113 protein-coding genes, 1 tRNA gene, 4 pseudogenes and 1 riboswitch (1 of these 119 cut by a window edge) are annotated in these 111,404 nt (G+C 59.8%); of the genes and pseudogenes, 42 read left to right on the top strand and 76 right to left on the bottom strand.

Translation table 11 applies throughout. From position 1 onward, the window contains the following. From OCV80_RS02690 to ribH, 5 genes are all read left to right on the top strand, one after another. Positions 1 to 62 carry the 3' end of a TnpV protein gene (locus OCV80_RS02690; RefSeq protein WP_136890923.1) on the top strand. It extends 316 nt beyond the left edge of the window, so the window shows 62 of its 378 coding nt (coding positions 317-378); the start codon falls outside the window, past its left edge; it ends in the stop codon at positions 60 to 62. Positions 63 to 336: 274 nt separating this feature from the next. After that, a riboswitch (FMN riboswitch) is annotated at positions 337 to 451 on the top strand. Positions 452 to 605: 154 nt separating this feature from the next. Continuing rightward, entirely contained in the window at positions 606 to 1,712 is a 1,107-nt protein-coding gene (ribD, locus tag OCV80_RS02685; protein WP_136890924.1) for a bifunctional diaminohydroxyphosphoribosylaminopyrimidine deaminase/5-amino-6-(5-phosphoribosylamino)uracil reductase RibD, read from the top strand. Beyond that, positions 1,693 to 2,340, top strand: coding sequence for a riboflavin synthase (locus tag OCV80_RS02680; protein WP_136890925.1), 648 nt, complete (start codon positions 1,693 to 1,695; stop codon positions 2,338 to 2,340). Before ribD ends, OCV80_RS02680 begins: the two co-directional genes overlap by 20 nt. 11 nt (positions 2,341 to 2,351) lie before the next feature. Then, the gene (locus OCV80_RS02675) at positions 2,352 to 3,581 is read left to right on the top strand and encodes a bifunctional 3,4-dihydroxy-2-butanone-4-phosphate synthase/GTP cyclohydrolase II (protein WP_136890926.1); all 1,230 of its coding nucleotides are present in this window, start codon (positions 2,352 to 2,354) and stop codon (positions 3,579 to 3,581) included. Continuing rightward, positions 3,568 to 4,029 carry a 6,7-dimethyl-8-ribityllumazine synthase gene (gene ribH / locus OCV80_RS02670; RefSeq protein WP_136890927.1) on the top strand — a complete coding sequence of 154 codons (462 nt, stop codon included), beginning with the start codon at positions 3,568 to 3,570 and terminating at the stop codon, positions 4,027 to 4,029. Before OCV80_RS02675 ends, ribH begins: the two co-directional genes overlap by 14 nt. Positions 4,030 to 4,111: 82 nt before the next feature. On the opposite strand, the gene OCV80_RS02665 is transcribed toward ribH, so the two are convergent. Next, the gene (locus tag OCV80_RS02665) at positions 4,112 to 4,429 is read right to left on the bottom strand and encodes a plasmid mobilization protein (protein ID WP_136890928.1); all 318 of its coding nucleotides are present in this window, start codon (positions 4,427 to 4,429) and stop codon (positions 4,112 to 4,114) included. A gap of 160 nt (positions 4,430 to 4,589) precedes the next feature. Further along, entirely contained in the window at positions 4,590 to 4,805 is a 216-nt protein-coding gene (locus tag OCV80_RS02660) for a helix-turn-helix domain-containing protein (protein WP_136890929.1), read from the bottom strand. 182 nt (positions 4,806 to 4,987) lie between these two features. On the opposite strand from OCV80_RS02660, the gene OCV80_RS02655 reads away from it, so the two are divergent. Both OCV80_RS02655 and OCV80_RS02650 read left to right on the top strand, forming a co-directional pair. Further along, positions 4,988 to 5,668, top strand: coding sequence for a helix-turn-helix domain-containing protein (locus OCV80_RS02655; protein WP_136890930.1), 681 nt, complete (start codon positions 4,988 to 4,990; stop codon positions 5,666 to 5,668). Positions 5,669 to 5,763: 95 nt separating this feature from the next. After that, a complete protein-coding gene (locus OCV80_RS02650; protein WP_136890931.1) occupies positions 5,764 to 7,062 on the top strand; it encodes a tyrosine-type recombinase/integrase in 1,299 nt (432 codons plus the stop codon). 125 nt (positions 7,063 to 7,187) lie between these two features. Here OCV80_RS02650 and OCV80_RS02645 read toward each other — a convergent pair whose 3' ends face one another. The 20 genes and pseudogenes from OCV80_RS02645 to OCV80_RS02550 form a co-directional block, all read right to left on the bottom strand. After that, positions 7,188 to 7,955 (bottom strand): class I SAM-dependent methyltransferase, encoded by a 768-nt coding sequence (locus OCV80_RS02645; protein ID WP_002586626.1) that lies wholly within the window; start codon positions 7,953 to 7,955, stop codon positions 7,188 to 7,190. 50 nt (positions 7,956 to 8,005) lie between these two features. Continuing rightward, positions 8,006 to 9,925, bottom strand: a complete 1,920-nt coding sequence (gene tet(W), locus OCV80_RS02640) for a tetracycline resistance ribosomal protection protein Tet(W) (protein ID WP_002586627.1) — start codon at positions 9,923 to 9,925, stop codon at positions 8,006 to 8,008. Between the two features lie 652 nt (positions 9,926 to 10,577). Then, positions 10,578 to 10,706: pseudogene (locus tag OCV80_RS02635) on the bottom strand (Maff2 family mobile element protein); the annotation flags it as partial. A 95-nt stretch (positions 10,707 to 10,801) separates the two neighbouring features. Further along, positions 10,802 to 12,301, bottom strand: a pseudogene (locus OCV80_RS02630) (VirD4-like conjugal transfer protein, CD1115 family); the annotation flags it as partial. Positions 12,302 to 12,386: 85 nt separating this feature from the next. After that, on the bottom strand, positions 12,387 to 14,282 hold the full coding sequence (locus tag OCV80_RS02625; protein ID WP_267288176.1) for an AAA family ATPase: 1,896 nt from the start codon (positions 14,280 to 14,282) through the stop codon (positions 12,387 to 12,389). Between the two features lie 322 nt (positions 14,283 to 14,604). Further along, the gene (gene mobQ, locus OCV80_RS02620) at positions 14,605 to 16,218 is read right to left on the bottom strand and encodes a MobQ family relaxase (protein WP_394802905.1); all 1,614 of its coding nucleotides are present in this window, start codon (positions 16,216 to 16,218) and stop codon (positions 14,605 to 14,607) included. Between the two features lie 134 nt (positions 16,219 to 16,352). Beyond that, a complete protein-coding gene (locus tag OCV80_RS02615; RefSeq protein WP_118604683.1) occupies positions 16,353 to 16,646 on the bottom strand; it encodes a DUF3847 domain-containing protein in 294 nt (97 codons plus the stop codon). A gap of 150 nt (positions 16,647 to 16,796) precedes the next feature. Continuing rightward, positions 16,797 to 17,735, bottom strand: a complete 939-nt coding sequence (locus OCV80_RS02610; RefSeq protein ID WP_040219241.1) for a serine hydrolase — start codon at positions 17,733 to 17,735, stop codon at positions 16,797 to 16,799. A gap of 79 nt (positions 17,736 to 17,814) precedes the next feature. Continuing rightward, complete coding sequence (locus OCV80_RS02605; protein ID WP_008982217.1) at positions 17,815 to 18,111, bottom strand: hypothetical protein; 297 nt, start codon at positions 18,109 to 18,111, stop codon at positions 17,815 to 17,817. Positions 18,112 to 18,244: 133 nt separating this feature from the next. After that, positions 18,245 to 18,436 (bottom strand): transposon-encoded TnpW family protein, encoded by a 192-nt coding sequence (locus OCV80_RS02600; RefSeq protein WP_006060444.1) that lies wholly within the window; start codon positions 18,434 to 18,436, stop codon positions 18,245 to 18,247. Positions 18,437 to 18,515: 79 nt separating this feature from the next. Then, positions 18,516 to 20,390 carry a recombinase family protein gene (locus OCV80_RS02595; RefSeq protein WP_267288175.1) on the bottom strand — a complete coding sequence of 625 codons (1,875 nt, stop codon included), beginning with the start codon at positions 20,388 to 20,390 and terminating at the stop codon, positions 18,516 to 18,518. Positions 20,391 to 20,422: 32 nt separating this feature from the next. Continuing rightward, positions 20,423 to 20,722: pseudogene (locus OCV80_RS02590) on the bottom strand (VirD4-like conjugal transfer protein, CD1115 family); the annotation flags it as partial. Beyond that, on the bottom strand, positions 20,719 to 21,195 hold the full coding sequence (locus OCV80_RS02585; RefSeq protein ID WP_267288173.1) for a PcfB family protein: 477 nt from the start codon (positions 21,193 to 21,195) through the stop codon (positions 20,719 to 20,721). The pseudogene OCV80_RS02590 and the gene OCV80_RS02585, both read right to left, overlap by 4 nt. A gap of 82 nt (positions 21,196 to 21,277) precedes the next feature. After that, on the bottom strand, positions 21,278 to 21,625 hold the full coding sequence (locus OCV80_RS02580) for a DUF7768 domain-containing protein (protein WP_267288172.1): 348 nt from the start codon (positions 21,623 to 21,625) through the stop codon (positions 21,278 to 21,280). Positions 21,626 to 21,673: 48 nt separating this feature from the next. Then, a complete protein-coding gene (locus tag OCV80_RS02575) occupies positions 21,674 to 22,510 on the bottom strand; it encodes a DUF6017 domain-containing protein (protein ID WP_055270785.1) in 837 nt (278 codons plus the stop codon). Between the two features lie 27 nt (positions 22,511 to 22,537). Further along, positions 22,538 to 23,320, bottom strand: a complete 783-nt coding sequence (locus OCV80_RS02570) for a phosphoadenosine phosphosulfate reductase family protein (protein WP_267288171.1) — start codon at positions 23,318 to 23,320, stop codon at positions 22,538 to 22,540. A gap of 34 nt (positions 23,321 to 23,354) precedes the next feature. Further along, positions 23,355 to 23,858 (bottom strand): hypothetical protein, encoded by a 504-nt coding sequence (locus OCV80_RS02565; protein WP_147358449.1) that lies wholly within the window; start codon positions 23,856 to 23,858, stop codon positions 23,355 to 23,357. Positions 23,859 to 23,877: 19 nt separating this feature from the next. Continuing rightward, positions 23,878 to 24,141, bottom strand: coding sequence for a DUF5720 family protein (locus OCV80_RS02560; RefSeq protein ID WP_007883217.1), 264 nt, complete (start codon positions 24,139 to 24,141; stop codon positions 23,878 to 23,880). Continuing rightward, positions 24,131 to 24,745, bottom strand: coding sequence for a hypothetical protein (locus OCV80_RS02555; protein ID WP_267288170.1), 615 nt, complete (start codon positions 24,743 to 24,745; stop codon positions 24,131 to 24,133). Before OCV80_RS02555 ends, OCV80_RS02560 begins: the two co-directional genes overlap by 11 nt. A gap of 51 nt (positions 24,746 to 24,796) precedes the next feature. Beyond that, the gene (locus OCV80_RS02550; RefSeq protein ID WP_267288169.1) at positions 24,797 to 25,711 is read right to left on the bottom strand and encodes a ParB/RepB/Spo0J family partition protein; all 915 of its coding nucleotides are present in this window, start codon (positions 25,709 to 25,711) and stop codon (positions 24,797 to 24,799) included. A gap of 261 nt (positions 25,712 to 25,972) precedes the next feature. Between OCV80_RS02550 and OCV80_RS02545 the strand changes: the two are divergent. The 4 genes and pseudogenes from OCV80_RS02545 to OCV80_RS02530 all read left to right on the top strand — a co-directional run. Next, positions 25,973 to 26,572, top strand: a pseudogene (locus tag OCV80_RS02545) (tyrosine-type recombinase/integrase); the annotation flags it as partial. A 245-nt stretch (positions 26,573 to 26,817) separates the two neighbouring features. After that, positions 26,818 to 29,559 (top strand): type I restriction endonuclease subunit R, encoded by a 2,742-nt coding sequence (locus tag OCV80_RS02540; protein WP_267288167.1) that lies wholly within the window; start codon positions 26,818 to 26,820, stop codon positions 29,557 to 29,559. Then, the gene (locus tag OCV80_RS02535; protein WP_267288166.1) at positions 29,560 to 30,882 is read left to right on the top strand and encodes a restriction endonuclease subunit S; all 1,323 of its coding nucleotides are present in this window, start codon (positions 29,560 to 29,562) and stop codon (positions 30,880 to 30,882) included. Beyond that, positions 30,883 to 32,370 carry a class I SAM-dependent DNA methyltransferase gene (locus OCV80_RS02530; protein ID WP_267288165.1) on the top strand — a complete coding sequence of 496 codons (1,488 nt, stop codon included), beginning with the start codon at positions 30,883 to 30,885 and terminating at the stop codon, positions 32,368 to 32,370. Positions 32,371 to 32,517: 147 nt separating this feature from the next. Here the strand turns inward: OCV80_RS02530 and OCV80_RS02525 are convergent. The 4 genes from OCV80_RS02525 to OCV80_RS02510 all read right to left on the bottom strand — a co-directional run bounded on the left by OCV80_RS02525 (position 32,518) and on the right by OCV80_RS02510 (position 36,595). Then, positions 32,518 to 32,593 (bottom strand) — tRNA-Pro (locus tag OCV80_RS02525). A 468-nt stretch (positions 32,594 to 33,061) separates the two neighbouring features. After that, positions 33,062 to 35,524, bottom strand: coding sequence for an ATP-dependent Clp protease ATP-binding subunit (locus OCV80_RS02520; RefSeq protein ID WP_119311551.1), 2,463 nt, complete (start codon positions 35,522 to 35,524; stop codon positions 33,062 to 33,064). Positions 35,525 to 35,559: 35 nt separating this feature from the next. Continuing rightward, positions 35,560 to 36,069: a UvrB/UvrC motif-containing protein gene (locus OCV80_RS02515; protein ID WP_021749162.1), complete on the bottom strand. Its 510-nt coding sequence runs from the start codon at positions 36,067 to 36,069 to the stop codon at positions 35,560 to 35,562. A 73-nt stretch (positions 36,070 to 36,142) separates the two neighbouring features. Beyond that, positions 36,143 to 36,595: a CtsR family transcriptional regulator gene (locus OCV80_RS02510; RefSeq protein ID WP_025544308.1), complete on the bottom strand. Its 453-nt coding sequence runs from the start codon at positions 36,593 to 36,595 to the stop codon at positions 36,143 to 36,145. 290 nt (positions 36,596 to 36,885) lie between these two features. Between OCV80_RS02510 and OCV80_RS02505 the strand changes: the two genes are divergently transcribed. From OCV80_RS02505 to rsmI, 5 genes are all read left to right on the top strand, one after another. Next, positions 36,886 to 37,059 carry a DUF362 domain-containing protein gene (locus OCV80_RS02505; protein ID WP_025544307.1) on the top strand — a complete coding sequence of 58 codons (174 nt, stop codon included), beginning with the start codon at positions 36,886 to 36,888 and terminating at the stop codon, positions 37,057 to 37,059. A 199-nt stretch (positions 37,060 to 37,258) separates the two neighbouring features. Further along, a complete protein-coding gene (locus tag OCV80_RS02500; protein WP_021749165.1) occupies positions 37,259 to 38,527 on the top strand; it encodes a S41 family peptidase in 1,269 nt (422 codons plus the stop codon). Further along, entirely contained in the window at positions 38,524 to 39,378 is an 855-nt protein-coding gene (locus tag OCV80_RS02495) for a TraX family protein (RefSeq protein ID WP_119311552.1), read from the top strand. Before OCV80_RS02500 ends, OCV80_RS02495 begins: the two co-directional genes overlap by 4 nt. 349 nt (positions 39,379 to 39,727) lie before the next feature. Then, positions 39,728 to 40,462, top strand: a complete 735-nt coding sequence (locus OCV80_RS02490; protein WP_119311553.1) for a tRNA1(Val) (adenine(37)-N6)-methyltransferase — start codon at positions 39,728 to 39,730, stop codon at positions 40,460 to 40,462. Next, on the top strand, positions 40,459 to 41,292 hold the full coding sequence (gene rsmI / locus OCV80_RS02485) for a 16S rRNA (cytidine(1402)-2'-O)-methyltransferase (protein WP_119311554.1): 834 nt from the start codon (positions 40,459 to 40,461) through the stop codon (positions 41,290 to 41,292). Before OCV80_RS02490 ends, rsmI begins: the two co-directional genes overlap by 4 nt. 79 nt (positions 41,293 to 41,371) lie before the next feature. Here the strand turns inward: rsmI and OCV80_RS02480 are convergent, their stop codons facing one another. Next, positions 41,372 to 41,614, bottom strand: a complete 243-nt coding sequence (locus tag OCV80_RS02480) for an AbrB/MazE/SpoVT family DNA-binding domain-containing protein (protein ID WP_021749170.1) — start codon at positions 41,612 to 41,614, stop codon at positions 41,372 to 41,374. Between the two features lie 192 nt (positions 41,615 to 41,806). Between OCV80_RS02480 and OCV80_RS02475 the strand changes: the two genes are divergently transcribed. Beyond that, a complete protein-coding gene (locus OCV80_RS02475; protein WP_036630220.1) occupies positions 41,807 to 42,391 on the top strand; it encodes a nucleoside recognition domain-containing protein in 585 nt (194 codons plus the stop codon). Beyond that, on the top strand, positions 42,388 to 42,909 hold the full coding sequence (locus tag OCV80_RS02470; protein ID WP_036630223.1) for a spore maturation protein: 522 nt from the start codon (positions 42,388 to 42,390) through the stop codon (positions 42,907 to 42,909). The genes OCV80_RS02475 and OCV80_RS02470 overlap by 4 nt, the downstream gene beginning before the upstream one ends. A 20-nt stretch (positions 42,910 to 42,929) precedes the next feature. Here OCV80_RS02470 and OCV80_RS02465 read toward each other — a convergent pair whose 3' ends face one another. From OCV80_RS02465 to OCV80_RS02450, 4 genes are read right to left on the bottom strand one after another with little or no spacing between them, the layout of a single operon-like run. Continuing rightward, positions 42,930 to 43,841: a GerMN domain-containing protein gene (locus OCV80_RS02465; RefSeq protein ID WP_025545191.1), complete on the bottom strand. Its 912-nt coding sequence runs from the start codon at positions 43,839 to 43,841 to the stop codon at positions 42,930 to 42,932. Continuing rightward, complete coding sequence (locus OCV80_RS02460; RefSeq protein ID WP_021749175.1) at positions 43,838 to 45,274, bottom strand: sensor histidine kinase; 1,437 nt, start codon at positions 45,272 to 45,274, stop codon at positions 43,838 to 43,840. The genes OCV80_RS02465 and OCV80_RS02460 overlap by 4 nt, the downstream gene beginning before the upstream one ends. After that, positions 45,252 to 45,929 (bottom strand): response regulator transcription factor, encoded by a 678-nt coding sequence (locus OCV80_RS02455; protein WP_021749176.1) that lies wholly within the window; start codon positions 45,927 to 45,929, stop codon positions 45,252 to 45,254. Before OCV80_RS02455 ends, OCV80_RS02460 begins: the two co-directional genes overlap by 23 nt. After that, positions 45,910 to 46,314 carry a ComEA family DNA-binding protein gene (locus OCV80_RS02450; protein WP_021749177.1) on the bottom strand — a complete coding sequence of 135 codons (405 nt, stop codon included), beginning with the start codon at positions 46,312 to 46,314 and terminating at the stop codon, positions 45,910 to 45,912. The genes OCV80_RS02455 and OCV80_RS02450 overlap by 20 nt, the downstream gene beginning before the upstream one ends. A 118-nt stretch (positions 46,315 to 46,432) precedes the next feature. Between OCV80_RS02450 and OCV80_RS02445 the strand changes: the two genes are divergently transcribed. Beyond that, positions 46,433 to 47,797 (top strand): D-alanyl-D-alanine carboxypeptidase family protein, encoded by a 1,365-nt coding sequence (locus OCV80_RS02445; protein ID WP_021749178.1) that lies wholly within the window; start codon positions 46,433 to 46,435, stop codon positions 47,795 to 47,797. 169 nt (positions 47,798 to 47,966) lie between these two features. On the opposite strand, the gene OCV80_RS02440 is transcribed toward OCV80_RS02445, so the two are convergent. The 3 genes from OCV80_RS02440 to OCV80_RS02430 all read right to left on the bottom strand — a co-directional run bounded on the left by OCV80_RS02440 (position 47,967) and on the right by OCV80_RS02430 (position 49,549). Beyond that, positions 47,967 to 48,479 (bottom strand): nitroreductase family protein, encoded by a 513-nt coding sequence (locus OCV80_RS02440; RefSeq protein ID WP_025545193.1) that lies wholly within the window; start codon positions 48,477 to 48,479, stop codon positions 47,967 to 47,969. A 71-nt stretch (positions 48,480 to 48,550) separates the two neighbouring features. Beyond that, complete coding sequence (locus OCV80_RS02435; RefSeq protein WP_119311555.1) at positions 48,551 to 49,096, bottom strand: hypothetical protein; 546 nt, start codon at positions 49,094 to 49,096, stop codon at positions 48,551 to 48,553. Between the two features lie 12 nt (positions 49,097 to 49,108). Beyond that, the gene (locus OCV80_RS02430) at positions 49,109 to 49,549 is read right to left on the bottom strand and encodes a cell wall hydrolase (RefSeq protein WP_021750831.1); all 441 of its coding nucleotides are present in this window, start codon (positions 49,547 to 49,549) and stop codon (positions 49,109 to 49,111) included. A 394-nt stretch (positions 49,550 to 49,943) separates the two neighbouring features. On the opposite strand from OCV80_RS02430, the gene OCV80_RS02425 reads away from it, so the two are divergent. The 3 genes from OCV80_RS02425 (at position 49,944) to OCV80_RS02415 (ending at position 51,212) form a co-directional block, all read left to right on the top strand. Further along, the gene (locus tag OCV80_RS02425; protein ID WP_158629707.1) at positions 49,944 to 50,084 is read left to right on the top strand and encodes a hypothetical protein; all 141 of its coding nucleotides are present in this window, start codon (positions 49,944 to 49,946) and stop codon (positions 50,082 to 50,084) included. A 28-nt stretch (positions 50,085 to 50,112) separates the two neighbouring features. After that, complete coding sequence (locus OCV80_RS02420; protein ID WP_267288164.1) at positions 50,113 to 50,781, top strand: nitroreductase family protein; 669 nt, start codon at positions 50,113 to 50,115, stop codon at positions 50,779 to 50,781. Positions 50,782 to 50,843: 62 nt separating this feature from the next. Next, positions 50,844 to 51,212 carry a DUF4180 domain-containing protein gene (locus OCV80_RS02415; RefSeq protein ID WP_025545301.1) on the top strand — a complete coding sequence of 123 codons (369 nt, stop codon included), beginning with the start codon at positions 50,844 to 50,846 and terminating at the stop codon, positions 51,210 to 51,212. An 84-nt stretch (positions 51,213 to 51,296) separates the two neighbouring features. On the opposite strand, the gene OCV80_RS02410 is transcribed toward OCV80_RS02415, so the two are convergent. From OCV80_RS02410 to OCV80_RS02400, 3 genes are all read right to left on the bottom strand, one after another. Continuing rightward, positions 51,297 to 52,436, bottom strand: a complete 1,140-nt coding sequence (locus OCV80_RS02410) for a glycosyltransferase (RefSeq protein ID WP_021750835.1) — start codon at positions 52,434 to 52,436, stop codon at positions 51,297 to 51,299. Positions 52,437 to 52,601: 165 nt separating this feature from the next. Next, positions 52,602 to 52,859, bottom strand: a complete 258-nt coding sequence (locus tag OCV80_RS02405; RefSeq protein WP_021750836.1) for a TIGR03905 family TSCPD domain-containing protein — start codon at positions 52,857 to 52,859, stop codon at positions 52,602 to 52,604. A gap of 175 nt (positions 52,860 to 53,034) precedes the next feature. Continuing rightward, entirely contained in the window at positions 53,035 to 53,214 is a 180-nt protein-coding gene (locus tag OCV80_RS02400; RefSeq protein WP_021750837.1) for a hypothetical protein, read from the bottom strand. A gap of 244 nt (positions 53,215 to 53,458) precedes the next feature. On the opposite strand from OCV80_RS02400, the gene OCV80_RS02395 reads away from it, so the two are divergent. Together OCV80_RS02395 and OCV80_RS02390 are read left to right on the top strand one after the other, a co-directional pair. After that, a complete protein-coding gene (locus OCV80_RS02395; protein ID WP_021750839.1) occupies positions 53,459 to 53,785 on the top strand; it encodes a PadR family transcriptional regulator in 327 nt (108 codons plus the stop codon). Then, positions 53,782 to 55,188 (top strand): DUF2812 domain-containing protein, encoded by a 1,407-nt coding sequence (locus tag OCV80_RS02390; RefSeq protein WP_119311557.1) that lies wholly within the window; start codon positions 53,782 to 53,784, stop codon positions 55,186 to 55,188. The genes OCV80_RS02395 and OCV80_RS02390 overlap by 4 nt, the downstream gene beginning before the upstream one ends. Positions 55,189 to 55,238: 50 nt before the next feature. Here the strand turns inward: OCV80_RS02390 and spo0A are convergent, their stop codons facing one another. Further along, positions 55,239 to 56,000, bottom strand: coding sequence for a sporulation transcription factor Spo0A (gene spo0A, locus OCV80_RS02385; RefSeq protein WP_021750842.1), 762 nt, complete (start codon positions 55,998 to 56,000; stop codon positions 55,239 to 55,241). Between the two features lie 318 nt (positions 56,001 to 56,318). On the opposite strand from spo0A, the gene OCV80_RS02380 reads away from it, so the two are divergent. Together OCV80_RS02380 and OCV80_RS02375 are read left to right on the top strand one after the other, a co-directional pair. After that, on the top strand, positions 56,319 to 56,906 hold the full coding sequence (locus OCV80_RS02380) for an NUDIX hydrolase (RefSeq protein WP_197714231.1): 588 nt from the start codon (positions 56,319 to 56,321) through the stop codon (positions 56,904 to 56,906). 91 nt (positions 56,907 to 56,997) lie between these two features. Then, positions 56,998 to 57,426: a helix-turn-helix domain-containing protein gene (locus OCV80_RS02375; protein WP_021750844.1), complete on the top strand. Its 429-nt coding sequence runs from the start codon at positions 56,998 to 57,000 to the stop codon at positions 57,424 to 57,426. A gap of 76 nt (positions 57,427 to 57,502) precedes the next feature. Here the strand turns inward: OCV80_RS02375 and spoIVB are convergent, their stop codons facing one another. The 16 genes from spoIVB to rarD all read right to left on the bottom strand — a co-directional run bounded on the left by spoIVB (position 57,503) and on the right by rarD (position 75,237). Further along, positions 57,503 to 58,570 (bottom strand): SpoIVB peptidase, encoded by a 1,068-nt coding sequence (gene spoIVB / locus OCV80_RS02370; RefSeq protein ID WP_119311558.1) that lies wholly within the window; start codon positions 58,568 to 58,570, stop codon positions 57,503 to 57,505. Between the two features lie 190 nt (positions 58,571 to 58,760). Beyond that, positions 58,761 to 59,882 (bottom strand): cell division protein FtsZ, encoded by a 1,122-nt coding sequence (gene ftsZ, locus OCV80_RS02365; protein ID WP_021750847.1) that lies wholly within the window; start codon positions 59,880 to 59,882, stop codon positions 58,761 to 58,763. A 215-nt stretch (positions 59,883 to 60,097) separates the two neighbouring features. Beyond that, entirely contained in the window at positions 60,098 to 60,859 is a 762-nt protein-coding gene (locus OCV80_RS02360) for a cell division protein FtsQ/DivIB (protein ID WP_267288163.1), read from the bottom strand. A 10-nt stretch (positions 60,860 to 60,869) separates the two neighbouring features. After that, entirely contained in the window at positions 60,870 to 62,141 is a 1,272-nt protein-coding gene (murA, locus tag OCV80_RS02355; RefSeq protein WP_021750850.1) for a UDP-N-acetylglucosamine 1-carboxyvinyltransferase, read from the bottom strand. A 64-nt stretch (positions 62,142 to 62,205) separates the two neighbouring features. Then, positions 62,206 to 63,342: an undecaprenyldiphospho-muramoylpentapeptide beta-N-acetylglucosaminyltransferase gene (gene murG / locus OCV80_RS02350; protein ID WP_136890998.1), complete on the bottom strand. Its 1,137-nt coding sequence runs from the start codon at positions 63,340 to 63,342 to the stop codon at positions 62,206 to 62,208. A 131-nt stretch (positions 63,343 to 63,473) separates the two neighbouring features. Then, on the bottom strand, positions 63,474 to 64,715 hold the full coding sequence (ftsW, locus tag OCV80_RS02345) for a putative lipid II flippase FtsW (protein WP_174233003.1): 1,242 nt from the start codon (positions 64,713 to 64,715) through the stop codon (positions 63,474 to 63,476). Between the two features lie 65 nt (positions 64,716 to 64,780). Then, entirely contained in the window at positions 64,781 to 65,767 is a 987-nt protein-coding gene (gene mraY / locus OCV80_RS02340; RefSeq protein ID WP_036631121.1) for a phospho-N-acetylmuramoyl-pentapeptide-transferase, read from the bottom strand. A gap of 414 nt (positions 65,768 to 66,181) precedes the next feature. Beyond that, positions 66,182 to 67,630 carry a UDP-N-acetylmuramoyl-L-alanyl-D-glutamate--2,6-diaminopimelate ligase gene (locus OCV80_RS02335; RefSeq protein ID WP_136890999.1) on the bottom strand — a complete coding sequence of 483 codons (1,449 nt, stop codon included), beginning with the start codon at positions 67,628 to 67,630 and terminating at the stop codon, positions 66,182 to 66,184. Positions 67,631 to 67,745: 115 nt separating this feature from the next. Beyond that, positions 67,746 to 70,211, bottom strand: a complete 2,466-nt coding sequence (locus OCV80_RS02330; RefSeq protein ID WP_119311562.1) for a penicillin-binding transpeptidase domain-containing protein — start codon at positions 70,209 to 70,211, stop codon at positions 67,746 to 67,748. Between the two features lie 117 nt (positions 70,212 to 70,328). After that, positions 70,329 to 70,898, bottom strand: a complete 570-nt coding sequence (locus OCV80_RS02325; RefSeq protein WP_025544668.1) for a hypothetical protein — start codon at positions 70,896 to 70,898, stop codon at positions 70,329 to 70,331. A gap of 79 nt (positions 70,899 to 70,977) precedes the next feature. Next, on the bottom strand, positions 70,978 to 71,922 hold the full coding sequence (gene rsmH, locus OCV80_RS02320; RefSeq protein ID WP_136891000.1) for a 16S rRNA (cytosine(1402)-N(4))-methyltransferase RsmH: 945 nt from the start codon (positions 71,920 to 71,922) through the stop codon (positions 70,978 to 70,980). A gap of 6 nt (positions 71,923 to 71,928) precedes the next feature. Further along, positions 71,929 to 72,372: a division/cell wall cluster transcriptional repressor MraZ gene (gene mraZ / locus OCV80_RS02315; protein WP_021750860.1), complete on the bottom strand. Its 444-nt coding sequence runs from the start codon at positions 72,370 to 72,372 to the stop codon at positions 71,929 to 71,931. Positions 72,373 to 72,753: 381 nt separating this feature from the next. Beyond that, positions 72,754 to 73,281, bottom strand: coding sequence for a hypothetical protein (locus tag OCV80_RS02310; RefSeq protein WP_025544664.1), 528 nt, complete (start codon positions 73,279 to 73,281; stop codon positions 72,754 to 72,756). 5 nt (positions 73,282 to 73,286) lie between these two features. After that, positions 73,287 to 73,778 (bottom strand): pantetheine-phosphate adenylyltransferase, encoded by a 492-nt coding sequence (coaD, locus tag OCV80_RS02305; RefSeq protein WP_025544663.1) that lies wholly within the window; start codon positions 73,776 to 73,778, stop codon positions 73,287 to 73,289. Between the two features lie 5 nt (positions 73,779 to 73,783). Next, complete coding sequence (rsmD, locus tag OCV80_RS02300) at positions 73,784 to 74,347, bottom strand: 16S rRNA (guanine(966)-N(2))-methyltransferase RsmD (RefSeq protein WP_021750864.1); 564 nt, start codon at positions 74,345 to 74,347, stop codon at positions 73,784 to 73,786. Then, entirely contained in the window at positions 74,338 to 75,237 is a 900-nt protein-coding gene (gene rarD, locus OCV80_RS02295) for an EamA family transporter RarD (protein ID WP_119311564.1), read from the bottom strand. Before rarD ends, rsmD begins: the two co-directional genes overlap by 10 nt. A 261-nt stretch (positions 75,238 to 75,498) precedes the next feature. Between rarD and OCV80_RS02290 the strand changes: the two genes are divergently transcribed. The 3 genes from OCV80_RS02290 to OCV80_RS02280 all read left to right on the top strand — a co-directional run bounded on the left by OCV80_RS02290 (position 75,499) and on the right by OCV80_RS02280 (position 78,096). Further along, positions 75,499 to 75,849: an Asp23/Gls24 family envelope stress response protein gene (locus tag OCV80_RS02290; protein ID WP_021750866.1), complete on the top strand. Its 351-nt coding sequence runs from the start codon at positions 75,499 to 75,501 to the stop codon at positions 75,847 to 75,849. 16 nt (positions 75,850 to 75,865) lie between these two features. After that, the gene (locus OCV80_RS02285; protein WP_136891001.1) at positions 75,866 to 77,557 is read left to right on the top strand and encodes a DAK2 domain-containing protein; all 1,692 of its coding nucleotides are present in this window, start codon (positions 75,866 to 75,868) and stop codon (positions 77,555 to 77,557) included. A gap of 68 nt (positions 77,558 to 77,625) precedes the next feature. Then, complete coding sequence (locus tag OCV80_RS02280) at positions 77,626 to 78,096, top strand: hypothetical protein (RefSeq protein WP_021750868.1); 471 nt, start codon at positions 77,626 to 77,628, stop codon at positions 78,094 to 78,096. Positions 78,097 to 78,154: 58 nt separating this feature from the next. On the opposite strand, the gene OCV80_RS02275 is transcribed toward OCV80_RS02280, so the two are convergent. Beyond that, a complete protein-coding gene (locus tag OCV80_RS02275) occupies positions 78,155 to 78,706 on the bottom strand; it encodes a helix-turn-helix domain-containing protein (RefSeq protein ID WP_119311566.1) in 552 nt (183 codons plus the stop codon). Between the two features lie 162 nt (positions 78,707 to 78,868). Here OCV80_RS02275 and OCV80_RS02270 point away from each other — a divergent pair, with 162 nt between their 5' ends. Beyond that, positions 78,869 to 79,369, top strand: a complete 501-nt coding sequence (locus OCV80_RS02270) for a GNAT family N-acetyltransferase (protein ID WP_256264904.1) — start codon at positions 78,869 to 78,871, stop codon at positions 79,367 to 79,369. Positions 79,370 to 79,441: 72 nt separating this feature from the next. On the opposite strand, the gene OCV80_RS02265 is transcribed toward OCV80_RS02270, so the two are convergent. The 3 genes from OCV80_RS02265 to OCV80_RS02255 form a co-directional block, all read right to left on the bottom strand. Next, the gene (locus tag OCV80_RS02265; protein ID WP_136891002.1) at positions 79,442 to 80,026 is read right to left on the bottom strand and encodes a hydrolase; all 585 of its coding nucleotides are present in this window, start codon (positions 80,024 to 80,026) and stop codon (positions 79,442 to 79,444) included. A 25-nt stretch (positions 80,027 to 80,051) separates the two neighbouring features. After that, on the bottom strand, positions 80,052 to 80,741 hold the full coding sequence (locus OCV80_RS02260; RefSeq protein WP_021750872.1) for a DUF2461 domain-containing protein: 690 nt from the start codon (positions 80,739 to 80,741) through the stop codon (positions 80,052 to 80,054). 107 nt (positions 80,742 to 80,848) lie between these two features. Then, the gene (locus OCV80_RS02255; protein WP_119311567.1) at positions 80,849 to 81,481 is read right to left on the bottom strand and encodes a ferritin-like domain-containing protein; all 633 of its coding nucleotides are present in this window, start codon (positions 81,479 to 81,481) and stop codon (positions 80,849 to 80,851) included. 196 nt (positions 81,482 to 81,677) lie between these two features. On the opposite strand from OCV80_RS02255, the gene OCV80_RS02250 reads away from it, so the two are divergent. The 4 genes from OCV80_RS02250 (at position 81,678) to OCV80_RS02235 (ending at position 85,698) form a co-directional block, all read left to right on the top strand. After that, positions 81,678 to 82,418: an ABC transporter ATP-binding protein gene (locus OCV80_RS02250; RefSeq protein WP_021750875.1), complete on the top strand. Its 741-nt coding sequence runs from the start codon at positions 81,678 to 81,680 to the stop codon at positions 82,416 to 82,418. Beyond that, positions 82,415 to 83,341, top strand: coding sequence for a SufB/SufD family protein (locus tag OCV80_RS02245; protein ID WP_181446427.1), 927 nt, complete (start codon positions 82,415 to 82,417; stop codon positions 83,339 to 83,341). Before OCV80_RS02250 ends, OCV80_RS02245 begins: the two co-directional genes overlap by 4 nt. 760 nt (positions 83,342 to 84,101) lie before the next feature. Further along, positions 84,102 to 84,596, top strand: coding sequence for an RNA polymerase sigma factor (locus OCV80_RS02240; protein WP_021749601.1), 495 nt, complete (start codon positions 84,102 to 84,104; stop codon positions 84,594 to 84,596). Continuing rightward, positions 84,580 to 85,698 (top strand): DUF4825 domain-containing protein, encoded by a 1,119-nt coding sequence (locus OCV80_RS02235; protein ID WP_119311568.1) that lies wholly within the window; start codon positions 84,580 to 84,582, stop codon positions 85,696 to 85,698. Before OCV80_RS02240 ends, OCV80_RS02235 begins: the two co-directional genes overlap by 17 nt. A 65-nt stretch (positions 85,699 to 85,763) precedes the next feature. Here the strand turns inward: OCV80_RS02235 and OCV80_RS02230 are convergent, their stop codons facing one another. Continuing rightward, complete coding sequence (locus OCV80_RS02230; protein WP_267288162.1) at positions 85,764 to 88,208, bottom strand: phosphoketolase family protein; 2,445 nt, start codon at positions 88,206 to 88,208, stop codon at positions 85,764 to 85,766. 194 nt (positions 88,209 to 88,402) lie between these two features. Between OCV80_RS02230 and OCV80_RS02225 the strand changes: the two genes are divergently transcribed. Next, on the top strand, positions 88,403 to 88,918 hold the full coding sequence (locus OCV80_RS02225; RefSeq protein WP_021749604.1) for a M48 family metallopeptidase: 516 nt from the start codon (positions 88,403 to 88,405) through the stop codon (positions 88,916 to 88,918). A gap of 58 nt (positions 88,919 to 88,976) precedes the next feature. On the opposite strand, the gene OCV80_RS02220 is transcribed toward OCV80_RS02225, so the two are convergent. From OCV80_RS02220 to OCV80_RS02210, 3 genes are all read right to left on the bottom strand, one after another. Next, positions 88,977 to 90,092, bottom strand: a complete 1,116-nt coding sequence (locus tag OCV80_RS02220) for an SLC13 family permease (protein WP_021749605.1) — start codon at positions 90,090 to 90,092, stop codon at positions 88,977 to 88,979. A gap of 90 nt (positions 90,093 to 90,182) precedes the next feature. Next, entirely contained in the window at positions 90,183 to 90,740 is a 558-nt protein-coding gene (locus tag OCV80_RS02215; protein WP_394802904.1) for a biotin transporter BioY, read from the bottom strand. A gap of 119 nt (positions 90,741 to 90,859) precedes the next feature. Then, on the bottom strand, positions 90,860 to 91,432 hold the full coding sequence (locus OCV80_RS02210) for a uracil-DNA glycosylase (protein ID WP_025545513.1): 573 nt from the start codon (positions 91,430 to 91,432) through the stop codon (positions 90,860 to 90,862). 180 nt (positions 91,433 to 91,612) lie between these two features. Here OCV80_RS02210 and OCV80_RS02205 point away from each other — a divergent pair, with 180 nt between their 5' ends. Next, positions 91,613 to 92,146 (top strand): putative ABC transporter permease, encoded by a 534-nt coding sequence (locus tag OCV80_RS02205; protein ID WP_021749608.1) that lies wholly within the window; start codon positions 91,613 to 91,615, stop codon positions 92,144 to 92,146. 53 nt (positions 92,147 to 92,199) lie between these two features. Here OCV80_RS02205 and OCV80_RS02200 read toward each other — a convergent pair whose 3' ends face one another. Then, the gene (locus OCV80_RS02200) at positions 92,200 to 93,135 is read right to left on the bottom strand and encodes an alpha/beta hydrolase (protein WP_256264901.1); all 936 of its coding nucleotides are present in this window, start codon (positions 93,133 to 93,135) and stop codon (positions 92,200 to 92,202) included. Between the two features lie 110 nt (positions 93,136 to 93,245). On the opposite strand from OCV80_RS02200, the gene glpK reads away from it, so the two are divergent. Beyond that, the gene (gene glpK / locus OCV80_RS02195) at positions 93,246 to 94,757 is read left to right on the top strand and encodes a glycerol kinase GlpK (protein ID WP_136891003.1); all 1,512 of its coding nucleotides are present in this window, start codon (positions 93,246 to 93,248) and stop codon (positions 94,755 to 94,757) included. A 125-nt stretch (positions 94,758 to 94,882) separates the two neighbouring features. Then, complete coding sequence (locus tag OCV80_RS02190) at positions 94,883 to 95,296, top strand: zinc ribbon domain-containing protein (protein ID WP_021749611.1); 414 nt, start codon at positions 94,883 to 94,885, stop codon at positions 95,294 to 95,296. 60 nt (positions 95,297 to 95,356) lie between these two features. Here OCV80_RS02190 and OCV80_RS02185 read toward each other — a convergent pair whose 3' ends face one another. Both OCV80_RS02185 and OCV80_RS02180 read right to left on the bottom strand, forming a co-directional pair. After that, entirely contained in the window at positions 95,357 to 95,842 is a 486-nt protein-coding gene (locus OCV80_RS02185) for a GNAT family N-acetyltransferase (protein ID WP_025544819.1), read from the bottom strand. 13 nt (positions 95,843 to 95,855) lie between these two features. Beyond that, positions 95,856 to 96,410 carry an XRE family transcriptional regulator gene (locus OCV80_RS02180; RefSeq protein WP_021749613.1) on the bottom strand — a complete coding sequence of 185 codons (555 nt, stop codon included), beginning with the start codon at positions 96,408 to 96,410 and terminating at the stop codon, positions 95,856 to 95,858. Between the two features lie 524 nt (positions 96,411 to 96,934). Between OCV80_RS02180 and OCV80_RS02175 the strand changes: the two genes are divergently transcribed. Further along, the gene (locus OCV80_RS02175) at positions 96,935 to 97,108 is read left to right on the top strand and encodes a hypothetical protein (protein WP_158629708.1); all 174 of its coding nucleotides are present in this window, start codon (positions 96,935 to 96,937) and stop codon (positions 97,106 to 97,108) included. Positions 97,109 to 97,258: 150 nt separating this feature from the next. Further along, the gene (locus tag OCV80_RS02170) at positions 97,259 to 97,582 is read left to right on the top strand and encodes a CFI-box-CTERM domain-containing protein (RefSeq protein ID WP_119311573.1); all 324 of its coding nucleotides are present in this window, start codon (positions 97,259 to 97,261) and stop codon (positions 97,580 to 97,582) included. 59 nt (positions 97,583 to 97,641) lie between these two features. Here the strand turns inward: OCV80_RS02170 and cysS are convergent, their stop codons facing one another. Both cysS and epsC read right to left on the bottom strand, forming a co-directional pair. Next, positions 97,642 to 99,090, bottom strand: a complete 1,449-nt coding sequence (cysS, locus tag OCV80_RS02165) for a cysteine--tRNA ligase (RefSeq protein WP_021749616.1) — start codon at positions 99,088 to 99,090, stop codon at positions 97,642 to 97,644. A 14-nt stretch (positions 99,091 to 99,104) separates the two neighbouring features. Then, positions 99,105 to 99,791 (bottom strand): serine O-acetyltransferase EpsC, encoded by a 687-nt coding sequence (epsC, locus tag OCV80_RS02160; protein ID WP_021749617.1) that lies wholly within the window; start codon positions 99,789 to 99,791, stop codon positions 99,105 to 99,107. A gap of 498 nt (positions 99,792 to 100,289) precedes the next feature. Between epsC and OCV80_RS02155 the strand changes: the two genes are divergently transcribed. Together OCV80_RS02155 and OCV80_RS02150 are read left to right on the top strand one after the other, a co-directional pair. Then, entirely contained in the window at positions 100,290 to 100,982 is a 693-nt protein-coding gene (locus OCV80_RS02155; protein WP_119311574.1) for a helix-turn-helix domain-containing protein, read from the top strand. Further along, positions 100,982 to 101,359: a hypothetical protein gene (locus OCV80_RS02150; protein WP_119311575.1), complete on the top strand. Its 378-nt coding sequence runs from the start codon at positions 100,982 to 100,984 to the stop codon at positions 101,357 to 101,359. The genes OCV80_RS02155 and OCV80_RS02150 overlap by 1 nt, the downstream gene beginning before the upstream one ends. 57 nt (positions 101,360 to 101,416) lie before the next feature. Here the strand turns inward: OCV80_RS02150 and pgsA are convergent, their stop codons facing one another. The 9 genes from pgsA to OCV80_RS02105 all read right to left on the bottom strand — a co-directional run bounded on the left by pgsA (position 101,417) and on the right by OCV80_RS02105 (position 111,327). After that, complete coding sequence (gene pgsA, locus OCV80_RS02145) at positions 101,417 to 101,938, bottom strand: CDP-diacylglycerol--glycerol-3-phosphate 3-phosphatidyltransferase (protein ID WP_119311576.1); 522 nt, start codon at positions 101,936 to 101,938, stop codon at positions 101,417 to 101,419. 6 nt (positions 101,939 to 101,944) lie between these two features. After that, positions 101,945 to 103,276, bottom strand: coding sequence for a 30S ribosomal protein S12 methylthiotransferase RimO (gene rimO, locus OCV80_RS02140; protein WP_249390826.1), 1,332 nt, complete (start codon positions 103,274 to 103,276; stop codon positions 101,945 to 101,947). A 192-nt stretch (positions 103,277 to 103,468) separates the two neighbouring features. Then, entirely contained in the window at positions 103,469 to 104,089 is a 621-nt protein-coding gene (locus OCV80_RS02135; RefSeq protein ID WP_021749623.1) for a regulatory protein RecX, read from the bottom strand. Beyond that, entirely contained in the window at positions 104,079 to 105,185 is a 1,107-nt protein-coding gene (gene recA / locus OCV80_RS02130; RefSeq protein ID WP_021749624.1) for a recombinase RecA, read from the bottom strand. The genes OCV80_RS02135 and recA overlap by 11 nt, the downstream gene beginning before the upstream one ends. A gap of 406 nt (positions 105,186 to 105,591) precedes the next feature. Then, a complete protein-coding gene (prmC, locus tag OCV80_RS02125; RefSeq protein WP_036630536.1) occupies positions 105,592 to 106,458 on the bottom strand; it encodes a peptide chain release factor N(5)-glutamine methyltransferase in 867 nt (288 codons plus the stop codon). A 22-nt stretch (positions 106,459 to 106,480) separates the two neighbouring features. Further along, positions 106,481 to 107,455, bottom strand: coding sequence for a DUF1385 domain-containing protein (locus OCV80_RS02120; protein ID WP_025544566.1), 975 nt, complete (start codon positions 107,453 to 107,455; stop codon positions 106,481 to 106,483). 80 nt (positions 107,456 to 107,535) lie between these two features. Further along, positions 107,536 to 108,978, bottom strand: coding sequence for a sensor histidine kinase (locus OCV80_RS02115; protein WP_021749627.1), 1,443 nt, complete (start codon positions 108,976 to 108,978; stop codon positions 107,536 to 107,538). A gap of 278 nt (positions 108,979 to 109,256) precedes the next feature. Next, positions 109,257 to 109,943 carry a response regulator transcription factor gene (locus tag OCV80_RS02110; protein WP_021749629.1) on the bottom strand — a complete coding sequence of 229 codons (687 nt, stop codon included), beginning with the start codon at positions 109,941 to 109,943 and terminating at the stop codon, positions 109,257 to 109,259. Between the two features lie 25 nt (positions 109,944 to 109,968). After that, positions 109,969 to 111,327, bottom strand: coding sequence for an FG-GAP repeat domain-containing protein (locus OCV80_RS02105; RefSeq protein WP_021749630.1), 1,359 nt, complete (start codon positions 111,325 to 111,327; stop codon positions 109,969 to 109,971). Positions 111,328 to 111,404: the final 77 nt, after the last annotated feature.

Here is a 111,404-nt window from a genome sequence, read left to right as displayed (position 1 = left end):
TGATGAATAATATCTGTTTTGCGGCAGTAGAAATGATTCATGATGAAATCATATACGCATAAGTACGAAAGCGGCTGGGGATATACCCTGCCGCTTTCATGCTCGTCAAAACAGTTATCTGCCAGTGAAGATGCAGCCCTCTATATCAGTAATTGAAAATAAGACAAGGCAGACTAAAAGGAGAGGGAACAATACTTTGCAACTTTCAACCCCATTTTGTTGCATTTCACGCCAGGCAAAAGGATGTTTTGCAAAGAAAATCAAGCAATGCGAAATTAAAATATACCCTCTTGACAAACGAACTATAATTCTATATACTCAGTTCTGTCAATTGAATAAAATCTTCAGGGCAGGGTGTAAGTCCCTACCGGCGGTACAGCCCGCGAGCCGAAAGGCATGATTCGGTGAAACTCCGAAGCCGACAGTATAGTCTGGATGAAAGAAGATTTGCAGTACACAGGGATGAAGTTTATCACCCTGTGCGTGTAAGTTGCTCTGGATTGTTTTCAATCCAGAGTTTTATTTTATGCCGGCGCTATGTCTGTGTCTATCTGCGTCGCCCTGAACGATTTGTTCAGGGCGATTTTTGCTTTTGAGGTGATGGTATGAGTGACGAGGATTATATGTCTTTGGCTTTGCATTTTGCAAAGAAGGGAGTTGGCTGGACGGCCCCGAATCCAATGGTGGGCGCAGTTATCGTGAAAGAGGGCCGGGTGATCGGGCGGGGCTGGCATGAAAAATGTGGACAGCCACACGCCGAGAGGAACGCCCTTGCCTCTTGTACCGAGCCCTCGGAGGGAGCGACTATGTATGTCACACTGGAACCCTGCTGCCACTACGGGCATCAGCCACCATGCACGGAGGCCATCTTAAACGTCGGCATCAAGCGGGTGGTGGTAGGTTCCGGCGATCCAAATCCCCTTGTCAGCGGGAGAGGTATTCAAATACTCCGAGAACACGGAATAGAGGTGACGGAACATATCCTGGAGGACGAATGTACCCGGCTGAATGAGGTGTTCTTCCACTACATCCAGACAAAGCGCCCCTTTGTGGTGATGAAATACGCCATGACGCTGGACGGAAAAATCGCAACCTATACAGGGGCCTCCAAATGGGTCACGGGAGAGCAGGCAAGAAATCATGTGCAGGAGCAGCGCCACCGCTACACCGGCATCATGGTGGGAGTTGGAACGGTACTGGCCGACGATCCCTTGTTGACCTGCCGGAAAGCCGGGTGCAAAAACCCCATTCGCATTATCTGTGATACCGATTTACGCACTCCTCTAACCGCCCAAGTAGTCACTACGGCAAAACAGGCTCCTACTATCCTCGTTACCTGCTGCGCTGACCGTGAAAAATGGACGGGCTACGAAGAAGCCGGCTGCCGTATTCTGCCGGCGGAACGGAAGAATGGCCGCATTGATTTGGAGCGGTTGATGGAACGGCTGGGGCAGGAGGGCCTTGACAGCATTTTGTTGGAGGGCGGCGGCACGCTGAACTGGGCCGCGCTGGAAAGCGGCATCGTTCAGAAAGTGCAGGCATATATCGCGCCCAAGCTGTTCGGAGGGCAGACGGCAAAAACGCCGGTAGAGGGCGCTGGTGTACCGTTGCCCGACTGTGCGTTCCAGTTGAAAAACATGGTTATCACGCAGTTGGGGGAGGACATTCTGCTGGAAAGTGAGGTGGCAAGTCATGTTCACCGGGATTGTTGAAGAAATTGGAACGGTGACACAAATCCGGCACGGCCCGCACTCCGCAATCCTCACCATAGCGGCTGAAACCGTTTTGGAAACTACGAAAATCGGAGACAGCATCGCCGTCAACGGTATCTGTCTCACCGTTACCGCTTTATCGGACACCTCTTTTTCGGCGGATGTCATGCACGAAACGCTGAACCGCTCTGCTCTGTCCCGGCTGGGTACGGGAAGTCATGTGAATTTGGAGCGGGCCATGCCCGCGGACGGGCGTTTTGGCGGACATATCGTGGCCGGTCATGTGGATGGCGTTGGAACGGTGGCAAATGTGCGGCGGGACGATACGGCAGTCTGGTTCACCGTGCGGGCGGCGCCGGATATTCTGCGCTATATCGTGGAGAAAGGCTCTGTGGCGATAGACGGGATTAGCTTGACCGTGGCGGCAGTCACACAGACGGATTTTTCCATTTCCGCCATTCCCCACACCGTGGCGAATACGGTTTTGCGGGAACGGAAAAGGGGCGACCCGGTCAACCTGGAAACAGATGTGATTGGGAAGTATGTAGAAAAGCTGCTGTTCCCCACCATGGGCAGGCGGCAGGATACCACAATCACCAAAGAATTTTTATCTCAACACGGATTTTAGGAGGGCAGGCAATGATACAGTTCAGCACTATTGACGAAGCTCTTTGCGACCTTCGAGCGGGCAAAATCATTCTGGTTACGGATGACCCCACACGGGAAAATGAGGGGGACTTCATCTGTGCGGCGGAATTTGCCACAACGGAAAACATCAATTTCATGGCGACCTATGGCAAAGGGCTGATTTGTATGCCCATGTCGCAGGCTTATGTGGAAAAGCTGAAAATCCCGCAGATGGTACAGCAAAATACGGATAATCACGAAACGGCTTTTACCGTGTCCATTGACCATGTGACCACCTCTACCGGCATTTCCGCCGCTGAACGCTCTGTGACGGCCCTGGCCTGCGTGTCAGAGGACAGCAGGCCGGAGGATTTTCGACGACCTGGGCATATGTTCCCCTTGCTGGCAAAGCGAAACGGCGTGCTGGAGCGTGACGGACATACCGAAGCAACGGTAGACCTGTGCCGTTTGGCCGGTCTGAAAGAATGTGGCCTTTGCTGCGAGATCATGCGCGAGGACGGGACAATGATGCGTACCCCGGAGCTTTCGGAACTGGCAAAACGATGGGGAATCAAGTTTATCACCATCCGGGATTTGCAGGCTTACCGCAAATGCCACGAAAGGCTGGTTGACCAGGTAGCGGAGGTCAACTTGCCCACAAAATACGGGGAATTTACCGCTTATGGTTTTGTAAACAGATTAAACGGTGAGCATCATGTGGCACTGGTAAAGGGTCAGATTGGTGACGGCGAAAATGTGTTGTGCCGTGTCCATTCAGAATGTCTGACCGGGGACACGTTTGGTTCCCTCCGCTGTGACTGCGGTGAACAGCTTGCCGCCGCTCTTACCCAGATTGAGAAAGAGGGGCGAGGAATTTTACTCTATATGCGGCAGGAGGGGCGGGGCATTGGCCTGATGAACAAACTGCGGGCGTATGAGCTTCAGGAGCGCGGATTGGATACATTGGAGGCCAATCTGAAACTGGGCTTTGCCGGGGACGAGCGGGAGTATTATATTGGCGCACAGATTTTGAGGGAGTTAGGCGTAAAGAGTATGCGGCTGCTGACGAATAACCCGGATAAGCTCTATCAGCTTTCGGAGTTTGGTTTGAAAATTACACAGCGTGTTCCCATTCAGATGAAGCCTACCCCCTACGACCTGTTCTATCTGAAAACAAAACAGACGCGCATGGGACACATCTTAACCTATGAAAGAGAGGAAGATCGCCGTGAAAACATTTGAGGGAAAACTGGTAGCAAAAGAGGTCAAGGTTGGCATCGTGGCCGCACGGTTCAATGAGTTTATTACATCTAAGCTGTTAGATGGAGCATTAGACGGCCTAAAGCGGCATGATGTGTGTGAGGAAGATATTCATGTCGCGTGGGTTCCCGGCGCGTTTGAAATTCCGCTGATTGCATCCAAGATGGCAAAAAGCGGAAAGTATGACGCTGTGATCTGCCTGGGGGCAGTAATCCGAGGCTCTACCAGCCATTACGATTATGTTTGCAATGAAGTGTCCAAGGGGATTGCCGCCGTTTCCCTGGAAAGCGGTGTCCCGGTGATGTTTGGCGTTCTCACTACGGAGAACATTGAACAGGCGATTGAGCGGGCCGGGACAAAGGCTGGGAATAAGGGCTATGATTGCGCTGTTGGTGCGATTGAGATGGTAAACCTGATTCGCCAACTCTAAGTAAAAGGGCCTTGCAGTTTTATGATGCCAACCGTTTATGTACGCACCGCATGGCCTTCTGGCTGTGCGGTGCTTTTTGCCGTCAGTCCTTTGTGTAGGCGTCCACGATACGTACTTCCAACTCCCGGTTCCGCTCCATCGCCCTGCGGAGTTCCGGCACTTCCAGCAGGCCCTTGGCGTTGGCAATGATGAGGATACGATTGAGGCTGGCCCCCACCCTGCGGACTTCGTAGATCAGCTTCGGCACGTCAACGGAGGGGGCCTCCCGGATGGCAGCGCCGCTGATACACTGCCGGATAAACCGCTCACGGGAACCCCGTACCCTGCTGACCTTTTCGTTGAGGTCGGCCAGTTCCTCATCAGACAGACGGATGATGATTTGGTTGGTTCTGCTTCGCATAGATTCTCCTTCCTCCGGGGTCATAGGGGTGGAACCCCTGTCAAGCGGTATTGTGATATCACAATACGTTGCTTGCTAAGACTGTACCACTTCCCCCATGGCGTATTTTGCGGGTGCGTCCCCGCCGCCCCGGTTGCTCTTTTCAGCCGGTAAAAAACCGTCACTCGACCCTGCGGACATCGCCCTCCCGGAGCAGATTCCGCCCCTGATTGACGGCCATGAACCGTTCCAGCGTGTCCCGACGGATGATGGCTTTCCGGCCTACTTTCAGCACCGGCAGCTTGCCCCAGTCCACCAGCTTCCGCATGGTGTTCCGCCCAATGCCCGTACACTCGGCGGCTTCCTCAATGGTCAGCCCCATTTTAACTGCGCTCATTCTGCACGCCCCTTTCTATTGCGCTTGTTTTGCAACCGCAACACCGATATTATACTTAAAGCGCCGTCATCTGTCAACTCGTTTTAAGGCGTATTAAAAAATATTTTTGAAAATATACGTAAAATTGGGTTGCAAATCAAACCCAGTTGTGCTATACTCATACTCGATAGGAGGTGAACTTCTTGGACAACGCAGAAATGCTCACTCCAAAAGAAGTGGGAAAACGTATCAAAGAGCGCCGGAACGAGATCGGTATCTCTATGCCGGAGCTTGGACGGCGGGTAGGGGTCAACAAGTCCACCATCCAGCGGTATGAAACAGATGGGGTCAATCCCAGCCGCAGCATGATCATCAACGGCTTGGCGGACGCCCTGCAAACCACCTCGGAATGGCTCGTAGGGCTGTCCGAGGAAAAGGAAATCACGGCGGCGGACGATGATAGCCGCACCATCTGCGAGGGCGAGGTCTTAGACCACCTCAACAGCTTCCTTGACGCTGTGACCAAAACGGTACAGCCAGAAGTCCAGCAGCGGTTTCTGACCTCTACGCTGTGCCTGCTGATCGACCTGTTCTCCATTACTGCCCAGCACTATGGCAGGACGCTGAACGAGATCGACCGGCTGGCCGGGGATGAAGCCCTCAAAAAATCCATCCAGCAGTACACCATCCACGTTGACGACATCATCGTGCCGGTCTATTGCCGGGAGATGGAAGCTCCTATTGAGGATATGAAGCGGTTCCTGGACGGGCTGCTACATATCTTCGACAAAGGGCGTACCAGGGTAGATACAGTTTATCTGTATAACATCCTGCATGACGCCCAAGTGCGGCTGAACGCCGCCAACGATTCCGTGGCACCTTGACAACATAATATGCCGGGAAAACCCGGCAGAAATGATGCAACGCACATCATACGTCACAGGCCCGATTGCCACGGATAGAAAGGAGCATTTCATCAATGGCAAAAGGTTCTGTACGCAAAAAGGGCAAAAAGTGGTACTACCGCTTCTATGTGGAGGACGAGAGCGGGCGGCAGGTACAGCGGGAGTTCGCCGGGACAGAGAGCAAATCCGAGACGGAGACCCTGCTCCGCAAGGCGATGGAGGATTACGAGGCGAAGAAGTTCGTGGCGAAGTCTGAAAACGCCACCGTGGGGCAGTTATTGGATATGTGGGTAGAAGAAGAACTGAAGCCCGGAAACCTCAGCAACGGCACCGTGATGGCCTACCAAGGGACGGTCAACCGCATCAAGCAGCACCCTATTGGAAACCGCAGGCTGAAAAGTGTCACCCCTGACCACCTGCAAGCTTACATCGACCTGCTCAGCTTCGGCGGGACAAACCCGGACGGCACAGCGGCAAAAGCGCTCAGCAAAGGGTACTTACGGCAGTATTCGGCAGTCCTGCAAGGGGCGTTCCGCTTTGCGGTGTTCCCCAAGCGGCTCATCAGCTTCAACCCCATGCAATATGTAGTATGGCGGGGGAAGAAAGAGGAATACGAGCTGTTCTCCCAGGAGAACGGGGATGCCCCGGCGGTGCCCACCCTCACCCATGAACAGTTCCGGGCGTTGGAGGACTTTCTGAAAAAGAAAGACAATCCGGCCCTGTTGCCCATTCAGATTGCCTACTACACCGGGCTTCGGATTGGGGAGGTCTGCGCCCTCACCTGGCAGGACATCAACCTGGACGAGCAGTATCTCACAGTGCGGCGGAGCATCCGCTACAACGGGGCGAGGCACAAGACGGAGATCGGGGCCACCAAGCGGAAGAAAGTCCGTACCGTGGATTTCTGCGACACGCTGGCGGCAATCCTTCGGAGGGCCAAAAAGGAGCAGATTGGGAACCGCCTGCGCTATGGGGAGCTTTACAGCCTGAACTACTGCACCGAGGTCAGGGAGAAAGACCGGGCCTATTACGAGGTCTACACCCTGCCCAGGACGGTGGAAGTGCCGGAGGGGTATAGGGAGCTGTTCTTTGTCTGTCTACGCCCTGACGGGGCCATTGAGACGCCGGGGACGGTAAGCATCATGTGCCGTCAGGCGAAGAAGAAAGTGCCGGGGCTGGAGGATTTCCATTTCCATATGCTCAGGCACACCTTCACGAGCAATCTACTGTCCAACGGGGCGGCTCCCAAGGACGTGCAGGAGCTGCTGGGTCACGCCGATGTCAGTACCACGATGAACATTTATGCCCACGCCACGAGGGAAGCCAAGCGTACCTCCGCACGTCTGCTGGATAAGGTGGTCTGCGGGGAGTAAAAAGTTTCCCTTGTTCCAGCCCGTGAGGGCAAAAACAAGGGAAAGTACATAAGGCTTGAACATTTAATCTGTGGGAAGCCTTGACATATTAGGGTTTCAAGGGGATTTAACAAATAAACTTGAATTTATTTTAAGCTATCACGTTTTACCTTCTTAAGCCTTACTATCATTACCATAGGAATTTCTTTGTTGGTTTTAAAACATTCTTCATAAAATCCATCAATGACAAATCCAGCTCTAAAACAAAGGTTAAAAATATCTTGTATGGAACGATGATAATAAATCTGCTCTTTCGGTTGCCCTTCAATCGCTATATCATAGTAACTGTGCGGTGTCATATATTTTTCAGTCAACGTGACAAAACAAGGGTGTTGCGTTGCAAAGACAAAAATTCCGCTTTCCTGCAACAGTTCATAAACAGCCATAAGAAGTGGTTCAATATCCGTAATATCCATAATTGCCATATTAGAAACTGCTTTCGTAAAGGCTCGATTTCTTTTTAATTCTAATATACTTTTTCTATCGGTCGCATCCGCCACACAAAATTCAATTTGTTTTGCATATTGTGATTGCCGTCTTTTAGCCAATTCTATCATTTTTTTGCTGTAATCAAAAGCGACAACCGAAGCGCCTCTTTGTGCAAGATACGAAGAATAATTTCCATTGCCACACGCAATATCCAAAATGTAATCCGCAGGATTAGGAGATAGAAGTTCCGTTACTTTGGGACGCACTACCTCTCTGTGAAATTCATTAGATTCGTCACCCATTGCATTATCCCAAAATTGTGCGTTCTCCTCCCAGATTTTTTTACTTTCCTCTGTTCCCATGTTCTCTCCCACTCCCCAAATTTGCTTTTTTGCTTCCATTAAATCTTCCTTACTATATTCCATTGTTACCCTCCATAACTTCTGATTGTTGCCGTCTTGACGATTATGTATCTTTACATTACCTTCTGAAACATATGGCGCACCTTGTCCAGGCGGCTGTTTGGACGGCGGGGCTGGATGACCGGCTGACCGACAGCGGCCTGATATCCTTTCAGCTCTGTAAGGCATACGCTCCGCCCGTTGGTGTAAAAGGCCAGATCAGTACGGTATGCCTGTATACAGCGGGCGGGAATCTCGCCAGTAAAGACAACTTCATCCTTTTTTACCTGGGCCGTTTCGATGGTGGCACAGTATTTCGGTGCATCATGATAAGCCCTGGAAAGGTATTCCTGGGGCGCATAGAGGATGAAGGAGAGATAAGGTTCCAGCAGCTGCGTCCCCGATTCCTTCAATGCCTGTTCCAATACAATCGGGGCCAATGAGCGGAAGTCCGCCGGCGTGCTGACCGGACTGTAATAAAGCCCGTATTCAAAGCAAATCTTACAGTCCGTTACGTTCCAGCCGAACAAGCCCTGCTCCAGCCCGTAACGGATACCATCCCTGACAGCGTTTTGAAAACTCTGGTTCAAGTATCCCAGCGAAACCCGGCTCTCGTATTGTACACCGGAGCCAAGCGAGAGTGGTGTAACAGACAGTCCTATGGATGCCCAAAACGGGTTGGGCGGCACCTCGATATGGATGGTGTGGCTGGCTGCTTTGAGCGGCCGCTCCATATAAATGACGGAGGGTTCCTTTACCACTGTTTCAAGCTTGTATTTTTCCGACAGCAAAGCGGAAACAACCTCCAACTGCACCCGGCCCAAAAAAGAAAGAATGATCTCATGGGTGATGGAATCCACTTCGCAACGCAAAAGCGGGTCAGTATCCGCAAGTTGCGTAAGAGCGTCCAGCAGCCGTTCTCTTTGCGCTGCCGTTTTCGGCGCAATCGTCGTCCGCAGCATGGGGAGGGGGTCCTCGCGCCACCTTTTACGAGGGAGCCGGGTTTGGTCCCCTAATACATCGTTTAACCTCACGCTGTCGCTGGGAAGGATAACAATTTCACCCTGATAAGCGGTGTCTGTCCGAACAATTTCCCCTTTGGATGGAATACGCATCTCTGTGATTTTCAGCTTTTCTCTCCCGGCCAGGGCCACCGTATCCCGCAGGCGCAGCGTTCCGCTGTATAACCGTAGATAGACACGCCGCTGGCCGCAATCGGTGTACTCAACCTTGAAAACGCTGCCGCATAGGGCGGCGCCCCCCTGTTCCCCAATCGGTTGGAACAGCCCTGTCACCGCATCCATCAACGGTTGAATGCCAAGGCCATTTTTGGCGCTGCCATGATAGACTGGGAACAGGGAGGCGTCTTGAACCCGCTGCTGTTCCTCCCGCGCAAGTTTTTCCCGGCTGATTGGTTCTCCTGCGATATACTTTTCCAATAATTCATCGTTATTTTCGATGACCGCATCCCATGCTTCTATGTCGGTATTTTCCTCCAGGACTATTTCCGGGGACAGCGACACCGTCTGCTTGATGATAATATCGGCGGAGAGCTTATCCCGAACAGACTGAACCACGCTCTGCAAATCAACGCCAGCCTGGTCGATCTTGTTGATAAAGATAACGGTGGGAATGTTCATTTTCCGCAGGGCATGGAACAGAATACGGGTCTGGGCCTGCACGCCATCTTTAGCGGAGATCACCAAGATGGCCCCATCTAAAACAGCCAAAGAGCGGTACACCTCCGCCAAAAAATCCATGTGGCCGGGCGTATCCACAATGTTAACTTTACATCTGTGCCACTGGAAGGAAGTGACTGCCGCTTGAATGGTAATCCCACGCTGCCGCTCCAAAAACATGGTGTCCGTCCTCGTTGTCCCTTTTTCGACGCTCCCCGGTTCTGAAATGGCTCCGCTGGCATATAGCAGGCTCTCCGTCAAGGTCGTCTTTCCAGCGTCTACATGGGCAAGAATTCCAATATTGATTATTTTCATGTGATTGTCCTCCCTTTACAGCCCCAAAGGGCATAAAAATCCCCAGCAGTAAAATACTTTTACCACTGGGGATTATAAGTTGCGGACATACACATATACAGCATACACCTGTTTGTGATTGCTGTTTTTGGGGATATGTCAAAATTGATAAGGCAAAAGTATTCTTAAATTGGGTACAAAAAACTAAGCCCCTACAAAAGGAGCTATCATAATCCTTTGTTCCCACTATTTGATTATAGTTTTATTTAAGAATACCTTGCCGCATATTTTTTACTCCTTTTCTGGATTAAATCATTGTATCACATCAGTTTTAGGAAAGCAAGTACCTAAAAGAAATTTTTCTTCCCCTTATATGTAACAATCATACCGGCTTCCTAGCGTTCAGAATGTTTTCTGCTGTCTGCTGTGGTGTTTGGTTGGAATTGTCCAACCAAAAGCCGATCCGTGGTGTTGTCTGCATTTTACTAAATACAAATTCAATGTATACAGAAAGATATAAGGAGTGGGAGGGATTCCGCCGTAGTTGGCATTGTAGGAAAATCCAAAAGTTTAGATTTTCCCACAATGCTTATCTTTTGGTCTTTGGTTCGGAATAGTGTAGTGCTGGCGGTCTATCTCTTGTTTTCGGTTGCTTGCTTCCTTACCGTACATGAGCATTGGCGCCGGGATTGTCATTACCATAACCTTCCAGCAGATTGATCGCACCCCAAATGCCGAGGCCAGCGCCCAGCGCCACAACGAGGGTCTGAAGAACACCAACAGCAGAATTAAAGAAAGCCATAAATAGTACCTCCGAAAAATATGTTTTTTAGATTTTGGAGGGTACATTTCTCCCACGAAGTTTCATCGAGTCGTTGTCAAATTAGACTGCCGCCGTCAGGCGACAGGTTCACCGGAAAGGTCTGCCTGATACACCTCAACTGCATCATCCGGCTTGAGCTTGAGGCGATGGGACAGAAAACGCTCTATGTCAAAGGCGTATTTCTTGTCATAATCCGCTGTGTAGCGGTAGAGGGGATGCTTTGTGAGATCATATTTGTTGGACAGAAACGGGCGGACGCCGCGAAGCTGCAAGATGCACTTGCCGCCATCCAGCACGGCAAGCTCATCCACGCTCATCAGCTCCTTGCCCAATTTCTGATAGTTCAGCGAATGGGAAACCTCGCGGCCACGGCTCTCGCCGGTGTTATAGCTGTCGATGGTTTCCTTACCCAGCGCCGCCGCCAGCTCTTTCAGCGTACCGGGTTCCTTACCACCCAAAAAGATGGAACAGTCCATGTTGCCGATGATCGTATCCGCGCTGTCTTTATACAGGGCTTTGAGCTGGCTCTGTGCCTGCAAGACAAGGCAGCAGGAGATTTCTCTGGAACGGATCGTCGCCACCAGCTTCTCAAGCCTCGGTATCTGCCCGATATTCGCGGCCTCGTCGATCAGGCAGCGGACATGAACCGGCAAGCGTCCGCCGTACACATCATCTGCCTTTTCGCAAAGCAGATTGAAAAGCTGGGTATAGCACATGGAAATGAGAAAGTTAAAGGTATCATCCGTGTCGGACATGATGATGAACAGGGCGGTTTTCCGGTCGCCCAGCGTGTCCAGTTGCAGCTCGTCATAGGCCGTCAGTTCCCGCAGCTCCTGAATGTCAAAGGGCGCAAGCCGTGCGCCGCAGGAAATCAAGATACTCTTAGCGGTCTTGCCGGCACTTAGCTTGAATTTGGCATATTGGCGGACGGCGAAGTGGTCTGGCTTGCGCTTTTTCAGCTCGTCGAACATCAAGTCTACCGGATTTTTGAAGTCCTCATCGTCCTCACGCACCTCCATCGCATTGATAAACTCAATGAGCGTGGAGAAATTCTGTTCCTCCACCGGCGCTTCATAGTGGATGTACCCGATAAGGGCGGTGTAGAGCAGCGTTTCCGCTTTCACCCAGAAATCGTCACCGGCTTTGCCCTCGCCCTTGGTGTTGGCGATCAGCGTCGTGACCAGCTTCAAAATGTCCTTTTCCGAGTGGATGTAGGCGAACGGGTTGTAGTGCATGGACTTCTTGAAGTTCAGGGAATTGAGAATCTTGATCTGATACCCGTTCTTTTGCAGCGCATGGCCGCAGGAAACCACGATGTCCCCTTTGGGATCGGTGACGACGAAGCTGGTGGGATAGGTTTTTGATGTGCATTGGAGCAGATTGGGCTTCAACCAAAAGCGGGTCTTGCCCGAACCGCTGCCGCCGACGATCAGGACATTTTTGTTCCGCGCCGTTTTCGGGTCTTTGGGGCGGCTATTCATCGTCAGCCGCTCCGTCTGCGTGAGAATGATGTTGTTCTCAAATGCGGGATCGACGTAGGGCTTGATGTCCTCGGCGGTTCCCCATGAAGCGTTTTGTCAAGTGCTTTTTTGAGTTATTGACGCAAATTATCGTGAAAGTGCGAAAGTGCAAAGTGCAAAGGGTCTGCGTTTTGCACTTTCAGCTTGCGGGTTCGGGTGGCTTCTTCTTGATGAAGTTGTACCATTGACCGCCGACACGCCTTGCGCCTAAAATGCCGCCCATGTTGCGCTTGGCATTCTGTACCGTCCTTTCGGATATTCCGGCTTCGGCTGCGGCTTTTACAATGTCCTCACTGGCAAGCTCTTTCCCGTCTGCCAACAGGTCAAGTATCAGCCGTTCCGCCTGTTCGGTCTTGGTGGCGGTGTTGCCGCCCGCGCCGGACAGCAGCTCGTCAGCGGTGATGTCGTATTCGCCTATCCACGAAAAGCCCGTTTCCGGGTCAAGGCAAAAGGCTACGGGCTTGCCCTCCGGCGCAAGGGAAGATTTGTCATGGACGATAACGCGCACATTCGGTTCTCGCTTCACGCGCCCGATCAGCAGGACGCTCCTTGCTGCGGCGCGGAAGTCGATAGAACCTAAGCCCCGGTATGCGCTCTGCCCTCCAGCAGCTTTGTTGAGATGTCCGATAAGGATAACGGCGCACCCGGTACGCTCGGCAACATCGGCAAGGCGGCGGAACATGGGGCGCACTTCGTTTGCCCGGTTCATGTCGGTTTTTTCGCCCATGTACGCCTGTATGGGGTCAAGGATAATCAGCCGCGCCCCGTTCTGCGTGATTGCCTTTTCTATGCGCTCATCGGACAGGGTAAGCTCCCGCTTGGCTTCATCAATCACAAGCACCCGGTCAAGGTCTGCGGCGGCTTCTATCAAGCGTGGCTTGACGGTATCGCCCAGCCCGTCCTCGGCGGTCTGGTAAATTACTTGGAATGGCGGCAATGACTTCATTCCCGGCAGCGTTCCCCCGGTGGTGCAGGCGGCGGCAAGGCGTAGGGCAAAAGTGGTCTTGCCCTCGCCGGGATTGCCCTGCACAATGGTTACTTTCCCAAAGGGGATATACGGCTCCCATAGCCATTCAACGGTCTGTGTGTCAACCTCGCTCATGCGGATAATCTCAACGGTTTCTTCCTGCGGCGGCTCTTTCAAGCCGTAGATTGCTTCCCGCAAATACTTCCCGTCTGTGATTTCTGCCCGGTGCTGCAATACCTCGTTCCAGTCCTTGAAAAGAGGGATAAGCCGATGGACGGTGTAGCCCTCCGGCACGAGCTTCACAAGGCGGCTGCAAGCGTCGTTTCCGGCTTCGTCGCTGTCAAGGCAGAGAAAAACGGTCTTGATGTTCGGACGGTCAGAGAGAAAGCGCAACAGGGCTTTCTCGCCCACGCCGCCCAGTGACAAATAGCTTTGCTTCTGCCAGCCCTTTTTGAACAGGCAGAGGAAAGATAACAGGTCAATCGGGGCTTCAAAGACAAATAACCGCTCGCCCGCGCCCCGATAGGAGAAATTAAAGGCTTTGTCGCTGCCTTTCACATCAAGCCGGAAGTTCCCGGCTGTGCCGCGCTGGTGGGCGTATCTCGGTATGCCGCTTTCATCTCTGCCGACGAATACGGCGTTGTGGTGGGCGGCTTCCTCGTAAATGTCGCCATTGGAAAGAAAAAAGCCCGTCACATCTTCATCAATGCGGCGGGCTTCGGTAAGGTAGCTTTTCACTTGTCCGGCGGTATCGCTGCGGGGCGGCAATCGAAAATCAGAGAGGGGTGCGGGGCTTGGTCTGTCCGGCGCGGCTGCTCCCTGTTCCCCTGTGAGAAGTTCAACGGCTTCGGTGAAGCTCTTGCCGAAAAACTCCATGACAAAATCAACGGGGCCGCCGCCTTTGCTCTGGCTGTGGCGATACCATTTGTTTCCCCGGACGGTCAAGCTGTCGTGCCGTTTCCAGCGGTATTCCTGTCCGGCGCGGGTAAGCTGCTCGCCCTGTGATTGCAGGAAAGAAACAATGTCGGCTTGGTTGGCGCGGTCTATTTGTTCTTGGGTGTAATACATGGTTGATACCTCGCTTTTTGTGGTTGAATTGTTCATAGTTATCAAGTACAATGAAATCGATAAATCGGAATTTGAGGAGGGAACTGCAAATGTTATACATTCAAATAATTACAATTATTGCATTATTGCTTACAGTGTTTTTTAGTTATGACGAATATAAAAAAGGGACAATGAAACTTCGCAATTTTAAGATTATTTGTGTATGCGAAGGTGTTGCCCTTCTGGGAATGATATACTTGATTTTAGCTTAATGTCGAACAAATTCCCATTTATCGGAGATTACATCGGACGGACAAGTAGAACAGCTTGCCCGTCCTTTTTCTTATCGCTCCTGTTCGTGTCGCTTGGTGCGAGTCTGCGTCTGTTCCGGCTGGTCGGCGCGGAGTGCAATATCCACGCACTTGCGTATCTTCTGAAGCTCGCCCACCTCGGCGCGGGCTTCTTTCAGTTTGCCATACTCGCCGTCCCTCTGCTCTTTGAGGGCAGCGTATTCCTGTTCCCATTCCACAATAGGCAAGGTCTTTGTTTCTTTCGGCAGCTTGGCATGGAGATAGCGGTTCGCCGCGTCCCATAGGGCAAGCTCGGCGCGGTGGGCTTCCTCGTACTTATCACGCTTGTTCGTCCAGCCGTTTTTCAGCTTTTTCAGTTGGTCGTGGACGGGCTTGTGCTTGGTGTAATTCTTCCCGTACTCTATCAGCTTTTGCAGTTCTTTCATGCGCTGCTCGGCGGCTTTCATGCCTACTCGGATAGCGTCAGTCTGTTCACTAACAGAGGAAAGGGCAGCGTCCAGCTCGTCAAGATTGGAAATACCATGCTCGGAAAGATAGTTGACCGTCTGTGCTATGGTTTTCAATTCAGCGGCGGCGTGCTGTTGCTGCCAGCTCTGGGAATATTTGCGGCTCTTTTCTCTCTGAACGCTCAAATACTTCATCAACAGATTTGCGAGGTTGGGAGATTGCGGCGGCTGTTCTGGGGCGGTTTCCCGCGCTTTGAACAGGTCGGCAATCCACTCTTTGAGCTTCCCAATCTGCGCCCGGATTTCCCGGATAAGGCGGTTTGCCTTTTGAATACTGCGGTTCAGTTCGCCTTTCTCGGTGGCGATACCTTTCTTCTCCATCTGGCAAGCCGCCACGCCCATGTGGACGGTGGGTATCTCGTCAATGCCGCGCTCGGCGTTGCTGCGGTGGTCGATACGCTCCGGGCTTCCGTTCCTCTCCAAAAAGTCGTTGGTATAGTCAGCCCATGCCTTGCGCCACAAGAGGGTGTTGTCCTTGTCGTTCCAGCCTGTAAGGTCAATTTTGTGCGTCTTGTATCTGCCGCTTGGCAAGCGGATACGCTCGCCGTTTTCGTCAAGGTCATATTCCTTTTTGGACTTCGCCGCCCATGCGCCGCGCTCGTCAAGTGGTCGCATGGTCAGCATGATATGACAATGGGGGTTGCCTCTGTCGGTGTCGTGAATGGCATAATCGACGCACATTCCTCTGGAAACAAATTGAGAGGAACAGTATTCCCGGACAAGCCGGATCTGTTCCTCTCTGGATAACTCTATGGGGAGCGCCGCGTCAATCTCTCTGGCAAGCTGGGCGTTCCCGGCTTTCTCGTAAAGCTCCACGCTGTTCCACAAGGCTGAACGGTCAGAGAATGAGGGCGGTGCGTGGGGCGGCAGCATGATTTCTGTATGGACAACACCGCCTTTGCGGGTGTAGTCGTGGGTCATTCCGTCCCATTCGTTTGTCAGCTTTTCGCCGCTTCGGTAGGCGGCTGCGGCAACGGCTGATTTGCCTTTTCCTCGGCTCACAATGCCGATGTTCCAATGGTAAATGGCTATGGGTATCACCTCCCGGATAGGATAATAAAACCCGCAAAAACAGTACAGACGCCAACGGCGGGTGTACTGTTTTTGTGGGTGTGCAGGGATAGCCGCAAAGCGGCGCAAGGGGTGCAGCCCCTTGTTGCGGCAAAGCCGCCATATCGGAGCGCGGGGTAAAATCCCTGTGCGGAGACAAGCCCTCGGCAGAGCGCACACGCCCGTAAGGGTGTATAAGTGCGCCCTTGTTGCCAAGGGATTATTTAGCTTGTCGTTTCCTCGGCTCGTTTTCTCAAAAACTCCCGCGCTGGTTCACTCGTCAGGGCAAGCCGGAGAAGCGCGGCGGCTTCCTCGTCGGTCATGTTCTTTGCTTCCGGCACAATGCTTTCAAAGACCGCGCCCCGGACAATAAGGCGGTGGCTGCGCGTTCTGCGTTCCTCTTTGGATAGCTTTTGACGCAACATCTTTTCCCGGTTCTCAAACTGCCGGATTTTCTTCTTTCCGTCCTCAATCTCGGCTTGCAGCTCCTCGCGGGTTTTCTCTCTCGGTTTTGTCATAGTTGGTCGCTCCTTTCTGCCTGTCGGCGTAGAAAAAGGACAGTCGATTTCTCGGCTGCCCTTTTGGATGGGTATTAAGTTTTATTGTGTGCTGTTTTATCTTACCCTTATTGTTTTGACACTTTACTTAAACGGGATATTTCATCATCATTATTCAATAATCGTGTTGATAGCAGACTGTACCGCTTTATATCTCCCCTCATTTGAGTGTGCCGCTAAACAGGTAATTAAATATGCTTTTCCATCTTTTTCATACAGAACAACAATGTTATAGGAAGATGCCATTGTTCCTGTTTTCATTCCTTTAACATTTGCATTATAGTACGGTGAATTTTCATCTAAAAATTCATTTGTATTTTTCCATGTAAATTCACCTTGCGGAGTTTGAATTGAAAATTCGCTTTTTCCAATACATTCTTTAACAAAATCGTAGTTAAGGAGCTTCAACGCTACGCGGTTAATGTCATCTAAATGAGAGTCAGCTTGCATAGACGCGCCACTTGGGTCATTATATAAATTTGTTTTGGAATAGCCTGCTTCGATTAAATACTCACTAAGTTCTGTCATGAAATAATCTATATATTCCGTTGCTGTATAACCTTCGCCTAATTCGTTTTTAGCGATATGATATGCCAACGCATAGGCTGCGTCATTTCCGGAAGGAACAAGCATAGCCTCCATGATTTGTTTAACTGTGTATTCCCCAGCATACAGATTTGCTAAAGATGAACCCGCCGGAACAAGTTCTAATACCTCTTGATTTACTTCAACAATATCTTCCAAATCTACTTTTCCCAAAGCATAATCAATGGCAAATAGTTTTGCCAAACTTGCTACTGTGGGAAGTTGGCTATCGCCCTCGTAAAATAAATATTCCTCCTGTTCAATATCATAAACAGAAAATGAAAGAGCGTCCTGCGGAATGTTAAGCTCGTTCGTACTTAGTTGAAAATCAATTTTTTTATAGATGTCCTTTAAGAAATCAAAACGATAAATCCCTGTTTTGTGTAGCCCAATTACTGCAACAAATGCTATAAACAACACTGTTACAAAAGCTATTATCTTTTTACATTTTCTATGCTTCTTCATATTTTTTCTCCCACGAATTTATATCTGCCATTCTGTGCCTTTGAGAAAAGTATAGCACAAGAATATGAACAAATCCACATTATTTCAACAAGTTTGTAGTGCTGTTTTCTCTGGCATATCGCCGCGTTGCTTCCCGTCGTTCCTCGCTGTATGGGGCGGTCAGACGGAAAGAGAAGCGCCCCTTGCGGATTTCAAACTCCATGCAGCCCGTTTCGGGGTCTGCGTCGGTCTGGCGGCACTGGTCGGGGTGCTGTCTGGCGTAGGCGGCAAGCCGTTTCTTCAAGTCGGTGTTGTGGGTGCGGATATGGATTAGCGGGTCTTTCTCGTCAAACCAAATATCGGTGGTCTTTTCCTGCTTCGTAAGCCCTGTTCTCATAAACTCTCCTTTCTGCGCCCCTGTTACGCAGTAGGGGCATTTTTCGGGTGTTTTTCCCGGCTCTTGACTTGGGGAAAATGAGGATTTTCAAATAGAAATCGCCCGGACAGGGAATGGTTCGTCGGGGCGGCTGTTATCGCAAGATTTCTGTTTTTTCCGGCTCTTGACCGTCAGACGCGGATAAACGCGAACTGTCGGCAAGCACCAGTTTGAGCAACTTGTCGCGGAATGTTTCTGTGCTGCTGTGATTGAAAAATAACTCCGCAACAATGGTCTGCCCGTTCCTCTGGGTCGTGATGATACTGTCGGGGGTCTGTTCTGCCATAGGCGGCTCCTTTCTCCGGGTGCAAAAGAGGGATTTCCCGTAGTTCGGAAAATCCCTCTTGGTTGACGGTTATTCTGTTTTACTGTGTGGGCTGTGCGGCGGCTGCCTGCGCCTTTTTCTTCGCCCGGTATTCCCGCGCCTTGATACGGTCATACTCCCGCTGCTTTTCAAGGTTTCGCGCCCGGTACTCCCTTGAATACTGCCGGTGGTATGCGCGGCTCTTTTCCTTTTTGGCTTCTTCGATTTCCTCCCGCATTTGCCGGATTTCCTGCTCGGTCGGTTCTGCAAGCTGTGTCACTTCATTCTCAAACTTGCCGATATAATTGAAATATATGCTGATGTGCTGGATTGCGTATCTCGCCCTTTTCTGGTCGCGCTCATGCACTTCAATCCGGCTGATAAACTCGTTGAGAATGGCGGGGGTAAGCTCGGTAAAGGCAGCATGGCGTTCCGTCAGCTTCAAAAACTTCTGCGCCCGTCCTCCCGCGTTCTCAAAAGCGGATAGCTGCTCTTGGAGCGTGGCAAGCTCCGCTTTCAGCGTGTAGTATTCTTCTGAATACTTCTGCGACATCTGCTCATAGCGGTCTTGCGGGATCGCGCCGAGGGCGTTGTCCTCGTAGAGCTTATTCAGCACCTTGTCAATCTGTTCAAGGCGCGTCGTGATTTGCGGAATACGCTTCTGCTGCTTTTTGGTCTGGTCGGTCTGCTGCATGGCAAGGTTCTTTTTCACTAAGGCTTCAAACTCCGCCCGGTTGCTGATAGAATAGTCCTCGATTTTCTTCAGCACTTCCGTGATGGTCTGCATGAGCAAGTCCGCGTCCATGATGTGCGGGGAATGGCATTTGGGGTTCTTGGCTTTTCCCTTGTGGTACTCGCTGCAATAGGCAACATGGCGCTTGCCGCCATTCCGACAATCTATGCGAATGTGCATTTTTGCGCCGCAGTCTTTACAGAAAAGCAAGCCGGACAGAGGGTGGATTTCCCCGTCCCCGTTGGGGCGTCTGACGGGTGCGTTTTCCAAAATCCTCTGTACGGTTTCAAAATCGCTGCGGCTGATAATCGGCTCATGCACATTTTCTGTGATGTGCCATTGGCTCCGGTCTACATAGTGGTTATGTTTATCCCGGAAATGCTTTGTAGTCTTGAAGTTGACTACATCTCCGCAATACTCCTGCCGTGTGAGAATATTGGTCAAGGTGGCTTTGTTCCACTTGCAGCGGTTATCCTCGTTGAGCGTCTTATTTTTACAGGTTCCCCGCCCTCGGTCTTTCATGTAGAAAGTGGGGGTTGGGATTTGCTCCTGTGTCAGATATACGGCGATTTGGTTGCGGTTTTTCCCGCCGATAAACAGATGGAAAATCAAACGGACAACCTCGGCGGCTTCCTCGTCGATTATCCAAAAATCCTTGTTGTCCGGGTCTTTGACATAGCCGTAAGGGGCTTCGGTGACAATCGGCTTTCCACTCATACCTTTGGTCTTAATGCCCGTTTTCACTTTCTTGCTGATGTCCTTTGCGTACCACTCCGACATGATATTGATAAAGGGCGCAAACTCCAATGTGTCGGGCTTCTCGCTGTCAATGCCGTTGTTGACCGCGATAAAGCGCACATTGTTCCGTCTGAATATCTCCATCGCGTTGCCGACTTGGAGATAGTCACGCCCCCAGCGGGTGAGGTCTTTCATAATGCAGACACCGATTTTCCCGTTTTCCACATCGTCCATCATGCGGGAGTAGGCGGAACGGTCAAAAAATCTGCCGCTTTCGTCATCGTCGATGTAGTGCCGGATATTGGTTAGGTGCTGCCCTCTGGCATAGTTCTCCAAAAATATTCTTTGGTTCTGTATGCTGTTGCTCTCGCCGCCGTCCCTGTCCTCGTCGCCCACGGAAAGGCGGGAGTAAAGGGCTGTAATTTTGCTATAATCAGTCATGTGCATAACCTCCTGTGCGTCCATGTATGTGTCATTTACACTTAAAATTATGCACTCCAACGGGCGCTGCCGTACTCCAGATTTTTGCGGAATTTCTTGGCATTTTTGCCCTTGATATAGACCGCCAGCCGAATAGCGATGGCGGCGGCAACGCCCACGCACAGGTCAATGGGATGAAAGCTGGGGACAAGGGAGTGAAACGCCGTGTTCAGACCGGTCATAATGTTCAGCAGCTTCGCGGAAGCGTCCGAACCGGGAGCCAGCCGCACCGCCTCGCTGACCTTGGTGGCCAGCAGCGCGATGAACACATACGGAATATTGGGAAGGATGAGCTTTTTGACGTTGACTTGCTTCATCGTTCCAGCTCCTTCCGCTTTGTCCTGTCCACCACAGCCGCCTGAATGAGCGACTTGAAGTGTTGCAGCTTTTCCAGCACCGAGGGGCGTTCCGCTTTCCTGACCTGCTTGGCGGTATATTCCTTGAACGCGGCGGTCATGGCGTCGGCGTCCGGCGCTTTGAAGAACACCATGTACCGCTTTTCGCCCTTGACCTTGAATGGAGCGAAGTCAATGCCATACTTCCGGGCGATCCGATTGAATGAGCCGATATTCTGATCGGTGACTTCAATGCTCTGCAATCCCTTATCCTTGGCGGCGAGCTGCTTGACGGTCATTTTTCCGTGGGGATTGGCCTTGCTGTACTGATGCTTCTGATGGCCGTTTTTTAGCTGCTCCAGCAGCTTGGCAACGGCCTTGCGAAATTCCTGTTCGCCCAGCTTTCCGCAGGAGATCATCAGGGATACGATTCTCTGTTCAACTTCTTCCTGCATGACTTATCACGCTCCTTTCCTCCGATTTGCAGGGAGAACGCCGGGACACTAAGGCGGTACCACCAGCCGGTGCAGAAGATGCTCATTCATTTCTGCGCCCCTGTCCCTTGACGGTCAGGATGCCGTCCAGCGTGGTGGCGGTGATCCGCAGGCGCTCGGCCACGGCGATGTCGTTTTTCACGCTTTCATTCACGGTGCCGCCGCAAACCACCAGCACACGAGCGCGGCGCAGATACTCCCGCGCCATGTCGATGCAGTCCTTGTGCTCCTGCGGAATCTCATCGCGTAGGAATAGCGGCAAAAACAGCGCGGGGCAGACGGGCGAAAAGCCCGCGTCATAGACCGCCCTGCAATACTTGGCGGCGTTTTCGGTGTTCTCAAACTCATTCTCGCTCCACGGAGCGGTGATGTAGGCAAGGGGGCGTTTCATCGGTATCAAATCCTTTCTCCCGGAATCGGGCATGAAAAATGACGGCCTTTAGGGGCCGCCGTGAAAATCGTGATTGACCAGCATGGCATAGTGATTGTCGATGGTGGAAACGGAATTGAACAGCGCCGCCATGAGATAGGCTTTCGTATTCCAAACGCGGGTGGTGTTCTCGCGGATACCGTCCATGACCTTTTCGATGTGCATGGAGGTGATCTTTTCAAAGCGCTGTTGGACGAAGCCGGTGGGATACTCCGCATCCCGCCCGATCTTGACTGTGGGGCTGCGGTTCATAGCAACCTCCAGCATAATCTCCACCAGCTCATCAAGCTGCATCCGGTCATACTGCTGACAGAGAATGTCGTATTCGATTTGCTCTCTGATCTCCGCTTTTTTCTCAAATCCGTCCGTCATTCCGTCCGCCGCAGGCAGAAAGAATGAATGAGTGCTTGATAGATCAGTATTTGATTTTTGAGTATTAGATTTCTTAGTATTTAATTGCGCGGGATTATCCGTATCCGGTGCCTCCGTATCCGGGTTGTCCAGATACGGGTTTTCCGTATCTGGTAAAGTCGTATCCGGTGGAGAGGGCTTTCGGGGCTTCTCGAAGATGGTGTACTCCGTGTCGGAAATGCGCCCGTCCTTGCCGCGAAGCTGACGGCGGATGATGTAGCCCGCCAGCTCCAGCTCCTTGAGCGTTTTCCCGATGGCGTCCACGCCCTCCTTGCAGATCGCAGCCAGCCCCCGCGTGGTGTAGTTCCACTCGTCGGGGAGGGAGAGCATCATGGAGAGCAGCCCCTTGGCTTTCAGGGAAAGATTGCTGTCTTTCAGGTGATGGTTGCACATCACCGTGTAATCCCGCGTCCGTTCAACGCGAAATACAGCCATATTGCTTCAATCCTTTCCGCAGGGCAGTCAACCTGTTTGGCCGTCCTCCTCGGCAAACCGCGTATCCAGCCGCTTTACGCTCCAGTTCTGCTTGAACTGTCCCAGCGGGCCGGTGCCGAACTGCGCCAGCGCACGGCGATCCAGCTCCAGCAGCTTTTCCCACAGCTCCGGGTGATGCTTTCGCAGCTTCCGCAGCTCGTCGATACGCTGGAACGGACAGCACCAGCAGGACGCGCGGTGGTAAATCTCATACAGCCCGCCGAAGTCAAAGCCACGGTCGTAACAGGCTTGGAGCGCCTGCGCCTCCGTGATGCCCCATTCCACGAGGGGATACCGCTCATCCTTGCAGCGCCACGCTTCATCGGCGGCGATACCGACATAGTGGATCGCGCCCAGCTCGCCTTTGAGCCGGTTGACCTCCTTGGTGATGAGGTGCGTTTTGAGCTGCCCGGTACACCAGCGGACGCGGATTCCCGGCCAGCCGTTGCCGTAGGGCGGGATGCCCAGCTTTGCACGGTTTTCCAGACTGCGGGGCTTCTGCTTGGGTTCGTCGAACATCAGGTATTCAAAGCCCTTGGGATGCCGCAGCGTAGTGATATGGATGCCGCGCTCCCGGAAAAGATGCTCGTCCAGTTTGGCAAGGTGTTCATACATTTCCGGGAACTCCATGCCGGTGTCCGCTGACAGCACCATATTGATGGGCATATCCCGTTCGATCATCAAAAGCAGCATGGCGGTACTGTCCTTGCCACCGGACAGGCTGACGGCGTGAAACTGCTTGCCGTTTGCGTTCTGAATGGTTTCCCGCATGGGGAAGCCGCTCCGTTTTCACTCCTTTCCCACATCACAGCTCATAGATGGGCTGCTCGTGTTCGTAGTAGGGATCGCACAGGGCGGCAAGCTCGGCCACCAAGTCCTCCAAATCCAGAGAAATCTCGCTGTCTGCCCAATCGCTGCCCTTGTAGACGCGATACTCGGTGACGTATTCGCCTTCTCCAGCGTTCACGCTGAATTTGGCAACGACGGCAAAGCCCATATCCTCTAACAGCCACAGCTCCATCGACCGGGCAGCAAACACCGCGCCGATATAGCTGTCGCCTACGTCCTCATAGAGAAGCGTCGCTCGCTGCTTGAACAGCTCCGAGCTGCGATAGTCCAAGCTCAGCGCATTTTTGCCGTCTGCGCGGTAGGCATAGACCGTTTCGGCCTTGTTCCAAACGGCTTGCAGCAGGGCGTGATAGTCAATGTTTTCCAGAAACTCGTCGATCTCCGTTTCCGTGTAGCCGACCTCCGTACCCTTGCGGAACAGCGTGGTCAGCGCTTTTTCCAGCTCAGTTACTCTGCTCATAGTAATTCCTCCAATCACTTTAGTGACGCCGCTTTTTCCGGTCAGGAAGGATATGCCCCTCAATGACGGCGGCGTGTTTGCGGATTTTGATTTCTCCGCGTTTCTCGGATGCCTGCGCCTTGGCATATCCCACGTCGGAGAGGAACAACCTCAGCCGTTCGCCCTTTTCACCCACAGGAGATTTCCATGACAGGACATCAAAAATAATCATGTGGCGGGTTTCGTCCATAAAGCGCTCCAGCGCAAGGATGCTGTGACCGCCGACAAAATCATCAGCATTCATATTCGGCACCTTGCGCTCTGATCTGAAAGGCGGCAAGCCCATAGCGGGCGATCAGAGTGGCGTTGACGATCAGGCGCAGCGCCTCCGGGTCGATCACCTCCGGTTCCGCCAAGTCCGCCATCGTGACAGCCTCCGTCTTGTCGCAGAGGTCACGCGCAGCCATGAACAGCGCGTAGTTGTGCGGCGAAGTGTTTTTCAGAACCGCATAGCCGAACTCAATCCAGTCCTTGCAGAAGCAATTTGCCGTGCGGCGGTAAATGTCGTCGTTAGAGGTCAGCAGGTACATGGCCGCATAATAGGCGTTAGTATCCCTGCGGCGGCGGTAGCCCTGCACGGCGCATTGATACTGCATCCTGCGCTCATGCTGCTCGTTGCTCCAAAGGCTTCCGTGATAGTGCTTGATCAGCAGGTTCAGGCGCTGGAACAGGCGGCGTTCATGGGGAAATGTCTCTAAGACTGCCTCGCGGTAGCCGACCACACCGGCCTCAATGCGCTCGGCCAGCCACGGGCAGCGCAGGGCGGTACAGCCCAGCTTTTTCACATATTCGGTGCAAAGCTGGCAGCTTACATCCTTGGGGGTGTATTTGAATGTGTTGATATACATGGCGTCCTCCTTTTGGCATGAAAATAGCGGACAAACAAACTGCTTGTCCGCTCAACGGCTCTGGTCGCGCTGGCGCTTTTTCTGCCATGCGTCCAGTAATTTGAAGATGGTGTTCTCGATCTGGAACGGGGTATAGGAACGCGGGAAGTATTTGCGGAGCTTTTCACCGGAAAGGGTAATGTCGTTTTTCTCCGGTTTCTTCTGCTCCATCATAATGGAGAGCATGGTGTCCTCGTTCAGCTCGCCGCTCTGACTGAGCTTTTTCATCCGCTGCGCCTGCGAGAGCGAGGGGGTGGCCTGTTCGCTGTCGATGGTTTCCAGAAGCAGCCCCTGCTCCTTGGGTGTCAGCGCCGCGATCTGATAAGCGGGACTGAGGGCGATTTTCTTTTCGTCCACCATTTGCTGAAGCTCCGGGACTAACTGCGTCAGGGCGATGTAGTTGCGGATGGTATCGCCGCTCACACCGGCATCCTGACCAACTTCATCATCGCTGCGGAACTTCGCCGAAATTTTCGGCGAAGTCAGATCCGTCCGTGCGCCCTGCCGCTTGATGGCCTCCATCTTCATCTTGTAGGCTTTGGCGCGTTCGGATGGAAGAATATTCTCGCGCTGGAGGTTGCTGTCCACCATGATGATGGTGGCAGTGTCCCGGTCAATGTCGCGGACAATGACGGGCATGGTGGCCAGTCCTGCCAGCTCGCAGGCGTGTTTGCGTCGGTGGCCTGCGATCAGCTCATAACCGCCGTCCTCCCGTGGCCGCGCCAGCGCGGGGACGAGGACGCCGTATTCCTTAACACTTTCGGCGGTTTCCTGCATGGACGCATCCTCCCGCACCTGAAAGGGGTGATCCGGGAACGGGTGCAGTTCGGAGAGTGGGATTTGGACGACTACTTCCTGCTGCGGTTTCGGCTTTTTGGATGGCACGGGCTTTTTGCCCGGTTCTTTCTGCGCTGCTTTTTCAGGCATTGTGTTCCTCCTGTCGGCATCTGATTTTGGGTACAAAAAAAGGACATTTCTTCTTTTCAGAGGAAATGTCCTGATTTCTTGGACGGGCTGACAGCCCGCCCAAACGGTATTTTATTTTTGTCGTTACTATAACACCCCCTACAATATAACTACTTCGCGGCTCGATTTTTCGGTTTGGAAAAGGATGAAAAACCTTGCCAGATAACCGAAAATCCTTGATATACGGGGCTTTTCCGGTTTGTCGTAATTATACCGTAAGGGCATACCTTTGCAACCATGGCACTGGGTAGCGGGATGGATGTGAAGACCCTCTCCTCGATGCTGGGCCATGTGTCGGCGGCCACTACACTGGACATCTACACCCACATCACCAATCCCATGCGGTCTGAGGCGGCGGCAAAGATCGACCAGAGGATCGCAAAGGTCGATCCCAAAGAGAAAGAGGTGGCCTCAGAGCGAGCACCGGAGACAGACCCGCAGTCATTCATCCCCTTCATTCCCTACAACGGCAAGATCCGAAAGGCCGGCACCGGCTGTATCACCCAGATCAGTGAACACTGCTGGGAGGGGCGCTACTCTCCGGTCTGGCCGGATGGCAAGAAGCACTCCCGCAATGTGTATGCTAAAACGCGGGAGGAATGTGAGGCACTCTTGCCTGGGCTGATCGAGCAGATGAAGGCGGAAATCAAAGCCATCAAGGAGAGCGGAAACCTGGAGGCTATCCCAGACGGGATCAGCGAGAAGAAGAAAGCCATCGCCGCCTATATGCGGGAGCATCCGGAAGTTACCAGCAAGAGCGCCATTGCTAAGGCAGTTGGGACAGACAGAAGCACGGTGCGAAAATACTATAATGAGATTTGAAATGAGGTGAGCCTGAAGTAAGATCAAGAGTTGTACCCCGGAAGATAAGGCAAAGAGTCTCTTGGTCTGGCTCCGGAGACTCTTTGTTCCATGTGAGCAGTTTATCATGAGGTGTCTATACGAGATTTGATTGATATCATTCAGGACATTTATAAAGGGGAACCAAATCTGTTAAAAGCGGTAGTCTGCCTTTAAAAACTATGGTATAATGACTAAAAACTACAAATTTAGTGGAGGTGGACTCCATGACACCAGAACAAAAAGCTCGTGAGGCAATCGATCAGCGGCTGATTCAAGCCGGGTGGATCTTGCAGGATATGCGCCAACTCAATCCAATGGCAGGCCCAGGTGTTGCAGTGCGGGAATTTCCCACCAGCACTGGGCCGGTGGACTATGCCCTTTTTGTGGATGGCATCCCGGTTGGCGTCGTGGAGGCCAAGGCGGACGAAAAGGGTGAGAACATCACCACTGTGGAAGGGCAGTCAAGCCGATATGCCGGAAGCACTTTTAAATGGGTCAAAGCGGGATACCGCATTCGGTTTGCCTATGAGGCCACTGGAAAGCTGACTCGTTTCACCGATTATAACGACCAGAAATATCGTTCCCGCCGCATCTTCAGTTTTCACCGTCCCGAAAGCCTTCGTGCCCTGCTAAAGTCTGAGGATACCATCCGCAACAACATGAAGCACTTCCCGCACTTCGACACCATGGGCTTCCGCAGTTGCCAGATCACAGCTATCGAAAGTCTGGAGCAGTCCTTTGCCCAAAATCGTCCCAGAGCGTTGATTCAGATGGCCACCGGCGCAGGCAAGACCTTTACAGCCATTACGGCGGTATATCGTCTGCTGAAATATGCCAAGATCAACCGAGTCCTTTTCCTGGTGGACACCAAGGGCCTGGGTGAACAGGCAGAACGGGAATTCCTGGCCTACCGCCCCAACGACGACAACCGTTCTTTTCCTGAAATCTATGGGGTGCGGCGGCTGAAAAGCTCTTACATCCCCCAGGATGTACAGGTGTGTATCAGCACCATCCAGCGGATGTACTCCATTCTGAAGGGGGAGGAACTGGATGAATCGGCGGAGGAGACTTCCTTCAATGAGCTGACCTCGGCAGACCGCCAGGCAGCCAAAGAAGTGGTCTACAACGAGAAGTACCCGCCGGAGTTTTTTGACTGCATCATCATCGACGAGTGTCACCGCTCCATCTACAATGTCTGGCAGCAGGTGCTGGATTACTTTGACGCCTTCCTCATCGGCCTCACTGCCACGCCGGACAAGCGTACCTTTGCATTTTTTAACGAGAATGTGGTCAGCGAATATTCCCGGGAGCAGGCCATCATCGACGGTGTCAATGTGGGTGAGGATATCTTTCTCATTGAGACCCAGGTGACCAAAAGCGGCGCCCACATCATGAAACAGGTCATCGAGTGCCGCAACCGGCTTTCGCGTGAAAAGCGATGGAAGCAGTTAGATGAGGATGTGGATTACCAGCCCACTCAGTTGGACCGGGACATTGTCAATCCCAGCCAGATCCGTATGGTGATCCGCACATTCCGGGACAACTTGTTTACCACGCTGTTCCCACGGCGTAAGGAAGTCCCTAAGACTCTGATTTTTGCCAAAACAGACAGCCACGCCGACGACATCATCCAGATTGTCCGGGAGGAATTCGGCGAGGGAAACGAGTTCTGTAAAAAGATTACCTACTCCGCCGAGAATCCGGAGGGTGTGCTCAGTGAGTTCCGCAATGGCTACAATCCCCGTATTGCGGTCACAGTGGACATGATTGCCACCGGCACCGATGTCAAACCCATCGAGTGCCTGATTTTCATGCGGGATGTACGCAGCAAGAACTATTTTGAGCAGATGAAGGGCCGGGGTACCCGTACCCTCAGCAAGGACAACCTGCAAAAGGTGACCCCCTCGGCCACCGAGAACAAGGACCACTTTATCATTGTGGATGCGGTGGGCGTTACCAAGTCCAAGAAGTCCGAGACCCGTACCTTGGAGCGCAAGCCCTCGGTCTCTTTGAAAGAGCTGATGATGACGGTAGCCCTGGGCGCTCGGGACGAGGACACCCTGACTTCCCTTGCCAACCGGGTGATTCGCCTCAACAGCCAGATGAGCTCCGGCGAGCGGAAGGAATTTGCCCAGGTGGTAGGCGTTCCGGCCAGTCAGCTGGCGGAAGATTTGCTTGATGCCTTTGACGAGGATATCCTCACCGCCCGAGCCCGGGAGCAGTTCCATACCCAGGAGCCTACGGAGGAGCAGCTGAAGTCGGTGCAGCGGGAGGCGGCGGCCCAAGCGGCCGCGCCCTTCTGCCGTCCGGAGGTACGGGACTTTATCGAGAATGTCCGCCGCAGCCATGAGCAAATCATCGACAATACCAATCCGGACACGCTGCTCTTTGCTGGGTTTGATGCCCAGAAGGAGGAAAACGCCGACCGGGTGATCCGGACCTTCCATGAGTTTATCGAGGAGAACAAGGACGAGATCATTGCCTTGCGTATTCTGTATAGCCAGACCTATCAGGACCGGCCCATGGCCATTGAGAAGCTGAAAGCCCTCTATGAGAAGCTGCGCAGCAAGGGCGTGACCATCGAGCGGCTGTGGGACTGCTATGCCATCAAGAAGCCGGAAAAGGTAAAGGGAACGGGGACGCTGCGCCAGCTGGCCGACCTGGTGTCCATCATCCGGTTTGAGATGGGAGAGGCGGAGGGTTTACAACCCTTCGCCGATAAGGTAAACTACAACTTCCAGCAGTGGACCTTCCGCCGCAACGCCGGTGCGGTACATTTCACCCCGGAACAGATGGAGTGGCTCCAGCTGGTGAAGGATCACATCGCCACCTCTCTGAGCATCCAACCGGATGACCTGGACCTGAGCCCCTTTGACCGCAAGGGCGGCCTTGGGCGGTTCTATGAGGTGTTCGGGGAGGAATATGAGGCTATTTTAATGGAAATGAATCGGAAATTGGTGGCGTAAATGGATAAGAAAACTGCATTGCCGTCGCACTGGGAAATTAAGAAAATGACAGAAGTTGTAACCTGGGGTTCCGGAGGAACACCAAAAGCGACGGAAAAGTCTTACTATGAAAACGGAACTATTCCTTGGCTGATTATCGGTGACTTAAACGATGGCATTGTCAATTCATCATTAAGTAAAATTACAGAATTAGGGCTGAAGAATAGCAGTGCCAAAATGATTCCGGTTGGAACATTATTAGTTGCTATGTATGGGAGTATTGGGAAATTAGGCATTACCGGGATAGAATGTTGTACGAATCAAGCCATTGCATTTGCAAAGGAATTGCATGGTGTAACAACAAAATATATGTTTTATTACATGTCCATGATCAAGCCAAAATTGATTTCCATGGGCAAGGGTGGCACACAAAAAAATATAAGCCAATCTGTACTAAAATCATTAGATGTTGTCGTTCCTCCAATCCCGGAACAGGAGTGCATTGTCTCCAAAATTGAGGAGCTATTTTCCAAGCTGGACGCCAGCGTGGCGGAACTGCAAACCGCAAAGGAAAAGCTGAAGGTCTACCGTCAGGCGGTGCTGAAAGAGGCGTTTGAGGGCAAGCTCTCCGAGCAATGGAGAGGGAGCCACAATATGTCCCCACAAGATGATTTTTTGAGTATCTGTAAGCAAAATCAATCTTTTAAAGATACATCTGGCGATGAAAATGAGATAGCACTCGACTTGCCGGCCACATGGTTAAAAGTGCGTATTGGTGATGTTTTTGATGTAGAGGTTGGAGCAACTCCTAAACGTTCAATCCCTGAATATTGGAACGGTGACATCAATTGGGTAAGTAGTGGTGAAGTACATTTCAATACAATTACCGAGACGAAAGAAAGAATTACTGAATCCGGATTGACTAACTCATCTACAAATTTGCACCCTGCTGGAACCGTTATGCTGGCTATGATAGGAGAAGGAAAAACGAGGGGCCAGGCAGCTATTTTGAATATCGTTGCAGCACATAACCAAAATACAGCAGCCATATTGGTATCTAAAACCCCTTGTGAGCCTAAATATATCTATTATTTTCTCCTCCTAAACTACGAAAATACCAGGCGAGTTGGCTCTGGAAATAATCAAAAGGCATTGAATAAAGAGCGAGTTCGCGCATTGCGTTTTCCATTTACATCGTTCGAGGAGCAGAGAGTAATTGTTGAGAGCATAGAGTCTCGGTTATCTATCTGTGACAGCATTGAGCAAACCATTGGTACCTCCTTACAGCAGGCAGAGGCCCTGCGGCAGAGCATCTTGAAACAGGCCTTTGAGGGGAGAATCTAAATGTCTGAACAAACCACAACCATCATCTCCAAGGTCTGGGGGATGTGCGGGCCGCTGCGGGATGACGGCGTGTCCTACGGCGACTATCTGGAGCAACTCACCTACCTGATCTTTTTGAAAATGTCCGACGAGTACGCAAAGCCCCCTTACAAGCGCCAGACTGGCATCCCGGAGGGCTGCGGCTGGGCGGATATGAGTGATCTGAAGGGTGCAGAGCTGGAGGGGAAGTATAAATCCATCCTGGAGACTCTGGGTGAACAGGGCGGTACCCTGGGCAAGATCTTCAGGGGCGCTACCAACAAGATCAACAACGCCGCCATCCTGTACCGCATTGTCCAGATGATCGACAAAGAAAAATGGGTGTCCATGTCCACCGACGTGAAGGGCGAGATCTATGAGGGCCTGCTGCAAAAGAACGCCGAGGACGTGAAAAGCGGCGCGGGCCAGTATTTTACTCCCCGCCCGCTGATCCAGGCCATGGTGGAGTGTATCCGCCCAGAGCCCATGAAGACCGTGGCTGATCCCTGCTGCGGCAGCGGCGGCTTTTTGCTGGCAGCCCAGAGCTATCTGGCTGACCCGAAGCACTACAACCTGGACCGGGAGAAAAAGGAGTTCTTGAAGAAAGAGGCCTTCCGGGGCTGGGAGATCGTGCCCACCACCTTCAAGATGAGCCTGATGAATCTATACCTCCACAATATCGGCGACCTCTATGGTCAGGTGCCCATTACCCTTGGGGACGCCCTGCTCACAGATCCCGGCGAGCGGTTCGACTATGTGCTCACCAACCCGCCATTTGGCAAAAAGTCCGCCCTTACCTTCACCAACGAGGAGGGAGAGCAGGAGGAAGAGGATCTGGTCTACAACCGGCAGGACTTCTGGACCACCAGCTCCAACAAGCAGCTCAACTTCCTCCAGCACATCAATACTCTGCTGAAAGCCACCGGTAAGGCGGCAGTGGTGGTGCCGGACAATGTGCTCTTTGAGGGTGGAGCCGGCGAGACCATCCGCAAGAAGCTACTGGAGACCTGTGACTTCCATACCATTCTCCGTCTGCCCACGGGCATCTTCTATAAGCCCGGCGTCAAGGCCAACGTGATCTTTTTTGACAAGCGCCCGGCCAGCCCGGAGTGGCAGACCAAAGAGGTCTGGGTCTACGATCTACGGACCAATATGCACTTCACCCTCAAGCAGCATCCCATGACCTTTAGGGATTTGCAGGACTTCATTCAGTGTTACAACCCCGAAAACCGGTATGAACGCCATGAGACTTGGAACGAGGAGAACCCGGAGGGCCGCTGGCGCCGCTTCACGGTGGAGGAGATCCTTGCCCGGGACAAGACCAGTTTGGATATCTTCTGGATCAAGGACAAGTCCTTGGCCGACTTGGACAACCTACCCGCCCCGGAGGAACTGGCCCAAGATATCATGGAGAACCTGCAATCAGCCATGGACGGATTCAGTGAGTTGTTGGCAGAACTGAAAAAATAGTTGCTTTTTTGGCTTTTTCAACCTGATGCAAACTCATAGTCCCATTTTTATATTTCAAAATTGAGAGATATAGTCAGCCGAGTTCCTCAATTTTTGATGGACTGTAAACAAAATTAAGGCCCTCTGGAATTTATTCCAGAGGGCCTTTGGTCCGAGTAGTGCGACTCGAACGCACGACATCCAGCTCCCAAAGCTGGCGCGCTACCAACTGCGCTATACCCGGATATTCGATTTTTCTGCATGATACCATGCGGAGAAGGAAAAAGCAAGTTTTTCGTGTCTGTGGGCAGTGCTGTGGTCAAGCCCGGTTTTGCGGGGGGATCTTCAGGCGGGGGATTTCCGCCGCAGGCTACTGTCCCAAGGACTTCCAGGCTTTCACTTTTTGGGGAATGGATAGGCTCTCTATCCTCCCAAATCACGCGTGCTGCCAACTACGCTACATTTGGTCATAGATATTTCTCCCGCCCGGGGGCGTTCTTCCCCACATACGTGCGGCAATATACTCTGCGATCCGCCGCGTTGGCACTCTGGCACCATCTTTTACTGGATCGGGGACAGCACGATGGGTTCATTTTATACCTCTCTATTTTACCTGTTTCTCCGCCAAAGTCAAGTCTATTCGCTTCCGGCCGGTATGTCGGAAAGGCCGTCCGGAGGCTATGGGGCCTCCGGACGGCTTGACCAGGTCTCTTCACTTGGAAACGCAGAGTCGATTGTTCTCCACGGTAAGCTTGGCGGTGTCACCGGCCTTGAGGGTGCCGTCCAGCATCTTCTCGGCCACGGCGTCTTCCACCTTGCTCTGGATGGCCCGGCGCAGGGGACGGGCCCCGTACTTGGGATCAAAGCCCTCCTTAGCCAGCTCTGCCACAGCCTCGTCGCTGGCATCCAGGTGGATGCCCATGGTCTCCATCCGGGCGGAGACGGTCTTCAGCATCCGCCGGGCCACTTCCCGGATGTCCTCCTCCGTCAGGGGGCGGAATACGATGATATCGTCGATCCGGTTTAGGAACTCCGGGCGGAAGGTCTGACGCAGCTCCGCCATCACCTGCTCCCGGGCGGTCTCGAACTTCTTTTCAGCGTCAGGATCGGAGTCCCGCTCCTCGGCGGAAAAGCCCAGCTTGCTGCCCATGGCAGTGAGGCTGCGGGCACCGATGTTGCTGGTCATGACGATGACGGTGTTCTTGAAGTCCACCGTCCTGCCCTGAGAGTCGGTGATCCGGCCGTCATCCAGAAGCTGCAGCAGGATGTTCCACACATCCTCGTGGGCCTTTTCGATCTCGTCAAACAGTACCACGGAGTAGGGCTTGCGCCGCACCTTCTCCGTCAGCTGACCGCCCTCCTCGTGGCCCACATAGCCCGGCGGGGAGCCAATCAGACGGGACACTGTGTGCCGCTCCATATACTCAGACATATCGATCCGGATCATGGCGTTCTCATCGCCGAACATGGCCTCTGCCAGGGACTTGCACAGCTCCGTCTTTCCCACGCCGGTGGGGCCCAGGAACAGGAAGGAGCCGATGGGGCGCTTCGGATCCTTCAGACCCACACGGCCCCGACGGATGGCCCGGGCCACGGCCTTTACGGCTTCGTCCTGACCCACTACCCGCTCGTGGAGGGTGTCCTCCATGTGCAGCAGGCGGGTGCCCTCATCCTCCGTCAGACGGGTGACGGGGATACCGGTCCAGCCGGCCACCACGGCGGCAATGTCGTCAGCGTTCACCGGGCGGTGCTGGGTGTTGTTCTTGCGGCGCTTCTCCCGCTCCATCTCCACCTGCTCCTGGTAGTCCTTCTCAATGTCCCGCAGCTTGGCGGCGGTCTCATAGTCCTGCTTCTCGATAGCAGCCTCCTTGTCCTTGGCCAGGGCGGCGATCTTCTCCTCCAGGCTCTTCAGCTCCGGGGAGATCTCCTCCGTCTCCATCCGCACCCGGCTGGCAGCCTCGTCCATCAGGTCGATGGCCTTGTCCGGCAGGAACCGGTCGTTGATATACCGGGCGGAGAGCTTCACGGCGGCCTCCAGGGCCTCGTCGGTGATCTGGAGGCTGTGGTGCTTCTCGTACTTCTCCCGCAGGCCCTTCAGGATCTCCAGAGACGCCTCCTGGCTGGGCTCACCCACCTGCACCGGCTGGAACCGTCGCTCCAGGGCGGCGTCCTTCTCGATATACTTCCGGTACTCGTTCAGGGTGGTGGCGCCGATCACCTGGATCTCGCCCCGGCCTAGAGCCGGCTTGATGATGTTGGCGGCGTCCACGGCGCCCTCGGCGCTGCCGGCGCCCACGATGGTATGGAGCTCGTCGATGAAGAGGATCACATTGCCGGACTTCCTGACCTCCTCCAGCAGCTTCTTAATCCGCTCCTCAAACTCGCCCCGGTACTTGGTGCCCGCCACCATGCCGCTGAGGTCCAGGGACAAAAGGCGCTTGTCCAGCATCTCGTCGGGTACGTCGCCCATAACGATCTTCCGGGCCAGACCCTCAGCGATGGCGGTTTTGCCCACACCGGGCTCACCGATCAGGCAGGGGTTGTTCTTGGTGCGGCGGGAGAGAATCTGGATCACCCGCTGGATCTCCCCGTCCCGGCCGATGACCGGGTCCAGCTTGCCGGCCCGAGCGTCGGCGGTCAGGTCCCGGGTGAACTCCTTCAGGGTCTTGTTCTTGCCGTTATCCTCCTTTGCGGGGCTGGTGCCGGAGCGGCCGGGATCGGCGGCCTGACTCCGGGGCATCTCACCCAGCTTCTGCATCAGGGCTGTGTACAGGTGACGGGCATCCACGCCAGCGGTGCGCAGGATGCGGACGGCCATATTGTTGCCTTCCCGCAGGATGCCCGCCAGCAGGTGCTCCGTGCCCACGTAGTTGTAGCCGCCCCGCATGGAGTCCTCCATGGCCAGCTCCACCACCCGCTTGGCGCGGGGGGTGAGGCCCTGGGCGGGATTGCTGCCGGGCAGACCGGCACCCACGCTCTTCTTGATGATCTCCACGATCATGTCATCGGTGAGGCCCGCCTCCGTCAGAACGGTGTGGGCCACGCCCTCCTCTTCCCGGATCAGGCCCAGCAGCAGGTGCTCCGTGCCCACGTAGCCGTGGCCCAGCTCACCGGCTGCCTCCTGGGAAAGCCGCAGGGCCTCCTCCGCCCTGGGCGAAAATTTGTTCTCATTCATAGTGTCTTACCTTCCTTTCCATGGGAAAGTCCCGTTTACTTGTTTTCCTTCTGCTCCTTGTGAGCGGCCTCCAGAGACCTGATCTGGTCCCGCAGCTCCGCCGCCCGCTCAAAGTTCTCCTGGTGCACAGCCTTCTTCATCTCCAGCTTCAGCGCGTTCATCTGGCGCAGATAGGCAAAGCGGCTCTGGTCCTCCTGGCCTACCAGGTCGTCCTTCTTTTCCTGCTTTGCCTCCTGCTGCTGGACAGGAGAGGCGCTCAGGGCCGGCATCTCGGCGAAGAAGTCGTCAAAGGGGTCCTCCAGCATCTTCATTCTCCGCCCCAGCAGGCTGGGCATGGGAGAGAAGAAATCGTCGAAGAAATCGTTTCCAAAGAGGCTGTTCCCGAAGAAGCTTTGCATCATCCGCTGGCTCTGGGCACCCAGCCGCTGGGTATAGCCCAGCTTTTCCGCGCAGTCGCTGCACAGGTGCTTCTCTTCCACATGGCCGTTCACGTTGCTCCGATACACAAAGGTAACTTCATTCTTACCACAATTTTCGCATTTCATAAATCAATTCCTCCTATCATCTGGAAACTGTGCGTGCTTATTGAAACATTTTTCCCCGCTGCCCGGGTCCCGGCTACACCTGCAGGATCAGCACCTGCTTCATGATGTCCGCCCGGACGGTGTCCCGGCTCTCCCGCGGGACCGCGGCCAGGGCCTTGTCGCCGACGGCGGCCAGAATGCTCCGACCTGCGTTCTCCTCCAGGGCGCCGGCCTGGACCAGATTGTTCAGGATGGCCCGAGCGGAGGCCAGGTCCACCTGGCTGCCCAGGGTGTTGATGACCTGCATCAGCAGCGTCTGGCGGTCCACCCGGACCCGGGTGATCCGGATGTAGCCATTGCCGCCCCGGCGGCTCTCCACGATATAACCCCGCTCCGGGGAAAAGCGGGTGGACATCACGTAGTTGATCTGGCTGGGTACGCAATTGAAGCGCTGGGCCAGGTCATTGCGCTGGACCTCCAGCACACCACCGTCCGTCTCCTCCAAACTCTCCTGCAGGAAGCTGGCAATCAAATCGGAAATCCCCACGGATGATTCCTCCCTTTCCAAAGAACGCCTTGTCTCTTTGACTTTGACTTTCTTTAACCTTTTGTTCTGTGTTTAGTATAACACGCCCGAGCAAAATGTCAAGAGCTGAATTTTGACTTTCTTTGACCTATTTGAAAACAATTTATGAACAGTTAGTCTTGACAAACGTCATTTTTGGACGCTTTCCCGTATTTTTTCGAAAATTTAACCATAGAATTTGAACGGCTGGTACTTGCTTTTTTTAATTTGTATGCTACAATAGGGGTACAATTCTGATGGAGGTGCTTCCCATGGCTTACAAAATCACTTCTGCCTGCGTGAGCTGTGGCTCCTGCGCGGACGCTTGCCCCGCCGGTGCTATCAGCCAGGGTGATGACCAGTACGTCATCGATGCTGCCGCTTGCCTGGACTGCGGTTCCTGCAGCGACACCTGCCCCAACGGCGCCATCGTCCCCGAGGAGTAATCGAGGATACATAAAAGGTCCGCGAGCCAAAGCTCGCGGACCTTTTTGTCGTTTCGGCAACTGTAAGAAATCTGTAAGAGATTTCTCCATAGAGTTGTAAGAAATTGGTGTTATCCTGCCGGTGTTCCCCGCTGGAGTGAAGAAAGAGGCCCTTTACTCCCGTAATATTGGGGACAGCCGATTTGAAAGGAGACACACGATGAAACACGCTTGGAAGAAGCTGCTGGCAGCAGCGGTGCTGCCCTGTCTGCTGGCGGGATGCGGTGCCCTGGGAGGGCCGGAATCTGAGGTCCCCTCCATGGACCACTTGCTTGGCTTGACCCAGGAACAGCGGCTGGAGGACTACGACTACCTGGTCCAGACACTGGGGGACAGCTATCTCTGCATGGGTGTCCGAGACCGGGACAACCCGGAGGACCCGTCGGCGGCCATCTTCCAGGCATACCGGGAGATGATCCAGGAAAGCGACAGCGACGAGGTATTCTATTCCGCTGTTTACAGCACACTGTTCCGCCTGGGGACGTACGGCCACCTCTGGATCGTGGAGCCGGATATGTACCGCGCCTACTGTGAGGCCTATGAGGACGGCGGCATCCAGGACCGGGAGCACTGGCGGGAGGTGCTGACGGACCCGGTGACCGTCCGGGGCTATGAAAGACTCCAGACGCTGCTGGATGCCTACGGCGAAGAGGACGGCACGGTCAATTCAGCCGATTCGGAGGAGCCTGCCGCGAACCTCCACACCCTGCTCCTGCCCGGCGGAGACGTGGGGTATGTGAAGATCGACAGCTTCCCGGCGGAATATGAGGACAGCTACGCCACAGACCGGGCGGCCCTGACGGACTTCTACCGCCAGGCGGCGGACTGCACGGATCTCATCATCGACCTGACGGACAACTCCGGCGGAAGCGAGGTCTACTGGCAGCAGCTGCTGGCGGCGCCCCTGACGGACCGTCCCCTCTCCTGCACCAACTATGCCCTGCTGGCGGAGAGCGGCAACAACCGCCCCTATATCCAGGAGGTGTTCTCCCCGGAGGAGCTGCACCCCATCGCGGACCTGCCGGATCTGCCCAAGCTGGAGCGGGACGGAATCCAGGCCGCCACCCACTTTGTGGAGAGCACCCTCTCTGTGGAGCCAGCGGCAGAGCGGGCCCCCTTCCACGGCCGCATCTGGGTGCTGGTGGGGCCAGCGGTCTACTCCGCCAGCGAGTCCTTCGCCGTGTTCTGCCAGGAGACAGGCTTCGCCACCCTGGTGGGCAGTCCCACCGGCGGCGACGGCATCGGGGCTCTGGATCCAGTCTTCCTGCAGCTGCCCAACAGCGGCATCCTGGTGCAGTTCACCATGATGTTCGGCCTGAACGGTGACGGCTCCAGCAGTGAGGAAACGGGCACCACGCCGGACATTCTCTCCCCTGCCGGGGAACCGGCTCTGGTGACGGCCCTGCGGGCCATGGAGGGAGTCGCATGACCGACCACTGTCTGGAGGAAAGCCGCGGCCTTTCCGGAGGAACGCCACAGGGGCTGCCCGCCTGCCCTCCCCCGTCCGCTGAATGCCTGGAGCGGTCCCGGGGCGGGCTCTCCCTCAATCATCTGAAGGCCGTGGCGGTGGCGGCCATGGTGATCGACCATATCGCCTTCGCCTTTGTCCCCGACGGCACCCTGTTGGCGATTCTCCTGCATTCCATCGGAAAAATCACCGGCCCCACCATGTTCTTTGCCGCCGTGGAGGGCTGTCACCACACCAGAAACCTCAACCGGTATCTGCTCCGCCTGGCTGTTTTCGCGCTGGTCAGCTGGTTTCCCTTTCTGTACTTCCACTTCGGCGGCGATCTGGCCGCCATCCAGCTGATGCGCCCCAATGTCATCTATACCATTTTTCTGGGCGTTCTGGCGGTCCGCATCCGCAGGAGCCCGCGCCTCTGCTCTGCCTGGAAGGTCCTGCTGATTTTGCTCCTGTTCATCCTGTCTGTCCCGGCGGACTGGGGCTACACAGGCGTGGTGATTATCCTGGTGTTCGACTATTATTATGGCAGTTGGAAGCACCAGGCGTTTGCCTACTGCATGGTGGTCATGCTGGACATGGGGGTGCTCTCCCTGCTGATCCACCCGTTTTTCGGACTGTTTTACGACCATGTCTTCCAGATCGACTGGGAGCTCTACGCCTACTCCGTCGAGTACGTGGGGGCGTTTCTGCCGCTGCTGCTCCTCTCCCGCTACACAGGCCGGCACGGAACCAGCGGCGGTTTTTCCAAGTGGTTCTTTTATATGTTCTACCCCCTCCACCTGCTGGTCCTGGGCTGGCTCCGGGCCGTGCTGTAAGTCTCGGCCCTCACGACCCGCAGGGGCCTGGACCGGCGGGCGATGAGAGCATCGGCCTGCTGCAGAAACTTCCATCACCCACCGGGCCAGCGGCAGCAAAAAGAGAAGGAGAGAACATGCAGTGGCCGCTCCGCGCCGTCCGCACGATCCGCCACGGGGCAGCAACTACAGGAATCGCAAAAGGCCCAAAGGCCAGACCAAATCGGCGCTTGCACCGATCGTCGCGCGGAGGGCCACTGCACCGGAGCGCGCCCAAGCGGCCTTTTCTTTTGAACCGTGCCCCCCATTGCAAGAATGATGATCTTCCATTATAATATGAATATAGACATCATCCAATGGGGGGATCGACTTGCAGCACTGGGAACTCCTCTGCCCCGGCGGACTCTCCTTCGTCTGCGATGACGGCCTGTTCCAGCCCAGTACCGACTCCTTTCTGCTGGGCAGCTTTCCCCGGCTGAAGCCGGGGCTTCGGGTGTGCGACCTGGGCAGCGGCACCGGACTGCTGGGCCTTCTGCTGTTCCAGCGCCAGCGGGCACTGTCCGTCACCGGTGTGGAGCTGCTGCTGGACGCCGTCCGCTTGGCGGAGCAGGCCGCCGCCCGGAACGGCCTGGCAGACCGCCTGATCTTCCGCCGGGGAGACCTACGAAAGATCCGCGGCCTGCTGCCCGCCGGTGGCTTTGACTTGGTGGTGTGCAACCCCCCCTACTATCCCGCCGGGTCCGGCAGGCTGCCGGAGACTGAGGCCCTCCGGGCTGCCCGGTCCGAGACTGGCTGCACCCTGGAGGATATCTGCACCGCAGCAGCCTGGCTGCTGCGGTGGGGCGGGAGCTTCTGCCTGGTCCACAAGCCGGAGCGGCTGGCGGACCTGTGCTGCGCCCTCCGGGCCCGGGGACTGGAGCCCAAGCGGCTGCGCCTCGTCTGCCGCCGGGCGGGGGACGCCCCTTCCCTGCTGCTGTTGGAGGCCCGCCGGGGCGGACGGCCCGGGCTGGACATCGCCGCCCCCCTCTGCCTGGAGGACGGGACCGGCCGCCCCACGGCGGAGCTGGACAACGCCTATTTCCGAACAAAGGAGACGAACGCATGAGCGGTACGCTGTATCTGGTGGCCACGCCCATCGGCAACCTGGGGGACTTCTCTCCCCGGGCAGCGGAGACGCTGGGAGCCGTGGACTTCATCGCCGCGGAGGACACCCGGGTCTCTGTGAAGCTGTTGAATCACTTTCAGATCAAAAAGCCCCTGGTGAGCTACCACGAACACAACCATGCCGCTGCGGGCCAGGCCATCCTGCAGCGGCTGCTGGCTGGGGAGTCCTGCGCTCTGGTGACGGACGCCGGTACACCGGCCATCTCCGATCCCGGAGAGGATCTGGTGCGGCTATGTGCCGAAAATGGGGTGGAGGTGCTCTCCATCCCCGGCTGCTGCGCGGCAGTGAATGCCCTGGCGGTCAGCGGCCTGCCCACGGGGCGGTTCACCTTTGAGGGCTTCATCACCGTCAACAAGAAAAGCCGCCGGGAACGGCTGGACTCTCTGAAAAACGAGGAGCGGACCATGATCTTCCACGAGGCGCCCCACAAGCTGCGCGCCACGCTGGAGGACCTGCGGGAGACCTTCGGCCCGGACCGGCGGGTGGCCCTGTGCCGGGAGCTGACGAAGCTCCACGAGGAGACTGTGCGCACCACCCTGGGAGAAGCGGCGGCCTATTACCAGGAAAACACCCCCAAGGGAGAATACGTGCTGGTGGTGGCGGGCAGCCCGCCCCGGGAGACCGCCGCCGTCACGCTGGAGGAGGGGACAGAGCAAGTCCTGCGGCTGGTGGCCCAGGGAATCCGGCTGAAAGATGCCGCCCGGGAGGTATCGGCCCACACGGGTCTTTCCAAAAACGAGCTGTACGCCGCGGCCCTGGAGCGGTCATGACCCGCGCAGGACATGCAGCGCAGAAGACGCCCATGCGGAGAACTCCGCATGGGCGTCATGTTTTCAGCGCACAGGGCGCTCACAGCTCTTTCAATTCTTTCAGGCACTTGGGGCAGATATTCTTCCCCTTGAATACCGTGATGTCTTTGGTGGCGTCGCAGAAAACGCAGCTGGGCTTGTATTTTTTCAGAATGACGGACGAGCCTTCCACATAGATTTCCAATGCATCCTTCTCGCCGATATCCAGCGTCCGGCGCATCTCGATAGGGAGCACGATCCGTCCCAGTTCATCCACCTTTCTGACAATTCCCGTTGATTTCACGATGTATCTCCTTTTTCAGCAATATGTCCTAACTATCCATTTATAAGAACATATCACAGACGGTCGCATTTTGTCAATTTGATTCCAAAAATAAAGTGAATTTACCAATTTGCTTTTTTGAAATCTCAGTTGTCCTCTCTATATTTTTTGTGAGGCAACTGGGTATCCGTCACAAACACAGGGGGAATGACAATGGCAATGACCTGGATCTGGACCGGGATGGTGGTGCTGTCCCTGGTCTTCGGCCTGTTCACCGGGAATCTGGACGCCGTGGCCGACGCAGCTATGGACGGCGCCGCCTCCGCCGTGGAGCTCAGTGTCTCCATGGCCGGCATTCTGTGCCTGTGGAGCGGCGTCATGGAAATCATGAATGTCTGCGGCCTCTCTGCCGGATTGGCCCGGGCCTTCCGGCCCATTCTGCGGCGACTGATGCCCCAGGCCAGCCGGGATGAAAAAACGTTGGCGGCACTCTCCGCCAACGTGTCCGCCAATCTGCTGGGACTGGGCAACGCCGCCACGCCCCTCGGGATCCAGGCGGCCCGACGGATGGCCCGCGGCTGCAGCGGCACCGCCAGCGACGAACTGTGCCTGCTGGTGGTGCTGAATACCGCTTCCATCCAGCTGCTGCCCGCCACCATCGCCTCCGTCCGCAGCGCCAGTGGAGCCCAGTCTCCCTTCGACATCCTGCCGGCGGTGTGGCTGGCCTCGGCCCTGTCGGTGGTGGTTGGCGTTCTGACGGCCAAATTCCTGGCCGCCGTGGGGAGGTGCCGGCGTTGAATCTCAGTTCTCTGGTGATCCCCGTACTGCTGGCCGGGGTGGCCCTCTACGGCATGGGGAAGCGGGTGGATGTCTACGGCGCCCTGACCCACGGGGCCGAAGAGGGGCTCACGGTCCTGCTGAAGGTCCTGCCTGCCCTGGTGGGACTGCTGACCGCCGTGGCCATGTTCCGGGCTTCCGGCGCCCTGGAGTGGCTCACGGGCCTCTGCGCCCCGGCGCTGGAGTTTCTGGGCATTCCGCCGGAGACCACGCCGCTGATGCTGGTGCGCCCCGTATCCGGCAGCGGCGCCCTGGCAGTCGGCTCGGACCTCATCGCCACCTACGGCCCCGACAGCTACATCGGCCGGGTGGCCGCCGTGATGCTGGGCAGCACGGAAACCACATTCTACACCATCGCCGTGTACTTCGGCTCTGCCGGGATCATCCGCACCCGGCACACGGTCCCGGCAGCCCTGGCCGCGGACCTGACGGGGTTTCTGGCCTCCGCCTTCGCGGTGCGGCTGTTCTTCGGCGCCTGATGGGGCGGCGTCCCGCGCCGTCAAGCTGCGCTGAGATAAGGCTCCAGCACAGCGGCGCCGCCGTAGGCGGAGGCGAACTCACCGTCCACCAGATACCGCACCTCTTCCACTGCCCGCAGGGACAGCAGGGAGTCCGCCAGTGCCCGGAGGGCCAGGGACAGATCCGCCTCCTCCGGCAGACCCGGCAGAGCCGCCGTGGGCAGGTCTACATAGCACGTGCTCTCTTCCAGCCGGACGGAAGTCACCTGGAATCCCTCCGGAATGGCGGAGAGCCAGTCCTTTTCCTCCGTCCCCTCCAGCAGGGCCTTGACCACGGCCCCGGCCTGCGTGTCCCCCTCGTACAGGTCCAGTGTCATCTCCACCGGCGTCAGGCCGCCGGTCTCATCCAGAAAGTACAGGGTGGCGTTCAGCGTGTCGATCACATCCTCGTTGCTGGAAAACAGGACATCCCTGGCTGTGAAGATCTGCCGGTCCCGGTAGGCCAGCGGCTGGCCCCGGACCGTCACGCTGACAGCGGAGATCTCCGGCAGCTGGGTCAGCGTCAGGGTGATGGCATAGTCTGCCAAGGCCAGCGCCACGCCGGAGAGCAGCCGGTAGCGGGAGGAGAGGTCCACCTTGGCCCGGGTACCATCCAGCTCCAGGGACAGCAGGGTAGTCTCCTCTGGAATGGCGCTGGTGAGGGCGGCGTCCTCCGGTCCCGCCAGCAGCTCCGTCACCAGATACTCCGCCAGCTCCCGGGTGTCCCGCACCTCGCCCGACTCGATGTACAGCGGCTCCGCCCGCAGGGCATCGCCGCCAGGGGCGTCGGACAGATCCGCCTCCAGGAAATAGAGGTCGTATGTCTCGCCCTCGCCGGAAATGCGGGGCTGTCCCCAGCCGAAGGCCGCCAGAAGGGCGGCGCACAGCAGCACGGCAATCCATCGCTTTTTCATGTCTGGCCGCCTCCTTCCCGCCAGGGCCAGCGGACGGTGAAAACTGCGCCGCCTCCAGGACGGTTGGCCGCCTCCACAGTGCCGCCCCGCTTTTCCACCGTGTCCCTGACGATGGCCAATCCCAGACCCGTGCCGCCGGCAGCGCGGGACCGTGCCTTGTCCACCCGATAGAACCGCTCAAAGATCCGGGGCAGGTCCTCTTCCGGGATGCCGGCGCCGTTGTCCTCCACCGTCAGCACCACCTGATCCCCCTCCCGAAACAGGGAGACCTGGACCGTGCTGCCCGGCGGCGTGTACTTCACGGCGTTGTCCGTCAGATTATAGATGATCTGGTGGATCTCATCCCGGGTGGCCAGCATCGTACAGGTCCCCTCCGCCCGATAGGTCAGTTCCGTTCCCTTCTCCTGGGCCACCAGGCTCATCATCCGCATCACCTGCTCCAGCACCGGCAGCGCGTCCACTACCACCGGCCGCTCCAGCACGTTGCTGTCCAGCCGGGTCAGGCGGAGCAGATCCTCTGTGATACGGGAGAGGCGCTCCGCCTCCTGCCCGATGTCTGTGACAAATTCCCGGGCCGTCTCCCGGTCGATGTTCTCCGTCTGGAGGATGGAGTCCGTCAGCAGCCGGATGGCCGCCAGGGGCGTTTTCAGCTCGTGGGAGGCGTCGGACACAAAGCGGCGGCGGGCGTTCTCCGTAGTCTGGAGGCGGTCCGTCAAGCTGTTGAACTCCTGGGCCAGCTGGGCGATCTCGTCGCGTCCGGGCACCTCCGCCCGGTGGCTGTAAGCGCCCTCCCGCACCTCCCGGATGGCGGTGAGCAGCTGGCCGATCTTCCGGGTCAGCGCCCGGGACAGCAGGCCGCTGAGACACAGCACCACCACCGCGATGCCGGCGGAGAGCCGCAATAGATTGCCCTGCAGCCCCTCCAGCAGAGCGGCCTGCTCCGTGTCATACTCGTATGCGTATACGGCGCCGATGATCTGGTTCTGGTACAGCACCGGCGAGGCCGCCCGGCTGCGGAAGGCCCCGTCCCGGTAGCTGCTGGAGAACACGTCGTTCCCCAGCAGGGCCTGGACGATCTCTGTGTAGAAGCTGTACTCCCCCAGGGCGTCGTTGGTCTCCCGGGTATCGTAGAGGACCTTGCCCGCACTGTCCGTCACCAGGATGCGGCTGAGGCCCGTCTCCTCCACCACCGCCATGGCCTGGGACACATTCTCCTCGGTCAGCCGGTCCAGGCCGGACAGGGAGTAGACCATCACGGACACGCTGCTCTGGAGCGTGGTTGCCTTGGAGCGGAACACCAGATCCTGCGATACCCGCAGCGGATAGGTGTTCAGCAGCAGCAGCACGCCCGCGATAATCAGGATATAGCTCAGGCCGAACTTGAACTGCAGGCTGTCCCAGATCCTGCCCTTATCCTTTGAAATAGTATCCAACTCCCCACTTGGTCATAATATACTCCGGCTCCGCCGGGTTCTTCTCCAGCTTCTCCCGCAGGCGGCGGATGTGGACATCCACCGTCCGGTAGTCCCCGGCGTAGGCATAGCCCCACACCACGTTCATCAGATTCTCCCGGCTGTACACCCGCCGGGGATTGCGCATCAGCAGCTCGATCAGATCGTACTCCTTGGCGGTCAGATCCACGGTCTTTCCATCCCGGATGGCCACCCGCTCCTCCGTGTTCAGGGACAAGTCCCCCGCGGTCAGGACGGCGCCCCGGTTCCGCTGCGTGCCGGCGGCCCGCCGCAGCAGCGCCCGAACCCGGGCCTTCAGCTCCAGAATGTTGAAGGGTTTTGTAACATAGTCATCCGCTCCGCACTCAAAGCCCATCAGCTTGTCCGCGTCCTCGCTCTTGGCGGTGAGCATGATGATGGGCACATTGGAGAACTCCCGGATCCGCATACATGCCTCCTGCCCGTCCAGCTCCGGCATCATCACATCCAGAATGATGAGATCGAAGCGGCCGTTGCGGGCCAGCTCCACGGCGGAGGCACCGTCATAGGCACACTCCACCTCGTACCCCTCGTTCTCCAGATTGAATTTCACGCCTTTGACCAGCAGCTTTTCGTCATCAACCACCAGAATCCTCATTTGTCACCTCTCCTTTGCCGTTGTCCACAGTGACGCGGTCCTCCAGCTCGGCGAATTTCGCCTCTCCGATCCCGCTCACCTCCATGATCTCCTCAATGCTCCCGAAGGGGCCGTTGGCCTCCCGGTACGCGATGATCCGGCGGGCCAGGCTCTCCCCGATGCCGGGCAGCGTGTCCAGCTCCTCCGCCGTGGCGGTGTTCAGATCCACCGGCGGGAAGTCCGGGGCGATCTCCTCCCGGGGGACCTCCGCCTCTGTCTCGATGACTACGCCCGGGACGCGATCCTGCCGATCCCGAAGAGACAGGCCCGCCAGGGCGCACAGGAACACCGCCGTCAACCCCAGCAGAATGATCTCACTTTTTGTCGGCCTTCCCCGTCCACTCACTGTTGAACTCCCACCCGTTTTTTGATATACTATGAATTGAAATGTCGAACCGCGGCGCTTTTCGCCGCCGCTGCCGCGCGATGCAAGTTGATTATACCACAGATGGTAGGAGTTTGATATGAAAACACACCGCTTTTTCTCTGTTTTTTTGCTGCTGATCCTGGCGGTCTCCCTGCTGACAGGTCCTGCCTCCGCCGCAGAGGTGCCTGACCCCGCCATCCAGGCCAAGGCTGCCCTGCTGGTGGACGCCAACACCGGCCGCATGGTCTATGGAAAGAACGAGCACGAGGAGCTCTATCCCGCCAGTCTCACCAAGATCATGACCGCTCTGCTGACGCTGGAGGCAGTGGACAGCGGGCAGCTGTCCATGGACCAGCCAATCACTGTTACGGAGAGCGCCCTGGAGGGGCTGGCGGCGGATGGCAGCACCGCCGGCATCCGGGCCGGGGAGGTGCTGACGGTGGAGCAGCTGCTGGAGTGTATGCTGATCGTCTCCGCCAACGAGGCGTGCAACATTCTGGCGGAGCAGGTCAGCGGCAGCGTGGACGCCTTCGTGGGCGCCATGAATGAAAAGGCTGCGGCTCTGGGGTGTGAGAACACCCACTTCGTCAACACCACCGGCCTGCATGACAGCCAGCACTACACCTCCGCCTGGGACTTGTACCTCATCACAGCGGAGGCCCTGAAGCATGACGACTTCCTGCGGATCTGCGATATGAAGAGCGCCACCATCCCCGCCACCAATCTCAGCGAGGAGCGGGTGCTCCACTCCACCAACTACCTGATCTCCAACTGGCGGGCCTTGGGATATCTGGACAGCCGGGCCCACGGCGTCAAGACCGGCTCCACCTCCGATGCCGGCCACTGCCTGGTATCCACTGCCGCGGAGGGCAGCCTCTCCTTCATCAGCGTGGTGCTGGGGGCCGAATCCGTGACCTTGCCCAGCGGCGGCACCCAGGTCCAGAGCTTTTCCGAGACCTCCCGTCTCTTCGACTGGGGTTTTGAGAACTTCTCCTATCAGACGGTGCTGGAGGAGGCTGAGCTGGTGAAGGAGGTCAGCGTGGCGCTGTCCAAGGTGGACCATGTGTCCGTCCATCCGGCGGCGGATGTGGAGCTGTTGCTGCCCAAGGGCACTGATCCCGCCTCTCTGGAGCGGACGCTGGACCTGGAGAGTCCTGTGGACGCTCCGGTCACCGAGGGGCAGGTGCTTGGCACTCTCTCCCTCTCTCTGGAGGGAGAGGTGTTGACCACGGTGGACCTGCTGGCCTCCCATGATGTGGAGGCCTCCGGCCTGCTGCTGTTTTGGCGGAACGTGCGGAACTTCTTCAGTTCCACCGCGGTGAAGGTGGTTGGCATCGCGTTGCTGGTGCTGGCGGCGGCGCTGATCGTCTGGAAGCTGACGGTAGGCCGCCGGCGCTACCGGTACGGCCGTAGCGTACCCCGCCGCCGCGGGGGCGGCTACCGGGGCCGGAGGCGGCATTGACACAAAAGGGCCCTGGGGCAGCATCCCCAGGGCCTTTTTACAGAGAGAGGCACAAAGCGCAGCTGTTGAGATACGGAATCCTCCCGCTCTGCTCTTCACTCTTTCCAGAAAATCCGGAATAGAATTCAGGGGCGCACGGCGTGCGCCCCTGATTCTAGATCCCTTATTGTCACAGATACCGCACCAGCTCTTCCAGGGGCTTGCGGTCCGTGTGCAGGCGGGAGGGATGGGCGCCCTCCGCCGGATAGCCCATAGGCAGCAGGGCGATGGGTGTCAGCCCCGCCAGCTCCGGGAATGCGGCGTGGAGCTTCTCCGGGTCGAACATGCCCACATAGGTGGTGCCGAGGCCCAGGTCCGCGGCCTGGAGCATCATCTGGGTGACGGCGATAGCCGCGTCAATCTCGCCGTGGTTCTTGCCGTCGTCCTCCCGCTTCCAGGCGGCCTCCGGGTCGTATGCCACCAGCAGCATCACCGGCGGATGGAAGTGAGCGCCGGTGCAGCCGTCCACCTTTTCCAGCGCCTCCGAGCTCTGGAGCACAAAGATGCGCTGGGGCTGGAGGTTATGGGCAGTGGGGGCATTGCGGCCGGCCTCCAGCACGGCGGAGAGCTTCTCCGCCTCCACGGGGCGGTCGCTGAATTTCCGCAGAGAATAGCGCTCCGCGGCCAGTTTCGCAAAATCCATGGGGATGCTTCCTTTCTGATGTAGAGATACCTGATTTTAGCACATCCCCGCGGCCGCCGCAACTGTTTTTCTCACATCCCCTGGTTGGGCATCCAGCCGCTGCGGAGGACCTCGTCGCAGATGTCCCGGCAGCGGGTGTCGTAGAACTCGATGAATTTCAGGGAATAAATGTCCGAGACGATGTAGCGGTCCCGGCCCTCCTGGTAGATGGTCATATAGTCGTTGCCCACATCGTACAGAATCCCCTCCCAGGAGGTGGTGCTCTGGGTGCCCACCAGGAAGGTGGCCACCACGTAGTTGCCCACGTTTTTCTTCAGCATGGCCTTCAAAGATCCCCGGTAGGCTTCCTCCATGGAGATGGGGTCCGTGATGACCTCGCTGGGCAGGTGGTTCCGCATGTCCAGGGACCCCATAGACTGGCCGCCCTGCTCCTCCGCGGCGTTCAGGCGGTCCATAGGGCGGCCGGCACTGGTGACGGTGCGGCCGGGCGCCTCCGGCATGGGCGGGTCGGCGGGCATGGGTGTGACTTCACCGGACCAGTCCGTCATTCTGGGCGCGACCTGCGCCACAGGAGGCGCCCCGTTTCCGCCGTTGTAGATATTCTGATAGTGTGCCATTTCCAACACCTCTCAAGTCTGATAATACGCGTCTGTGGGATTATAGAAGCAGTGGTCGCCGATCCGGGTCTGCCAGTATCCCACCTTCGAGGGAAAGAAGGACCGGCAGGTGGGGCCGAAGGGGTTGTAAAACCACAGGGAATCCGCCACATCCGGCAGGCGGTTGCCCGCGATGGCCCAGTCGGCGATGTCATAGTGGATCTGTTCGGGTCTCATGTTGTAGATATTCTGGGGGTTGTAGGCGCCGCCCTCCGTCTCGCTGGCGCAGACGAACTGATAGGGCTGAAAGATGATATTGCGGATGCTGCCCTGCCCGACCCGGGCATACTCCCCGCCCTTGGCGTGGACCCGGTTCATTACAACACCGGCCACCGCCTTCATGCCGTCTTCACCCTCTCCGCCCGCCTCGCACTGGATCAGGCGCGCCAGCAGCTCCCGGTCGGAATAAGCCATTGGTCGATCACTCCTCTGTCGGGGCCTGCCATACGTACCAAACGCCGGTCCGGCAGACCGCCTGGCCCGGACGTTTCACCCTCAGGATATGCACAGGGACTGCAGAAGGTGTCAGCGGCAGCCTCCCGGTCCCGTGAAGGGGGGAGTCTCCCAGCGAAAAAGTCGGTCTCGATTTTTTCCGGATGGACCGGTCCAGCCGGAATGTGGTATACTGGATTCTCAGCGAACGAGTCAGGCGGCCGCGGCATGGAAAATACGCCTCAAGATCCCGCACATCTGCGGAGGGAGTTCCAGCCGTGCCGGAACCGATTCACCGCCTTTGGCGGCAAGACGCGGCAGGACCTGCTGCGCGTCCTGTTGTCTCCCCCGCCTGCAGGTTCTGCGGGAGACAGGCGTGATAAAAGCCCGAAAAGAAGCGACTCGCGTCTTCTACTATCTGGCCCTGCAGGACAGTGGGATCGAAAACGTAGCGCGCCTGTTCGCGGACATTCTGCAGATCCTGAGAAACGCTCCGGACAAGAGCGGCGAGGATTGACTGCGGCTATCACAGGAGGAATACAGTTATGGATTTGTTCGAGGCCATGGAGCACCGGCATGCGGTCCGCTCCTACGAGGACCGGCCCATCGCGCCGGAGGCGAGAGAAGCACTGCTGGCGTGCATCGCCCAGTGCAACCGGGAGAGCGGGCTTCACATCCAGCTTGTTCTGGATGAGCCCAGGGGATTCGGAGGGCTTCCGGCCCACTACGGGAAGTTCTCCGGCGTAAAAAACTACATCGCGCTGATCGGAAAGAAGTCCCCGAACCTGGAGGAAGCCTGCGGGTACTACGGGGAGAAGATCGTACTGCGGGCCCAGCAGCTGGGTCTCAACACCTGCTGGGTCGCCATGACGTACAGCAAGGTCAAGACCGCCTTTCAGATCGCCCCGGGCGAGAAGCTCTGCCTGGTGATCGCGGTGGGCTACGGCACCACCCAGGGCGCCGGGCACCCGGTCAAGCAGCCGGAAGAGGTGTCCAAGGCGGATTCCCCTGTGCCGGACTGGTTCCAGCGGGGCGTGCGGGCGGCACTGCTAGCGCCCACAGCCATGAACCAGCAGAAATTTACCTTCACGCTTCAAGGCGGCAGCGTGGCCGCGAAAGCCGGAACCGGCTTTTACACCAAGGTGGACCTGGGCATTGCCAAATACCATTTTGAAATCGGGGCGGGGACCGCGCAGTTCCGCTGGGCTCCCTGACAGGACAGGGAGCCGGTCTTCCGGCAGCCTCCGGGCCTTCCGCCCCTGTCAGGAGGATTTTGATGAATATCGAAACCATACAAGCCCCGCGGGGCGCCATCGCAGTGCTCTCCGGCGGGAAGGTGCAGATCACGGACGCGGGTGCGGCCCTGGACCTGGCCATGTCCGTCCGGTATGAGACCGGCGCGTCCAGGCTGGCCATCGACAAGCGCCTGGTGTGCAGCGACTTTTTCATTCTCAGCACCGGCGTGGCGGGAGACATCCTGCAGAAGCTGATGAACTACCGGTTCAAGGCCGCCATTTACGGCGACTACTCCCACTACGCCAGCAAGCCGCTGCGGGACTTTATCCGCGAGTCCAATCATGGCAAAGACTTCTTTTTCGTGTCCACCATGAAGGAGGCCGTCCAGCGGCTGACGGACGCGGAGTGAGCAGCCCCGCGGCGGCGCAAAAGGGACGGCAGCGATTTCGCTGCCGTCCCTTTGGTTCTTCTGCGTGTTCGGTTTTCCGGGCGCTTAGGCTTTCGCCCCCCGCTGCTCCGCAATGGCCTGACGGAACATCTCCTCCGTCTGGCGGATGGACTCCTCCAGAGAGTACTGTCTGGCGTGTTCGGCATAGCGGCGCTCCATTGCCTGCCGCTCCTCCGGGTGCTCGATCCACCAGTCGATCCGCTGGGCCAGCGCGTCTGTGTCCCCGGCCGGGAACAGGCTCCGCTCATCCAGGGCGAACTGGGGCGTGGCGGACCGGGGGGAATCGGCGATCACCGGCACCAAGCCACAGGCAAATGCCTCCATACAGCTCATAGCCTCGATCTCCGCGTCGGAGGTGTGGACGTACAGATCCGCCATGTGGAGGATCTCCAGCAGGCGGGCAGGCTCATAGAACTCCATGACGATGGGATTGGGGAGCTTCTCCGCCAGACGGCGGTATTTTTTCTCCAGCGGACCCTTTCCCGCCAGGATCACCTGGATCTCCCGGGCGTGGCGGGACTTGGCGCAGGCGTCGATCAGCTCATCCTGACGCTTTTCCCCGGCGTAGCGGCCCACCATCAGCACATTGAAGAGGCCCTGCATCCAGGGTTCCTTTTCCCGCTTGCCGTAGATGTACTCCGGGCTGATGCCGTTGGAGATCACGTGGAGCCGGGCGGTGTAGCCATGTTGGCGGAGCTGGTTCGCGATCATATTGCTGGGGCAGTGGATGTGGGTGAACCGGTTGAAGAACGTATCCCGGAAGCGGTTGTATACAAAGTCGTTGACGCGCCTGCTGTTGCCCATGTGCAGGGTGAAGGTGATGTTCTCCGGCTGGCAGTGGAAGGCCGCCGTGTGAGGGATGCCCAGCTTTTCCACATGCTTCAGGCCCATGATGCCCAGGGGCGACGGCATCATGAAATGCACCACGTCCGCCCAGGCCGCCGCCTTTTCAAACACATGGCGGTTGGGGATGGCCAGCCGCATCCCCTGGCTGGTGATGAGATGCTCCACCACTGGAAAGAACCTCATCTGCCGCACGGCGTACTTGTAGTCCGCGGGCTTGCCGGTGGCGATGACCCGCACCTCGTTGCCGTGGTTCTTCAGCGCCTGGGCAAAACGCCGTGCGCTGATGGTGGTGCCGTTGTTCGCGTCGTCAAACTGGTCGATGACCAAAACGATCTTCATAAACGTCTGAACCGTCTTTCTTTGGTTTGGCGGCGCTTCCGCCGCTAACGGTTTAGTTTACCATGTTTTTTATCGCTTGTCCAGGGAATTTCGTCGTCTGCGGGATCTCTGAACGGACTCTGAACAACAGGCCCCGCGGCAGGTGCCGCAGGGCCTGTCTCAGGCTTATTTCTGTTTGGCCAGGGCGGACTCCAGCCCGCAGGCGAACTGGTCTGGGCAGGAGGTGCTCTTGGCACCGCAGCGGATGCCCTTCAAACGGTGGATCGCCTCCTGGGCAGGCATCCCCACCACCAGGGCGGAAATCCCCTGGAGGTTGCCGCTGCAGCCGCCCAGGACCTCCATCTTCTGGATGATGCCGGCGTCATCCACCTCCACGCGCATCTCCTGGGAGCAGACGCCCCGGGGACGGAACGTATACGTCATGGTCGAAATCTCCTCTTTTCATGATATTGCCCGTTTAGGATATCACATCCCGCCGGGAATGGCAAGAGGCGGCACAATTTGAAGAAGGGGGGGAATCCTCCGTCATTTCAGCGGAACATGCGGCGGTTCCTTTCCGTTCCCCAACTGTCAGGGTCCATTCCTGCCGTTTCGGATTTCAGGCAAAGCGCGATGCAAGCACAGCCATGATAGATACCAGCAGCAGGCCGCTGCACAAAGCCAGTATTACCAACATTGCTTTTCTGAGCTTTCTATTTGCCTTGACGGCTCTGTCTATCCGGTCCGAAAAGATCAGAAGGAAAAAAGCAGGAATCAGAAACCACCAGTATATCTGCATGTAATTTGCCTCCTCCCCAATCCGCCGAATGGGTCTTGCCCGTCCGGGAAACCTGTATTTTTTATCAGATCATCTGATCCGGATCAAGGCCGCCTGGCGAAGGTGGCAGCGTTTGCGTCATCATCAGTTATCTCGAAAAGAGACTGCAGGCGGGTTAAAGAATCCCGGCTTGACAATATCGATATTCGATGATATAGTGGTCTCAAAGCAATAACGATATTCGATAATAGGAGGCGGCAGCGCCATGGCCCGGGGAAAATTTCAGACCCTGACCGAGCAGATGTTCTACATTCTCCTGTGCCTGCGGCAGGAGCGGTGCGGCGCCGACGTGATGGCCTGGGTCGCAGAGGCCACGGGCAGCCGGGTGGCGGTGGGCCCGGGGACGCTGTACAACCTGCTGGAGCAGTTTTTGCAGGCTGGGTACATCCGGGAGACGAAGGTGGAGGGCCGGAAGCGGAGCTATGTGCTCACCCCCACTGGGCGGGAAGCCCTGGAGGCAGAGGCCCGGCGGCTGCGGCAGCTGACGGCGGATTATGAACGGCTGATGGAATCGGAAGGAGGCGCCCCATGAAGCACACAAAGCGGGAGTGGATGCCCCTGTACAGCTTTTTGGACCGGAAGCGGGTCACAGACCATCTGGCAGACATGGCCGCCAGGGGCTGGATGCTGGACCGGCTGGGGACCTGGTCCTGGCACTACCGGCGGACAGAGCCGAAGCAGCTCCGGTTCGCCGTCACCTTTTTCGCCGGGGCCGGGCGGTTCTCTCCCGCTCCGGCGGCGGGGCTGGACACCTTTCAGGACTACTGCGCCCAAGCCGGGTGGCACCGGGCGGCCAGCTCCGACCAGGTACAAGTGTTTTACAGCGAGGATCCGGCGGCCGTTCCCATCGACACCGACCCGGCGGCGGAGCTGGAGAACATCCGACGGAGCATTGGAAAGCCCATGATACGCAATTACCTGGCGCTGCTGCTCCTCTGTCTGCTGGAAGTGGCGTTTCAATGCTACCAGATTTGGACGGATCCCGTGGACACCCTGGCCAGTCCCACTGCCCTACTGGCGGCCACAGCCTACCTGCCCCTGCTGGTGCTGACGCTGGCAAGCCTGCTGCTCTACCGCCGCTGGCAGTGGCGGGCCGAGGCCGCCGTCGAGGCGGGGCTGCCCCTGCCGGACCTGCGGAGTGCCCGGGGACTTGGCATTCTGGTGTTGATGTGGTCCGGACTCCTGATTGCAGGCTTGTTTGCCTCCATAAGCCGGTCCACCGGGATGGTCATACTGACCATCGGGATGGTATTGTTTTTCGCACTGGTCTATTTTCTGGCCAACGCCGCCCGGAAGGCTCTCCAACGGCTGCGGTGCCCGCCCTGGGCCAACCTCCTGGTAATCGTAGGAATCTGCATCGCCATGTTTGCGGGCGGGACAACAGGTCTGTTCGCCCTCATGATACGCAATGCCGGTTCCGGCTGGTTGGAGGACCATCCGCCGGTGGAGACCTACACCGCCCACGGCATGACTTGGTCCGTCTACGCCGATCCCATCCCCCTGCGGGTGGAGGACCTGATCGATATCGACTATGACGGCTGGTCCACGGAGGCGGATGTGGAGTGGTCCCCCTTGGCCGCCCACGGGGAGTACCGGCAGGACGCCCGGCTGGGGGACGGAGACCTGCCGGAGCTGCGCTATGAGATCGTCACGGTGAAGCTTCCTTTCCTCTATGGCCTGTGCAAGCGTGATTTCATCCAGTGGGTGGAGCGGGACAACGATCAGCTGCCCATGGAGTATTGGGAGGAGTACCTCACCGTGACTGCCGCCCCCTGGGGTGCGGAGGAGGTTTTCCAGCGGTACTCCGGTGCAGAGCCGGTGAACCAATTCCTGCTGTGCTGGCCGGACCGGATGGCAGAGGTCAAGCTGCCCTGGGACTGGCGCTTGACGGCAGACCAGATGGCTGTCATCGGAGAAAAGCTCCTGTACGCCTGACAACAGCCGGGAGAGGATACCCTCTCCCGGCTGGTTTTCTGTCTGTTTTCTTACGCTCTCCGGTCCTTCCGCTGCTCCAGCACCAGGCGGTCGGCGATCATGGCGATGAACTCGCTGTTGGTGGGCTTGCCCTTGGCATTGGAGACGGTGTAGCCGAAATACTTCTGCAGCGTCTCCAGATCGCCCCGGTCCCAGGCCACCTCGATGGCGTGGCGGATGGCCCGCTCCACGCGGGAGGGCGTGGTGGAAAACCGCTTGGCCACCTCCGGATACAGCACCTTGGTGACGGCGTTGATCACATCCATGTCGTCCACGGCGATCATGATGGCCTCCCGCAGGTACTGATAGCCCTTGATGTGGGCGGGCACACCGATCTCATGGATAACAGAGGTCACCAGATTCTTCAGCTCCGCCGGGTGTTCCTCCACCGGGGCACCCCGGCTGAACAGCGCCCGCATCCGATCCAGCAGGGCGTTCTCCTCCACGGGCTTTGTCAAAAAGTAGCTGGCTCCCAGATCCACAGCCTCCGACACCACGCTGTCGCTGCAGAAGGCGGAGATTAGGATAACCTTGGGGACCTTCCCCTCCTGCTCCCGCAGCTGCTTGAGTACGCCGAAGCCGTCCAGCCCCGGCAGGACCACATCCATCAGAATCAGGTCCGGCGCTTCCTCACGCGCCAGGCGCAGGGCCTCCGTCCCGTCTCCCACAGACCCCACCACCGAAAACTCCTCTGTCTCGTCTATGATCTTCCGCACAAGGGTGCGGAATTCCTCATTGGCATCTGCCAGCAATACAGTTCTTCTGATGTCCATGTCTTCCCCTGTCCTCTTTCCACAATTTTCGTTTACCAGGCACAAATGCTTCAGAGCAGGCCCCCTCTCCCTGCCGGAAAAAAGTGGGCGCTCCTGTTTACGACGGATTCATGAAGCTTCAAATCGCGTTTTCTATAAAGTAGCATAAACGGACACGATTTGCAACAAGAAACTGTAAATAACTTCCAAGAATCATTCGACACTTTCTGCGCCGCGCCTCCTAACTCATTGTGCCGCAAGGGGTGCAGAGTCTCCCGGCAGCAGTGGCTTCCCTTTTGGACGGGGCCGTGGTACAATGGAGCCATCTCAAGAGAAAGGATGAGACATGTGACGCTGCTGGAGGAATTAGAAGCGTATCGCCCCTGGAATGACCAGGAGGAACGGGACCGGGCGGAACTGCTGCGGCGGCTGCGGAGCGGCGAGGCGCTTTACACCCGGGACAACGCTGCCGGGCACCTGACGGCCTCCGCCTGGGTGGTGAGCCCGGACCTGACACAGGTGCTGATGGCGTACCACAACCTCTACGACTCCTGGTCCTGGCTGGGCGGCCACGCGGACGGGGACCGGGATCTGCTGGCGGTATCCATGCGGGAAGTCCGGGAGGAGAGCGGACTCACGGCGGTGCGTCCGGTATCGCCCCACATTTACTCTCTGGAAATCCTCACTGTGGACGGCCACGAGAAGCGGGGCGCCTACGTCTCCTCCCACCTGCATCTGAATGTGACCTACCTGCTGGAGGCAGACCCGGCGGCCCCCGTGCGCCGGAAGCCGGATGAGAACAGCGCTGTGGCCTGGTTCGGTCTGGAGGAGGCGGTGGCCGCCTCGTCGGAGCCCTGGTTCCGGGAGCGCATTTACAGGAAGCTCAACGCCAAGCTGGCGCTGTTCTCCGGGGAACAGGGGATGTAACACCTCTGCAGCTCAGGGGCCATGTGCGTCTGCGTTGCTTGCCGCAACGGCGGTTCCCCTGGTAGAATGATCCCGGAAAGGAGGCAACGCAATGCTTGCAGAGAATTTGAAGGCCCTGCGGAAGGCCAAGGGCCTCTCCCAGGAGGAGCTGGCCGCCCGACTCCATGTGGTGCGGCAGACCGTCTCCAAATGGGAAAAAGGCCGGTCCGTGCCGGACGCGGACCTGCTGATCCGGCTGGCGGAGGAGCTGGACACCACCTCCGCGGCTCTGCTGGGGCCGGAGGTCCCGCCAGAGGCGGAGCGCGGCGGAACAGCGGAGCAGCTGGCCCGCATCGCCGAGCAGCTGGCGGTGAAAAACCGCCGGGCCCGGCGGATCTGGAGGATCGTGGCCGGGGTGCTGATCGCCTTTGTGATGGTCAATTTATTGTTGATTCTATTGAACTTTGCGGCGTTCCGCAGTTTCCAGGCGGAGGCCGAATCCACTGTCCAAGCGCAGGAACTCCCGCGCGGAGAGTCGTAAATCTGTATTGTAAAAAATTCCGGGGCGGCGGGAAGCAAAATGCTTCCCGCCGCCGCTGTCTGCCTGGGAGACCATGTCAGGCCACGGGTTCTTCTGAGAAATCTCCCGCTGCCAGCATAGTTTCCACCAAAATTCCATACCCTTTGCTTGGATCGTTCAGCAGGACGTGCGTCACCGCACCGGCGAATTTTCCGTCTTGCAGGATCGGGCTGCCGGACATACCTTGGACGATGCCGCCTGTGGCGGCCAGAAGCTCCGGGTCCGTCACAGAGATCACCAGGTCCCGGCCGTCTGCTGCATTCTCTACAACCTGTAAAATTTCCACATCATATTCCTGAACGGCATCACCCTCCACATTAGAGAGGATGGTGGCAGGACCGGCGTGGACTTCCCCGGCGGCCGCAACCGGCATGGGATCGCCCAGCCGCTCGGTGAATTCGCCGGGGTCCAGCGTGCCGAAGACGCCGCTGGTGGTGTTGGCGTACAGATCACCCAAATCTGTGGCCAGGTCGAAATCCCCCCGCAGCTCACCGGCCTCTCCGATGGCGCCCTTCTTCACCGCTTTCACGGTGGAGGGCAGAATGGATCCGGAGGCAAAGGGCATCAGGAGCGCCGTGTCGGCGTCCGTGATCCCGTGACCCAGAGCGCCGAAGGCGCCGCTTTCCGGGTCGTAATACGTCATGGTGCCGATGCCGGCCATGCTGTCCCGAATCCAGGCCCCAATGCAGTAGGCGCCCTTCTCGTTCTGTTCCGGGGAAACAGAGAGCGTCACGCTCCCGCCTTCCCGGCGGACCTGCAGGTCGGTGGCCGTCTCCCCATTCTCCTGGAGCAGGGATTGGAACTGCTCTGAGGAGGTTACGGAGACGCCGCCGCATTTGACGATGATGTCGCCGGTCTGCAGGCCGCAGTCATCCGCGGGCGTGCCGCTCTCCGGCGCCTTCACCACCATCACCCCGCGGGCAAAGAGCTTGATGCCCACCGTGTGGCCCACGGGGACCAGCATCCGGGCGGAGGTGTCCTGGTCCGCGCCGCCGGCCGTCACACCGGCAGCGCGCGCCGGCATGGCCGCGCACAGCAGCAATGCCAAGACCAGCGCCGCTCCGCCCCGCAGCACGTGTCTCGCTTTTTGAAATGGTCCATACATGAAATCACCCCTTTCCGAAACGCGGCCGGCAAATCCGCTGATCTGCCGGCGAGATTATCATCTGCCGCAGACGGAAAAACACGCCTTGCAAAATGCGGAAGCAGCCCCATGGCAGGCTTTGACTGTGCCGCCGCGGCGGCAAAAAAACAGGACCCGCAGGCAAATACCCGCAGGTCCTGGAAAAAATCGTTCAATCCCGCTTATTGAAAATTTTGAAAATATCCTCGAAGGGGTCGTCCTCCGGCTCCTCCGGCTTGGGCACGTCCTCTTCCTTCAGGGGCATGGGCTCCGCCGCGGCGCTCTGCTGGCCCGCGGCCCCCGCCTGGATGGGCGGCACCTTGGGCAGCTGCTCCGGCACCTTGTCAAAGCCGGTGGCGATGACGGTGACCCGGATCTCGTCGTCCAGCGTCTCGTCGAAGGTGGCGCCGAAGATGGTGAGCGCATCGGGATGGACCGCCGCCTGGACCAAGCTGGCGGCCTGTTCCACCTCCTCCAGACCGATGTCCATGGAGCCGGTGACATTGATGAGCACGCCCTTGGCCCCCTCGATGGAGGTCTCCAGCAGGGGGCTGGAAATGGCCATCTTGGCGGCCTCCTCGGCCTTGCCCTTGCCGGCGGCCCGACCCACGCCCATGTGGGCCATGCCGGCGTTCTTCATGATGGCGGTGACGTCCGCGAAGTCCAGGTTGATGAAGCCGGTATCCCGGATCAGGTCTGAGATGGACTGCACCGCCTGGCGCAGCACGTCGTCTGCGATCTCGAAGGCGTTTGCAAAGGTGATCTTCTGGTCCGTGGCGTGCTTCAGCCGCTCGTTGGGGATGATGACCAGGGAGTCCACCTTGTCCTTCAGCTCCGCGATGCCGGCCTCTGCCTGCTGCATCCGCCGGCGGCCCTCAAACCCGAAGGGCTTGGTGACCACCGCCACGGTGAGGATGTCCATCTCCTTGGCGATCTCCGCCACGATGGGGGCGCCGCCAGTGCCGGTACCGCCGCCCATGCCGGCAGTGATGAACACCATATCCGTGTCCTCCAGTGCCTTGGCGATCTGGTTGCGGCTCTCCTCCGCGCTCTTGCGGCCCACCTCGGGGTCGGATCCGGCGCCCTGACCGTGGGTCAGCTTTTCGCCGATCTGGATCTTATAGGTGGCGCTAGATACGTTCAGCGCCTGCTTGTCGGTATTGACCGCCACAAAGTCCACGCCCTTGGTGCCGCTGCGGACCATGCGGTTGACTACATTGTTGCCGCCGCCGCCCACGCCGATGACCTTGATATTGACAACGGTATCGGGACCGGTCTCCAATCCAAATGCCATATAGTGGTGCCTCCTACTATCGTTTGTGTAAAAAGGGAGGATCGTCCCTTTGGATTCACAATATCCTGTATCTCATAACATTTAGTTTATTGTATGACACTTTCGCCCTCTGGTCAAGAGTCCATCGGGCTTTTCCCTCAGATTTTTGTCCGGAAAAAGGAGGGGCGGCGGTCCGTCCCCCCTGTCTCGGCAATCTTCTGCCAAATCCGCCACTCTCAGTCCAGCGTGAGGATCGGCGGATTCAGGTCCAGGCGGATGCTGCCCGTCTGGTTACTCTCCAGCTTGCTGATTCCCGCCTCCAGGATCTGCAGCATCCGGTCATAGTCCGCGTTGTACTCCATCTCCACAGAAAAGCGGCCGGCGTAGTCCATAGTCAGCCGGGACAGATCGTCCAGGTGGATGGCATCCACCCGGTCCGTCAGGCCCGCGGCGTCCAGCGCCGCCAGCAGCGCCAGCAGACTGGTCTGCTGATTGGCGAACTCTGTGGACAGGGCGATGTCCGTGCCCACCGAGGGGGCCAGCAGCTCACAGCCGTCGATCACCGCATAGTCCCCAGCCTGAGACGCCGGCAGCTGCTCCACGATCTTGCCCTTGGGACTCAGCAGCCAGGCGCTGCCGTCCTGGATCACCGCCAGGGGTGTACCGCACTCCGCCACATCGATCAGCAGAGTGTCCGGCAGCTCCCGCCGGATGCGGATGTCCTCAATGTCGATGTAGGGCAGCTGCTCCGCGATGCTGCGGGCGGCCTCGTACTTGTTCAGCAGAAAGAGGTTGTCGCCCAGCTGGATACCGCTGGCCTCGATCACGTCCTTTTCGGTGTACCGCTCAGTCCCCGTGACCTCGATGGTGTCCACCCGGAAGAACAGCGTCAGGGCCATCACCATGGCCGCGCAGATCACCAGCACGGACAGCAGCTTATAGAGGAAGCCGAAGTTTCCCCTCCTGCGCCGCCGGTTGGAATGTCTGCGTCTGGCCATGTCGTCTCTCCTACCCGTTTTCTGTCTCTTCCACGCGCACCGCGTCCGCCCCCAGAGCCCGCAGGTCCCGGGCCAGGTCTTCGTAGCCCCGGTCGATGTGGCAGATCTGGGAGACACGGGTCTCCCCCTCCGCCGCCAGAGCCGCCACGCACAGGGCCGCCCCGCCCCGCAGATCCGTACACCGCACTGGCGCGCTGTGAAGCCGCTCCACACCCGTGACCACCGCCACCCGGCCAGATACCCGGATGCTGGCCCCCATGCGGATCAGTTCGTCCACATGGCGATAGCGGTTTTCAAAGATGTTCTCCTCAAATACCGTGGCGCCCCGGCTGCGCAGCAGTGCCGCCATCAGCACCGCCTGCGCGTCCGTTGGAAAGCCGGGGTAGGGCGCCGTCTGCACCGGCCCCACGGCCCGCAGCCGCTCCCGGCACAGAGCCCGGATGCCTCCGCTGTCTGCCGTGACCGTGCAGCCCGCCTCCCGCAGGGCGGCGGTGACTGTGGACAGGTGCCCCTCCTCCGCGCCCCGGAGATAGATGTCCCCGCCGGCAGAGGCCGCCGCGCAGAGGTAAGTAGCCGCCGCGATCCGATCCGGCATGACCCGGTACGTACAGCCGTGGAGGTCCTGCCCGCCCTCTATGGACACGGCGGAGCTCCCCGCCCCGGACACCCGAGCCCCGCAGGCGTTCAGGAAGTTCTGCAGGTCCACCACCTCCGGCTCCCGGGCGGCGTTGGAGATCACCGTGACGCCCTCCGCCCCGCAGGCGGCCAGCATCAGATTCTCCGTGGCCCCCACGGATGGCATCCGCAGCACCACTTCCCGGCCCCGCAGCCGGTCCGCCCGGCAGTGGAGGAAGCCGCCCTCCTCCCGGATCTCCGCCCCCAGGTCCCGCAGGCCCGCAAGGTGGAGGTCGATAGGCCGGGGGCCCAGCTCGCACCCGCCGGGGTAGCTCAGGTCCGCCTGCCCGCACCGGGCCAGGATCGCCCCCAGGAAAATGGCGGAGGAGCGCATCTCCCGCATGAGTACATCCGAAATCTCACAGCGGCGCAGGGCGGTGGTGTCCACCGCCAGGGCATCCGCCTCCCAATGGGCGTCGCAGCCCAGATGCCGCAGGATGCGGATGGAGGCGTCCACATCCCGCAGCCGGGGGCAGCCCAGCAGCGCCACCTGCCCCCTTGCCAACAGCGTGGCCGCCAGAATGGGCAGGACGCTGTTCTTGGCCCCCTGGATCGTGACCTCTCCCTCCAGGCGGCGGCCGCCTCGCACCGACAAAAGCTGGCTCATATCCGTTCCCCTCCGAATCCAGAATGGTTCAACAGTCCATCCTATGGCCGGCGGGGTTTCGTGGTTACTGGCAGATTTCCAGCACGGTTTGATAAATTCGCTCTGTGGCGTCCCGGATTCCCAGGGCGGACATGGCCCGCTCCATGGAGGCCCGGCGCGCTCCGTCATGAAGGATGCCGCAGGCCGCCTGGAACAGCGCCTGACCGGAGCAGTCCTTCTCCAGCAGCACCGCGGCACCGCCGGCGTTTTCCAGGACCCTCGCGTTTTTTTCCTGGTGGTTGTTGGTGACATAGGGGGACGGCACGATCAGCGCCGGGACCCCCAGTGCCGTCAGCTCGCTGATGGTGGAGGCCCCCGCCCGGCAGAGCACCAGATCCGCCGCCCGCATGACGGCGGCCATATCATAGATGTACTCCCGCACCTGCAGCGCCGGGTGGTCCGCCAGGTCCACTCCCTTCTCCCGCAGCAGCTTCAGCAGCACTGGATAGCCATCCTTTCCGGCGCCGTGGATGTGGTGGAAAGGTTCCTTGGCCGCCTCCAGCGCCAGGAAGTCCGCCATCTGCCGGTTCATGCCCGAGGCCCCCAGGGACCCCCAGAAGGACACAAGCAGGGGCCGGCCGTCTTCCACGCCCAGGCGGCGCTTGGCCTGTGCCTTCGTCAGATGGAAGAAGTCCCGCCGCACCGGCGTACCGGTGACGATCACCTTCTCCGGGTGGCGGTAGTGCTCCCGGCAGGCCTCAAACCCCACCATGATCCGGTCCGCGAAGGGCTCCAGCATCTCCGTGGTGAGGCCGGGCACCATGTTGGACTCGTGAACGGCCGTGGGGATCCCCGCCTTGGCAGCGGCCTTCACCATAGGGAAGCTGGCGTATCCCCCCGTTCCGATGACCACGTCCGGCCGGAACTGCCGCAGAATGGCCCGGGCCTCTCCGGGCGCCCGAAGGAGGTTCCCCACAGAGACCAGGTTGTGCCGGATCTCCCGAGGCTTGAAGGACCGGTGGAAGCTGGAGATGTGGACGGTGCGGAAGTCGTATCCCGCCTTGGGGATCAGGTCCTTCTCCAGTCCCCGCTCCGCTCCCACGAACAAAAATTCTGTCTCCGGGTCCTTTTCGCGCATCAGCTGGGCCAGCGCGATAGCCGGGTTCACGTGCCCAGCCGTGCCGCCGCAGGTGAAGATCACCTTCTTCAATGATGCTTCCACTTTGCTGCACTCCAATCGAAAGATATGAGATAAAAGTGAAGGGAGAAGAGATTCGGTGTCCGGCACAGCCGGACATTTTGAGATTCCGCCTTTATCTCTTATCTTTTATCTCTTAACTCCTCTGGGTCGTACTACCCCGCCTTTGTAGGCTTCATCTGCCGGGATACCGACAGGACGATGCCCATCTCCGCCAGCTGGATGGACAGCGCCGTGCCGCCATAGCTGAAAAACGGCAGGGAGATGCCGGTGGTGGGCAGCAGGCCCGTCACCACGCCGATGTTCAAAAAGGTCTGAAGGCCCACCAGGGTCATGACGCCCACCACCATCAGGCTGCCGAACCGGTCCCGGGCATGGAGGGCGATCCAGAAGCCCCGGAGAATCAGCGCCGCGAACAGCAGCATGATAACGGTGGCGCCAATCAGGCCCAGCTCCTCGCAGACGATGGCGAAGATGAAATCGTTGTGCTCCTCCGGCAGATAGAGAAACTTCTGGCGGCTCTTCCCCAGGCCCACGCCCCACAGCCCGCCGGAGCCGATGGTGATGAGGCTCTGGCGCAGCTGGTAACCGGCTCCCTGGGGATCCAGCCAGGGGTTGTGCCACATCTCGATGCGGGAGGCGTTGTAGCCGATCACGCCCAGCACCAGATACAGCAGCAGTCCGGCTGCACCCATAGCCAGCCCCACCCATCTCCAGTGGATGCCGCCCACCAGCATCATCACCGCGCCGGCGCCCATGATGAGGATGGCGCCGGAGAGGTGGGGCTCGATGCCCACCAGGGCTGCCAAGACAATCAGCAGCACCGCATAGGGGGCGATGCCGTAGCGGAACGTCTGCATACGGTCCTTTTTCTTGGAGATGCTGTCGGCAAAATAGATCACCACCGCCAGCTTTGCGATCTCCGAGGGCTGGAACTGCAGCGAAGTACCTGGAATGCCCAGCCAGCGGGTGGCGTTGTTCCGGGTAATGGCCAAGGGGTTGCCCGGAACAATCACCAGGATCAGCAGAATGACGGCCAGATACAGCAGCGGCTTTGCAAGACCGCGGAACCGCTGATAGTTGATCTTGCCAATGAAGAGCATGGCCGCCACGCCCATGATGGCGAACACGCCCTGGCGGATAAAGTAGGACATGGGGTTCTGGCCGTCCGTCTCGTAATAGGCGGAGGGGAAGCTGGCGGACAGCAGCATCACCAGGCCCACGCCGGTCAACAGCATCACCAGGATGAAGAAGGGCAGGTCAATGGGCCCCTTGGCCAATTCCCGGCTCTCCTGCTCCAGCTCCCGCCGGCGCTGCTGGCGCTCCTGCCGGGCCAGGGCCTCTTCCCGACTCATGGGTCGCCGGCGGGCCGCCGGGGCTTTTTTCTGCCGTACCATACTGCTTCCCTCCTCTCGGGGTCTGTGGATCTTGCCGCGCTCCGCAGCGGGCCGGCGCAGAGTGCTCAGAATCGTCCCTGGACGCCCAGATAGGCCAGGACGCAGCCCGCCAGCGTCACCAGGGAGAATACCGCCACCAGCTTCGCCTCACTCCAGCCGGAGAGCTCCAGGTGGTGGTGCAGGGGGGCCATCTTGAAGAACCGCTTGCCGTGGGTCAGCTTGAAGTAACCCACCTGGATAATATCGGACAGCGTCTCCAGAATGTAGATGATGCCTACGGGGATCAACACCAGGGGCATATCGAACACAAAGGCCAGGGCCGCCACCGCGCCGCCCAGAAACAGGCTGCCGGTGTCCCCCATGAACACCTTGGCAGGGTGGTGGTTATAGACGAAGAAGGCTGCCAGCCCTCCCGCCATAGCCGCCGGGAACAGAGCCTGGATGCCGTAGGTGCTCCAGAGGACGCCGGCTACGGTGAAGAACGCCATCACCACAAAGGTGACGCTGGCAGCCAGCCCGTCGATGCCGTCGGTCAGATTCACAGCGTTGACGCAGCCCACAATGACGAAGGCCGCGAAGATCAGATACACGATCCAGTTGATGGTAAAGCTCATGTTCAGGAAGGGGATATACAGGTCGTTGGTCAGCAGGCCCTCGTACCGCATCAGCACCAGGAACACCACCGCCGCCGCCAGCTGAAGGATGAACTTCTGCCGGGCCGTCAGTCCCTCGTTCTGGTGCTGGCGGACCTTGCGGTAGTCGTCCACAAAGCCGATCAGGCCGAAGATCAGGGCGAAGAGATACACGTAGAGGTGCCAGAACACCCCCTCCAGCATGAAGCTCCAACCCAGGATGAACACGGTGACGCCCGCACCCAGGATGAACATGATGCCGCCCATGGTGGGCGTGCCGGCCTTGGACTTGTGCCACGTGGGTCCGTCCTCCCGGATCTCCTGGCCGGCCTTCAGCTTGCGCAGCTCCGGGATGAGAAATCTGCCGATGAGCAGCGTCAGCACAAAGCTGACGGCCGCCGCGATCAAAGAAAGTGTCATATATCCGTCTCCCTCTCCTTCGCCGGGCACAGCCCCGGCCCTTTGGTACGTTCCTGATTCCAGCGGTTCTCCGGCGGCCGATCCTCCGCCGGATGTCCCGCCGTATCCCATTGTCCATGCGGCGCCGCCCACGGCTGACCGCCGCATTTCACGCGGACCGCCCGAAGTGAATTCAGCCGATTTCAAGGGTTTGCCTGCGGCAAACCGCTTGACGCCGGACGCCCGGCGGTCACTTCCCCGCCAAGTGCTCCGCCACGATCTCCCGTTCGTCCATGTGGTGCTTCTCGTGGTTCACGCCCCACAAAATCTCCGATTTTGTGGGGACCCCGCATTTGACTCAAATCGCCCGAAGTGAATTCAGCCGATTTCAAGGGTTTGCCTGCGGCAAACCGCTTGACGCCGGACGTCCGGCGGTTACTTCCCCGTCAAGTGCTCCGCCACGATCTCCCGTTCGTCCATGTGGTGCTTCTCGTGGTTCACTTCCTGGTAGGTCTCGTGGCCCTTGCCGCACAGGGCGATCACATCGCCGGGCTGCGCGTGGTCCATCGCCCAGTGGATGGCCTCCACCCGGTCGCAGATCACCTGGTAGGGGGTGCCGCTGCCCTCCAGGCCCGGCAGGATGTCGGCGATGATGGCCTCCGGGTCCTCGGTCCGGGGGTTGTCGGAGGTCACCACCACAAAGTCCGCCAGCTCCGCCGCCACGCTGCCCATAATAGGCCGCTTGGTCCGGTCCCGGTCGCCGCCGCAGCCGAACAGGGCCACGGTGCGTCCCTTGGCAAAGCCCTTCACGGTGCGAAGAATATTCTCCAGACTATCCGGCGTGTGGGAGTAGTCGATCAGGACCGTGTAGTCCTTTCCCGGTGTGGGGACCACTTCCACCCGCCCCTTCACATGGGGAACTGCAGCCAGCACCCGGGCGCTCTTTTCCAGAGGAACGCCCAGAGCCAGAGCCGCACCCAGCACATCCAGCGTATTATATACCATAAACCCGCCGGGAATGCCAACTTTGATGGGCGTGCGGCTATCCTTTGTCACCGCATCGAAGGCGATGTGGTCCGCCGCAAGGGTGATATGCTCCGCCCGCAGGTCTGCCGCGGCGTGCTCTGCATAGAAGTACTGCCGACATGCGGCGTTTTGCAGCAGCCGCTCTGTCCAGGGATCGTCGGCGTTGCAGACGCCCACGTCGCAGTTCTGGAACAGGATGGCCTTGGCGTCGCAGTAGGCTTCCATGGTCTTGTGGAAATCCAGGTGGTCCTGGGTCAGGTTGGTGAAAATGCCCACCGCGTAGTGGATACCGTACACCCGGTCCAGCGCCAGAGCGTGGGAGGATGCCTCCATCACCACATGGGTGCAGCCAGCGGAGCGCATCCGGGCAAACAGCTCCTGGAGCTCCAGGGACTCCGGCGTGGTGCGCTCAGTGGGCACCACCTCATCGCCGATCAGATCCTGGTTGGTGCCGATCAGGCCCACCTTGGCCCCCAGCTCCTGTTCCAGGATGGCCTTGAGCAGATAGGTGGTGGTGGTCTTGCCGTTGGTGCCGGTGACGGCCACCATGGTCATGCTGTCTGCCGGATGGCCGTAATAGTTGGCGGCCATCACCGCCAGGGCCCGGCGAGAGTTCTCCACCAGGACATAGGGCACGGAGCTGTCCTCCGGCGGTCGCTCACACACCACCGCGGCGGCTCCCGCCGCCACAGCCTTTCCGATATAGGCGTGGCCGTCGGTGGCAAAGCCGGTCATGGCCACGAAGACGTCCCCGGGTGCCGTGGTCCGGGAGTCATAGCTGATATGGGTGATCTCCGTCTCCATGTCCGCGGTAGCGGACCGCAGGGAGAGCCCTGCCAGCAGCGTTTTCAAATGCATTGTATGCACACCCCTTTTGTTCAGTCTGGCAGCAGTTTGCCGTCCCTCATTATAAACAAGGGGATTTGCAAAGTATACGGAGGAAGGTGCCAAAAACCATGCAGAACCTGCTTTCTCAATCCAGGACAGAGTTGTCGCCGAACTGGACGGTCACCACCGTGCCCGCCGCCACCTCCGTGCCCGCAGGGAGAGACTGGGTAATGGCGTAGACATTGCCGGAGCTGGCTGTGGTGGTACCGGTCACCTTCATGATAAGTCCGGCGTTGGTGATGGCCTTGTTGGCCTCTGAGGCGCTCTTCCCCACCACATTGGGCACGGTGCAGGGGGTGTCCGGCTTCTCCTGCCCCAGGTAGAGGATGATGGAGGCATTTCCCGGCACGATGGCGCCGCCGGCGGGGGTCTGGTCGGTGACCGTGTCCCCGTCCCCCACAGTGCGGAAGGTGAAGCCCAGGTCAGCCAGCCGATCTTCAGCGGCCTCCCTGGTCTGTCCCACCACATTGGGAACCGTGGTGTCAGCGCCCACCAGCTCCTCGGCGGTGTAATCCGGCTCAACGCCCAGCAGAGGCAGGATCTCGCTCATGATCTGGCTGGCCACCGGGGCCACCATGGTGCCGCCGAACACGGCAGTGCCGGTCGTGCGGCTGGGGGTGTCCATGGTCAGCAGCATGATGTACTGTGGGTCGTCCGCCGGGGCGAAGCACATAAAGGACACCACCACGTCCTTGGTGCCGGTTTTATCCGCAGTGCCGGTCTTGCCGCCGATGCGGTAGCCCGTCACCTGTCCGTTGCGGCCGCCGCCGTCGGACACCACCCACTCCAGGCACTCCCGCACCTTGGCGGAGGTCTCCTCACTGATGACCTGCCGCACCGCTGTGGTCTCGTGCTGACTGAGGATGTTGCCCTCGTCGTCCAGCACCTGTTCTACCAGATAGGGGGTATACAGATAGCCGCCGTTGATGGTGGCTGCCTGGGCCCGGATCAGCTCCAGGGGCGTGACGTTGAAGGTCTGTCCGAAGGAGTAGGCCGCCAGGGAAACCACGTTGGAGTTGAAGCTGTCCTCATTGGCAAAGATGCCTTCCGCCTCCGCAGGCAGGTCGATACCGGTGGTCTCCATGAGGCCGAAGGACTTCAGATAGCGGTAGTATGCCTCCGTGCCGATCTTCAGGCCCATGGTGACGAAGGCCGGGTTGCAGGAGTTGCCGGTAGCCACCTTCAGGGTCTGGGTGCCGTGGCCGGCCCGCTTGGAACAGTTGATGGCTTTTCCCCAGCCCTCCACGTGGATGGAGCCGGTGCAGGTGAAGGTGGTGTTCATGTTCACCACGCCCTCCTCCAGGGCCGTGGCCAGCGTGATGGGCTTGAAGGTGGAGCCGGGCTCGTAGGTGTCCTGATAGCACTTGTTCCGCCACTGCTTGAACTGGATGGTGGCCCGGGCATTCGCCAGCGCCTGATTGTACGCCTCCTCCGTCTCGTAGGTGCTGCGGTTCTGCTGGATCTCCGCCAGAGCGGCATCCAATTCCGCCTGAAGTCCCTCAGTATAGATGGTGGAAAAGTCTCCCGGATCATAGTTGGGATAGGAGGCCATGGCCACAATGCCGCCGGTGTTCACGTCCATGACGATGCCGGTGCCGCCGTTGGCCGCGTCGTACTTATCCAGCATACTCTCCAGGCCCTTTTCCAGGGCGTACTGGACGTTGGTGTCCAGAGTCAGCACCAAGCTGCTGCCATTCTCCGCATCAAACATCTGCTCGCCGCCGCTGAACAACAACGGCGTGCCGTTTACGTTGGTAGGCGTGATGGTCAGTCCAGTGCTGCCGCTGAGCACGTCATCATAGGACGCCTCCAGCCCGTAGGCGCCCATATTGTTGGCATTGACGAACCCTATCACATTGCCTGCCAGAGAGCCGAAGGGATACAGCCGCTTGGTGTCCGGCGTCAGGGAGATGCCTTGGAGCCGGGTGGGCCGCCCGCCGGTAGAGATGAGAACGGTGTTGCCGTCCTCGTCCACCGTGGTAAGCTGGTTCCCCTCATCGTCGATCTCTCCGTTGATGAACCGGCGGACCTCGTCGGCCACGTCCTGGTCTACCTTCTTTTTGACCTCCCAGTATCGGTTGGCGGTGTTCTCCAGGTGCTCCAGGATGGTCTCCTCCTCCACATCCAGAATGCGGCTGAGGCCCCGGGCGATATACGCCTGGTCCAGCACCTCCGGCGCCGTGTAAGGCGCTCCCTTCTCGGCAGCCTCCTCGGCCGCATCCTGGATCTTCTGCTCCTGGGACTCTACAAAGTCCTGGACGCCACCGGGATCCAGTAAGACTGTCTCCGTGGAGTAGGAGATGGCCATGATCTCGCCGTTTTTGTCGTAGATCGTCCCCCGGGAGGCGCTGATGACCATGCTGTCGGTCTGCTGGCTCACCGCCTCGGCCTTCAGTTCGTCGTGCCGGTTGATCTGCAGATCGTACAGCTTCCAAAACAGCACTGTGAAGGAGGCCACACCCAACAGCAGCATGATGAGCATCGTCCTGCCCCGGATTACCTGGTTCGCCCGGCGGGCGGCGTCGCTCTTTCTTCTGGGTCTGTCCGTCATGCCTGTTCTCCTTTCGGAACGCCGGGGCCGCTTCCCCCGTCCATACGCAATACCAAAGCAAGGAGTAAGAAGGCCCCCTTCTTACTCCCCACCGTTCGCTTCATTATAGTGCGGCCGTCACTCGAAATATTCCACCACGGCGTAGATCCCGTGGTTCAGCGAGGTCAGCAAACGGCTGAGCAGATTGGACTCCTCCTGCTGATAGACCACGGCACTGTCGCCCTCCGACAGATCGATGTAATAGATCTGGCTGCTGCTGGGCTTGCTCATGCCCGCCGCCTCCGCCACCTCTTTCACGGTGGCCAGGTCAAACATCTGCTCGTGCTGGGCGGTGAGTGTGACGTTCTCCGTCTGCAGCTCCTCCAGCTGGTTCTGGAGGGACACCACCTCGTCGGAGATGATCGTCAGCTGGATGTAGCCCATCAGCACCATCACTGCAAGGCCGATGGCCGCGCCCACGCCCAAAACGGAGAGGACGGACACCTTCTGCCGCTGGCGTACCTGCGCCTTGGAGAGGCTCCGCACCCGGGGCTTCGCCTTGGGGACGGCCTCTACCGCCGTCTGGTGACGGGGAGCCTCTCCGGCGTGCCGAAGAGCGCGCTCCCGGACTTCCCGGTCCAGGTCGTACGCCAAGTCCCCATATACCGCGCTGCGGCTGTTGTACCGCAGTTCCCGCGCTGCTGCCAAAGAAGGTCCCTCCTTTTGCTCCGCCATACCGGCACGGAGCCGTTCTCACACACATTAACACCGGATGGTCCCGGTGTGGTCAAAGGTCAAAGCCGAACTTTTCCGCCACCCGCAGCTTGGCGCTGCGGGCCCTTGGATTCTCCTCCAGCTCCGCGCCGCCCGCCGTGACGGGCTTGCGGGTCACCAGCCGCACCTGGGGCTTTTTGCCGCACACGCACACCGGAAACTCCGGCGGGCAGACGCATCCCCGGGCCAGCTCCGCCAGCGTCCGCTTGACGATCCGGTCCTCCAGAGAGTGGAAGGTGATGACGGCCAGGCGACCGCCGGGGTTCAGCCCGTCCACCGCCGCCCGCAGCATGGGGGGCAGGGCATCCAGTTCACCGTTGACCGCGATCCGGATGGCCTGAAAGCTCCGCTTGGCCGGGTGCTGCTTCTCCCGCAGAGCTGCGGGAGGCATGGCGCTCTTGATGATCTCCACCAGCTCCAGGGTGGTCTTCACAGGCGCGGTCTCCCGCGCCCGGACGATGGCTCTCGCGATGGCGGGGGCGTACCGCTCCTCGCCGTATTCAAACAGGATGCGCCGCAGCTCCTCCTGGCTCCAGGTGTTCACGATGTCCGCGGCGCTCAGGGGGGCGGAGGTGTCCATCCGCATGTCCAGCGGGGCGTCCTGCATATAGGAGAAGCCCCGTGAGGCGTCGTCCAGCTGGGGAGAGGACACGCCCAAGTCAAAGAGCATCCCGTCGGCGCCGCTGACACCGCACCGGGACAGGACCTCCTTCAATTCCGAAAAGTTGCTGTGGATCAGCGTCACCCGGGCCAGCCAGGGGGCCAGACGGTCCTGCGCCGCGTCGATGGCGGCCTGGTCCCGGTCGATGCAGATGAGCCGCCCGGTGGTCAGCCGACCGGCGATCTCCCGAGAGTGTCCGGCTCGTCCCAGGGTGCCGTCCACATAGATCCCATCGGGGCGGATGTTCAGTGCTTGGATGCAGGCGTCCAGCAGAACAGGCTTGTGCGTGTATTCCATCGGCACTCACCCGCGGCTGCGCCGGACACGGGCCAGGGCGTCCATGGCCGCGGCCATATCGTCGCTCTCCAGCATCCGCTGCTCCCGCTCCGTCCAGGTCTTCTCGTCCCAGATCTCGGCGAAGGAATTCAATCCCACGATGGTGGCGGTCTTTTTCAGTCCCGCGTGGGCCCGAAGGCTGGCAGGGATCAGCACCCGCCCCTGGGCGTCCGGCTCACACTGGACGGCGTTGGCGTATAGCAGCGTCAGCGCCCGGGCCTCTGTATAGGAGAGGTCGTCCATCTCCTCGGACATCTGGTCCCACTTGGCCTGAGGGTAAATGGTCAGGCAGTGCTCCGCGCCGATGGTAATGTAGAACGTGTCGCCCAGGGCCTCCCGCATGGCGGAGGGGATCACCAGACGGCCCTTGGAGTCGATGCTGTTGTTGGATTTTCCCAACAGCCTGGCCACGGTTGATCCCCCCTTTCCCGCGTTTTTTGGGTCTGGATGGGGTCTCTTTGGCACTTAATCTCTACTTTTACCCACTTTTCCCCACCACATGCTCTGAGTATAAGCGAAATTGGCCGGGATTGCAAGCAGTTTTTTCCGGGAAAACCGCCGCTAAGAACGCCAAATTATGGCATTTTTCGGCCAAAATCGCCATTTTAAAACAGATGTTCGACATCTCTTTGACAAGTTTACGTAAAATAAAAAACACCCCATGACGCAAGAACTTGTGCCATGGGGTGCTTTTTTTCATTTTCTCCGCAACATCTAGAGTATTCCAAAAAAGTTTCGCCAAATCCTTTGGCGTTTTTCACAAATTTTTAAGATTACGGTTGACCTGCGGCATCACTCCTCGCCGCCATCCTCCTGGGGCGGGGTCCTGCCGTCCAGCTTGTCCCGCTGCTCCTGCATTTTGGCAGCGGAGGCACTGCGGAACCGCACCCGCTGCTGCTTCACCTCATCCAGCGCCATCTGCACCGCCTCCTCCGTGCGGGCCAGGGCGTCCTCGGCATACTCATTGGTCACCTGGTACAACTGGCGGCAGCGCTCCTCCGCCCGGGCCACCATCTGGCGGGCCTTCTCCTTGGCCGCATAGAGCACCTCGCTGTCGGACACCTTGGTCTTGGCATCCAGCTCCGCCTGACGCATCATCCGGTCCACGTCCCGTTTGGCATCCTCCACAAACTTGTCCCGGGCGGAGAGCAGCTCCTGGGCGCGCTTGATCTCCACCGGCAGCTGGGCCCGCAGCTCGTCCAGCAGATCCAGCAGCTCGTCCCGGTCCACCATGCTCATATTGGGTTTCAGGGCCGGGGACTTGGCGTCCTCGATCCGCTCGTACAGCATATCGATCAAACGGTTCACATCATTTGCCATGGGACTCATCCTTCCTTCTTTTCCGTCATCTCCCGCACCAGAGGCACGATGGACGCGGGCAAATAGTTTTCAAGCGGCTGGTGATAGCGGATCATCTCCCGAGCCATGGAGGAGCTGAAGTGCTGATATGCCGCGCTGGCAGGCAGTAGCAGCGTTTCCAGCTCCGGATGGATCCCCCGGTTGATGAGAGCCATCTGATATTCCACGTCAAAGTCCGTGGTGTTGCGCACGCCCCGGACGATGGCGGAGGCATGGTGCCGCACCGCGAAATCCGCCAGCAGGCCCGGCCACAGCTCCGCCTCCACATTGGGCAGGTCCGCCACCGCCGTCCGCACCAGCTGGAGCTTCTGCTCCGGTGTGAACATCTGGTTTCGCTTTTCAGCGTTGGGGCTGACACAGACACAGACCCGGTCAAAGCAGGCAGCCGCCCGCCGGATGATATCCAAATGCCCCAGGGTGATGGGGTCGAAAGAGCCGGAGCAAATCGCTGTTCTCATGGGGGTCATTCCTCGTTTTCTCGGTCTCCGCCCCGGCGGATCAGCGTCAGGGCGATCCTGCCGTAACGGTAGGTGCGGCGCACCCGGTAGGGCGCCGCAGGCGCCGGAAGGCTCCGGTCCGCCGGGTGTTCTGCCACAATTATACCATGGGGATTGAGAATGTCAAACGCTGTCAGATGGGCGACGGCGGGCTCCAGCAGCCCCGCCTCATAGGGAGGGTCCAGAAACACGATGTCAAACCGCTCCCGCAGTGACCGCAGAAACTCCATGGAGTCCCCCGCCACTACCCGGGCCCGGTCCTGGAGCTCCGTCAGCTTCAAATTCTCCCGAATCAGCTTCACGGCGTCGGCCCGCCGGTCCACGAACACGGCAGAGGCGGCACCCCGGCTGAGGCACTCGATGCCCAGCTGGCCGGTTCCGGCGAACAGGTCCAGCACCCGGCGCCCCTCGATGTCGAACTGCAGGGCGCTGAAGAGCCCCTCCTTCACCCGGTCGGTGGTGGGGCGGGTCTCCGTCCCTTCCAGCTCCTTCAGCCGGCGGCCGCGGGCAGTGCCGGTAATCACACGCATGGTTTTTCCTCCTCTCGGTGCCTCCGGTTCTCGCGGGCGCCGGAGATCAGGTACAGGATCAGCCCCGTCCAGACGAAGCCGAACAAAATGGCGTGGGTGGCGGTGAATGCCTCTCCATACAGCGCCACGGACAGCAGCAGCTGCATGGTGGGGTTGATATACATCAGAATGCCGGAGAGGGTCATTGGCGTGGTTTTCATGCCGGCGGCGAAGAACATCAGCGGCACAGTGGTCACCACGCCGGACACCGGCAGCAGCAGCCACTGCCAACCAGAGAGGACCCCGGCGGCGCCGGTGCCGTGGGCCTCCATCCAGAAGATCAGCACCAGGGCAAAGGGCGCCAGGGTCAGCGTCTCCACAAAGGTGGAGACCGCCGCGTCGGAACGGACCTGCTTCTTCAGCGCCCCGTAAACAGCAAAGCTGCCGCCGATCACCAGGGCGATCCAGGGGATCTGCCGGTAGCGGATGACAGTGATTACCAGTCCCGCGAAGGTCACCGCCACCGCCAGCCACTGGAGCTTTGTCAGCCGCTCCCGGAACAGGACCGTCCCCAACAGGATCGCCAGGATGGGATTCATATAGTAGGCGAGGCTGGAGTCGATCATGTGCCCGTTGGCCACCGCCCAGATGTAGACGCCCCAGTTGACGCAGACCACGCAGCCCGCAGCGGCCAGCAGCCCCCACTCCCTCCGGTCCCGGAACGCGGCCCGCACACCGGCCAGCCGGTCCCGCCGCAGCAGCAGGATGCCTCCGGTGAGCACCATGGACCACACGATGCGGCTGGCCAGCACATACAGGGAATCCACCTGGGCCAGCAGCTTCCAGAAGATGGGCAGCAGGCCCCAGATGACATAGCAGGTCAGCACATACAGCGGGCCCTTGTTTTTCATTGGGTCGCTCTCCTTTCCCCTCCAGCCTTCACCTCTGTGGCCTTCAGTTTCTGAAAAATCCCGTGATTTGTCTATTTTACGGCAAGCCGCGGAAGATTTCAATAGCTTTCCGCGCCGGAGCCGGGTCTTTTTTAGACTTGTACTTTCACGGGGAATCGTATATAATAAGGTTCTCAAAGTACAGGCTGTGGACAGCCGCTGTCCAGAGCAGGCGGCCCGCCGCCCTTCGTGCCAAACTCCTGGGAAAGAAAGGACGTTCTCATGATTCAATTCAAGTCTGACCACGGCGATATCACCGTCAGCAGCGCCGTCTTCTCCAACATCACCGGCATGGCGGCCACCAACTGCTTCGGCGTCAAGGGCATGGCCTACCGCTCCATGACGGACGGCCTGGTGCATCTGTTGCGCCGGGAGGCCATGAGCAAGGGCGTCAGCATCACTTATCACGACGACAACTCCATCTCCATCGAGCTCCACATCATCGTGGAAAACGGCGTCAATCTCCCCGCGGTCTGCCGCTCCATCATGAATGAAGTGCGCTATGTCGTCACCCGGAACACCGGCGTCACCGTCAAGGACGTGGACGTGTGCGTGGATTCCATGACCCTGTGAGGGAGGAACGAGACAGATGAACGAACAAATCACCGGCGCACTGTTCAAGCGGATGGTGCTCCACGGCGCAGCCGTCATCACGGCCCAGAAGCAGGCCATCAACGACCTGAACGTCTTTCCCGTGCCCGACGGCGACACGGGCACCAATATGTCCATGACCATCGGCACCGCCGTGACGGAGCTGCGCAAGAGCGAGCCCGCCACTGTGGAGCAGGCGGCCTCCGTCACTGCCTCCGCCCTGCTGCGGGGGGCCCGCGGCAATTCCGGCGTCATTCTCTCCCTGCTGTTCCGAGGCCTGTCCAAGGCCCTGAAGGGCCGGGAGACTGCGGACGCCGCCGCTTTCGCCGCCGCCATGCAGGAGGGTGTCTCCGCCGCCTACAAGGCGGTGATGAAGCCCGCCGAGGGCACGGTACTCACCGTCTCCCGTCTTGCCGCCAAGCAGGCGGTGGACACAGCCGCCGCCGGAGAGACGGACCTGGAGCGGGTCCTGGAGGACGCCATCCGAGTGGGCTATGCCGCCCTGGCCCAGACCACCGAGATGAACCCGGTGCTGAAAAAGGCCGGCGTGGTGGACGCCGGCGGCAAGGGCTATCTCCTGATCCTGGACGGCATGCTGGCGGAACTGCGGGGCGAGCCCATGCCCGAGACGGAGGCTGGCGAGTCCAGAGAGGAGAAGGCAGACTTCGCCACCATGGCGGCGGAGGACATCACCTTCGCCTTCGACACGGTATTCATCGTCCGCAAGGCCATGGCCGATATCTCGCTGGAGCCGCTGCGGACATATCTCAACAGCATCGGTGACAGTCTGGTGATCGGCGAGGACGACGAGGCCTTTAAGGTCCACGTCCACACCAACATCCCCGGCAACGCCCTGAACGAGGCCCAGAAATACGGTACCCTGGAGCTGGCCAAGATCGAGAACATGCGGACCCAGGCGGACGACCTGGCCGCGGGCAAGCACGTCCAGAGCACCGATGACCTGGACGCGGTGGAGGCGGAGCTGGAGTCCGTCCCCGTGGAAGAAACGCCCGCCGTGGCGGCGCCGGAGAAGCCCTACGGCTTTCTGGCGGTGTGTGCTGGGGACGGCCTGGCCGCCGTGTTCCGGGACCTGGGGGCCGACGGTGTGGTGTCCGGTGGGCAGACCATGAACCCCTCCACCGAGAGTATTCTGGAGGGCGTGAACAAGATCCCGGCGGAGACGGTGTTCGTCCTGCCCAACAACGGCAACATTATTATGGCAGCCCAGCAGTGTGCCGCCCTGACGGAGAAGCAGGTGGTGGTGATCCCCACCAAGACCGTGCCCCAGGGCATCACCGCCATGATGAACGTGGATTTCGACGCGCCGGATGCCCAGACCATTACTGACGCCATGACGGGAAGCCTCAGCTCCGTCACCACGGCCCAGATCACATACGCCGCCCGGGACTCCGACTTCGACGGCTTCGCCATCAAGGAGGGCGATTATCTGGCCCTGGAGGAAGGCAAGCTCTTCGACACGGACGGTTCCCTTGACACGCTGCTCCACAAGCTGGCGGAGGACGCCGCCGGGCGGGAGGCCTCCTTCATCTCCCTGTACTTCGGCGAGGATGTGCAGGAGGCGGACGCTCAGAAGGCCGGGGCCCTGTTTGAAGAGGTGTGTCCCGGTGCGGAGGTGGCGGTCCTCTCCGGCGGACAGCCTGTGTACTATTATATTATCAGCATGGAATAAAGCATCAGGAGGTGTTTCTGTTTCTTTCAAGCAGAGACACCTCTTTCTTTTTGAAAAGGAGGCGCCCTATGAAGACCTGGAAGCTCCTGCTGCTGGCCCTGGTGCCCGGCCTGTGGGGCTGGCTGTGCAACTGGCTCACCGCCGTGTCCCTGAACGGCCCTGCCTTCCTGTTTACACTGGCATTTTATATCCAGGTGCCTGCAGCCATCGTGTTCTGCCTCTGGCTGGGGCATCTGTGCGGCCGCTCCGAAAGGAGCTACCCCGCCTGCCTGCTGCTGACCCAGTGGCCCAGCCTGGTGAGCTTTGCCCTGTACGTGTGGCAGTTCCACTTTGTCTCCAGTGAGGCCCGGAGCTTCCTGCTGGCGGGGCTGGGGCAGTACCCCGGCCTCCCGCTGTTTTCCCTGGCCTGCCGGCTGGTGATCCCCTTTTCCAATCACAGCTGGGGGCCGCCGGAAACCTTGGCGGCCAATGCGCTCTCCCTGCTGATGCTGGCGGTGCTGTTCTCCCTGGGCTTCCTATGGGGCCGGCGGAGGCGGTGACCCGGCCCCCTCTCCTGAAAAATGCCCCAGCCCGGGCCGTCAGGCCCGGGCTGGTTCTTTAATGCCTGTACCAGATCAGCATACTGAGTTGAGTCTCCTCCGTCCCCGGGTTCCGGTAGCGGTGGGGCTGGTCCGCCGGGAAGCGCAGGGAGTCGCCGGTCCGGAGCCGGTAGGTCTCCCCCGGCAGGCCGATCTCCGCCTCCCCGGCGAAGACGGTCACATACTCCTCCGTCCCCGGCAGATGGGGCTGGGCCTCCAGTGCGCCGCCGGGGAGCATCACGATCCGATAGGTCTCGAACCCCCGCTCCCCGTCAAAGGGGAAGGCCGGGCAGTTCCGGTACCTCCCCCCATCCTCCTCCAGAATCGGCGCGTCATCGCCCCGCAGCAGCACCGGCCGCTCCCGGGCCGGCTCCACCAGCGAGGTGAAAGACACCTTGTAACCGTTGGCGATCTTCCACACCATGGAGATGGTGGGGTTCACGTCCCCCTTCTCGATCTGGGCCAGCATACTGCGGGACACCCCCGTTAGACGGGCGGCCTCGTCCAGCGTCAGCCGCTTCTCCTCCCGGAGCCGCCGGGCGTTCTCCGACACCACTGCGTTGATCTCCAAACGTTTCTCCCCTCTCTATTGACAAGATATTAGATGAATCATATAATATACAGGAAATCCAGTATCTTGAAAAAATTCCATTGGATATTGTACTGCACCCGGAAACGGTCCGTCAAGAGCGGTGCGGTAGTTTCCCGGCGCGGCACCAAAAGGAGGAGTCGTATGCGCAGACTGAGAGCCGCCGCACTTTCCGAGGTGGAGCTGGCTATGGACATCATCAACCAGGCCAAGGCCCACCTGCGGGCACAGGGGATCGACCAGTGGCAGACGGGCTATCCGGACCGGGACTGCCTGGAACGGGACGTCCGAACGGGAAAAGGGTATTTTCTGGAGGAGGACGGCATCCCTCTAGGCTACCTCTGCGTCGATTTCGACGGAGAACCGGCCTACGACCATCTGAACGGCACCTGGGCCCGGGAGGAGCCCTATGTAGTGGTACACCGCCTGGCCCTATCCGACGCGGCCCGGGGCCGGGGCGCCGCCGGTACGGCCTTCCAGCTGGTGGAGGACCTGTGCCGGGATCGGGGGGGCCGGGAATTTCGGGTGGACACAGACGCGGGAAATCATAAAATGCAGCATATCCTGGCCAAGCAGGGGTTTCAGTACCGGGGCACCATCCGGTTCGACAACAGTGAGAAAATCGCCTATGAAAAGCTCCTCTGACCGCCCTCCACCGCTGAATCAGGAACAGCCGGCCCCCACCAGGGCCGGCTGTTCTCAGTTTTCCATACAGGGTTACAGGGCCGCCATCTGGGCCGCCACGCTCTCCTCGCAGCTCCGCTGAGCCTGGAGGGTTTTTTCCATCAGCTCTTCCAGCGTCCACCCCAGCCGCTCAGCCCCGGTCTTGATGACGTCCCGGGAGCAGCCGGCGGCGAACTTCTTGTCCTTGAACTTCTTCTTCAGGGAGCTGACCTCCATGTCCTGGCAGCTCTTGCTGGGGCGCATCAGCGCCGCCGCGCCGATGAGGCCCGTCAGCTCGTCCGCGGCAAAGAGGACCTTCTCCATCTCCTCCGTGGGCTCCACGTCAGAGCACAGGCCGTATCCGTGGCTGCATACGGCGTGAATGAACTCGTCGCTGCAGCCGATCTCCGCCAGCAGCTCCGGAGCCTTTTTGCAGTGCGCCTCCGGCCACTTCTCAAAGTCCACATCGTGGAGCAGGCCCACGGCGGCCCAGAAATCCGCGTCCTCGCCGTAACCCAGCTCCTGAGCGTACCAGCGCATGACGCCCTCCACCGTCAGGCCGTGCTGGATATGGAAGGGCTCGGCATTGTACTTGCGCAGCAGCGCCAGGGCCGCGCTTCTCTCGGGACATGCTTTCATCTTTGATCGCTCTCCTTTTGTAAAATCAGACCGGGGCAGCATCCCGGGGATCCGGGTCGCCCTCCAGGGTGACGAAGTAGTCGTAATAGGGCAGCAGGAAGGTGAAGTCCTGTCTCAGGCGCTCCACGATGTCCCGGCTGAACAGCTCGTCCGTCAGCTTGTCATTGTGACAGATGGTGAAGCTCCTGGCCCGGTACCAGGGCTCCAGCAGTTTGGAAGGGGCCGGGGCCCTGGGGCGCTTGTAGTCCTCCGTCTCCAGGACAAGTTCCTTCTGGCGGTTCAGCTTCCGCATCAGCTTCTCCATGGCGGCGGGGTCCCGGTCGATCCGGGCCCGCAGCTTGGCCATCGTCAGCGGCTTGGGCATATAATACCCCATGCCGCAGGTCCACCCCTCCGGCATCAGCTCGAACCAGAAGGTGGGGTGGGCCGTCCACTCCTCCGAGGGCTGCTCGATAGAGAACCACAGGCTCTCCTTATAAGGCCCCCGGCCGTGGAGCCGCCGGACGTCCCGGTAGATCCGGGTCACCTTGCGGATGAGCCCCAGATCCGGCCGCTTGGCGGCGATGTAGTCATAGAGCTCGTCCCCCAGCTCCCGCATGGGCTGATAAAAGTGCGTCAGATAAATCTCCTTGTGAGCTTCAAACCAAGCCCGCTCGTTGTTGAAGCGGATGCCCCACATAAAGTCCACAGTCTCGTCTGTAAAGCCGGTAAACATCCCGTTCCTCCCGCTGGATTTCAAAATTTAAGATTTAGTATAACACATTTTCCGGCCATGGAAAAGAGGGGAACGGCGTTTTTTCGGCGCCCTTCCCCTCTTTCCGCTCACAGCGCCCGCTCCAGCAGGGCCATCAGCTGGTCCGCCTGACGGTAGGATTCCTCTCCCAGCTCCTTCAGCAGCCTCCCCAGGCAGGGGTCTGTGGTCTCCTCCCCCGCCCGCAGGTAGTTCATGCCGTTGCAGGCCTCCACATGGTACCGCTCCCGCAGGGCGGGGCACCAGCTATCTATGGAAATCCGTCCGCTGGCCACCGCCGGGCGGTAGCAGTTCCCAGTGATGAGGTAGTAGGCCGTCATCAGCCGCCGGGCAGCTGCGCCCGACGCGTTTGCCAAATCCCGCATCGTCCCCCGGGCGAAAGCCGGTGCCCGCCGGGCGAATGCCTGATAGGTCCGCCGGTCTGCCAGCTCCACCTCGATGAACCCTTCGATCACTCCCAGTTCCTCCTGCGCCATGGTGCCCATGCAGCAGGGGTTCTCCTCCGCACCGGGCAGGTGCTCCAAGTCCTCACCGGCCGGCGGCTGGGAAGCCCGCGGTGCGGCACCAGAGGCCAGGGGCGCCATCGCGGGCACCGCCGGCTCCCGCAGGTCGGGATAGGGCTCCAGGTTGGGGGCCACCCGCCGCCAGATCTGGTCGTATTTCCGGAAGTCATAGGTCTCCGGAGTATGTATGGTCTGTTCCATCCAGGTCCCTCCTTTTCTCCCCAGTGTATGCGCTTTGGAAAAAACGGTTCCTGTTGCAAAAATCACACGTATGAAATTCGCCCCAGGGTTAAAATATCATAGGACGAGAGTTCCCTTTTTCATTGCTTTTTCCCGTTGTTTCTGTTAAAATAGGGAAACTGCGAGGATTGATGCCAGCAAAGGAGGTTCCGATTGTATGCTGGAATTGAAACATATCAGCTACGCCGTCCGGGAGGGCGACAGTGAGCTGGGGATCTTAAACGACATCTCCCTGACCATCGACGACCACCGACTGGTGGTGTTCACCGGTCCCAACGGCGGCGGCAAGACCACTCTGGCCAAGATCATCATGGGTCTGGTGAAGCCCACCGGCGGCCAGATTCTGTGGAACGGTCAGGATATCACGGACCTGGGAATCACGGAGCGGGCCCGTCTGGGCATCAGCTACGGCTTCCAGCAGCCCCCCCGGTTCAAGGGGCTGACGGTCCGCAACCTGCTGACCATCGCCTCCGGGAATGAGAAGCTGTCCAAGGACCAGTGCTGCCAGTACCTGACGAAGGTGGGCCTGTGCGCCAATGACTATCTGGACCGGGAGGTGGACGCCTCCCTCTCCGGCGGCGAGGTGAAGCGCATCGAGATTGCCACCATCCTGGCCCGCAGCAGCCAGCTGATGATCTTCGACGAGCCGGAGGCGGGCATCGACCTGTGGAGCTTCGCCCGGCTGACAGAGACGTTTGAACAGATCCACGCCAGCGGCACCGCGACCATGATTATCATCTCCCACCAGGAGCGGATCATCTCCCTGGCAGACGAGATCATCGTGGTGGGCGACGGGGAGCTGCGCCACCGGGGCACACCTGAGGAGATCCTGCCCCAGATCCTGGCGGACACCCTGTCCGGGTGCCCGGTGCTGACGAAAGAAGGTGCTGCTGTATGATGGACACACAGGTGGACCGGGAGCTGCTGGAGAAGATCGCGGACCTGATCGGTAAGCCCGTGGGGGCCTTCAACATTCGTAAGGACTGCGGCTGTGACGGCCGGGTGTCCACGGAGCACATCAAGATCGACGACCGGACCGACGGCCACGCCGGCATCGACATCCGGATTCTGGACGGGACCAAGGGCGAGACCTGCCACATCCCCGTCATCATCACCAAGTCCGGTGTGGAAGAGACGGTGTACAACGACTTCTACATCGGCGGGGACTGCGATGTGGAGATCGTGGCCGGCTGCGGCATCCACAACTGCGGCGACCAGGAGTCCCGCCACGACGGCATCCACACCTTCCATGTGGGCAAAAACTCCCATGTCCACTACTCGGAAAAGCACTACGCTGAGGGGGACGGCAGGGGCGAGAAGATCATGAACCCCCAGACCATCGTGTATCTGGAGGAGGGCGCCTCCATCCAGATGGACACGGTGCAGATCCGGGGCGTGGACTCCACCAAGCGGTACACCAAGATCGTCTGCGGCAAGGGGGCCGAGGCCGTCATCACAGAGCGGCTGCTGACCCACGGCCGCCAGGTGGCGGACAGCGACATGGTCATCGAGCTGAACGGTGAGGACGCCAAGGGCCGGGTCATCTCCCGGTCTGTGGCCCAGGACGAGTCCTCCCAGGTGTTCCGCCCCTGCGTGGTGGGCAACGCCAAGTGCTTCGGCCATGTGCAGTGCGACTCCATTATTATGGGACAGGCCAAGATCAGCTCCGTGCCGGAGATCGCCGCCAACGACACCGAGGCCCAGCTGATCCACGAGGCCGCCATCGGCAAGATCGCCGGGGACCAGCTGCTGAAGCTGGAGACCCTGGGCCTCACCGAGGAGGAAGCGGAGGACCGGATCCTCAAGGGATTTTTGGCATAAAGACAGACCGCGGGGCGGCTGGCCGGAGGGCCGGCCGCCTTTTTTGCTTCCCCGCCCCCAGAGAGGGGGCTTTCTTCCGGAGGCGCCGCAGGGGCGGCAATCTGCCGCCCGGGTGGATTCAGCCATGAGGATGGCTGGGCAATGCCCGGTCCAAAAGAAAAGGCCGCTTTTGGCGCACGCCGGCGCATTCGCGCCTCTGTGCTGACGGGGGTCGGCGTATCGGTGCAAGCGCCGATTTGGGCTTGCCTTCGGGCACGCTATCATCTTCTGCGAGGTCGTGACTGCTGTCCCGTGGCGGATGGTGCCGACAGCGTCGGGGTGCAAGGATGCATTCGACCAGCTTCTCTTTCTGCGCCTTCCGCTTCGCCAGGCGCTGCCTGCTTCTTCGCGGGAGCGTGAGCGGCAGCGGGGAGAGGGGCAGGGGGTATCCCTGTACCTCCCCGGGCTGGAGGTTTCCCCAAGGGCGGCGCGTTTCCGTCTCTGACTGCCGCAAGGGACTGCCAACCTTCCCCCGCCGGCGGCAGGAGGGCTGCGCCTGCGCAGGCCGACCCGCCGAACATGTTTTCTTTTCCACCGGGCGCGGCGCATTTTCTTTTTGATGTCTCAAAAAGAAAATGGGGCGCGCATCCCCTGCGGGAGCGGAATCCCCCGCGGCCGCCGTTCGGCGGCCCATCCCTCTCCCTGCCGGGATGGAGAATTTTTTTCAAATCCGTGTAACGAATCCCCCGCCAGCCGGACATACCTGACAGAGAGGAGGGAGATGCCCTTGGCCAACATGGAAGAAATTTACCAGGCCCATGCCAGGACCGTCTATAAATTTCTCCTCTCCCAGTGCCATGACGCCGACCTGGCGGAGGAGCTGACCCAGGAGACCTTCTACCAGGCCGTCCGGTCCATCGACCGGTTCAACGGCTCCTGCAAGGTGTCCGTCTGGCTGTGCCAGATCGCCAAGCACCTGTGGTACCAGCACCTGCGGAAACGAAAACCGGAGGAGCCCCTGCCGGAGGACGGCCTGCCGGGCCCCTCCGCGGAGGAGGACGTGCTCACCCGGCAGGGCCATCTGGACCTGCTGCGGCAGATCCATGCCCTGCCCCCCAGCACCCGGGAGGTGGTGTACCTCCGGGCCTTCGGGGGCCTCAGCTTCCGGGAGATCGGGGACGTGCTGGGACGGACGGAGACCTGGGCCCGGGTGACGTTTTACCGGGGCAAGGAGGCACTGCGGAAAGGAGGAGCAGACCATGAAGAACATTCCTGAATTATCCTGCGCCATTGTGGAGGACCTGCTGCCCACCTATGTGGAGAGGCTGACCTCGGAGGAAACCAACATGGCGGTGGAGGCCCATCTGGCGTCCTGCCCCGCCTGTGCGGCCAAGCGGACCGCCATGGGGGCGAAGGAAACGGAAGCGGCGGGTCAAAACGCCGAAGAGACCGCCCGGGAGGTGGACTATCTGAAAAAGGTGCGGCGCAGGAACCGGCGGAGAGTATGGCTGGCGGTGGCCTGCACCACGCTGGTGCTGGCGGCAGTGATTCTTACAAAAATCTTCATCATTGGCGGGCCGGGACAAGCCAATGATGTGGGGGTTCGCCTCGTGGAAATTGTGGATGGGGACACCCTGTCTGTCAATGTGGACTGCCTGTATGCTGTCAATGCCTTCTACGGCTGGGAACAGGATGAGACAGAAGATGGGGTTGTTTCTTTCACCGCCCGTGAAGCGAGAGCCTCTTTCATTCACCCAAACGATCTAGTAGACCTTCGGGTCCCACTGGAGGGGCTTAAGGAAGTCTGGGTCTGTGGCAGGCTGGTCTGGCAGAACGGCACCACTATTCTTGAATCCACACTGTGGATCTACGACGCCCGCACCCCCTATGTAGGCGACGCCACTGCCGTGGGGAACCTGGTCCATGAGATCGGCCTCTGGCTTTCCAGTATGGAGCTCCCCTATAACTACACCATCAGCCTGCAAACCACCAGCGAGCCCTATGGCCTGACCATTCACTTCGACAGCGTCACCGCTCATGTACTGGGTGTGGAGCGCGACATCGACAAGCGGATGTATGCCATCGCTCCCTCCCTGCTGGCGCTGATCGGCAACCTGGGGCAGGTGCAGTGGACCTACGCCGCCCCGGACGGCACCGCAGTGACCCGCTCTGTGACACTGGAGGAAGTGGACCAGGCCCTGCCGGATTGGATCGAAGCCTACAATCTGGATGCCGGCGCGGATTGGACTGCCCCGGAGAGTGTCAAGGATTACGCCACCTCACCGGCAGCCCTGCAGCAGCTGCTGGACCTGACATGTCACGGCTTCTATGTGGTCACGGAAGAAGATGGAACCACCATTTTCACCCCGCAATTCTAAAACAGCGTCAGAAGTGCCCCGTCTCAAAGGAGACGGGGCGCTTCTTTTGTGCAAATGAAGCCGGCTCATTCAATTCCCTTGCCGTTGTTCCACTTCCACTCCCGGATCTCCGGCAGGTCCACGCCGTGATCCTTGATATACTGGCGGTGCTCCACCAGCTTGTCGTTCATCCGCTGGACCAGATAGGCCCCCCGGTTACCCAGGGAGTGCAGCCGCTGGACCACGTCGATCACCAGATGGAACCGGTCGATATCGTTGAGGACCCGCATGTCGAAGGGCGTGGTGATGGTGCCCTCCTCCTTGTAGCCACGGACGTGAAGATGCTTGTTGTGCCGGCGGTAGGTCAGCTCATGAATCAGCGTGGGGTATCCGTGGTAGGCGAAGATGATGGGCCTGTCCTGGGTGAAGAGCATATCGTACTCCATGTCCGTGAGGCCGTGGGGATGCTCCGTGTGGGGCTGGAGCTTCATCAGATCCACCACGTTCACCACCCGGATCTTCAGCTCTGGCAGCTCCTTCCGCAGGATCGTCACCGCCGCCAGCGTCTCCAGAGTGGGCGTGTCGCCGCAGCAGGCCATGACCACGTCCGGCTCCTCCCCCTGGTCGTTGGAGGCCCAGTCCCAGATACCGATGCCCTGGGTGCAGTGCTTCACCGCCTGGTCCATGGTGAGCCACTGGGGGCGGGGATGCTTGCTGGCCACCATGACGTTTACATAGTTCCGGCTCTTGATGCAGTGGTCGAACACGCTCAGCAGGCAGTTGGCGTCCGGGGGCAAATAGATGCGCACCACGTCCGCCTTCTTGTTTGCCACGTGGTCCAGGAAGCCGGGGTCCTGGTGGGTGAAGCCGTTATGGTCCTGCTGCCACACATTGGAGGAGAGGATATAGTTCAAAGAGGCGATATCCTGCCGCCAGGGCAGCTCGTTGCAGGTCTTCAGCCACTTGGCATGCTGGGCGAACATGGAGTCCACGATGCGGATGAATGCCTCGTAGCTGTTGAAGAAGCCGTGGCGGCCGGTGAGCAGGTAGCCCTCCAGCCAGCCCTCGCACATGTGCTCGGACAGCATGGAGTCCATCACCCGACCGTCCGGGTCCAGGTGCTCATCCGGGTCCTCATTCTCGTACCGCTCCCCCAGGAAGCGGCGGCCGGTGACCTCAAACACCGGATGGAGCCGGTTGGAGGCCGTCTCGTCCGGGGCGAAGATGCGGAAATTCCGGGATTCCAGGTTCAGCTTCATCACATCCCGGACGTAGCCGCCCAGCACCAGCATGTCCTGGGCCTCCACCTCGCCGGGGGCGGGAACCTCCACCCCGTAGTCCCGGAAGTCCGGCGTCCGCAGGTCCCGCAGCAGCAGGCCGCCGTTGGCGTGAGGGTTGGCACCCATGCGCCGGTCCCCCTTGGGGGCGAAGGAGCGCAGCAGATCCACCGGCCGTCCCTCCTCGTCGAACAGCTCCTCCGGGTGATAGCTGCGGAGCCACTGCTCCAGGATGGGCAGGTGCTTTTCCGTGTCAGGGCCCATGGAGATGGGTACCTGGTGGGCCCGGAAGCAGTCCTCCACGGGGTTTCCGTCCACCTCCTTGGGGCCGGTCCAGCCCTTGGGGGAGCGGAACACGATCATGGGCCAGCGGGGGCGGGTGGTGTCTCCCGTGGTGCGGGCGTGCTGCTGGATGCGCTTGATCTCCCGGATGGCCCAGTCCAGGGTGGCAGCCATCTGCTGGTGCATCTTCTCCGGCTCACTGCCCTCCACAAAGCGGGGTTCCCAGCCGCAGCCGCGGAAGAACTGCTCCACCTCCTCATGGGAGATCCGGGAGAAGATGGTGGGGTTGGCGATCTTGAAGCCGTTCAAGTGCAGGATGGGCAGCACCGCGCCGTCAGTGATGGGGTTCAGGAATTTGTTGGAGTGCCAAGATGTGGCCAGGGGCCCGGTCTCCGCCTCACCATCGCCCACCACGCAGGCGGCGATGAGATCCGGGTTATCCGCCACAGCGCCGAAGGCGTGGGCCAGAGAATACCCAAGCTCGCCGCCCTCGTTGATGGAGCCAGGTGTCTCCGGCGCCACGTGGCTGGGCACGCCGCCGGGGAAGGAGAACTGCTTGAACAGTTTCCGCATGCCGTCCTCATCCTGGGTAATGTTGGGATAGACCTCCGTATAGGTGCCGTCCAGCCAGTCCTGGGCCACCATGGCGTTGCCGCCGTGGCCGGGGCCGGAGAGGTAGATCATGTCCAGATCGTCCTTCTGAATGACCCGGTTCAGGTGGGTGTAGATGAAGTTCTGCCCCGGCACGGTGCCCCAGTGGCCCACGATGGTCTGCTTCAGGTCGGAGGCGGCCAGTGGGCGCTTCAGCAGGGGATTGTCCAACAGATACAGCTGGCAGGCGGAGAGGTAGTTGGACGCCCGCCACCAGGCGTCGACCTGTTTCAGCTGCGCCGGCGTCAACGGCGGCTTTTTAGACAGGCGTGTATTGGTTTTAGGCTTTGCTGCAATTGTCTTTTGAGAAGTCCGTGGCATATTATTACCTCCTTTTTCTTGTTCCTTTCGCAATTAGTATATCTCTTATTTGAAAAAAGGCAAGCGAAATTGAAAATAATTTTATCTTAATTTACAATTATTTCATTTTAGCATTCCTCTTTTAGGCGTTTTACCCTTATTCTATCCCTTCCGCCGCGCTTGCGTTTTTCCGCCGGATGTGCTACTGTAACGGCATGGAAACGTATGAACTCATCCGCTCCGGCCGGAAGACCCTGGCCCTGGAGATCACAAGGGACTGCCGCGTGGTGGTGCGGGCCCCCCGCCGCCTGTCCCAGGCCCGCATCGACGACTTTGTGGCCAGTCACGCCGGCTGGATCGCCCGGCACCTGGAACAGCAGCGCCGCCGGGCTGCCCTGGCCCCCTCCGCCCCCACCCAGGCGGAGATCGGCGCCCTGAAGGAAAAGGCACGGCAGGTCCTGCCGCCGAAAATCGCCTATTACAGTGAGAAAATGGGCCTGTTCCCTACTGGCGTCAGGATCACCTCCGCCCGCACCCGCTACGGCAGCTGCAGCGGAAAGAACAGCCTGTGCTTCTCCTGTTTTCTCATGAACTGTCCGGATGCGGCCATGGACCTGGTGGTGGTCCATGAGCTGTGCCACATCCAAGTGAAAAACCACGGGCCGGATTTCTACGCGCTGCTGGAGCAGGTACTCCCCGACTGGCGGGAGCGGAAGAAGCTGCTGCGATAACGTGTAAAAGCACAAACCGGAGGCATGGCTTGGCCGTGCCTCCGGTTTATGTCTGATATTACGCCCCCACCGACGTGAGCCAGACCGCCGCCAGCAGCACCGCCAGCAGCGCTGCATTCCAGGCGGTAAACACCGCCAGATACCGGGCGGGGCGGGCCCCCGGGGAGCGAAGATACAGCTTGAGCGTGATCAAACTTGCTAGGGATGCTACCGGGGTTCCCAGACCGCCGATATCCACGCCCAGCAACAGCTCCCTCCAATTGTCCGTGAAGCCCGACAGCAGCACCGCCGCCGGTACATTGCTGATGATCTGGCTAGTGAGCACGCCGGTCAGCAAGGTGCTGCGCTCCAGCAGACTCTGGAGAAACCCATGAACGGCAGGCAGCCGTCCCAGGTTTCCGGATACCACGAAGAAGCAGATGAAGGTGCACAACAGGCTCACATCCAGCTTCCGCAGCAGAGCAGGTTCCACTGCGGCCAGCGTCCCAAGCACCAGAACCGTCAGCAGACCATAGGGCAGAATGCGGAACACCGTCAGCAGGCACAGCAGGAACAGTGCGCCGTACAGGGCCAGCTTCCCGGGCTGCCGCAGGGGCTGCGGGTGCACCGGAGGGATCTGGAGATCCCTGGGCAGGACCGGCAAGGCCGCCGCGGTCAGGCAGGCCAGACTGATCCCCGCCAGGGGCAGCACCACCGGGAAAAAATCCCCGGCAGAGAGTCCATAGGCCCCGTAAAGGTAGAGGTTCTGGGGATTGCCCACCGGCGTGGCCATGCTGCCCAGGTTTGCGGCAATGGTCTGCAGCACCAGCAGCGGCACCGCTGCGGCCCGGCAGTCCATCTGGTCCAGAAGCAGCAGCGCAAAGGGTGCAAAGGTGATAAGAGCGACGTCATTGGTCACGGCCATGGAGCAGAAAAAGGGCAGCAGCACCAGGATCACTGCCAGGGCCCTGGGTCCGGTCCCCCGGGACAGCAGATGGCCGGCCAGCCACTGGAACGCCCCGCAGGACTGGAAGCCCGCCACCACCGCCATCAGGCACAGCAGCAGGCATAGCACCCGCAGGTCGATGTAGCCCAGATAGGCGGCGTCCGGCGGCACCAGGACCATGGTGGCCAGTGCGCAGAGTGCCGCCACGGTCAGCACCGCCTCCCGCTTGAAAAATGCCAACAGTCTCATTTCTGTCCCTCCAAAGGCTGACAAAATCCGCGTTCCACCATATCACACTTTTTCCGGGAACGCAAACCTTTTTGGGGAGGCTGTGCTGTTCTACCGCAGGCAGCCCGCTAGCCGCCGGGACAGCATCCACGCCAAGGCCAGCTTCACCAGGTCCGGCACCACAAAGGGGAACACGCACATTCCCAGTGCTGCCCACAGGCCGATGGGCCCCGCCGCCCGGGCATAGGCCACCAGGAACCAGGCGGTGCCGAAGGCATAGCACACCAGCAGGCCCAGCACCATGGCCGCGGCCGTCACCGCCGGACGGTCGCCCAGCCGGGCGGTCATGCCCCAATACAGCAGGGCCGAGGCCAGAAAACCCAGGATATACCCGCCGGTGGTGCCCAGCAGAACGCCCGGGCCTCCCTGAAAGCCTGAGAACACCGGCAGGCCCACCAGGCCCAGCAGCAGATATGCCAGGATAGCCAATGTCCCCCGCCGGCCCCCCAGGGTCCCCAGGGCTGCAAACACGCCAAAGGTCTGGAGCGTGAACGGCACTGTCAGGGGAATGTTGATCCAGGCGCACACCATCAGCAGCACTGCGAACAGGGCGGCGTACGCCAGGTCCACCGTCCGCAGCCGGGTCCTAGTCTTGGAAGTCTGTTTCAAATCAGATCGCTCCTCTCCTGTGTCTGGAGGAAGTATAGCAAGGCTTTCCATAATTGTCAACCTTAAAAAAAATAAAGTTTACAATATAGATAAAAAACCAGGAGGCAGTGCCTCCCGGTTCAGCAGTCCGTGTGGGTGCAGATCTCCCGCACCTTGGCCTGAATAGCTTTCAGGTCCACAAAGGTCTCCGGCCGCTTCTCCACATCCCGCAGCAGCGCGGAGGGATGGTAGATAGCCGTCATCTGGACGCCGCCCCGCTGGAACCACTTCCCATGCTCGGCGGTGATCTTGAAGTCCTCCTTGATGATAGCCTTGGCGGCGATCCGGCCCAGACAGACAATCAGCTTGGGCCGCAGCAGCGCCGTCTGCCGCCGGAGCCAGCCGATGCAGGCGTCCTGCTCCACATTCAGCGGGTCCCGATTCCTGGGCGGGCGGCACTTGACGATGTTGGCCACATACACCTTCGTCCGGTCCAGGCCGATGATCTCCAGCATATCATCCAGCAGCAGCCCCGCCGGCCCTACGAAGGGGATGCCCTGCTCGTCCTCCCGCTGACCGGGGCCCTCCCCTACCAGCAGGATCTCCGCGTCCCGGGCACCGTCACCGAACACCACGTGGAGCCGGGTCTCCGCCAGGGCGCAGTTCCGGCATTGTCCGCAGGCCTGCTCCAGCGCCTCCCAGGTATCCGCCATCCGCCTCCCCCTCCTTCGTGCCTCTCTCCGGGGCACCACACCGGCGGCGGATGCCCCTCGGCCGCCCAGCCAAATGGCAGCGGCCTCTTTGCGGCCATTGTAACACAAAATCTTCCGCCGCGCAATGAGGTATGAATCTCTTCCGTCCGGACAGACTGGACAGGGAGAGGAGGGGGACGCTTGTCTCTGTGGCTATGGACATTTTGGACATACAGCTTTCTCGGCTATCTGCTGGAACGGGGGTACGCCATCGCCACCCACGCGGACCGGCAGGCCCGGAAGTGCTTTCTGCTGCTGCCCATGTGCCCGGTGTACGGGCTGGGGGCCCTGGCGGTGCTGGCCCTGCCGGAATCATTGAGCGGCAGCTTCTGGTCTCTGGCCCTGTGGGGCGGTCTGGCGGCCACAGCAGTGGAGTATGCCGTACACGTTCTCTATGACCGTCTGCTGGGTGTGCGGTTCTGGGACTACTCCCAGGTCCGGTGGAATCTGCGGGGCCGGGTCTGCCTGCCCTTCTCCCTGGCCTGGAGCCTGCTGGTGGCAGCAGGGCTGCCGGTGATCCAGGCAGCGATAGCCCCGGCGCTGGCCGCCGTGCCGCCAACCGCCACCTATGCCGCGCTGCTGGTGTTCACCGCCGACACAGTGGTCTCCCTCCAGCTGCTGCGCCGGGCAGGAGATCCCGCAGTGCTGTCTCTGGGAAATCTGCGGGCTGCGTAAGAAGCCGGGCATGGGGAAACGTCCATGCCCGGCTTCCTTTTGCGTCCGGCCGGTCACTGTTCCGGCAGGTGGGCCTCCAGCCAGTGCGCCACGTCCGCATAGACCTTCTCCCGGCCCGTCTCCTGGAGGATCTCATGCCGCAGGCCCTGATAAAGCCTGATCTCCACGTCCCGGACACCGGAGCGGCGGAAGCTGCGGTACGCCCGCCGGACACCCTTGCCCATGTCCCCCACCGGGTCGTCCTGCCCGGAGAGGAAGAGGACCGGGGTATTCCGGTTCATCCGCTTCAGGTTTTCTTGCTTCTCAATGCAGGCGATCCCCCGCAGCATCTCCCGGAAGAGTCCGATGGTGGGGTCCCCTCCGCAGAGGGGATCCGCAAGATACTGGTCCACGTTCTCCGTGCTGGCGGAGAGCCAGTCGTATCCCGTGCGGTTGGGGGCAAATTTCTGATTGTATGCCTCGAAGGCCAGTTTGTTCACCAAGGGGCTGGAATGGCGGTCCCCCACCTTTCTGGCCTCCCGGGCGGCCAGGACGCGGCCCGCCGCCACCAGCGCCGGGGGCATCTGCCCCGTGCCCATCAGGATGGCTCCGGCCACGGTGCCGGGGTAGCGGATCAGATACGTCCGGGCCAGGAAGGACCCCATGGAATGCCCCAGCAGGAACACCGGAAGGCCGGGGAACCGCTGCCCTGCCAGCTCCCGCCGGGCATAGAGGTCCTGCACCGCCCAGTCCCAGCTGCCCCTGGGTCCGAAGTACAGCCGGGGCGCCCCCGCCGCCACGGAGAGACCGTGCCCCAGGTGGTCGTGGCCTGCCACGGCAAAGCCCCACTCCGTCAGGTAGGCCGCCAGGGGCTCATACCGCAGGATGTGCTCCGACACGCCATGGGAGAGCACCAGAACCGCCCGGGGTGCCATGTCCGGCGTCCACTCCACCGCATGGATGCCGGTCCGCCCGTCTGCGGAGGGGAAGGTAAATTCGTTTCTCACCATGGAAAAATCATCCTCTCTGTGCTATACTGTGTGCCATCAGGCGTAGGATGCCTGCTTTCCGGGTCGATGATACCACACTTCCGTCACAAACGCCAGAGGAGGCCGCATTCATGGAAACATACATCGCTGCCCTGGACCAGGGAACCACCAGCTCCCGGGCCATCCTGTTCAACCGGGCCGGGGAGATCGTCTCCCGCGCCCAGCACCCCTTCCGCCAGATCTACCCCCAGCCCGGCTGGGTGGAGCACGATCCGCTGGAAATCTGGGCCACGGAGAAGCGGGCCCTGGCGGAGGTCGTGGGCGCCGCCCACATCGACCCCAAGCGGATCGCCGCCCTGGGCATCACCAACCAGCGGGAGACCACCATCCTCTGGGACCGCTCCACCGGGCAGCCGGTCTGCAACGCCATCGTATGGCAGTGCCGCCGGACCGCTTCCCTCTGCGACACGCTGAAGGCCGACGGCCTGGGCCCCCTGGTGGCGGAGCGGACGGGCCTGCTGATCGACGCCTACTTCTCCGGCACCAAGATCCGGTGGCTGCTGGACCACGTCCCCGGCGCCCGGGAACGGGCGGAGCGGGGGGAGCTGTGCGCCGGCACGGTGGACAGCTGGCTCATCTGGAACCTCACCGGCGGGGCAGCCCACGTGACAGACTACTCCAATGCCTCCCGGACCATGCTGTTCAACATCCACACCCTCCAATGGGACGAGGCGCTTTGCCGGGCGCTGGGCATCCCCGCTTCCCTGCTGCCGGAGCCGCTGCCCAACTGCCATCTCTACGGCCGTGTGGCCCCGGACATTCCCGGACTGGAGGATCTGGCGGGCATCCCCATCTGCGGCAGCGCCGGGGACCAGCCGGCGGCCCTGTTCGGCCAGGCCTGCTTCACGCCGGGCCAGGCGAAGAACACCTACGGCACCGGCTGCTTCACGCTGATGAATGTGGGCGGTGAGCCGGTGGCCTCCCAGTCGGGATTGGTAACCTCCGTGGCTTGGTCCCTGGGGGGCGAGACTACCTATGCCCTGGAGGGCAGCGTGTTCAACGCCGGCAGCACCATCCAGTGGCTGCGGGATGAACTGGGGCTCATCTCCTCCGCCCCGGAGTGCGACCGGCTGGCGGAGAGCGTGCCGGACGCCGGAGGCGTCTACGTGGTGCCCGCCTTCACCGGCCTGGGCGCCCCCTACTGGGACATGTACGCCCGTGGCACCATCGTGGGGCTGACCCGTGGCACCACCAAGGCCCACATTGCCCGGGCGGTGCTGGACGCCATCGCCTTCCAGGTGACGGATCTGGTACAGGCCATGAACGCCGACGCCCCTTGCCCCATCACCACATTACGGGTGGACGGTGGTGCCTCCGTCAGCGACATCATGATGCAGACCCAGGCGGATCTGCTGCGACTGCCGGTGGACCGACCCGCCCAGGTGGAGACCACTGCCTTCGGCGCTGCAGCCCTGGCGGGGCTGGCGGCCGGAGTGTGGGGCAGTCTGGAGGAAGTGGCTGCCCTGCGCCGCAGCCAGCACGTATTTCTGCCCCAGCGGCCCCAGGCCGCCTGCGAGGCCCAGTACCGCCTGTGGCGCCGGGCGGTGGACCGGGCGTTGCGGTGGATTGAAAACGATGTGTAAACAAATCCGGAATTTGTTGCGTTCAGTGGAAAAGTGCGCTATACTGAAGCCAAGTGAGAGGCATGAAACGGAAATGAAGACGATCAGTGCGGCGTTTCGTCCGCAGGTGAAAGGAGTTTATCGACATGGCTTTTTTTGAGGATCTGACCAAAAAGACAAAGGACCTGGCCTACGTGGCCGCCGACAAGGCCAAGGATGTGGCCGCCGTGGCAGCGGATAAAGCCAAGGACGCGGCGGAGCTGACCCGCATCTCCATGGCCATCGCCGGGGAGCAGCGGGAGATCGACAAGAACTACCGCACCATAGGCGAGTGGTTCGTCAGCGAGTACGAGGGGGAGATCCCCGACGCCGTCCGGGACCTGGTAGAGGCCGTCAACACCTCTAAGGCCAAGATCGCCGAGCTGGAGGCCAGCAAACCCCGTAAGGACGATGGCGCCGAGGTTGAGGCAGCAGCTCCCGCCCAGAAGATCTGCCCCATCTGCGGCGCGGCCTCTGACAGCAAGTTCTGCCCCCAGTGCGGCGCCCCTATGGGTGACTGAGTTCCCGCCATAACAAAGACAAGCCCGCCGGCCTGATGGCCGGCGGGTTCTCTTTCTCTTTCAAAAGGTCAGGCGCATGTCATACCATACCACGCCGCCGTGGGTGGACTGGGAGACGCCCTCGTTCACAAAGCCGAATTTTTCGTAGTAGTGGACCAGCTTGTCCTTACAGGTGAGGACGCAGCCGCGTCTTCCCTGGGCCCGGGCGTCGGCAATCACCCGCTCCAGCACCGCTCCGGCGCAGCCCCGGCGGCGATAGGCCGGCAGGGTGTTGACGCCGAAGATCATCTGCCAGGTGCCGTCCTCGTCGTGGAGGGCGGCGTTTTCATACATCTCGTCCCGGAGCGTGGGCTCGTCGGTGGTCATGCCGTCCACAAAGCTCACCAGCGTGCCGTCGTCCTCCTCCAGCAGCCAGAAGTGGTCTGCGTAGTAGGCCAGACGGTCTGTGATCTCCGCCGCCGTGGCAGCCTCCGCTGGTGGGAAGCAGGCGGCCTCCACCGCCGCCAGGGCAGCCGCGTCCGCCAGAGAGGCAGTCCGAATGTGCATGAAAAAATCCTCCTCATTTCAAATAACGGTAAGTCAGCAGCAACCGGGCGGTGCCGTTGAACTGGTTTTCCAGCCAGAAGGGCTGATCCGCCGCGAACCGCAGGGCGTCCCGCTCCAGCAGCTGGAAGTCCTGCCCCTCCGCGTGGAGCAGCACCGTGCCGGAGAGGCTGGTGGCCAGGCACACGCAGCCGGGCACCATAGGTTCCGGCGCGTACCGGCCGCTGATGTACAGGTCCAGAAAGAACGTCTCCTGCCGCAACACGTCGTCATAGGGCAGCGAGGGCCGCAACAGCGCCTTGCCCCCATCCAGCCGGGCGGCCTTGTTGTCCAGCTCCCGCAGAAGCAGCAGCGGCTCGAAGTCGTCGTTCTCCAGCAGCACCTCCGCCGGGACCTTTAATGCCCCGGCCAGCTTGCCCAGCAGCCCCACAGAGGGGTTGGCCTCCCCCCGCTCGATCTGCCCCAGCATGGAGCGGGACACGCCGGCCTCCGCCGCCAGCCGCTCCATACTGAGCTTCTTGCTCTTGCGGATGCGCTTGAGATTCTCCCCCACCGCCCGGGTCAGCTCCATGGCGCGATCTCCTCTCTCGGCCAAAAAGGCCACTATGTTGCACAATAGCGGTTCTATAGTATCCGGTTTGTCGGATTTTGTCAAGAGGAAAGCGGGACAGCCCTGCTGCCCCGCCGGGCAAATTTGGAAAAGGACTTGCAAGCGAATCCCAATCGTGATATCATCGATATGAAAAACAAAAATGCGGCAGTTTCCAGGTGCGCCAACACCTGGAAACCTATGCAGGTGATGATGCACCTACACAACGGCCGAAAGGCCGCACCGCATGAATTATGATACGACATTCCGGCCTTTTTGTAAAGGGCGGCTTTTCTCGTTATCCATTCATGCCTGTGTTGCACAAGAAGTCTCTTCTTACGCCGTGTAGGGGAAACCCTGCGTGGCGTTTTTGTTTTTCACCCGCCGCCTGGAGGCGCCAGCCCCCGGGGCCGGTGCGGTGAAAAACAGGGAGAGGCGGTATCCCGCTTCCCTGTGCAGTTTTGAGAAAAAGGGAATCCTAAAAATTATTGCGGAGGAGCGGTGGTATGATTATTCTGGGAGATTTGCAGCTTGGTCACAAGGATCTGGATACATGGAAGCCAGGTCCCAACAGCGCGGGCGGTGTCAGTGTACAGATTATCTTTCAAAATGACACGCAGAAAACCATCAAATACGTCTACTTTGATGTGGTCCCCTACAACGCGGTGAAGGATGCCTAAAGCTGTACCATCTCCGGCAAGACCAAGGCCGGACTGAAATGTACCGGGCCGATTCAGCCGGGCAAGATTTTCCGGGACGTATGTTGGGAAAATGTCTGGTACAACTATTCCATTACAACGCTGGACCTGGTCATGGTGGAGGTCCTCTACATGGACGGCAGCTCGGAAAAGCTCACCGGAGCCAACATCAAGTACGGCGATCCTCCCGGCTGCTACATAGCCACTGCGGTGTATGGCTCCTATGACTGCCCCCAGGTGTGGACCCTGCGGCGTTTCCGGGATCATACCCTGGCCGCCTCCTGGTACGGCCGGACCTTCCTTCATGCCTACTACGCCGTCAGCCCCACGCTGGTAAAGTGGTTCGGCCGGACCGCCTGGTTCCAGAAGCTCTGGCGGGGCCCCCTGGACCGGCTGGTGGCAAGACTCCGGGACGAGGGCGTGGCGGACACCCCCTATCAGGACCGGGAGTGGTGACCCCGAAAACAAATCCTCCCCGTTATCAAACGGGGAGGATTTTTCTGTCTGTATTGCGTTTAGACCCGCTTCCAGCTTGCGCCGCCCTTGGTGTCGATGATCTCGATGCCCTGGGCTTTCAACTCATCCCGGATGCGGTCCGCCTCCGCAAAGTTCTTCGCCTTCTTCGCCTCGTACCGCGCCAGCACCAGCGCATCGATGGCCGGGTCCCCCTCGCCGGTGACGGTGTAGCCGCTCTCGGTTTGGGTGGTCTTGGCCTGGGCGGCCTCCGCCCGCTTGGCCGCCGCCTTCTCCAGCAGGCCCAGGGACAGCACGCTGTCAAAGTCCCCGATCAGGGCCAGCTTGGTGGCGTCGTTGGTCTTTGCCTTCAGCACGTCGAACAGGGCCGTCACGCCCATGGAGGTGTTCAGGTCGTTGCCCATCTGCTGCCCGAACTTCTCCCGGTAGGGCTTCATGGCCTCCTGGTCCACCGGACCGTCCGCCGGGTCTAGGGCCGCGATGCGGGCGATCAGCTTGGTGTAGGCCGCCGCCGCGTTGTCCAGGTTCTCCCAGGTGAACACCAGCGCCTTGCGGTAGTGGCTCTGGAGGCAGAAGTACCGGTAGGCCAGGGGGTCATAGCCCTTCTGCTCCAGCAAGGACACAGTGAGAAACTCACCCTTGGACTTGGACATCTTGCCGTCCGAGGTATTCAGGTGATGGACGTGGAACCACTGGGGGCACCAGGGATGGCCCAGGTAGCTCTCGCTCTGAGCGATCTCGTTGGTGTGGTGGGGGAAGGCGTTGTCCACGCCGCCGCAGTGGAGATCCAGATACTCCCCATTGTACTTCAGGGAGATGCCGGAGCACTCGATATGCCACCCCGGATACCCTACGCCCCAGGGGGAATCCCACTTCAGGGCCTGGTCCTCGAACTTGCTCTTGGTGAACCAGAGGACGAAGTCGTTCTTGTTGCGCTTGTTGGGATCCTCCTCCACGCCCTCCCGGACGCCTACGGCCAAGTCCTCCTCGTCGTGGTCGTTGAAGACGTAGTACCGCCCCAGCTTGGAGGTGTCGAAGTACACGTTGCCGCCGGCGAAGTAGGCATAGCCGGTATCCATCAGCTTGGAGACGATCTTGATATACTCGTCGATGCAGCCGGTGGCGGGCTGGACCACATCCGGCGTCTTGATATTCAGCCTGCGGCAGTCCTCAAAGAAGGCATCGGTGTAGAACTGGGCGATCTCCATGACCGTCTTGTGCTCCCGCTTGGCGCCCTTGAGCATCTTGTCCTCGCCCTCATCGGCGTCGGAGGTCAGGTGGCCCACGTCGGTGATGTTCATCACCCGGTGGACATCATAGCCAGTCCAGCGGAGGAACTTCTCCAGCACGTCCTCCATGATATAACTGCGCAGGTTGCCGATGTGGGCGAAGTGATACACTGTGGGGCCGCAGGTGTACATCTCCACGCGGCCGGGGGTGTGGGTCTTGAACTCCTCTTTCTTGTGGGTGGCCGAATTGTACAGGTACATAAACACTGCTCCTTTTACGTTTCCGAACCGGCGGATTCCTCCCGCCGGCTCTTGAGATATTGTTCATCCATGAGTTTTTCCAAAAATTCCAGACGGGATAAGGCTGCATTCAACTTTTCCTCTACGGGGTCCCGGACGCTGATCTGGTCCACCTCGTCGGCGAAGGTGGCGATCTTTCCGGCCACTCGGACCACATGGGCGGGGACGCCCACGGCGGTGCAGTCCTCCGGCACCGCGCTGAGGACCACGGCGCCCGCGGCAATGCGGGCGTTGTCCCCCACGGTGAAGGGGCCCAGTACCTTGGCGCCGGAACCCACCATCACATTGTTGCCCAGGGTGGGGTGGCGCTTGCCCTTGTCCTTGCCGGTGCCCCCCAGGGTCACCCCCTGGTAGAGCAGACAGTCGTCTCCGATCTCCGCAGTCTCGCCGATGACAATGCCCATGCCGTGGTCGATCACCAGCCGGTGGCCGATGGTGGCGCCGGGGTGGATTTCAATGCCGGTCCAGAACCGGCTCCACTGGGAGACGCACCGGGCCAGAAAGAATCGATGATGCCGGTACAGCCAATGGGCCACCCGGTGGTACAGAACGGCATGGACACCAGGGTACAGGAGAAAAATCTCAAGCTTGCTGCGGGCCGCGGGGTCGCGGCGCTGGTAGGCGGCCAGCAGGCCGCCCAGTCGGGTTACTCGTTTTGCCATATCGAATTGCTCCTTGTGCGGATCGGGAGGCCATGAAAAACGCCTCCCGTACCAAGGTACGAGAGGCGACGGATCGCGGTTCCACTCTCTTTTATCACTCAAGGAGGCCCGTTGACGCTGGCCAGACGGAGGGCTTCCACATCCCCCGCGCTCCCGGGCGCACGTTCACAGCTCCCGCCGCAGGCGCGCTTGCAGCCGGTGACGCGCCCTCTCTGTTCTTTGGAAGTGCTGTTACTCTTCCCGATCAACACGCTATTCCATTTACGCTTTGTATCTTAACAGGATTTGAGAGAGGTGTCAAGAGACAACTTCACGCAGGAATATCCCGGCCCTGCGCCCTGCGCCTTGACAGCGCACCTGCTTCTCCATACAGAATATGCCGGAATGTGGAAACCGTCCCCCCTGTCAACAGGCGGTTGACAAAATTCCAATGGCTGTCGCTTGCCAAGCGCCCGCCTTTTCGGTATGATGGGACCAAAGAAAAGGAGGGGATACTCCATGGAATTGAAGGACCGTATCGCTGCCGTCCGCAAAGCGGCGGGATTGACCCAAGAGCAGCTGGGCGAGCTGCTGGGTGTCACCCGGCAGGCCGTCAGCAAGTGGGAGAGCGGCCAGACCACGCCGGACGCCGCCACCATCGCCGCGCTGTGCGAAAAGCTCCATGTGTCGGCCGACTATGTGCTGTTGGGAAAGGAGCCGGGGGAGGGACAGACCGCCGCCTATGAGCCGCCGGACACCTGTCCCTGCTGCGGGCGGAAGGTCTCCGGCAGCATCTGTCCGGAATGCGGCTATCAGCTGCCCAATCATCCGCCCCGTGGGCCCCAATACGCTGTCGTTGCCACCCGCCCCGGCTTTGTGCAGAGCACGGAGTCGTCTGCCCAGCTGGTGAAATACTGCGGCTTCACCCAAGAGGATGCCAACAATGCCATCGCCCACTATGTGAACAACCAGTCCCGCATCCTGCTGCAGCGGGGACTGGTTGACAGTGCGGCCCAGTACATTGCCGCCCATCTGGACCAGGATTTCTTCTGCCCGCAGATCGTAGTGGACTGCGGGGAATCCGAGGAGGCGCTGCTTTACAAACCCAAAGCCTTCGAGACACCGTCTCCCGTCAAGAGTCAAGAGGGCATCGGCTTCTGGGGCGTGGTGGGTGCTGTTATCGTTGCCCTGCTGATCCTCTCGTTCTTCTGATGATGGACCGGTCCTTTCTGCGGCGGTACGCCGCCTCCGGCGCGGTCATCGCCGGGCTGTATCTCCTGAACCGCTTTCTTTTGGTCCCCCTGACCAGCTGCCGCCTGCTGGCTTGGCACGGGGCGGACTTCCTGGCCGGCGGCTTGATGCTGTGCCTGCTGAACGGTCTGCTGTGTCTCACCCGCCGGCGGCCAGTGGAGCGGGCCCTGCCTGCCTCGCTTTTCCTGCTGGCCTGCGGCCTTTTCTGGGAAGTGGTCACGCCTCTGTACCTGCTCCGATCCGTGGGCGACCTCCGGGATGTCCTGGCGGTGTGGCTGGGGGGCGTGGCTCTGCTGTCCCTCTGGCGGGTGTGGGACCGGCTGGGGCCTGGAAGCTGAACATGTCAAAACGCCCCCGGCGGGAGTGACCCGCCGGGGGCTCGTCTGTTGTCAGAGTCACGCCGAGGCGATGACATCCTTGTTCTTCACGAAATACTCTACGCCGGAGTACAGGGTGGTGAGGGTGATGACCCACACGCAGAGCGTGTTCACCACCGGTGGAATGGGCAGGAACATCAGCACCACGCACACCATAGTGGCGGCAGTCTTGACCTTGCCGGACCATCCGGCGGCGATGACCCGTCCCTTGTCGCTGGCGATCATCCGCAGGCCGCTGACGGCGAACTCCCGGCAAATGACAATGAGCAGCATCCAGGCGGGCATCTGCCCGATCTCCACGAACCACAGCATGGCGGCGGTCACCAGCATCTTATCCGCCAGGGGGTCGGCAAACTTGCCGAAGTCCGTCACCAGGTTGTACTTCCGGGCGATCTTGCCGTCCAGCATGTCCGTGAGGCTGGCGATGATGAAGATGGCCAGCGCCACCCACGTGGCGCCGGGGAAGCCCCAGTACAGCACCACCATGAAAACCGGGATCAGAATAATGCGCAAAAGCGTCAATTTATTGGGCAAATTCATGGATGTTTACTCCTCCGCCAATTCTCCGGTCAGTTCGCCGTCCATGACGCCGGTAAGCCGGACGGTCACAAAGGTGCCCGGTTCCACCTCCCGGTCCGCGTCAAACCAGATGCGGCCGTCGATGTCCGGGGACTCGGCGTAGCTGCGGCCGAAGTGCATCTGGGCCTGGCTGTCGAAGCCCTCGCACAGCACCTCCCGCTCCGTTCCCAGAACAGACTCGTTGTACGCGTCGATGATGTCGGACTGAACGTCCACCACCAGCTCCGCCCGGCGGCGGGCCTCCTCCATGTCCACATGGTCCATCTGGGCCGCCCGGGTGCCCTCCTCCGGGGAGAAGGGGAACACCCCGGCCCGTTCAATCTTTGTCTCCCGGAGAAAGACACACAGCTCTTCCAGCTCCGCCTCGCCCTCGCCGGGCAGGCCGGTGATGAGGCTGGTCCGCAGCACCAGGCCGGGGATGCGGGCCCGGAGCTTTGTCAGCAGGTCCAGCAGCTCCGCCTTGGTATCCCGGCGGTTCATGGCCTTCAGGATCCCGTCGTTGCAGTGCTGGATGGGGATGTCCAGATACTTGACGATCTTGGGCTCCTCCGCAATGGTGTCGATCAGCTCCTCAGTGATCTCGTCCGGATACAGATAGTGGAGCCGGACCCAGTGGAAGTCCAGCCTGCACAGCTCCCGCAGGAGAGACGCCAGCTGGTGCTCGCCGTTCAGGTCCGTTCCATACCGGGTGATATCCTGGGCGATGACCAGCAGCTCCTTCACGCCGGCGTCCGCCAGCTCCCTGGCCTCTTCCAGAAGGCCCTCCATGGGGCGGCTGCGGTATTTGCCCCGCAGGGAGGGGATCACACAGTAGGCGCAGTGGTTGTCGCACCCCTCGGCGATGCGGAGGTAGGCATACCAGGGGGGCGTGGACAGGATGCGTCCCCCGTCCTGGGGGGCGGTGTGGATGCTGCCCAGGTGGCAGGGCCTCAGGCCAGAGGCCCCCATCACCTCGTCGATGGCGGCGCAGATATCGCCGTAGCTGCCGGTGCCCAGAATGCCGTCCACCTCCGGCAGCTCGTTCAGAACGTCCTGCTTGTACCGCTGGGTCATGCAGCCGGTGACCAGGATCTTCTGTACCTGGCCAGCCCGCTTCAGCTCCGCCATCTCCAGAATGTTGTCGATGGCCTCCTCGCAGGCGGACTGCAGGAAGCCGCAGGTGTTCACCACCACCACGTCGGCCCCCTCCGGCTGGGCCTGGATGGTATGGCCGGCGGCCTGGACAGAGGCCATCATCTGCTCGCAGTTCACCTGATTCTTGGCGCAGCCCAGGGAGATAAAGGAAATGTTATATGGCACGATCGAGTCCTCCAATCGATGGATTGTTGCAAAATGGGCCCGGCGGGGCCGGCATGTGTGTCCCATTGGACAGGGAATGACAGCCATGATGTGGCTGGGCAGATACGCCCACTTGTAGGAGCAGGCACCCCATAACCGCCATTCGGCGGCCCGTATGCCTCCCCGGAGGGAATACCCCCTGCGAGACGGGACTCATTCTTCGAGAATCTCCGCTCCCAGACGGCTCCATGCCTCCCGGACGTCTCCCCAAGCAAACCCCCGCCGCAGCAGTGCGCTGGTGAGCCGCCGCTTCTCCGCCTCCTCTGGGGCCCGGCCCCGGAGCTTGGCCGCAAGAAATCGGTCAATCTGCCAGGCGCTGTCCGGTGCCTGATCCAGAGCCTCGTCCCACAGCTCCCGGGGTACGCCTTTCTCCCGCAGTTTCTCTCGAATGCGGGCCGGGCCATAACCAAGGCCGGCGCAGTGGCGCACCAAGATTGCTGCGTAATCTGCATCGTTGATGGCACCAATGGCCTCCAGCCACTCAGCGGCGTACCGCGCCTCCGCCTGACTGGCCCCCTTCTCCTGGAGCTTCCGCTCCAGGTCGCGGCGGCTCATGGCCCGCTTGCCGATGAGGTCCGCCGCCGTGGCCTTCACGTTGGAGACGCTGGCAGCCTTCTTCAGCTGCTCCAGACGTCTGCCGTCCAAATCATCTCCAGTCCGCAGGCCGAAGTCCAGCGCCTCCTGCTCTGTGATCTTCAGGCAGGCGCCGTCCTCCAGGAACACCAGCACCCGGCCCTTTTTGTGGGCAGACGCCTGGACGCGCTCAATCCGCATCTTCGAAGTCGTCGGCGCTCACATCCACCGCCCGGCCTGCCGCCTTGGCGGCGATGCGGGACTGGTTGCTCATCAGCTTGTCGAAGTTCCGGCGGATGTCCGCCTCCAGCTTGTCCGCCGTCTCCGGGTTCTCCTGGAGATACCGCTTGGCGGCGTCCCGGCCCTGGCCGATGCGGGTCTCCCCGATGGAGAACCAGGAGCCGGACTTCTGCACCAGCTCCAGCTTCACGCCCAGGTCCAGCAGCTCACCGAAGTGGGAGATTCCCTCGCCGTACATGATGTCGAACTCCGCCTCCCGGAAGGGGGGCGCCACCTTGTTCTTCACCACCTTGGCACGGGTCCGGTTGCCCACGATCTCAGAACCGTTTTTCAGCGCCTCGATCCGGCGCACATCGATGCGGACGGAGGCGTAGAACTTCAGCGCCCGGCCGCCGGTGGTCACCTCCGGGTTGCCGTACATGATGCCCACCTTTTCCCGCAGCTGGTTGATGAAGATGACGATGCAGTTGGTCTTGCCGATGGCGCCGGTGAGCTTCCGCAGGGCCTGGCTCATCAGCCGGGCCTGCAGGCCCACATAACTGTCGCCCATTTCGCCCTCGATCTCCGCCCGGGGCACCAGGGCCGCCACGGAGTCCACCACCACCACGTCAATGGCGCCGGAGCGGACCAGGGCCTCGGTGATCTCCAGCGCCTGCTCGCCGGTGTCCGGCTGGGCGATCAGCATGTCCTCCACCTGGACGCCCAGTGCCCGGGCATAGGTGGGGTCCAGGGCGTGCTCTGCGTCCACAAAGGCCACCTCGCCGCCCCGCTTCTGGGCCTCCGCGACGACGTGCAGAGCCAGGGTGGTCTTGCCGGAGGACTCCGGCCCGTAGATCTCCACAATCCGCCCCTTGGGCAGGCCGCCGATGCCCAAGGCCACGTCCAGGGACAGAGAGCCGGTGGGGATGTAATCCACGTTCAGCTCCGCCTTGTCGCCGAAGCGCATAATGGCGCCCTTGCCGTACATCCGCTCGATCTGGGCCATGGCCGTGTCGATGGCCCGCTTCTTATCGTCCGCCGGAGCCGCGTTGGGCAGCGGCGCTTTCTCTCTCGCCATTGTATTCTCCTCCTGATTCTCTATAAAAACTCTTTATTTCAACTCATCTGTAAGTCCCTTACTTCTCTGAGAGAGTCCCCAGCAGAGGGATCCAAACAGCATCCCTCCATACACGATCACCGCGCGGCCGCCAGGCAGCGTCTCCCGGACAGGGTCCCAATACTCAGGCGCATAACTGGACGGGCCTGTTTCAACCGCTGCAAAAAGGTTAGGTCACCGCTGTGGCCGCCATGGAAAGGGCTGACGCCCTATACGCCGTATAACGCGGCTTGGGCGAGTGCTTAACGAAACCCCGGCGCATCAGCGTCCAGCCCGACACCAGGGGCCCGGCCCACAGCAGGGTCGGACTTCCCGCCTCCTGCACATAAAACGGCAGCCCCACCATTGCCGTTCCTTTCTCTAAACGTCAGAGCTCTGTACACAGCGTTCCGAATACCACCCGGGGGATGTCGTGGTGGTCCTTCACCACCTGGATATCCCCGAAGCCCTGGGTCCGCATGATCCGCAGCACGTTGTCCGCTTGACCGATGCCCACTTCAAAATACAGACGGCCGCCGGGAGCCAGGGCCTCCTTCCACTTCTCGGAGATGCTCCGGTAGAAGTCCAGGCCGTCCTCGCCGCCGTCCAGGGCCAGATGGGGTTCATAGTCCTTGACGGAGGTGTCCAGCGTCTCGATGTCCGCCCGGGGGATATAGGGGGGATTGGACACGATGCACTGGAACTCTCCCAGGGATTTCTCCGGCTTTTCCCGGGCGTCCGCCTGCATGGGCACCACCCGGGCGGTAAGGCTGTTGCGGCGGACGTTCTGGCGGCAGATCTTCAGGGCCCCGTCAGACCACTCCCCCAGCACCACCCGGGCCTGGGGCACTTGGGCCGCCACCGCCAGCCCGATGCAGCCGCTGCCGGCGCACAGGTCCAGCACCCGGCATTCCCCCAAGGTCTTGATATAGCCAATGGCCTGCTCCGCCAGCACCTCCGTGTCCGGCCGGGGAATCAGCACGTCCCGGGAGATGTCCAGCGGGAGCCCATAGAACTCCCACTCACCGATAAGGTATGCCACCGGCTCGCCCTCCAGATGCCGCCGCACCAAGTCCCGGACCCGGTGCTCCAGCTCCGGGGAGGCGTACAGTCCCCCATCCCGGGCCAGCTCCTCCCGGCTCTTGTTAGTGCCGAAGCAAACCAACTCCCGGGCCTCCAGCGTGGCCTCCTCGATCCCTGCCCTCCGCAGCTGCTGGCGGATATCCAAATACAAATTGTTGTATGTCGTCGCCATAATACGCCTCATTATCAAAAATTCACCATTCGTCTTTCCCTTTTTCACTGGGCAAGACCAGCTCCAGGGACCGGATGGCGCACTCGATCATGGAGTCGTCCGGCTCATTGGTGGTGAAGTTCTGCATCCACATTCCGGGGGCCGTCAGGATTTTGGCCAGCCGACTGTCCTGCACGTGGCGGCCCACCCAGCGGTTGAACTCATAGGTAATGCCCACCACCAGAGGCAGCAGAATCAGATGTGCCAGTGTCCGCAGCCAGACATTGGTGATGGGCCAGATGCCGAACACCACACTGGACACCAGGATGGACACAAAGATCACCACGAACAGAAAGCTGGTGCCGCACCGGGGATGGTGCCGGGGCTGAATGCGGACGTTCTCCACCGTCAGGGGCAGCCCCGCCTCGTAGCAGAAGATGGTCTTGTGCTCCGCCCCGTGGTACTGGAACACCCGGTAGATGTCCTTCTGCTTGGAGCAGAAGATCAGATACAGTAGGAAGATAGCCACCTTCAGCACGCCTTCGATCAGGTTCCGGCCCCACATGGGGAAGTCCGGGAAGAAGTGCAGCAGCCCGCCGGTGAGGAAGGTGGGCAGCACCAGAAAGAGGAAGATGGACAGGCCGATACCCAGCAGCACAGAGAGGCCCACGATCAGCCCCTCCAGCTTCTTGTTGGAAAAGGTCCGGTCCAGCCACTGTTCAAATTTGGAGGGCTCCGTGGTCTCCTCCTCCGGATAGAAGTCCGCGGAGTACATCAGCGCCTTCACGCCGTTGACCATGGAGGAGAGGAAGTTGACGGTGCCTCGGATCAGGGGCCAGCCTAAAATAGGATGCCGGTCCTTGATGAGCCGCAGCTCCTCCACCTTCTCTACCAGATTGCCCTCCTGGTCCCGGACCACGATGGCCTGCTTCTCCGGGCCCCGCATCAGAATGCCTTCAATGAGTGCCTGTCCGCCGATGCTGGTGCGGAAGGCGCAGGATTGGGGTTGTTTTGCCATGTGTTTCCTTTCTAATTCCGTACAGTTGAATTCTACCATGCTCTGTGCAGAAACGCAAACATTTGTTCGATTTTCGGAAATCATTCCTTGACCGGCAGGCAGATGGTGACCACCGCGCCGCCGCCATCGGCGTTGCCGATGGTGAAGATGCCGTTGTGAAGGCCGACGATCTCATCGCACACCGCAAGGCCGATGCCGCTGCCCCGGGCCTTGGAGGAGCCCTTGTAGAACTTCTGCTTGATGAAGGGCAGCTCCGCTTCCGGGATGCCGGGACCGTAGTCCCGGACCCGAACCACCTCAAACTCGCCCTCCCGACTGATGGAAGTGTCGATCCGCTTGCCGGAGCCGCCGTGCTTGGCGGCGTTGTCCAGCACGTTGCAGAACACCTGCTTCAGCCGCTCAGAGTCGCCGGGGATGGGAGGCAGGTCCTCATCCCCGCACTCGTAGTTCAGTTTGATGCCCTCCTGCCGGAACAGCTCGCCGTAGGTGAAGATGGCGTCCTCAAACTCCGCCTGCAGGTCCACCTGCTCCATCCGGAGGGTGAATCGGCCGTCCTCCATCTTGGAGAATTCCAGCAGCTCCTCTACCATGGTAGAGAGCCGCCGGGCCTCGTTCAGAATGATGCGGATGCCGCGGCGCATCTGGGCGGGGTCATCTGTGGTGTCCTCCAGAATCGTCTCGCCCCAGCCGTTGATGGCAGTGAGGGGCGTCCGCAGCTCGTGGGACACGGAGGAGATGAACTCGGATTTCATCTTCTCGTTCTGGCCGATCTTGAGGGACATATCGTTGATGTTGTCCACCAGTTCCCCCAGCTCGTCCGTGTACTTGTTTTCGATCTGGAAGCCATAGCTCCCGGCAGAGATCCGCTTGGCCGCCTCAGACACCACGGCCACCGGCTCCACCACGTTGTTGATGAACAGCAGGCTGGAGATCAGCACCAGGGCCATGCAGATGCCTCCCACCGCCAGAATGATAAAGACCACCAGGACAATCTGCCGGTCCACCAGCTTCATGGACGTCACCAGCCGCATGACGCCCGCCACCCGGCCGTTGAACAACAGGGGCGCTGAGACCGCCATGATCTTCTCACCCGTCTCCGGGTCTCTGCCTTGGAAGGGCGTGATCTCCTGATTGGTGATGGCTCTGGTAATATCGCTGGTACCCGGCGAGCTGCCTGCTGTCAGGCCGGAGGTGGACATCTGGATACGTCCGGTGCTGCCGATGAACTGCAGCTCAATCCGGGACTTGTCCTCATAGGTGTCCACTGCCTGGGTCGCCATCTGGTTGTACTCGGAGTAGCTGTTCATGAAGTAGTCGTTGAAAGCACTGGACATGGCCTCCGCCTGCTTCATCAGGCCGTTTTCCATGCTGCTGTAATAGTAGGTGGAAACGCCCACAGATACCAGCGTCACCAGCAGCATCAGCAGCACCAGCACCGGCAGAATGGTATTGACGATCCACCGCTTCCGCAGGCCCCGGAGGCGCAGCACCGTCCATTTCCGATCCCGTTCTTCCTCTGCCATGGGCCGCTCCTCCTTTCCCTGCGTTCCTTACGCCGGCATCACTGGCCGGCCGATTTTCTCAGAACCCCCACTTGTATCCGTATCCCCACACCGTGGTGATATACGTGGGATTCTGCACGTTGCTTCCCATCCCGCGGCGCGGGATGGGACCCCTTTCCTCAGCTTGCGCGGCGGAAGTAAATTCCACCTTGCGCCAAGGTTTTGGCTTCCGCCAAAACGCTTGTACGGGCCATCGGCCCGCCCCGCTCCGCGGGGCCCCGGACAACGCCCGGAGCCGCTCAGAACCCCCACTTGTATCCGTATCCCCACACCGTGGTGATGTACGTGGGATTCTGCACGTTGTCCTCGATCTTCAGCCGCAGGCGGCGGATGTTGACATCCACGATCTTCAGCTCACCGAAGTAGTCCCGGCCCCAGACCATATCCAGGATCTCCTCCCGGGAGAGGGCCTTGCCCGGATTTTCCATGAACACCTTCATGATGGAATACTCCACCTGGGTCAGCTTGATTCGCTGGCCGTTCTTCTCCAGCGTCCGGTTGCGGGTGTTCAGCAGGAAGGGATCCTGCCGAATCTCCCCGGTCTGGGGGATCTCCTCTCCGCCGGCCCGGCGGAACAGGGCGTCCACACGGGCGGTAAGCTCTGCCGGGGAGAAGGGCTTGGTCACATAGTCGTCGGCGCCGGTCATCAGTCCCGTCACCTTGTCCATCTCCTGGGAACGGGCGGTGAGCATGATGATACCGATTTTGGTGTTGGTGGCCCGGATGCGGCGGCAGACCTCAAAACCGTCGATCCCCGGCAGCATGATGTCCAGCAGCGCCACCCGGGTATCGGGGTTCTCCTTCAGCTTGTCCAGTGCCTCTTCGCCGGTCTCCGCCTCAATGACGTCGTACCCGGCACGGCGCAGGTTGATGACGATAAAGCTGCGGATGCTGGACTCATCCTCCAGCACCATTACTTTTTTCATTCGGCATACCGTCCTTTCTTCTCTGTCAGCTGTCGCCGGCGGACCACTCCGTGGTGATCAGGCTGAACGCCTCCCGCACCTCGTCTTCCGTCAGGCCGTATTCCCAGCTCCCATTTGCGTCCAGAAGCTCGGCCGTGTAGATGATCTCCGGCAGACGGCGCAGGATGACCCGGCCGCCCCGGGTAGCTCTGGCCTCGCGGCCGGAGCCTGTGAGCTTGGTGATCCGCAGGACATCCTGTGGTGGCTCCCCGCTGTCTCCCCGGTAGGAGAATGTGACCGTGACCTCCTCCGTCCCGGCCGTGCGGGTAATGAGGATCTGATCCTTCCACACGTCCGGCAGGCGCAGGTACCAGCCGTCCTCCACACTGTGGTAGGTGCTCACCACAGCCGCTTTGGTGCCGTCGCTGGTATAGGTATACCAGTCGATCCGCCGGCAGGGGTCCTCACCCACGTTTCCCCAGGCCGGGATCGGCTCGGGATGGGGGACCTCTGTGATACCGTCGCCGTTGATATCCTCCGGGTACAGGGAACTGAAGGGCGCGATCTCCGAAGACACCCCCGTCACGTCGGACAGCAGGATGTTCACCAGTTCTCCATTTTTCACGGTCAGGATGTCAGTGACCATCCAGGCCGACTCCTCCACCCCCGTGACGAACAGGGCCGGCGTACCGTCCTGTAGGACACCGCTCTTCACACGCCCCTGCTGGCTCAGCTCCGCCATGGTGCTGGTGATCCGTGCGGAGGTTCGCAGCTGGAACTCTTCCTCCTGCCAGCAGTAGTAATCCGCAATGCCGTTGCCCTCCTCATCGGCCCGGAGCACCACCAGCTCCCACAGGCCATCCTGATTCAGATCGTTGACCGCATATTTCACATAGCTGGTGCCCTGCACCAGCTCCTCCGGCTCCCCGGACCGCAGGGTGTAGACGGAGAGGGCCAGGAGGTCCGTATTGACCCGCCAGCCCACCAGCAGCTCCTTCCGGCCGTCCTGGTCCAGATCCTCGTAGGCAATGCTGTAAATGCTGGTGCCGGTGCCCTCAATGACGGCAGCCTGCTCATATCCCTGCTTTCCGGCGGTAAAGATATAGATCTTCAGGGGCTTCTCATCCGCAGAGTTGCGGAAGAAGGCCAGCGCCTCCTCCTCGCCGTCTCCGTCCAGATCCTCCAGCTGTACGGGCTGGATGTTGCTGCCGGAGACGGGGGCCGCGTACTCCGCCCCGCTCTCCAGCAGCTGGTTGAGTGAGCTGTTCAGCTCCGTGTACTCCTCCGGCAGCTGCGGCAGGCTGTACAGGTCCGTGGGGGAAAAGGAAAATCCGCAGCCGCTGGCGGACAGAAGCAGAAGCAGGCCGACCGCTGCCGTCAGCATCCGCTGTATTCGCTGTCTCATGGCCTCCTCCTCTCTGCCGGTGGGCTGCCCCCGCCGAAAAACGCATAATTCAACTTATATATGATAGCACGTTTTCT

Source organism: Oscillibacter acetigenes (assembly GCF_025567605.1).
GTDB classification, from domain to species: domain Bacteria; phylum Bacillota; class Clostridia; order Oscillospirales; family Oscillospiraceae; genus Oscillibacter; species Oscillibacter welbionis.
This window is presented reverse-complemented; position numbering and strand designations above follow the sequence as displayed.

Coding starts and splice junctions, on each gene's coding strand:
- OCV80_RS02115 (WP_021749627.1), bottom strand. CDS start 108,978: ATGGCAGAGGAAGAACGGGATCGGAAATGGACGGTGCTGCGCCTCCGG.
- OCV80_RS02595 (WP_267288175.1), bottom strand. CDS start 20,390: ATGGACGCACAGGAGGTTATGCACATGACTGATTATAGCAAAATTACA.
- OCV80_RS02435 (WP_119311555.1), bottom strand. CDS start 49,096: ATGGCACACTATCAGAATATCTACAACGGCGGAAACGGGGCGCCTCCT.
- OCV80_RS02555 (WP_267288170.1), bottom strand. CDS start 24,745: ATGTATATCAACACATTCAAATACACCCCCAAGGATGTAAGCTGCCAG.
- OCV80_RS02445 (WP_021749178.1), top strand. CDS start 46,433: ATGAAAACACACCGCTTTTTCTCTGTTTTTTTGCTGCTGATCCTGGCG.
- coaD (WP_025544663.1), bottom strand. CDS start 73,778: ATGAGAACAGCGATTTGCTCCGGCTCTTTCGACCCCATCACCCTGGGG.
- OCV80_RS02585 (WP_267288173.1), bottom strand. CDS start 21,195: ATGCAGGAAGAAGTTGAACAGAGAATCGTATCCCTGATGATCTCCTGC.
- epsC (WP_021749617.1), bottom strand. CDS start 99,791: ATGGCAAAACGAGTAACCCGACTGGGCGGCCTGCTGGCCGCCTACCAG.
- rsmI (WP_119311554.1), top strand. CDS start 40,459: ATGAGCGGTACGCTGTATCTGGTGGCCACGCCCATCGGCAACCTGGGG.
- OCV80_RS02415 (WP_025545301.1), top strand. CDS start 50,844: ATGAATATCGAAACCATACAAGCCCCGCGGGGCGCCATCGCAGTGCTC.
- OCV80_RS02580 (WP_267288172.1), bottom strand. CDS start 21,625: ATGAAACGCCCCCTTGCCTACATCACCGCTCCGTGGAGCGAGAATGAG.
- OCV80_RS02270 (WP_256264904.1), top strand. CDS start 78,869: ATGCGCAGACTGAGAGCCGCCGCACTTTCCGAGGTGGAGCTGGCTATG.
- OCV80_RS02575 (WP_055270785.1), bottom strand. CDS start 22,510: ATGGCTGTATTTCGCGTTGAACGGACGCGGGATTACACGGTGATGTGC.
- OCV80_RS02380 (WP_197714231.1), top strand. CDS start 56,319: ATGAGACATGTGACGCTGCTGGAGGAATTAGAAGCGTATCGCCCCTGG.
- OCV80_RS02520 (WP_119311551.1), bottom strand. CDS start 35,524: ATGAATGAGAACAAATTTTCGCCCAGGGCGGAGGAGGCCCTGCGGCTT.
- OCV80_RS02410 (WP_021750835.1), bottom strand. CDS start 52,436: ATGAAGATCGTTTTGGTCATCGACCAGTTTGACGACGCGAACAACGGC.
- OCV80_RS02230 (WP_267288162.1), bottom strand. CDS start 88,208: ATGCCACGGACTTCTCAAAAGACAATTGCAGCAAAGCCTAAAACCAAT.
- OCV80_RS02505 (WP_025544307.1), top strand. CDS start 36,886: ATGGCTTACAAAATCACTTCTGCCTGCGTGAGCTGTGGCTCCTGCGCG.
- OCV80_RS02465 (WP_025545191.1), bottom strand. CDS start 43,841: ATGAAAAAGCGATGGATTGCCGTGCTGCTGTGCGCCGCCCTTCTGGCG.
- spo0A (WP_021750842.1), bottom strand. CDS start 56,000: ATGGACATCAGAAGAACTGTATTGCTGGCAGATGCCAATGAGGAATTC.
- OCV80_RS02390 (WP_119311557.1), top strand. CDS start 53,782: ATGAAGCACACAAAGCGGGAGTGGATGCCCCTGTACAGCTTTTTGGAC.
- OCV80_RS02175 (WP_158629708.1), top strand. CDS start 96,935: ATGATTATTCTGGGAGATTTGCAGCTTGGTCACAAGGATCTGGATACA.
- OCV80_RS02285 (WP_136891001.1), top strand. CDS start 75,866: ATGAACGAACAAATCACCGGCGCACTGTTCAAGCGGATGGTGCTCCAC.
- OCV80_RS02250 (WP_021750875.1), top strand. CDS start 81,678: ATGCTGGAATTGAAACATATCAGCTACGCCGTCCGGGAGGGCGACAGT.
- OCV80_RS02500 (WP_021749165.1), top strand. CDS start 37,259: ATGAAACACGCTTGGAAGAAGCTGCTGGCAGCAGCGGTGCTGCCCTGT.
- rsmH (WP_136891000.1), bottom strand. CDS start 71,922: ATGGAATACACGCACAAGCCTGTTCTGCTGGACGCCTGCATCCAAGCA.
- OCV80_RS02245 (WP_181446427.1), top strand. CDS start 82,415: ATGATGGACACACAGGTGGACCGGGAGCTGCTGGAGAAGATCGCGGAC.
- OCV80_RS02550 (WP_267288169.1), bottom strand. CDS start 25,711: ATGCCTGAAAAAGCAGCGCAGAAAGAACCGGGCAAAAAGCCCGTGCCA.
- OCV80_RS02600 (WP_006060444.1), bottom strand. CDS start 18,436: ATGGCAGAACAGACCCCCGACAGTATCATCACGACCCAGAGGAACGGG.
- OCV80_RS02610 (WP_040219241.1), bottom strand. CDS start 17,735: ATGAAGAAGCATAGAAAATGTAAAAAGATAATAGCTTTTGTAACAGTG.
- OCV80_RS02615 (WP_118604683.1), bottom strand. CDS start 16,646: ATGACAAAACCGAGAGAGAAAACCCGCGAGGAGCTGCAAGCCGAGATT.
- OCV80_RS02535 (WP_267288166.1), top strand. CDS start 29,560: ATGGATAAGAAAACTGCATTGCCGTCGCACTGGGAAATTAAGAAAATG.
- OCV80_RS02155 (WP_119311574.1), top strand. CDS start 100,290: ATGGAATTGAAGGACCGTATCGCTGCCGTCCGCAAAGCGGCGGGATTG.
- ftsW (WP_174233003.1), bottom strand. CDS start 64,715: ATGGTACGGCAGAAAAAAGCCCCGGCGGCCCGCCGGCGACCCATGAGT.
- spoIVB (WP_119311558.1), bottom strand. CDS start 58,570: ATGTATGGACCATTTCAAAAAGCGAGACACGTGCTGCGGGGCGGAGCG.
- OCV80_RS02650 (WP_136890931.1), top strand. CDS start 5,764: ATGGCAAAAGGTTCTGTACGCAAAAAGGGCAAAAAGTGGTACTACCGC.
- OCV80_RS02540 (WP_267288167.1), top strand. CDS start 26,818: ATGACACCAGAACAAAAAGCTCGTGAGGCAATCGATCAGCGGCTGATT.
- OCV80_RS02170 (WP_119311573.1), top strand. CDS start 97,259: ATGGACGGCAGCTCGGAAAAGCTCACCGGAGCCAACATCAAGTACGGC.
- OCV80_RS02660 (WP_136890929.1), bottom strand. CDS start 4,805: ATGAGCGCAGTTAAAATGGGGCTGACCATTGAGGAAGCCGCCGAGTGT.
- murA (WP_021750850.1), bottom strand. CDS start 62,141: ATGAGCCAGCTTTTGTCGGTGCGAGGCGGCCGCCGCCTGGAGGGAGAG.
- OCV80_RS02430 (WP_021750831.1), bottom strand. CDS start 49,549: ATGGCTTATTCCGACCGGGAGCTGCTGGCGCGCCTGATCCAGTGCGAG.
- OCV80_RS02395 (WP_021750839.1), top strand. CDS start 53,459: ATGGCCCGGGGAAAATTTCAGACCCTGACCGAGCAGATGTTCTACATT.
- OCV80_RS02570 (WP_267288171.1), bottom strand. CDS start 23,320: ATGCGGGAAACCATTCAGAACGCAAACGGCAAGCAGTTTCACGCCGTC.
- OCV80_RS02255 (WP_119311567.1), bottom strand. CDS start 81,481: ATGGAACAGACCATACATACTCCGGAGACCTATGACTTCCGGAAATAC.
- ftsZ (WP_021750847.1), bottom strand. CDS start 59,882: ATGGCATTTGGATTGGAGACCGGTCCCGATACCGTTGTCAATATCAAG.
- OCV80_RS02440 (WP_025545193.1), bottom strand. CDS start 48,479: ATGGATTTTGCGAAACTGGCCGCGGAGCGCTATTCTCTGCGGAAATTC.
- OCV80_RS02680 (WP_136890925.1), top strand. CDS start 1,693: ATGTTCACCGGGATTGTTGAAGAAATTGGAACGGTGACACAAATCCGG.
- OCV80_RS02400 (WP_021750837.1), bottom strand. CDS start 53,214: ATGCAGATATACTGGTGGTTTCTGATTCCTGCTTTTTTCCTTCTGATC.
- OCV80_RS02180 (WP_021749613.1), bottom strand. CDS start 96,410: ATGGAGCTGACCCGGGCGGTGGGGGAGAATCTCAAGCGCATCCGCAAG.
- OCV80_RS02120 (WP_025544566.1), bottom strand. CDS start 107,455: ATGGCAAAACAACCCCAATCCTGCGCCTTCCGCACCAGCATCGGCGGA.
- rsmD (WP_021750864.1), bottom strand. CDS start 74,347: ATGCGTGTGATTACCGGCACTGCCCGCGGCCGCCGGCTGAAGGAGCTG.
- mraY (WP_036631121.1), bottom strand. CDS start 65,767: ATGACACTTTCTTTGATCGCGGCGGCCGTCAGCTTTGTGCTGACGCTG.
- OCV80_RS02135 (WP_021749623.1), bottom strand. CDS start 104,089: ATGCGGATTGAGCGCGTCCAGGCGTCTGCCCACAAAAAGGGCCGGGTG.
- OCV80_RS02375 (WP_021750844.1), top strand. CDS start 56,998: ATGCTTGCAGAGAATTTGAAGGCCCTGCGGAAGGCCAAGGGCCTCTCC.
- OCV80_RS02605 (WP_008982217.1), bottom strand. CDS start 18,111: ATGAGAACAGGGCTTACGAAGCAGGAAAAGACCACCGATATTTGGTTT.
- OCV80_RS02675 (WP_136890926.1), top strand. CDS start 2,352: ATGATACAGTTCAGCACTATTGACGAAGCTCTTTGCGACCTTCGAGCG.
- OCV80_RS02360 (WP_267288163.1), bottom strand. CDS start 60,859: ATGGCCAGACGCAGACATTCCAACCGGCGGCGCAGGAGGGGAAACTTC.
- OCV80_RS02665 (WP_136890928.1), bottom strand. CDS start 4,429: ATGCGAAGCAGAACCAACCAAATCATCATCCGTCTGTCTGATGAGGAA.
- OCV80_RS02190 (WP_021749611.1), top strand. CDS start 94,883: ATGGCTTTTTTTGAGGATCTGACCAAAAAGACAAAGGACCTGGCCTAC.
- OCV80_RS02235 (WP_119311568.1), top strand. CDS start 84,580: ATGAAGAACATTCCTGAATTATCCTGCGCCATTGTGGAGGACCTGCTG.
- ribD (WP_136890924.1), top strand. CDS start 606: ATGAGTGACGAGGATTATATGTCTTTGGCTTTGCATTTTGCAAAGAAG.
- OCV80_RS02515 (WP_021749162.1), bottom strand. CDS start 36,069: ATGAAATGCGAAAATTGTGGTAAGAATGAAGTTACCTTTGTGTATCGG.
- OCV80_RS02565 (WP_147358449.1), bottom strand. CDS start 23,858: ATGAGCAGAGTAACTGAGCTGGAAAAAGCGCTGACCACGCTGTTCCGC.
- OCV80_RS02265 (WP_136891002.1), bottom strand. CDS start 80,026: ATGAAAGCATGTCCCGAGAGAAGCGCGGCCCTGGCGCTGCTGCGCAAG.
- OCV80_RS02260 (WP_021750872.1), bottom strand. CDS start 80,741: ATGTTTACCGGCTTTACAGACGAGACTGTGGACTTTATGTGGGGCATC.
- OCV80_RS02530 (WP_267288165.1), top strand. CDS start 30,883: ATGTCTGAACAAACCACAACCATCATCTCCAAGGTCTGGGGGATGTGC.
- OCV80_RS02210 (WP_025545513.1), bottom strand. CDS start 91,432: ATGGCGGATACCTGGGAGGCGCTGGAGCAGGCCTGCGGACAATGCCGG.
- OCV80_RS02625 (WP_267288176.1), bottom strand. CDS start 14,282: ATGTATTACACCCAAGAACAAATAGACCGCGCCAACCAAGCCGACATT.
- OCV80_RS02280 (WP_021750868.1), top strand. CDS start 77,626: ATGAAGACCTGGAAGCTCCTGCTGCTGGCCCTGGTGCCCGGCCTGTGG.
- pgsA (WP_119311576.1), bottom strand. CDS start 101,938: ATGAATTTGCCCAATAAATTGACGCTTTTGCGCATTATTCTGATCCCG.
- prmC (WP_036630536.1), bottom strand. CDS start 106,458: ATGGCGACGACATACAACAATTTGTATTTGGATATCCGCCAGCAGCTG.
- OCV80_RS02220 (WP_021749605.1), bottom strand. CDS start 90,092: ATGAGACTGTTGGCATTTTTCAAGCGGGAGGCGGTGCTGACCGTGGCG.
- OCV80_RS02495 (WP_119311552.1), top strand. CDS start 38,524: ATGACCGACCACTGTCTGGAGGAAAGCCGCGGCCTTTCCGGAGGAACG.
- cysS (WP_021749616.1), bottom strand. CDS start 99,090: ATGTACCTGTACAATTCGGCCACCCACAAGAAAGAGGAGTTCAAGACC.
- OCV80_RS02225 (WP_021749604.1), top strand. CDS start 88,403: ATGGAAACGTATGAACTCATCCGCTCCGGCCGGAAGACCCTGGCCCTG.
- OCV80_RS02105 (WP_021749630.1), bottom strand. CDS start 111,327: ATGAGACAGCGAATACAGCGGATGCTGACGGCAGCGGTCGGCCTGCTT.
- OCV80_RS02110 (WP_021749629.1), bottom strand. CDS start 109,943: ATGAAAAAAGTAATGGTGCTGGAGGATGAGTCCAGCATCCGCAGCTTT.
- OCV80_RS02290 (WP_021750866.1), top strand. CDS start 75,499: ATGATTCAATTCAAGTCTGACCACGGCGATATCACCGTCAGCAGCGCC.
- recA (WP_021749624.1), bottom strand. CDS start 105,185: ATGGCGAGAGAGAAAGCGCCGCTGCCCAACGCGGCTCCGGCGGACGAT.
- OCV80_RS02150 (WP_119311575.1), top strand. CDS start 100,982: ATGATGGACCGGTCCTTTCTGCGGCGGTACGCCGCCTCCGGCGCGGTC.
- OCV80_RS02405 (WP_021750836.1), bottom strand. CDS start 52,859: ATGACGTATACGTTCCGTCCCCGGGGCGTCTGCTCCCAGGAGATGCGC.
- OCV80_RS02310 (WP_025544664.1), bottom strand. CDS start 73,281: ATGGCAAATGATGTGAACCGTTTGATCGATATGCTGTACGAGCGGATC.
- rarD (WP_119311564.1), bottom strand. CDS start 75,237: ATGAAAAACAAGGGCCCGCTGTATGTGCTGACCTGCTATGTCATCTGG.
- OCV80_RS02240 (WP_021749601.1), top strand. CDS start 84,102: ATGCCCTTGGCCAACATGGAAGAAATTTACCAGGCCCATGCCAGGACC.
- OCV80_RS02645 (WP_002586626.1), bottom strand. CDS start 7,955: ATGGAATATAGTAAGGAAGATTTAATGGAAGCAAAAAAGCAAATTTGG.
- OCV80_RS02420 (WP_267288164.1), top strand. CDS start 50,113: ATGGATTTGTTCGAGGCCATGGAGCACCGGCATGCGGTCCGCTCCTAC.
- OCV80_RS02455 (WP_021749176.1), bottom strand. CDS start 45,929: ATGAGGATTCTGGTGGTTGATGACGAAAAGCTGCTGGTCAAAGGCGTG.
- OCV80_RS02475 (WP_036630220.1), top strand. CDS start 41,807: ATGGCAATGACCTGGATCTGGACCGGGATGGTGGTGCTGTCCCTGGTC.
- OCV80_RS02560 (WP_007883217.1), bottom strand. CDS start 24,141: ATGAATGCTGATGATTTTGTCGGCGGTCACAGCATCCTTGCGCTGGAG.
- OCV80_RS02335 (WP_136890999.1), bottom strand. CDS start 67,630: ATGCATTTGAAAACGCTGCTGGCAGGGCTCTCCCTGCGGTCCGCTACC.
- glpK (WP_136891003.1), top strand. CDS start 93,246: ATGGAAACATACATCGCTGCCCTGGACCAGGGAACCACCAGCTCCCGG.
- OCV80_RS02200 (WP_256264901.1), bottom strand. CDS start 93,135: ATGGTGAGAAACGAATTTACCTTCCCCTCCGCAGACGGGCGGACCGGC.
- OCV80_RS02330 (WP_119311562.1), bottom strand. CDS start 70,211: ATGACGGACAGACCCAGAAGAAAGAGCGACGCCGCCCGCCGGGCGAAC.
- OCV80_RS02185 (WP_025544819.1), bottom strand. CDS start 95,842: ATGCACATTCGGACTGCCTCTCTGGCGGACGCGGCTGCCCTGGCGGCG.